This window comes from Providencia manganoxydans, from assembly GCF_016618195.1.
In the GTDB taxonomy this organism is placed as follows: Bacteria; Pseudomonadota; Gammaproteobacteria; order Enterobacterales; family Enterobacteriaceae; genus Providencia; species Providencia manganoxydans.
Genome location: NZ_CP067099.1, coordinates 2,710,558 through 2,825,900, shown reverse-complemented (window position 1 = coordinate 2,825,900; position 115,343 = coordinate 2,710,558). Strand labels below are relative to the sequence as shown.

The following is a 115,343-nucleotide window of genomic DNA, read 5'->3' as shown; positions in this document are numbered from 1 at the left end:
AATGTTTCCCTCTCTATGCTCTTTTTATTTAGTGGCATAAAGTCAGGAGATAAATCTTTCACGACAATTTTTTTGCTTTCATTCAACGGTAATAAAGGCTGATCTTTGCGCTCTTCTTTTTCATTTTTAATAAAAGCAGTTAAGTGTGCAGGTTGGTCTTTATTATCAAGATCGGTGAGTCGTATCGGTGCGCGCAGTTCACTATCTTCTTCAGATTGCACTGTAGCGGCAAATGAGGCATTAAGTTGTACTGATTTTTCAGCAAAAGGAATAAGGGCCATTTGTTTGCCATCAGCAAACTGCGTTGAAGCGGATATGAATGTTTTACTGTCGTCTGTCACTTTTAAATTATTTAGCCAAGTCTGCTCTAGGCTATCTGTTTGATTAAGTAGCTGTGTTTGTAATACGGGGTGTTCACCGTCATGACGTAAAGTTCGACTGTAATTCATCTGATCAATGGCATGCTCAGCTTGCTGCTTAGTTGTTGGTTGTGGCGAGTTTTCCGTTTGTACTGTGTCAGCAGCTGTATGGGATGTTTTGTTAGCAGTAAGATCATTGGTGTTTGTAGGTTTTTGAACCGGTTGCTGGTTATCAAGAACTGCTTGGAAGGGCAATACTGGCACTTGATCGGCATCTAAACGCGGATCATTTTGTTGATTATGACTGTTTTTTAGCCCCGTAGATGAAGAAATTGCGGGGGCGTTAGGCGTATTGACATCCATTTATTGGTTTCTCCGTAACGTTGCACGTTGAGCAAATTCATCCATCTGTTTTTGCTCTAAACGGTTTAATCGCTGGTTTTTACTGTGTTCGGCACGTTGAATTAAGGTATCGAACGCATTCACTCTTTGTTGTTTTTCTTGCCAATGGCGATTAGCTTCACTCACGCGTTGTTCCCATAACGTTAGCTGTTGCTGTTGTTGCTCAATGGTGAGTTCTAATGTGACTAAAAATTGTTGATAGTTCTGCCATTTATCAGCATCGATTCCACTGTGTAATGTTTGATTGAGTTTTTGGCGATACTCAGTTTGATAATTTTCTAGCATGTTGAGTTGTTGAGACATTTGTACTTGCGTTTGTCTAACTTGAGCCAACACTTTTGCCGCTTCGTCGGAAGCTTCTACGGCTAAATTTAGTAATGTTGTTAACGCATTATTGTTACTCATCTCACCCCTCATTATTCATTGGGAATCGCATGAACTAATTGCTCACAAGCCGTTTGATAATCACAACGCTCATCAATGTCTTGCTGTAAAAATGTCGACATACGTGGGTAATATTGGATTGCCATATCTAACATGGGATCACTGCCTGCTGCATAAGCGCCGACATTAATCAAATCGCGGTTGCGTTGATAACTGGAGGTGAGTTGTTTAAACCGTTGGATCAAACGATAGTGTTGCTTATCAATGAGCTCAGTCATGGCACGGCTAATTGAAGCCTCAATATCGATAGCGGGGTAGTGGCCTGATTCGGCAAGCGCTCTCGATAACACAATATGACCATCTAAGATAGCGCGTGCAGAGTCGGCAATCGGATCTTGTTGGTCATCACCTTCTGTGAGTACGGTATAAAAAGCGGTGATCGAGCCTCCGTTTTTGCCATTACCGGCACGTTCAACCAATGCAGGCAATTTTGCAAATACAGAGGGGGGATAGCCTTTTGTTGCAGGTGGTTCGCCAATTGCGAGTGCGATTTCACGCTGTGCCATGCTGTAACGAGTGAGTGAGTCCATTATCAGCAGTACGTTTTTACCAAGATCGCGGAAGTATTCGGCGATACGTGTGGCATAAGAGGCCCCTTGCATACGTAGTAAGGGGGAAACGTCAGCAGGGGCGGCTACTACGACTGCACGTTGTAATCCTTCGGCACCTAAAATATTTTCAATAAAATCTTTAACTTCACGGCCTCGCTCACCAATTAGGCCAACCACAATGATGTCAGCTTGCGTGAAGCGAGCCATCATGCCAAGTAACACACTTTTACCCACCCCTGAGCCGGCAAAGAGCCCCATACGTTGGCCACGGCCTACGGTGAGAAGCGCATTAATAGCGCGAACGCCAACATCCAGTACGCTATTAATCGGTGTTCTTTCAAGTGGATTAATTGGTGGCGTGATTAATGGTGCGCGATGTTTAACATCTAATGGGCCTTTACCATCAAGTGGTGTGCCTTGTGCATCAAGGATCCTGCCCAGTAATTCATCACCGAGTGGTAACAGGCGGCTAGTTTGGCCGTCATCGCCGGTAGTTTGTGCATAAACACGAGCACCCGGTGCAATTCCTTCGAGATCAGCCAGTGGCATTAATAGCATACGTGCGCCATTAAAGCCGACGACTTCACATACTACTTCATCATGACGACCATTAATCGCACGTTCGATAAAACAGGTCGCTCCTAATGGCATTTTAATGCCTTCTGCTTCCATCACTAAACCGGTGATCTTAGTGAGGCGACCATAATGGCGTGTCATTGGGATCCCTTTCATCCGGGATTCCAAATCATCCAGTGTTGCTATCCAGCGACCCATTCTCACGGTCATGACAAAGTCTCCGGCGCATAAAGGCGGCACAATTCTTGCCAACGTGTCGCGACGGTCATATCGGTTTCGCCATCTTCAGCGACGACACGGCAACCACCGAGGTGTAGCTTAGGATCGGCAACTAAACGCCAACCATTAAGGCTTAATAATGAACCTAAATGTTGCTCAATCAGCTCTATGTGAGCAGGGTTGACATGTAGCTCAGGCTGGCCTGAGAAAATGGGTTTTTGTTGTAATAAATGGCTGATTTCTTCTAGTAGCGCTGTGCCATCACAAATAGTTGATTGACCTAATACTTGTTTAGCGGCAGTTAAGGCAATTTGCAGCAACTTAGTGGTGATGACGGTATCGAAACTATCAATTGAATAATTAAACTCGGACAGTAATTTTTGCCAAGTTTCAATGATTGGCTGTTCTTGCGCGAGAGCTTGTTGGCGACCTTGTTCTTCACCTGCACGTAACCCTTGCTCAAAACCTGCTTGATAACCTTCTTTTTGTCCAAGTTCATGGCCTTGTTGGTAACCTGAACGTTGGGCTTCTTCTTTTAAGTTATCCAATAGATTGATTTGCTCAAGTACCTCTTGCGGCTCAAGACAGGGAACTTTCGGTTTATCAGGCTCTGGTAGGTCATCCAATGAAGGAATAGCTGGGGAATTGAGATCCCATTGATTCAATTCACGCAGTTGCCAAGGTTTCCATGATTGTTGATCGATTGGTGATTTAGACATAGACATCGTCTCCACCACCAATGCTGATTTCGCCTTTTTCTGCTAAACGACGCACTATCATCAAGATCGCTTTTTGCTCGGTTTCTACTTGTGACATACGGACAGGTGAACGGGACTCCAAATCATCGCGAACGATTTCAGCAGCACGTACCGCCATATTGTTAAGGAAGTGGTCGCGTAGTGCTTGATTACTGCCTTTAAGGGCAATAACCAACGAATCGTTGGCAACTTCTTGTAGAATACGTTGAATGCTGCGATTGTCGACCTCAATAAGATTTTCGAATAGAAACATTTCGTCGATAATGCGTTGTGCCAATTCGCCATCGTAGTCACGCATTGCATCAATCACGCTTTCTTCTTGTTGATTTTTCATTAGATTGATGATTTCAGCCGCGGTTCTTACGCCACCCATTTTGCTGCGTTTGAGGTTTTGGCCATCCAATAAGTTATTAAGAACTTCGGTAAGCTCGGCCAAGGCTGCGGGTTGTACACCACCAAAGGTCGCGATACGTAGCATGATGTCATTACGTTGGCGCTCGTCAAACAGCTCTAAAACATCGGCAGCAAGGTTGCGTTTTAAGTGAACCAATATCGTGGCGATAATTTGTGGATGTTCATCACGAATAATATCGGCCACGGTTTGCGGTTCCATGTAATTGAGACTTTCAATACCGGATGTACTTTCTTGTTTATCAAAGATATCTTCTAACAAGCTAGCCGCACGCTCTTCACCTAATGCTTTGATCAGCACTGAACGTAGATAATCATTGGTATTAATATTGAGTGCTGCAAATTGAATGGCGGATTCTTCAAACTCAGTGAGTACCTCAGCCAGTTCATTATTTGAGATTTGGCGCATGTTAGAAACCGCCATACTCAGTTGTTGAACTTCTTTGGGATTCAGGTGTTTAAAGACCTCTGCGGCTTGATCTTCGCCGAGTGTCATTAGCATCACGGCACTTTTTTCGGTTCCTGTTAATATCATTGTGCTTTTCCTAACCACTGACGAATGACCATGGCAACCACTTGTGGGTCTTTCTCTGCCATTTCACGAATACGTTGACTTTGAATTTCAGCACTGACACGTTGGCGAGTCAGGCGACGACGTGTTTGTTCGTCCATATCTTCATTAATTTCTTCATCAACCACGAGCGGGGTTTTAGGTTGAGTCGTAACAAAGGTTTCGGCGGTCACTTGCGCTTGCTGTGATTGGCGGTATTTCACCCATTGTGGCTTGATACCGAAACGCCACATAAACCAAGCGATAATGGCGATTAAGAGGATCTTACCGTAATCCAATATTTGGGCGATAAGCTGTGGGTTTTCCAGCATCGAAGGTTGTTCTTCAACAACGGTTTCGTTGGTAAATAATGAGTTAGTGATGTTTAAAGAGTCTCCACGATCAACTGAATACCCCATTGCCTCACGGGTTAGCGCATCAATTTGCTTCATCATTTCTGGTGGTAATGGTTTCATTTGGACGCCATTTTCACCTTCTTGGGGTAAGTAATTGATGATCACTGCGACTGATAATCTATCAACAACACCTATCTGACGCTGAGTGTGACTAATTTTACGGTCGACCTCGTAATTAGTGGTTTCATCACTCTGTGAGTGGCTTGAACCATTACCCGACATATTATTTTTTTGGCTAGTTTGGTTGTTTTTATCCGTCGAAACAGGTGCTGATGGGGCGTTTGGTGGTTGGTTGGATAATGCTCCCGGCACACCACCTGTTCCACCATTGTTGTTTTGCATACTCTGGCTGTTTTGTCGTGAGCGAATTGCCGCACTTTCAGGTGTTTGATTCGGCTTATATTCTTCAGAGGTTTGCTCAACTTTAGAGAAATCCATTTGCGCTGTGACTTGTGCATGCACGTTGGCGCGACCGACTAATGGTGACAGGATATCTTCAATCCGTTGTTTGAGATGGGATTCCATCTCTTTAGTCATTTTTATTTGTGCGCTATTAGCCGATTGTTGACTGTTATCATTGTTAGTCAGTAAACGACCTGTTTGATCGACAATCGTCACATTTGCAGCGGTTAAACCTGAAACGCTACTGGAGACCATATGGACAATTGCTGTGATTTGACTTTCATCTAACATGCGTCCCGGTAGTAATCCTACGGTGACTGAGGCTGTCGGGAGCTTTTGTTCACGAACAAATAAAGTGGGTTTTGGGATGGCCAAATGAACACGTGCGTTTTGGACAGGGCTCAGCGATTCAATGGTGCGTGATAATTCACCTTCCAATGCACGTTGGTAGTTAACTTGTTCGCTAAATTGGCTGATACCAAACTGTTCTTTATCTAACAGTTCGAAACCCGTATTGCCTCCTTTAGGCAATCCAGATTGCGCTAATTTAAGACGTAGTTCATGAACTTTATCCGCGGGTACCAAAATTGCACTACCATTATCAGCGATTTGATAAGGTACGTTCATTTGTGTTAATTGGCTGACTATATCACCACCGTCTTTGGCACTGAGGTTACTAAGAAGTACTCGATAGTCAGGACTGCGTAGCCAAAGAAGTAGGGCGACAACAACCGCAATCGCCGCAGCACCAGCAATCATTAGTGGAATTTTTGGGGATGATTTGAGGCGCGTAGCAATAGATGCAAACCCTTTTGAAACCTCTCCCGTTTCTTTAGATGCGGCACTCATAGATATTCCTTGCCTTGCAAAATCAACAGATGAAAACACTTTTGGCGAAACAATGTTATTCCCTCTTCGTCACGTCACTTTTTTACGTTGCTATTATTGATGACTCTAATAAATCTAATGACGGAATCAGCCTATAAATTTGGTGTTATTTATCGGCTTCAAGTTAAAAAGCCTGTGCTAGGGTAAGTATGCCTAACTAGAATGCGATGACCGTTCGCCTATGAAATTGAAGAGAAATACATGACTATTCAAGCTATTGAAGGGGTGCTATCACAGCTGCAAGCGACTGCTACCCAAGCCGCCAATCACAGCAAACCTATTATTGAGCCTGTAGGATTTGCGGATCATCTTGTGTCAGCTGTGGAGCAAATTAATGACGTCAGAAACCACTCGGCGAAACAGATCGAAGATTTTACCTTGGGGAAAGAGAATGTATCGCTCAATGATGTCATGGTGGATATGCAAAAGGCCAGCTTGAGCTTGCAGATGGGGATCCAAGTACGTAATAAGTTGGTGGCGGCATATCAAGAGGTGATGTCTATACCTGTGTAATTGGTTTACCCATTTGAATATAATGAATTAATTGCCTTATTATTGCTTTCTTGGAGCAGTGATAGGGCATTATTCATTTAAAATATCAGTTTAGCTAACATCGTTTTCGGCTATCCACTTACTATATACATTGTGAACCATTTTTGATGAGATCTTATCCGTTCATCATTAGCAGATTTGAGCGATAGTATTGGGTTTTAATAAAATAAACGTTCACGAAGGTTCGCGGGTTGTTGTTGCTCAATTTCAATATCAATAATCGGTTTACTGGGTCTTTTGGTCGTTCTGCTAGATTGTGCATATTGGCTAAATTTATGAAAGAACAAAATCAGTAATGAGAGATTATTAATATAGAACAAGGTGTTAATTAAAGTTAATTTTTTCTAGACGTTTTTTATTAATCAAAGTAGGGGATTAGACTTTGATTGAGAGGGGCGGTTTTTAGTTAGAGTTCTGCACTTTTAACTGAAATGAAAAATAGAGGAGGAATGCAATTAATAGAATCTGTATATGAAATGAATGATGGTGAGGCTAAAGAGAGAGATGATAATAGCATTTTTTGTTGTATAGCTTAAGACATTAAATTTAACAGTAAAGAGTTAATACTCATTAAATGGAATTTTTATTTACCTACGTTATAGTTAAGATGAATTATCTATTTTTTCTCTAATACTTCTTGTTCAATACGTTACGCATGCCTCTCAATTACTAATTAATTGATTTTTAATTAATAATATTTTTGGTTGCTCATATGTTTAAATTAACAGTGATTATGTTTTTTTAAAAAAGGAAATGTATTTTCAAAGTAAACTATATCAAAAAAATTAAATTTGTAACAAAATGAAAATATCGTTAATTATATTAACATACACCAAATATGAATAACCCATAATAAGAGTATTTCAAATACCCATATTATGGGTTATTTTCTCAATGTTTTGATATTATTGGCTTAAATTAAACGATATATTGCATATAACGATCAATAATTTATTTTTGATAGTTATTTTCTATTAAAATTTTAAGATCGATCGTTATAAACGTATTTACTCTCTAGGTGGTTAATCCTATATTCAACTCCAGTTAGGTGTTTTTTCGGTTTTAAAGTAACAGTTTTTTTAATTTTTATCTTATTACAGAGTCATTTTTTAAGAGTAATAAGATACTAAGATAAATTGAGTAAATTATTTATTGTTGGTTTATATTATGACAAAAAATAAAGAGTTATTACGAAAGGAGATTGGAAGCTTTTTAAAAAAAGCAAGAAAGAATCAATCTCTCACAGGACATCAATTGGGCAGATTAATGCAGGTTAGTCAGCAACAAATTTCGCGCTATGAACGAGGCGAATCCGGCATTAATATTGAAACTCTCGATGTTATGCTCGATATTTTAGGGAAAAGCTGGTCAGAATTTTTTTTCTCCGTCATGATTAATTATTCAGATGATATGATGGAAATGAGAATACAGGAAAGAAAGCACTTTCTATAGAAGTTTACTTTTCTATTTAATAATGAGTATGAAAAAATATTCTATAGGCTATTTATAGCCTATAGGATCGACTATCTCGCTTAGCGATAAATAAGGGACTTAAATAGCAACAGGATGATGCTGTTATTAATGATGTAACTTTTACGTTTCAAAAAAAATGAAATTAACACCTTTATTTAAAAGGTGAATGGTTTCTATTGTCTTTTTACTAGAAAGGAAAAATAAATGAAATTAACTAAATTAGCGATTGCAACTGTATTTGCGGCATCTGTTGTTCCATTCAGCTCAATGGCCGATAACACAGGGACAATTAACTTTGTGGGCTCTGTTGTTAACACACCTTGTAATATTGAGCAGTCTTCTCTGAAACAAACTGTTGATTTTGGGCAGCTGTCACGTAAGGCTCTGGAAAGTGGTAAAGCGGCGGAAGCGGATTTCGATATCAAATTTACAGGCTGTGATTTTGCTAACTTTGGCAAAGATACTGAAGGTAAACCTGTAGCAGTGAAATCAATGGAATTGGTATTTACTGGCCAAACTTATGCAGATAAAGACAATACATTGTTGGCAACTTCAGCAGGAAATGCAAACAACCTTGGTATTTTGATCGACGGTTTCGAGTTCGGTAAAGCGACCGACGTATTACCTCGTATTGCAAACCAAACTGGTGATAACACATTAACTTTCAAGGCACTAGCTAAAGCAGTTGATACAACTAAAGATGTGGCTGAAGGTAAATTCAGTGCTATCTCTAACTTCCGTATCACATATCAATAAGTCGATAAATTGACCGCCAGCGAACACTGGCGGCCAATCTTGCTCACGAAGAGGGGCAAACGGTAATTTCTCCCTCTTCGTATTTCAATTGAAAATCAATAAATTGATTTTCTTCGAATATTTAACAACCTCTAGTGACTGCCGTCAAACAGTTTTTGTTTGTTAACAGTCAGATTACGGGCGGATTTTTGATGCCTGTTAGGGAGAGATGGGTGGCTGTTTATCAACATGTTGGTCTGCAAATAACAGGGATCTTATTTTCGCTTATCTTTGGTGGTACACCAGTTTTTGCCGCGAAAGAGGTGGGTATGCGCCATGAAGGGGTGACTCAACTTGTTGGCAGTGTGATCTCGACGCCATGTTCGATTGTGATGTCAAATCGTTATCAAACGGTCGATTTTTCATCTTTAACGATGACCAAGCTTTCAACGGCGGTAGAACGAGAACAACAAACTCGGCCATTTGATATTGAGCTTCGTGATTGTGGCAGTGTGTATAGCACTATTGATAGCAAAACATGGACGATACGTTTTGATGGGCAAGGAGCTGACAATATCCATGCATTTGTCTTACAAGGGCCTTCCCAAGGTTTGGGAGTCTCTGTGCTTGATAACACGAAAAATATCTTGATACCTGGAGAAAGCTACCCTTTGTTTAAGAGTGTGTTACGGCAAGGTAAATCAGGGCAAACCCTCTTTTTACGTTATTTTTTACGGCTAGAACTGACCGGGAAACCGTTACAAGCAGGAAGTTATCAGGGGTTAGTTCGTTTTTTTATCGATTATCAATAAAGCATAGAAACACTTCTTCAATAATAACATTGAGGACGGCATTTTTGTTGTCTTTGGGATGGTACAGAGCATGATGTTCAAACTTAGCAAAATAAGGCTGGCCGTTTTATTGGCGGTGAGCGTCAGTGCATGCACGGCGTATGCAACAGAATTCAATACGGATGTATTGGATGCAGAAGATATGCAAAACGTGGATATGAGCCAATTTTCTGTTGCCGGTTATGTGCCTCCCGGAAACTATGTATTAACTGTTTTTGTTAACGGGCAGCGCTTAGGCGCACCTCGTGATATTGCGGTTCTTGAACAAAATGACCAGCACCAAGCAATTTGTATACCGGCTAATTTATTGGATCTGATTGGTTTGAAAGATTCGGCAAAAGAAAAAGTCACGACTTACGATGATGGCCAGTGCCTTGATCTTTCCGCATTAAAAGGTATGCAATCGATAATTGAATTGCCTACGCTATCACTGAAAATTACTATTCCACAATTATGGATGGAATACCGTGATCCTAACTGGGTCCCGCCTGCATTATGGGAAGAAGGGATTAATGGGGCTTTTGTTGATTACAACGCGAATGTTTCGGTGACCGAAGAGAACAAAGGCAACAAGCGTACTTATTTATCTGCTAATGGTACGGCGGGTATTAACCTCGGTGCTTGGCGTTTACGTGGCGACTATAACGCAACCTATCAAAAGCAGCACGGCGGCAGCAACCCACAAGAAACGCATAATTTTGATTTTAGCCGATTGTATGCGTTTACGTCCTTGAAGAAACTTGCCTCCATTTTAACCATTGGTGAAAACTACTTCTATTCCGATGTATTTGAGTCATGGCAATACACAGGCCTTTCCTTAGAAAGTGACGACCGTATGTTACCGCCTAAATTGGTAGGTTATGCACCAGAAATTATTGGTGTGGCAAATACCAATGCTACGGTCATTGTGCGTAGCCAAGATCGAATTATTTTAGAAACTACGGTACCACCGGGCCCATTCCGTATTCAGACGTTAGACAGTGGTGTACGTGGTGTACTTGATGTGACGGTGCGTGAAGAAAATGGTGAAGAGAAAAAATTTAGCCTCAGTACGGCCTCGCTGCCTTATTTAACCCGTCCCGGACGCATTATTTATAAGTTAGTTGCTGGTAAAACGCGCTATGACGGCCATAACCTGACTGGTAAACCTGTGGTTGGTGGTGAATTGTCGTATGGTTTATCCAATGCATGGTCACTGTATGGGGGCTCGCAACTTAATGGTGATTACCAAACTGCGGCGATTGGTATTGGTCGAGACTTGTTTGCTTTCGGTGCTTTGTCATTCGATATTACACAGTCTTTTGCCCATTTTACCAACCAAACTCTGCAAGGACGCTCATTTCGCCTCAACTATGCAAAGTCGTTTGATGCATTACGTACGGATATTACCTTCGCAGGCTACCGATTTGCGGATAGAAATTACCGCACACTCACTCAGTTTATGGATCAAGAACGCACAGGGTACGTGGTGCGAGCACCAAAAGAAAATTATCAAATTTATTTGAATAAGTATTTTGATAATTTCAATTTATCGCTGAATTATCAATACAGTACTTATTGGCAAGATAAGCCACAGACACAGTATGGATTATATGCCAGCACGAATATCAGTATTCCTGTGCTATCGCAACAAGATGCCAATATTTCATTATCGGCAACGCGTACTGAGCGTGATAACGGCTATAAAGATGATGCGATCAACCTGTATTTAACGATCCCTTTGTATAGCGGGCACAATATTACCTTTTCCGAGCTGTATTCGCGCGCCGGAGGTAATAACCAATATAACCATAGTGTTGGGTATAGCGGCTATAGCGACCGTGATAATTACAGCCTGAATGTTGGCTATAACCATGGACAAAATATGGAAAGTCAATCGAGTATCAGTGGCTATTATTCACGTGACTTATCGCAAGCTAACTTATCGGCGAACGCCAGTTATGTGCCGCAACAATACCGTAGTTTTGGGGCTTCAATTAACAGTGGGATCACTGCGACGGCTCACGGGGTCGCTTTACACCGTAGCGCGAATGGCGATACGCGTCTAATGATTGAAACACCGGGGGTGGGTGATGTGCCTCTAGATAGCGGTGTGATCAAAACTAACCGTTTTGGGCTTGCGGTTATTCCTAACGTGAATAGTTATCGTAAATCGACAGCATCGATTAACACCAGCCAGCTACCGGAGAATTTAGAAACATTGGAGTCAACGACGGATATCACCTTAACCAAAGGCGCGATTGGTTATCGCAGCTTATCGGTGATGAAAGGTGAAAAGCTATTTGCCATTTTATCGTTGAATAATGGTAAAAATCCGCCGTTTGGTGCCAGTGTACGTAATACCGATAATCGTGAATTAGGCATTGTTGGAGAGGATGGGGTGACGTGGTTGGTTGGTATTTCCCCTCAAGAGACACTCTCTGTTTATTGGGCCGGAGAAAAGCAATGTGAATTACGAATACCTGACAATATCACATCATTATCAAGCATGTTATTGCTGCCATGCTCTCCAGTCAGTCCTGCATTATCAACGGTTAATGCAACGCCAGCAAAATAATTTTTTAGTTCGTTTTATGAGGTCAATTATGTTGAATTTAGGTCATGGGTTATATCGTGTACTCGCAGGGGTTGCAGCATTAGTTTCAATCAGTGCTTACAGCGCCGTTACATTAGATAGAACTCGTATTATTTTTCCGGGCTCTGAAAAGTCAATTAACGTGACTATTTCGAATGATAATCCAGAAGAAGCTTACTTAGCGCAAAGTTGGATTGAGGACTTACAGGGTAATAAACTGACTAAAGGCGCAATTTTGGCAACTCCTCCATTACAGCGTGTTGAGCCTAATAGTACCAGTTTAGTGCGTTTAAGTACGACGCCTGAATTGAGCAAACTGCCACAAGACCGAGAGTCAGTGTTTTACTTCAATTTGCGTGAAGTACCGCCAAAATCTACCGATGGCAATACATTACAAATCGCGTTGCAATCACGAGTAAAACTGTTTTATCGCCCAAGTGCTATTTTAGCTGAGTCGGAAACAAAGTGGGCACATAAGGTCACATTAACCAAAACCGCAAAAGGTTATCGCATCAACAATAACACCCCCTTTAATTTAACCGTAATTGGGTTAGGAAATAGTAAAGCGGCCTCCGAACAAAATTCATTTGATGTCGTCATGGTGCCACCTAAGTCAGTACAAGATGTAGTGTCGCCAGCGTTATCCACACCGTATCTCACGTACATTAATGATTATGGCGGCAAGCCGACGCTGGCGTTTCGTTGCCAAGGTGATACATGCGCTGTTACGGGTGAACAGTAATTTCAAGGGTTTGGCTAACGGGGAAAGATGATGCTCAAACACAATATTTTCATGAGATTAACATGGTACAAAGCGGCATTACTCATTGCGTGCAGTGTATTCGGTCAATTGGCCAACGCTGAGCTCCCTGTGGCGAATACACCAGTAAATCAATCGGACTATGAACCGTTGCATCAAGGCCGAATACAAGTGAGTGCCACACTATTTAATGCTCCATGTAATTTAAGTCTAGATAAAACGTGGCGTTTAACAGGGTGTGGCGCGGGAAATGATTACCGAGAAATGAAATTATTTGATGCCACTGCTAATACGCCAGCAAGTATGCGATTTTATGATGTGCAACGCGATGTGTTTTCAGTGCGTTATCCGCTTTCATTGCTTAATGGGGATAATCCAATTCACCTGCCAATATTGATGAATGATCGGCATACATTGCGTTTAGAGGTGAGCTATGAATAAGGCTACGATGCATTTTTGGCTGCTTCCTGTGGTACTTCTAAGTTGTCCGCCTCAGACATGGGCAGCGAATAGCTTGGATGTTGAGTTTAGTGGCGAATTGGTCAGTACTGCATGCCAAGTAGCAGCGGAATCCATCAATAAAAAGATCACACTGTACAACTTACGTTGGCAATTTATTAATGAAAATACAACCAGTGCAGTGACGCCTTTTTCCATTGCCATTGATAAATGCAGTGAAACGGATTTGCAAAAAAGTATCAAACTGACTTGGAAAAGTCAGGAATTAGTCAACATTGGTGGTGATAGTTTTTTAACTACCAAAGGTGACAGTGGGGTGGTGCTAGGGATCATTGATCAAGATGAAAAACCTATTGTATGGAATCAACCCATGACTATTGGTGATGTCAATGTTGTTGAAGGTTTACAGCAATTCGACTTTGGTGTTTTTGTTCGCAAGCCAGCTACGGGTGAAGCCAAGATTGGCGATTTTTCCAGTATCGTGACCTTTAATGTGGAGTACGAATAGTGAATATACTCAAACAAATAAAAAAAACACTAGGGTTACTGTTATTGTTCGTCACATTAGAGAGTTCAGCTGACGTTTTAGTGGATGTTACCGCCACTATGGTCGATCCAGCTTGTAATATTCGTAGTGAGAACAGCAGTTCCCCCATGAAAATTGGTTTTGGCACACTTAACCCTGAAGCGCTGAGTAAGTCTGCGGTGGTGAAGGAGTTTTCACTTTATATTTCTGGTTGTAATTTCAATAACGCGTTAGCGATCGTGCTAAATCCTAAAGGAGGAAGCACCTTGTTATATAACGGAAAAAATATTCTCGCCACCAGTACCGATGGCTTAGGGATTGATTTTAAAGAAGTGACGGGTGGAACGGTGCGTGCGCTGGAAATGAGTAAAAAGCAACGAATCTATCCCGAACGGGTGGATGCGACATTATACCGTATGGATTTACAGGCGCAGTTAGTCAATGCGGTGCCAATCAATCAGTTGGTGCTGGGGAAATTTACTTCAACTGTCACCCTTGCTGTGACTTATAACTAGTAGGATCATTTTATTATGTTGGATTTAAAAGGTACTATTCCTACACACTGGTTGCAGTCTTTTCATAAAAAGAAAATTTGGTGTAGTTTAATTTCATTGGGTAGTTTATTGCTTCCATCAATTGCATTAGCAAACTACGCCCCGATGATCCAAGACCCAAATGATGGATATTTAATTCAGCTCGCTAGCAATAGTTCCATAGCTTCTACCCCTGTGGTTGGTTCTGATGGTAAAAACTATTATCGTGTGGGTAGCCCGATAGTGATTAATGGTAGCGGTCCTTCTGTTAGCGTAACAGGCACAGCAAGGTGTATTGGTAGAACATGGGGGGGAATGAGCACAAATATTGGTAGTGATAGTGCTTACCATAGGCTATTTATATATGCACCTTCAGCGGGGACGACGGTCGATGGTAAAACAGGTTATCGCGTTAATAGTAATGTCGTGATGACAGTTGATAGTAAAATGCTCAATTGGTTGAATATTACAGGTGCTACTGCTTGTGCTAATGCTTCGAGTGGATCGACACAGTCAGCCTCTGGTTTTGCAGTACAATTTCCAATTACAGTGACATTTTATATTAATGAAAGAATTATTGATGGTCAGGTAGTTATTGCTTCTATGCCACTTGGGGGCTATGTACGTGCATTTATGAGCCCTAAAACGCCTCCAACATACACATCTTGGCCATTAGGTGAAACCACAGTACCAATGCGATTACTTTCTTCAACATTAAATGTAGGTTCTTCTTGTACAACCATGACCAGCACGGGACTAGCGGGCACAGTTAACTTACGTCATGGGCAGTTAAATACGCTAAATTATGACAGTGTAGTCACAGAGAAAGTCACCTATAACTGTAAATTTTCCATGTCAACAAAAGTTAGATTACGTCTCGATTATGCTACCGACGGCGACCCACAGAAACGTTTGCCGATGACCAGTAGTCAAAATAATAAAATTTATAGCGATTTGAGCATGACCGATGAAATAACCGGTCAAACGGGAAAAGATTTTAAAGTTGATATTAAAGATTTAAGAACCATTAAGATAACCAGTCATATTCAAGGCAGTAATGCTGTAGCAGGTGACTATAAAGGCTCCGCTTGGCTGATAGCGACATTTGATTAAGTTGTCTTTTATTTATAAATAGTGCCAGTCAAGGCACTATTTTTACTTACGAATAACTAGAAATAATGGATTACCAGCCAATCGCAACGCCAGCACCAACAACTGCACTGTCTGAATTATTCCAAGAGACAGAACTACGTAAGTTAACGTTTTCTTTGATTTGATATTGCGCCCCGACAGCGACAGCATTGCCATTACGGTAGTTACCTAAACCAGCACCAAGGCTAAAGCGTGTATTCATAGCATAAGGAATATTCGACATCGCAGCGACGGAAGCGATGCCTGAATTCGCTTGTTTAGTCGTTTTGCTGATTTTTTTCTCCATTTGAGAAAAATGAGCCGTATTTTCACTTTGAGCTTTATTAAAGTCTTCACGAAGAACGGTAAGTTTTTTTACATTTTCAGAATGCTTTTTATGATATTTTTTATCAGCTAAATCAATTTTATCATAAATATGAAGGTTGTTATGAGAAATAGCCTGTTGAGTATTTTTATCGATTTCTGACATCTTGGGCTCTAGCTCACGATATATATCTTCCATATCTTGATTGATTATTTTATAGATGTGGTCTTCTAAAGTAGATGGTGGATCGGTAATCAGTTTATTATGGTTGCCAAAAAGAGTTCGCAGACGATGCTCTTCATATTTTTTCATCACTGCTTTTTTATGTTCTATAGACGGTTTTTCAGTTGGTATTTCCGATAATGTTTCTGAGATAGCAACAATTGGCTCGATGAGAATAGAAGAAAGAGGTAACGCGAACGAGGTAGTTGATAACGAAGAGGTTAGTATCAATGTAAGTGAACTAACAATAAATCCTTTTTTCATTATATATCCTATATAAATTAATCAAATCTACTTTGCATTCTTTGCCGTAGATTCATTATGTTATACTGGATTTCACCAAGCAAAAACTCAGTAATAACGCATCATTAAATCGTGAATAGTGATTATTTCTTATTAAGCCAAATAATAAGGGAAATATATTCATCTAATTAATTGCTTCAATGTCTAATTATTGCGTTTTAAAGTTATTAAATAGTTAATCAACGACGACGTGGATCTGCGGTGATAAATTACCTGACGTTGGCTAAAGCACGAATACAATGAAATTCATTGTAGGAAGGGTAATAAACAGAAGTTGTCATATATAAGCTAATTTATTTAGCCCCCATTAATTGTTTTTTAGCGTGTTTTTTTTACGATAACATGTTATTTTTCTGTGAAATTTTATTTCGCTGTGTTTTTGATATTGGCAACAATGCCATTTTTTGCATCTTATCGTAAATTTAAACAGACGATAATGAGTTATAGCTTAAGTCAAGAGTGTGATTGAAGGATCTTTGAATTATGGCAGTAAGAGAGATTATTGAGATACCGGATGAAAGGCTGCGAGTACACTGTCACCCTGTGACTGATGTTGCTGCGGTACAAGGTTTGATCGATGATTTATTGGATACTATGTATAGCACCGATAATGGTATTGGTTTGGCGGCGACTCAGATAGGTGCATCGCAATCGGTGATGGTGATTGATATTTCTGAAAACCGTGACCAACCGATGGTGTTTGTTAATCCTGAAATTATTGAAAGTGAAGGGGAAACTAGCTATCAAGAGGGTTGTCTATCTGTCCCTGAAATTTACGCAGATGTTCCACGTTTTCAACGTGTTAAGGTCAAAGCATTAGATAGAGACGGCAATGAATTTATCGTCGATTCCGATGAGTTTTTAGCTATCGTGATGCAACATGAGATTGATCATCTACACGGTAAAGTGTTTCTTGATCATTTATCAACATTGAAACGTAATATGTTATTGAAAAAGCTAAAAAAACAGCAACGATTAAAGCAATAATTGAGTAGGCTCCATTGTTTCTACCCTAAATAATTCGAGATGTAATCAATAAGTGTATGTGACTAGTGCGGGAGAGCAACGTCACCATGCCTTAATCTAAACGGCTACAGCTTGATGTGAAGTGGTTATGAAGTGTCAGGTAGGGCGCCTGACACACATAACTACTCAAGAGGCTTTATTGTTTTTGGCGTGTCTGGCCAATTAAATTGGCCATAGCTGTTATTCAGTGCCCGAGTTTGATCTAATTGTTTAATTTCTTTACTTAAAAAATCTAGATGCTGCTGTAAATAGGTTTTGGTTACGCGTTCATTTTCAATGATTTGCTGCAACATTATCACTAATTCATTTGTGATGGGGTGTTGCGCTCCGAGCTCATGTGACAATTGCGTCAAATTTTCGACAGCATGGACATACTCTGTTTCGCGGGCGATTAACTGTTCCCACTCTTTTGCTTGTGCCAGTGCGACTAAATTTTCACTTAATACTAAAACATCACGGTAGATTTCATGTAAATCGATAGATTTATGACTATTCACCTGTTTATATTTCATCCACATTTGCTCCGATTTGCTGCCAAGTTGACGCAAGATCGGAGAGTAATTGGTAAACTTCTTGTATATAGGCCACATTATTTTCAAGGTTAGCCTTGAGTAAGCGGATCACCATGTAGTCATAAAGGCTCGCTAAATTATCCGCAATTTCACCACCTGCATCATGATTTAGCGCATGTTTTAAACCAGTATCAATGATATCAATTGCTTTGGAAAGTTCTTTACCTTTCGCGGCAATCTCATTTTGCTGCATAAAAATCTCAGCGCGTTTCAGGGCGCTTAATGCGCCCTTATATAAAATACTGATGAGTTGATAGGGGGTAGCGTTGATAATTTCACTTTCTATATCAACTTGTTGATAAGCTTGTTTTGCTTTTTGTTGGTACATATTAATTAACCTAAGAGTCTACCTAAAGAATTACTGGTACTAGTGAGCGAGTTCATCATTTTATCGAGATTTTGGAACTGACGGCGGTAGCCGTCCATAGTGCTTTCGATTTGTTTATTGGTTTGTTCAATACGTTTATCGAGGCTTTTCTTTTTCTTTTGCAGGCCATCAGTGGCGTTATGTATTGTTCCTTCTTTGTTATCAAGGGTCTTTTTCAAATATTCGAAGTTCTCAGTACCAAAACCCGTTTCTTTGCCATCGCCCATAAAGAAGGTTTTGACGCTAGCAGCGTTTTCTTTTAATGCTTCTTCAAACTTTTTATTATCGATCTCTAATGTACCGTCTAATTTTTGTTTGATCCCCAGTTTATTCAGAGTATCAATTTCACCACTTTGTTGTGCCGCTCGAACATGGGTACGCAGTTGGCTTTGGATCCCACGCAATGTAGAGTCACCAATGAGCGGGCCATTGGTTTTATCAGGTTCAGAGCCTTTATCTGTCGGTGTATATTTGGTTAGCTCAGTCGCTAGAGTTTGAAATTCATTATAGGCATCGACCCACGCTTTGATTTTAGCTTTAGCGGGTTCGATGTCGGAGGAAATAATTAAATGATCAGTTTTTGATGCTTCAGTTTCTTGTTTAAGCGTTAAGGTGAGACCAGGAAACAGGTCTTTCGCTTCATTGGTCTGTGATTCAAGTTCAAAGCCGTCGATGATTAATTGCGCATTTTGCGGTGCAACTTTTTGCTCCATATCAGGTGCGCCATTGATGATGACTTTATTATCTGCACCTAATTCTGATTTAACATTCATTAGGTTAGCTAGGTCATCATCACCGTCCACCTTGATATTGATACGGTGATCGGTACCTTCTTTTTTGGAGGTAAAGACAAGGTGATAATTATTGGTTTTATCTTTAATGATTGCCGCACTCACATTACTGTCTGTTTTATTAATTGCATCAGCAATTTCAATTAATGAAGTGTGTTCATTATCTAACTTAATAATGATGGGTTTTTTTTCAGCGGGTTGAGTAATGGTGATAGTCCGTTCTGCATTACCATTACCGAGTAGTTTTTTATTATCACTCAGACCCTTAGTAGCTATAGTTTGTGCTTTAGCTAAATTTTTAACCACAACATCGTGTACACCTGCAACCGCTTTTCCATCTGTTTTAACATCAAAGCTTTTATAGTCACCATTAACTTTAGTGGTACTGATATCACCATATTTTTTTAGATCTTCAGCGGCTTTTTTTAATTTCTCCAGTGATGATTGCATTTTGCCATAGGCACTGATTTGCGCATCATAGCTGGCTTTCTGTGTGGTTAATGGTTCCAAACGGCGCTTTTCAACCGCTTCAATTTGGCTCATTTGATTATTTAAATCTAAGTTAGCCCCGATACCGAGTGTCGCTATACCAGCCATGAATATCTCCTAAAAATGTTCTCGTTCAGAGGTTATCGGCGAGAAGCGCGGAAATCTTAGACTATATACACAAATAGTGATGGCACGAGTTAGCGACAGAAAGCAGCGTATTTATTTCTATTGGTGATAAATAAGTGGGTTTTAGCACTCATTTTGCCGTGTAAATCATTATATAAATTAAAGATATATGCATTTAGATGAAAATATTGAAATTAATGATTAAAGCAATTTTTAATCCTGCCGATAAATGTTTTGACGAATTAATCATTAAGAATAGGTGGTTAATTCAATATATAATATATATGAATAGAAAGGGTTTATATAATGTCACAAGTTATCAATACCAATATTTTGTCTCTGAATACTCAGAATAATTTGAATAAGTCACAAAGTGTGTTGGGAACCGCGATTGAGCGCCTATCTTCTGGCATGCGTATCAATAGCGCAAAAGATGATGCAGCAGGTCAAGCGATCGTTAACCGTTTTACGGCTAATGTTCGTGGTTTAACTCAAGCTGCACGTAATGCCAATGACGGTATTTCAATGGCGCAAACCGCTGAAGGTGCGGTTAACGAAATTAATAATAACTTACAACGCATTCGTGAGCTGACGGTACAGGCGAAAAACGGTTCAAACTCTGAATCGGATATTAAATCACTGCAAGAAGAGGTGTCTCAACGTTTAGCAGAAATTGATCGTATCTCTGCTCAAACCGATTTTAATGGTAATAAAGTGCTGAGCAAAGAGGGTGAGATGAAAATCCAAATCGGTGCACTGGATAATCAAACCATTTCATTAGATTTTAAAAAGATTGATAGTTCAGTACTAAAAATCGATGAGGTGGATTTATCGAAGAAAGGGCAAATTGGTAATGAAATCAAAAAACTCAATGAAACTGCTACGGCGGATATAGCCGCAGTAAAATATAAAGCAGGCACTGATGAAAAACTTTATAACGTCAAAGGTACGACTAATGAGTTTTATGTTGAAATTGATAAAACGGCAAGTGGTGGCGGTAAAGAATATTATAAAATTGATAAATCTAAAATTGATACAACTTCAGGGAGCGTTGATATATCGGGAGTTACCCAAGAAGCAACGGCTCCGACAACAGCAACAACTTTAGGTACCGAAATCGCTGATGGGGCTGTAGCTATTGCCGCAGTACCAGCCAAAGCCGCCATTAAACTAGATGCTGGACAAGAACTGTTCCAAAAATTAGAAACTGATGGCAGTGTAGCTACTGATAAATTCTTAATTAAAAAAGATGATCAGTATTTTGAAGTTAGCAGAAGCGACTTTGATGCCACTTCAGGTAAGCTGAGTTCAGCTATTGTTGCTACTAAGCTTGACCCAACGAAGGCGATTACGACCGATATCCATGATGAGCCATTAAAAGCATTAGATGAAGCGCTGAAAACCGTGGATAGCATGCGCTCTACATTAGGTGCGGTACAAAACCGTATGGAATCAACCGTCACAAACCTTCAAAATACCGTTGTTAGCTTGAGTGCTGCACGTAGTCGCATTCAAGATGCGGATTTTGCTACTGAAGTGTCCAATATGACCAAAGGGCAAACTTTACAACAAGCCGGTATGGCGGTGTTAGCACAAGCTAACCAAACGACTCAAAGTGTTCTAAGCCTATTACGTTAATTTAAGTCTCTGGTTATCTCAGGTTAGGCACTCTGACTTGAGGTAACTTTTATTTTATTGATTACACCAATGCACTTCTCATACCGACATTTCTTGCTATAAAAAGACCTTATCTTTATCACCTTTGCTAAAACACCCACCAATTAAACTATAAATCTAAAGCATTCGGAAAATAAATATCTTATTGTTATTCATGGTAATTATTATTTGCTTTGTTTTATTTCGGAAATTATTTGTTGAAAACCCTAAAGGCCTTTTTGCTGCCGCCGATAATCATATTCGTGGCAACAATGGAATGGCTTAATAAATCAGCCTTCCTTATTATTATCGAATAACAAGGACTTATATCATGGCACAGGTCATCAACACTAATGTTCTGTCTCTGACAACACAAAATAACTTAAACCGTTCACAAGGTGTACTGGGTACCGCAATTGAGCGTTTGTCTTCCGGTTCACGTATCAACAGCGCAAAAGATGATGCTGCGGGTCAGGCGATTGCTAACCGTTTTACATCTAATGTTAGAGGTCTGACTCAAGCTTCTCGTAACGCTAACGACGGTATTTCAATGGCGCAAACCACGGAAGGCGCATTGAACGAAATCAACTCTAACTTACAACGTATTCGTGAGCTGACTGTTCAAGCAAAAACCGGTTCTAACTCTGAATCAGATATTAAATCGATTCAAGAAGAAGTCGATCAACGTTTAAAAGAAATCGACCGTATTTCTGAACAAACTCAATTTAACGGTGTTAAAGTTCTGAGCGGCGAAAAGCCAACTATGACTGTACAAGTGGGGACTAACGATAAAGAAAAAATCAGCTTTGATCTGAAAAAAGTCGATAGCTCAACGTTAAATGTTAAAGGTTTTAAAGTGGGAGCTGAGTCTTCTGCTATTAGAGAAAGTGATTTAACAGAGAAAAAAGCTGCTGATATTGCAGCAGCAGACTCAGATGGTAAGGTTGCAGCTGACTTAGGAAAAGTCACTGTTAACTATGCAGGTAAAGAACAAAAAGATGTTGCTGTAACTAAAGCTTTTACAGATAAAGACGGTAATTATTATGTAACTGCAACCGTTAAAGACGATAAAGGCGCAGATAAGTCAGTGACCTTTAAAGCAGATGAACCTGTTGTGACTAACCCTGCTGATGCGACTAATGCGAAAACTATTCAATTTAAAGCAGGTGCTGAAGTTGAAATTCTAGCAAAAGGCTCAGCTGAAGAAAAAGCAGCAGAGAAAGCAGAACAACAACTGAAAGATCTCGATGACGCAATCAATTCAGTTGACGGTATGCGTTCTTCACTGGGTGCGATCCAAAACCGTTTCCAATCAACAATCAACAACCTGAACAACTCAGTCAACAACCTGAGTGCTGCACGTAGCCGTATCGAAGATGCTGATTTTGCTACCGAAGTATCTAACATGAGCCGCGGTCAAATTCTGCAACAAGCAGGTACTGCAGTGCTGGCACAAGCAAACCAAGTTCCACAAGGTGTTCTGAGCCTGTTGCGTTAATTTTTACTCCCTTTCTATTCTATTCTACCGAAGGCCAGATATTTCTGGCCTTTTTTATCTTGTTTAGAATGTAATTAAGAAGGTGGATCTTTATACGGTTTTTATTTGGGTTAGGTAAAATAGCGCCAATTTACCCCATTACTCTACGGATTGAATTATTAAGCAACTAGCATAATAAATACCTTTGTATAAGTCTTAAAGGGTGATGCCGGTTGTGAGTGATTTATATACTGCCGAAGGTGTAATTAATAAAAATAGCCTGTGGGAGCGTTATTATCCGCTAATACGACATGAGGCCCTTAAACTGCAAGTAAGACTCCCTGCGAGTGTTGATATTGATGACTTGATCCAAGCGGGCGGCATTGGTTTATTGCATGCATTAGAGCGTTTTGATGTCACGCAAGGTGCGTCATTTGCGACTTATGCAGTACAGCGTATCCGTGGTTCAATGCTCGATGAGTTACGTAGCCGAGACTGGGCGCCGCGCAGTGTACGCCGCCAAGCACGCGAAATGGCAAAAGCGATTGGGGAATTGGAGCAATCCTTAGGCCGTACAGCCACAGAAAGTGAAATTGCAGATGCATTGCAAATCGATATTGTGGAATACCGCCAAGCGTTACTTGATACCAATAATAGCCAACTATTTTCCTATGATGAGTGGCATGAAATTCACGGAGAAAGTTGTGAACCCACCATGGATGAAAACGAGGGGGGAAATCCATTCAATCTATTAATGGAAGCCAATATACGCTCACAAGTAATTGAAGCAATTGAACAATTACCCGAGCGCGAAAAATTGGTACTCACCCTTTATTATCAAGAAGAGCTAAATTTAAAAGAGATTGGGGCTGTACTGGAAGTGGGGGAGTCGCGTGTTAGTCAATTACATAGCCAAGCAATAAAACGACTGCGCGGCCGTTTAAAATCGCTCACGGAATAAACAAGAATGCGGCAATCTGCCGCAGATAATTTAATATCCAGTTAAATCGCTTTTACACCGATATAGTTAACGGATCAAATGACTTTAGAGCTTAATTGGTTTACTCATTCTATAGGGCAATGCTCACTTTTCCTGTTGAGAGAGATCATTTTTGATGGAATGGATTAATGTGTCATTAAAGCGATAGCAAACGAGATGATTGAATAGACTGGGGGCAAATAATGGCTTCCTACGGTTTCATTTGCAGAAAGCCATTATCATCGTTATAAATTAGCAGCCTCAGCAATAAGTTTACCGAGCTCATCCCAGCTTTCACTGTCTATTAAGTGATTAGGCACCATCCATGAACCACCACAAACCAATACAGATGGTAAGGCAGTATAATCTTTAATATTTTTAGGGCCGATCCCACCAGTAGGCATAAAGCTCACTGGATAAACCGCGCTTAATGCTTTTAACATCGCAACACCGCCTGAAGCTTCTGCGGGGAAGAATTTAACGGTAGTTAAATTAAATTCTAATGCTTGTTCAACAAGACTCGGGTTGTTCAGACCAGGAATGATAATGACATTTTTTTGTTGGCAGTAAGCAACGATTTTAGGGTTAAAACCTGGACTCACAATAAAATCAACCCCAGCTTCAATAGCTTGATCGACTTGCTGAGTTGTTAATACGGTTCCTGCACCGATTAAGATTTCAGGGTAAGCTGCACGCATGTTTTTAATCGCTTGAACCGCCGCTGAGGTACGAAACGTCACTTCAGCACAAGGTAAGCCATTTTCGACTAATGTTTTAGCAAGCGCTGCGCCATGCTGTGCATTATTAATAGTAATAACGGGAACAACACTGATTTTTTTTAATTTCTCAATTAATCGATTCATGATTACGCCTTTTGGGATTGATTTAATGTCATTTGGGGCATGGCATCGTTAGGGATAATGGCACCGCGATGTTGGATCACTGTCCCAGCAAGAAGATGACCTGTACTGGCAGCTTCGGCAGGTGTTCCTCCTAAAATGCGACAAGCCAGATAGCCTGCACTGAAAGAGTCACCCGCAGCAGTGGTATCAACAACATTGCTCACTTGATCCGCAGGGATCTCTTGTTGTTGATTATCGATAACGATATAGCAGGGTTTTTCGCCTCGTTTAATGATGATTTCATTGACGCCATATTGTTGAGCACGAGTAATAGACTGATTTTCATGCTGATCGCCATATAGCAGTTGCTCATCATCAAAGGTCAAGAAAGCCATATCTGTCAGCGCAAGCATATGTTGATAAGCCGCTTGGGCAGCTTCAATAGACGGCCATAATGCAGGACGATAATTATTATCAAAGATAATTTCCGCACCAGATTGGCGCGCCGTCTCAAGTAAAGTAAACAATAAATTGCGCGTGGGTTCAGGTAAAATAGCTAAGCTAACACCGCTTAGGTAGATGAATTGTTGTTGGTTGAGTAATTGCTGAGTGTCAGATGCGGTTTGTTCATTCAACCAATATTTAGCTGCTGAATTATCGCGCCAGTAGAAAAAACGACGCTCGCCATCTGCTGAGGTTTGAATCAAATACATGCCGGGCAGGTGTCTATCTGAGATAACAACGTGATCGGTATTGATGCCTTCTTTTTGCCAGCTGGTTAACATTTGCTGGCTAAAAGGATCTTGCCCAAGCCCAGTTAAATAGCGTGTCATCACACCGAAAGAAGCGGTGAGGCGAGCAAGGTAGAGTGCAGTATTGAGCGTATCCCCTCCAAAGGTTTGTTTAAATAATTCCCCTGATTTCTGTAACTCAACCATGCATTCACCGATAATGGCAACTTGTAGAGTTTTAGCCATGTTTGTTTACCACCTGCATTTTATTGTCATTCTAAAAATCATCATTGAATGGTTGTCATTAAAGCCCATTTTTTAGGTAACTTCAATAAAAATGAAACAGTGTTTTAAAAAAATCGAATCGCTGTTCTTGTTTTTTATAAGGGGGTTCTCTATGCTGTGTAGCAGTCAATAAAATGGCATATACTCGTCGTGCTTCAAGTCGCGGAGCTTTTCGTTAAAGGGCGGTGATTGCCACCTATCTGCAACTTGAATTATTTTGAGTCTATAAGGAATGGTTAATAATGACGGATAATGTCACGCAAACAGACGCGGTATCTTCTGTAGTGAAAGTATTCAGTATCCTGAGCGCATTAGGAGAGCAAAAAGAGATCGGGGTATCTGAACTCTCCCAACGCTTATTCATGTCAAAAGCGACAACTTATCGCTTTTTACAAACCATGAAGCAACTGGGATATGTGGTACAAGAAGGGGAAGCGGATAAATATTCTCTGACACTTAAATTATTTGAATTAGGTGCTAAATCGCTAGAGTATGTTGATTTAATTGAAATTGCTGATAAAGAAATGCGCCATATTGGTCAATTAACTCATGAGGCATTACATCTTGGTGCATTTGATGATAATGCGATTATTTATATTCATAAAATTGATTCTAGCTATAATTTACGCATGTATTCGCGAGTTGGACGACGTAATCCTTTGTATTGTACCGCTATTGGTAAAGTGCTGTTAGCTTGGCAAGATGAAGAGATTGTCAAAGGAATATTAGAACAGATTGAATTTGTTAGAAAAACAGAGACGACATTATTGAATGCAAATCAGCTAACGGTTGAATTAGCGATGGTGCGAGAACAAGGTTACGCAGAGGATAGAGAAGAACAAGAGCTAGGGTTACGTTGTGTTGCCGTGCCTATTTATGATCGTTTAGGGCAAGTTATTGCAGGATTATCAATATCTTTCCCAACTATTCGCTTTGATGAACAACAACTAGACGATTATGTGAGTTTATTAAAGGTGGCGGGATGTAATATTTCTGAGATGATGGGGTATCATAATTACCCATTATAGTTGCGGTGTTGTTGAGTATGCTCATTTGCCGGCTCACTGTATTTTGAATGATTTAAAGCCTCGAAGGCTATTATCCATTAAACTTTGTGTGGTTAACAGTTTAGTCATAAAAAAACAAATAAAATCAATCGATTGAAATTTGATGAAAATATCATTCATCTGTTGATAAATCGTCCATTAATGCGAGTTTTTTTAAGATAAAACTCGCCATTTCATTCGTCATATCTATAATTTTTGATAATTTTATTATCAAGATATGATTATGTTTAAAAGCTTATTAATATTCAGCATGTTTATTATTTCCGTTCCAAGTATGGCAACGGATTATACCTTCAAAGAAAAGTCTCCCGCAGATCGCGTATATAGTGAAAACTATCAAGGTATTGATACTGTCAAACAGCAACAACGTTTCGTTTTTGATCCTAAAAAGAAGATCCCTGAAGCGGAGCGTCATTATGAAGATTTACTGGCTGAAAAGCAGCAACAAGGTAATACTTGGGGAAATTGGAATAATGATCTCTGTCATCGCTCTGTTGTCACCAAGGGATGTACTGGTGAACCTACATGGCTGCATGATCCTGAACAGCTCAAACAGATGATTGAACAAGCAAGGAAATAAGGAAAGGCGCGATAGTGCCTTTCCTTAGGTTTTCATAACTCATCATTTAAATTGATTATTTAAGAGCATTGACAAAGCGTTCCGTATATTCAAAATCCTTGGTTTGTGCTGAGTTTCCTGAGTAGGACGCTGATGCTGATTCACCAACGCCAACTCTATCGCGGGTTAAACTCCATATTGAAATTAAGTTCACTCCATTGGTTTTTGCAAAACTACTTAGGGTATTAATATCATCAAAGTTAAATATAGATTTATCATCATTAAGGCCGATCATTGGTGTGACTTGTACTAAATCATATAGCTCCGTATCTGTCAGTGTTGGGTAGTAAATTTTTAATTGGTTTTTTAGACTGCTTGCTACATCAACCGCTGCTTGTCCCATATTTTTATCAGTTCCTTGACCATAATCCATTGCCATACCATTAACTTTCATTTTTAAACCCGCATTAACGGATTTTTGTACTAAGGCTAACCCTTTTGTAACAAGGCCATATGGCATGACCGGTAATGTGAGACTTAAAACGATATCAGGGTTATTTTTCATGATGGTGACTAATGCGCTAAAAGCTTTATCGGCATCGTATAAATCATTTTCGAAATCAAAGTCCAGTTGTGAAGCGCCAAGCGTATCAATCACGTCTTGGTAGGTGGCAATAAGTTGCTCAACGGTTTGTCTAACTGAAATATCATAGTTAGCAGCCCCTCCAAAGGACACTATCACTTTGATATTGGCATCAATCAAGGCATCACAAAATGGTTTAGCCCAAGAGATAGGCATACTTGAGTATGCTCCCCATGCAGCATTATTATTCGCATCCGCAGTTAAAAAAGCTAAGTAAACACCATCAACGCCTTTACTGATCGCAGCTTGGCTATATTTAGGGTTTGGTTTACCGTTGGGGGAAAGTGGATCATTCCAAATCGCATCAACAGTCACATCAAAATAAGGTGAAAACAGTGTTTTTTTCATCATCATTTCTCTTTCAATAGCGGAAATTTTTCCTGCTTACATTGGGTCGTTAACGATAAAATTACGCCATATTCATTGGTTAAATGATGAAGACATTAATGACTTGTCATGAAATTTATTGGAAAAACGTGCAGGCCGTTGCAAGCCTAAAAAGGACTCAAACGAGTCCTTTTTAGGTAGTACGGTTAGTTAGTTTCAGGGAAAGTTAGTGTTGAACCGGGGGCTTCACGGCTTAAGTGAATAAAGTTAAGGTGTTTTTCATATTGATCTAAGATATCACTGATCACTTGTTCTTTAGTAAAGTCCATTAAATCATTACCTTGAGTTCCTTCCCATAAAAAGGTTTCTAATCGGTAATAGTGTGATTTCCCTGAGCGTGCTCGATAGGTGAAACCCGGTACTGAATAGCGTTGAGGCCAAATTTGATAAATAAAGTTTTGCTCTTCAACTAAATCGACAACCAGCTCTAAATGGTTTAATCGCTCATCTGCAACCGGTGGAAGGCTATTAAATTCAACCTTTGCACCCCGCAGTGATAGCTCTTTTGCCACTTCTTGCATGGCCGGTACGCACACAAGATCGAGCATCCTTTGGGTATAAGTGGTTCCAGGGAAATTCATCACTCGACCAAGGCGCTGTTTCCAGTTTAATTTGCCATTGCCATATAAAGGCGCAGGTGCGCTGGTCGTTAATGAACTGACACGTCTAAAATCTTCAACTTTTAATGACTTATATAGACCCGCCATGATAAAGAAAATCACAAAACTAAATGGTAAACCCATGATCACGGTCGTGTTCTGTAAAGCAGAAACACCATCGGTCATCAACATACCAAGGGTTAATAAACCGATGGCGATTGACCAAAAAATACGCAACCAGTTTGGCGCATCATTGTTAATATCGCTTAAATTAGAGGTGAAATTACCAAGTACTAAGGAGCCTGAGTCAGCAGATGTCACGTAAAATAACAAGCCAGTGATGGTGGCGACAGAAGCGGTTAAGCCAAAACCCGGGTAAAGCTCAAGTAGTGAGTAAAAGCCCTTCTCGGGAGCGGCAAGAACGGTTTCGGCGAGCGCTTTATTACCATGAATGATTTCATAGAGTGCGCTATTACCAAAAATGGATAGCCAAAGCAGGGTGAATACAAATGGAATGATCAAGGTGCCAATAACGAATTGGCGTATAGTGCGTCCGCGGGAAATACGTGCAAGAAAGAGCCCTACAAATGGTGACCATGCAACCCACCACGCCCAGAAAAAGAGCGTCCAGCTATTCATCCAATCCGTTGGTCTATCAAAAGCGAAGCTGTTAAGGGTCATACCCATAAAGCGGTTAATATAGTCGCCGACATTCAGTACTAAGGCATTGAGTAAGAATTCAGTATCACCAACAAAGAGAATAAATAAGATCAAACCAAAAGCCAGTAACACATTTAGCTCAGATAAAACGCGGATCCCTTTATTAACCCCTGAAGTTGCTGAAATTACAGCCATAATAACGGAAAGTAGGATCAATCCACCTTGAGCGGCCAGCCCCTGTGGGATATCGAATAGGACTTTCAACCCATAGTTAAGCTGTACAACACCGATGCCTAATGTGGTTGCAATTCCAAAGATGGTACCAATAACGGCGGCAATATCGACGGTGTGGCCAATTGGCCCGTAAATTCGTTTACCAAATATAGGATATAGCGCGGAGCGAATGGTTAAAGGTAAATTATATCGATAACTAAAATACCCCAGAGCGATCCCCATCAATGCGTACATAGACCAGCCCGTCAGGCCATAGTGGAATAGGGTCCACACCATCGACTGACGGGCTGCTTCTAATGTTTGCCCTTCGCCAGTTGGCGGTAGCATATACTGTGTCACAGGCTCTGCTACAGAGAAGAACATCAGGTCAATACCGATCCCTGCTGCAAATAACATTGCAGACCAACTGAGCACACTGAATTCAGGCTTAGATTGCTCGGGCCCTAACTTGATATTACCAAACCGTGAGGTGGCGATAAAAATCACAAACACGATATACAAGGTTGCTGCTAATAAATAATACCAACCAAATGTTTTGGATACCCAGCCTAGCGTGGCAACGATCCATTGATTGGCGGTTTCGGTCATGAGTATGGTGAAAAATGAAAACGCTAGGATTAACCCAGCGGAATAGAAAAAAACCACAGAATTCAGTTTGTCTTTCTGCTGATTTTTTGGACTGTTTTGAGTTGTCATCGGCAGTTCCACAATTTTATTTGTTTAAAAGTTAAAAGTTGCATTCTTTACTAACTGTTTGAATTTTTAGCAAAGATTCAAATTTTCACGGCTATCCTCTCCTTACGTTTGTAAAATCTTTGTGATAAAATATAGTTAATATTGATTGAATGTTCAATTAAAAAAAAGTTTAATAATAGTGTTCACTGTATTTTTTAGGTTTAGAGATCATGCCGAAGATAGGAATGCAATCGATACGTAAGCAGCAGCTAATTCAAGCCACACTTGAAGTGATTAATGAGGTTGGAATGCAGGAAGCTAGCATCGCATTAATTGCTCGCAAAGCGGGAGTATCAACAGGAATTATTAGCCATTACTTCCGCGATAAAAATGGTTTATTAGAGGCCACAATGCGCCATATTCAGTACCAGCTCGGTTTTGCTGTTGCAATGCGTTTAAGGATGTTGAGTCATGCCGAGCCTAAGCAACGCATTCAAGCTATTGTGGAAGGTAACTTTGATCCTTCACAGATCAGTGAAGCGGCAATGAAAACATGGTTAGCGTTTTGGGCAAGCAGTATGCATCAACGCAATTTAAATCGCTTACAACAGGTCAATGATAGACGGTTATATTCAAACTTAAGTTATGAGTTTGCGCGTGTGCTGGATAAGCAATCGGCACGTATGGCTGCAAAAGGCCTAGCAGCGTTGATTGATGGGATTTGGTTACGTAGCGCGTTAAGCAACGAAACATTTCCACTACAGGATGCATTAACCATTACCAACGAATACATCGATATGCAATTTGAACGACATGGTCAGAGCTAAGCCTTAGCTTTAATTGAAGGAGATATTATGCACCAATCCCAATTACATAAACTCTATATCCACGGTGGATATGTGGATAGTTCACAACCTGAGTGTGAGCAGTTTGATGCAATTAACCCAGCAAATGGTGAAGTGATCGCACGTTTACAATCAGCTAGCCATGAAGATATTAATTGGGCGGTGGAAAGTGCTCATCAAGGGCAAAAAATTTGGGCGGCAATGACGGCAATGGAACGTTCACGTATTTTGCGTCGAGCCGTTGATTTATTGCGTGAACGTAACGAAGAACTCGCTCAACTTGAAACATTGGATACAGGTAAACCGATATCAGAAACCCGTTATGTCGACATTGTAACAGGTGCAGATGTGTTGGAGTATTATGCAGGTCTGATCCCCGCTTTAGAAGGGGAGCAGATACCTTTGCGTGATAGCTCATTCGTTTATACACGCCGTGAACCACTGGGGGTTGTTGCTGCGATTGGCGCATGGAATTACCCTATTCAAATTGCTCTGTGGAAATCGGCTCCCGCCTTAGCTGCTGGTAATGCAATGGTATTCAAACCCAGTGAGGTCACCTCATTAACTGCACTTAAATTAGCTGAAATTTATACCGAAGCAGGCCTACCCGCTGGCGTATTTAATGTTGTTACTGGTGGCGCCGAAATTGGGCAATGGCTATCAGAACATTCAGGTATCGCTAAGGTTTCGTTTACAGGTGGTGTTGCGACAGGCAAAAAAGTCATGGCAAATGCATCTGGCTCGACACTTAAAGAAGTGACAATGGAGCTAGGTGGTAAATCACCCTTGATCATTTTTGATGATGCCGATCTCGATATCGCCGCAGATATTGCCATGATGGCTAATTTTTACAGCTCAGGGCAAGTCTGTACTAATGGGACGCGAGTGTTTGTGCCTGAAGCATTAAAACAGAAATTTGAAGCTAAAATCCAACAACGTGTAGGGCGTATTCGAATTGGTTCGCCGGTTGATCCTGATACCAATTTTGGACCACTTGTCAGTTTCTCTCATATGGAAAATGTCTTGCGCTACATTGAGATAGGTAAACAGCAAGGCGCTACATTACTGTGTGGGGGGGAACGTTTCATTGAAGATGAGTTTGCTCAGGGAGCTTACATATTGCCTACTGTCTTTACCAACTGTACAGATGATATGCGGATCGCCCAAGAGGAAATTTTTGGCCCTGTGATGAGCATTCTCAGTTATCAATCGGAAGATGAAGTGATTGAGCGAGCGAATAATACATTATATGGACTAGCAGCAGGGGTGGTTACCCGTGATATATCACGTGCTCACCGAGTCATTCATCAATTGGAAGCGGGTATTTGTTGGGTTAATACATGGGGCGAATCACCGGCTCAAATGCCTGTTGGCGGTTACAAGCACTCAGGGGTTGGGCGTGAAAATGGCTTAGTCACATTACAAAATTACACTCAAATCAAATCCATTCAAGTTGAGCTCGAGGAATTTTCATCCGTATTTTAATCACTTATTTTTAATTTGACTGAAACAGAGGAGATAACAATGGTCTATGATTACATTATTATCGGTGCTGGTTCAGCCGGTAACGTTCTCGCTACTCGCCTGACAGAAGATCCTGATGTTACTGTGCTGCTCCTTGAAGCTGGAGGACCGGACTATAGGTTCGATTTTCGCACTCAAATGCCGGCGGCATTAGCATATCCGTTACAGGGTCGCCGTTATAACTGGGCTTATGAAACGGAGCCTGAACCTCACATGAATAACCGCCGTATGGAATGCGGCCGAGGCAAGGGGTTAGGCGGCTCTTCGTTAATCAACGGTATGTGTTATATCCGTGGTAATGCATTAGATTTCGATGAATGGGCTAAGGCGCCTGGGTTAGAGGATTGGAACTATCTCAATTGCTTACCGTATTTCCGTAAAGCGGAAACGCGAGATATCGGTGAAAATAGCTATCATGGCGGTGATGGCCCCGTCAGTGTGACGACGCCAAAGCAAGGTAACAATGTGTTATTTCATGCGATGGTTGAGGCTGGTGTACAGGCGGGTTATCCGAGAACCGATGATCTTAATGGTTACCAACAAGAGGGTTTCGGCCCGATGGATAGAACGGTTACCCCGAAAGGCCGTCGTTCTAGTACTGCGAGAGGCTATCTTGATCAGGCTAAGGCACGTAAAAACTTAACTATTATCACCCATGCGACCACTGATTTGATTGAGTTTGAGTCGAAAAAAGCGACGGGGGTGCGTTTTTATCAAGGAAACAGTAAAAACGCGGTTCAAGTTAAGGCGCGTAAAGAGGTGTTATTATGCGCTGGTGCGATTGCTTCACCACAGATATTACAGCGTTCTGGTGTGGGGCCTGAAGAGGTTCTAAAACAGTTCAATATCCCTATCGTACATTCGCTTCCTGGTGTTGGCGAAAATTTACAGGATCACTTGGAGATGTATTTGCAATATGAATGTACGCAACCCGTATCGCTATACCCTGCATTAAAATGGTATAACCAACCCGGTATTGGGGCAGAATGGTTATTTAAAGGCACTGGTATAGGGGCGAGTAATCAGTTTGAAGCTGGCGGTTTTATTCGTACGAGCAAAAAGTTTGCTTGGCCAAATATTCAATTCCATTTCTTGCCAGTCGCAATCAACTACAATGGCAGTAATGCCGTTAACGTACATGGTTTTCAAGCTCATGTTGGCTCCATGCGCTCCCCTAGTCGTGGACGTGTAAGGTTAAAATCAACGGATCCTTATCAACATCCAAGTATCTTGTTTAATTACATGTCATGTGAACAGGATTGGGAGGAGTTTCGTGCAGCAATTCGTATCACGCGTGAAATTATGTCTCAGCCTGCATTAGCACCTTATCGAGGTGAAGAAATTAGTCCTGGTAAGTACGTTCAAACGGATGAGGAATTGGATGCTTTTGTGCGTGAGCGCGCAGAAACCGCATTTCACCCTTGTGGGACGTGTAAAATGGGAAATGATGAGATGGCGGTTGTTGATGGTGCAGGTAAAGTGCATGGCCTTGAAAATTTAAGGGTAATTGATGCATCGATTATGCCGTTGATTATTACAGGCAATTTGAATGCGACAACTATTATGATCGCAGAAAAAATAGCGGATAAAATCCGTGGACGGGCGCCTCTTCCCACAAGCCAAGCGGATTATTATGTTGCTGGTGAAGCCGAAACACGCCAAATCTGATGAGTTTACGAAAAAAGCCCTCTATAAAAGAGGGCAAATAAATCGAAAACGAGAACATCTGTATAACATTTATTTTTTACCTACCAGAGCAGACCAGTACACTCGTGCTTAGGTAAGATAAAATATTGGGAGCTTGCTCACTATCTAGGTTCACTTAACCGATTTTATTAACCATTCTAAATAGCTGCCATCTACTTGATCTAAATCCAGACAAATCAGTTCAGGTGTTTCATAAGGGTGAATTTCTTTGATTGTCGCAAATAATTTAGATTGGTTTTTGTAGGTAGATTTGATGAATAACATAATTTCTTTGTCTTGGGCTATCCCATCCTCCCATCGATAAAGTGACGTTAGCTCAGGAAGCAGTGACACGCAGGCTGCTAAGTGTTTATCTAATAACAATTGAGCAATTTTTATCGCATTACTTTGGCTGTTTGTCGTGCATAAAATAATACAAGGTTGTAGTTCATTTTTGTAGCTGACATCATTTTTAGTCATTTAAATTCCCTCAGAATAATTGCTTTATTTAGTGTGCATCCATGGTTAAGGGTAGATTAAATAGCCATACTGTGTATGAAGATTAATCAATTGCTAATTGTAATGCAGGGGAAAATAGTTTGATACCTGACGTTTAGAGAGAATTTTAAGGTGATTGTCGTTAATGATTAAGCGAAGGTGAGTTTATTATTTGTACATTATTATTCGTGAAGTGTGAAGGTCATAATTTAGTCGCTTGTAGTGAGTAATAAGATAGAAAATGAATAATTCGATTCAGCCTTCATTTTTACTAGCTGTAATATAAATTATCTAAGTTTTTTTGTATATTGCATACGCCAAAAAGTGATGGTTCTGGAAAATAAATTAGATTTTTCACTTATTTACCCATTCACCGAGTGAAGTGGTGTTTTTTTGATTATAAATTGATGTGCTTATTATTTTAATAATAACAAGGTAAATGAAATGATACCTGTTAGTTAAATTTTTAAGAATGTTTGTTGAATTGATTAATTACCTTTTGTTACTAAATTAAAGTCGTTTTTTATATGTAAAGATGTATAACTCAATGATAACGATCAAAGTCTTTCAACGATATTTAGCTAACATAACTGTAAAGATAAAAATATATTATTAGTACTCGTTATTCTTCCAGCTACAGCGTTTTACATTAAGGTATGTTGTTCATGATTTATTTCCTGCCTAGCTGAACTGCGAATTATTTAGAGTACAGTTTTTTGTTTCCATCTTAAAACGTGTATGGATGCCTGACATGAATAAACTGACCCCGTTAAAACCGATACCTACATTGATTGCTGTTGCTATTACCCTCATTATTTGGTTCGTGATCCCTGTTCCCGAAGGTGTTAATCCTGATGCTTGGCATTTATTGGCGCTCTTTGTTGGAACTATTGCGGCGATTATTGGTAAGGCACTTCCTATTGGTGGTGTTTCTATCATTGCTATTGCATTAGTCGCCGTGACGGGGGTGACTAACCCTAATTCGACGAAAGCGGCAATTGCAGATGCATTAAGTGGTTTTTCAAATGATCTTATTTGGCTGATTGGTATTTCTATCATGGTCTCAATGAGTTTAAATAAGACCGGATTAGGGGCTCGAATTGGTTATTATGTGATATCTTTATTTGGTAAAAAAACACTCGGGATCGCTTATTCATTAGCCATTGCAGAAACAGTGCTTGCTCCTGTTACCCCGAGCAATACTGCACGTGGTGGGGGGATCATTCACCCCATAATGCGTTCAATTGCCGATAGTTTTGGCTCTAAAGCCGATGATGGCACCGCAGGAAAAATAGGCCGTTATCTTTCTTTGGTTAACTATAATATTAACCCAATTACTTCTGCGATGTTCATTACTGCAACAGCACCAAACCCGCTTATTGTGAGTCTGATCGTCAGTGAAGCGGGGGGCACACATGAATTGACTTGGTCAATGTGGGCGATTGCTGCTTTTGCTCCAGCTCTGGTTTCACTGATACTGATGCCGCTGGTGATTTATTTCATGTATAAGCCCGAAATAACTTCAACGCCAGATGCGCCAAATTTCGCCAGAGAACGTTTACAGCAGTTAGGGCCAATTTCATTACCTGAAGTGATCACGTTAGGCGTCTTCCTGTTATTGCTATTAATGTGGGCAGGAGTACCTGCGATGCTATTTGGCTCTAGTTATACTATTAACGCGACGACTGCGGCATTTATTGGTCTTGGGATCTTATTGGCCACAGGGGTGATTAATTGGGATGATGTGCTAAAAAATAAAGGTGCGTGGGATACGGTTGTATGGTTTGCTGCGTTAGTGATGATGGCAAGTTTTTTAGGCAAACTCGGCTTAATTAAATGGATGTCGCTCTCAGTGGGCACTTCGATTGATAATATGGGGCTTAGCTGGGTTTGGGGAGCACTTATTTTAGTGCTAATTTATGTCTACTCACATTATTTCTTCGCTAGTACCACCGCACATATTACGGCTATGTTTGGGGCATTTTTTGCAGCAGGCTTGGCGTTAGGTGCGCCACCTATGTTGTTAGGTTTAACATTAGCATTCTCATCATCACTGATGATGTCATTAACGCATTACGGAACAGGTACGGCACCGATTATCTTTGGGTCTGGTTATGCGACTTTAGGGGAATGGTGGAAAGCGGGATTTGTGATGAGCGTTGTTAACCTAATTATTTGGATAGGTTTAGGTAGTATTTGGTGGAAATTCCTCGGTTATTGGTGATTAATTAGCCCATAAAACCCAGATAGCAATAGCCATCTGGGTTTTATATTTTAAATCGCCTAGCTTATTAACAGGATCAATAGAAAACTGCCAACACAAGCAATCAGCATTATTTGCAGCCAACTCGCTTTTGATGAATTCTTCCATAATAAATTGATTTCGTCTGGATGAGCATATTTACGCGCACGGATGGCATTTTTGGTATTTTTAATTAATTCAAACTGGCTGAGCGAATCTTTGTGTGTACAGTTCATCATGTCCACCTTGATTTATGTGTTTTACTATATGGCTATTATCTCACTCGGCAGAATGAGAAAAATTGACCAATCTGTTACAAGATTTCCTCATTTAATGAGTCGAAAAATGAAAATGTTTTAGTCAAACAGACAATAGACCGTGTCAGCCGTATTTAAGAGGAAGAATTTGAGCTGTGAACGTCATATTTAGAGAGCGAATTCGCGAGCGACGATAAAATATCCATTGGCATTTAGCCGATAGTTAGTATGATTATCGCTAACACATCGTATTAACTGGTATCAATGCCAATGCATTCCCAAAGAAAAGCTGAATTATTTTTAGTCTTAACCACATTTATTGCCGCGTGGGGATGGGTTTTTTCACGAGAGGCAGTGCAGGGAATGCCCATATTTGCTTTTCTCGGCAGTCGTTTCTTATTGGCTGCAATCATCTTATTGCCATTCTGTGGTGGCAAGCGTAATCAATTTCGCTTACGACAACTGCCTAGCGCTTTAATGACCGGTGGTTGGATGGCGCTAAACCTCGCACTATGGATATACGCTGTTGCGACGACAGATTCTATTGGCGAGGGAGCATTTATCATGAGCTTGGCAATGTTATTTGTCCCTTTAGTTGGATGGATTATTTTAAAAATTCGTCCCTCACGCTATTTTTGGCAAGCTCTGCCTATCGCGGTACTCGGACTCGCTTGTTTGACGTTATTTAAAGGACAAATCCAGTTTAAAAGCAGCCAACTGTGGTTTTTAGCCGCGGCAATCGTTCAGGCTATCTATTTTTGTTATACCAGCCTATATGCACGCAGCTTGCCAGTATTGCCATTAACAGCGATTCAATTGGCTTGCACAGGCGTTATTGGTTTGGTGTTATCCTTATTATTGGAACAATGGCCAACAACGATTTCAGCATCGACATTAGCGTGGTTTGCCGCTAGCGCGATCATTGCTACCAGTTTGCGTTTTATATTGCAATTAGTGGGGCAAAAAAATACAACAGCAGCCAACGCAGCCATTATTATGATTTTAGAGCCAGTGATGACGGTGTTTGTTGCAGCTTTTTGGTATCACGAAAGGATGCCTGCGATCCAAATTATCGGCTGTGTGCTTATTTTAAGCGCATTATTTTATTATCGCTGGCGCTCTTTCCGCGCCTTATCCAATTAAGATTTTTATTAAAACGTTACTTATGATAGAGATTTTTTATATTAAAGCAGCTATGATTATTTACATAAGAACGGTGTGGGGGATTAATCTAAATAAGATTAATATCAATACAATCCAAATAGATAATAGGCTTAGAATGAAAAAGATCGCTTTAGTTTTGGGTATGGCTGGTGTGATGACGTTATTGGCGGCATGTTCAGATGATAAAGCTGAAATTGCTGAGTATAAAGCAAGTTTTGTAAGCGACTGTGTTAAGGCATCAGGTAGCCCAGCGGGTGAAACTGCGGATGCAATTAGTGCAATTTGTGGTTGCGCATACGATAAAACAATAGAAAAATACGGTTTAAAAGAATTTAAACGTATTGAAGGTGAATTAGCCAAATCTGCAACAGCGGAGCCTGATTTTCAGAAATCAATGATTGAATTCGTCAATCAATGTACTAAGAACGACCGTTAATTTAACCGCAATGAAAACCACAACATCAGTCCAAATAATGTGTTGTGGTTTTTTATTTATTTAAATATATTTGCCATCTTTTCAGTTACAATATTTTTCATTGAATACTGATAATTTCGCCCATATTTTATTCAATTGTTGCTTAGAATATCTCTAATTATGAATTATTTTGAGTATAACGATTTAAATTGATGTGGTGCACTGCGTAAATACTGTGGTGCGACGCGAATGTTTTCAGATAATTGTGCCGCAGCATGCCATGGCCAGCGTGGGTCATACAGCATCCCTCTACCTATCGCGATAAAATCTGCTTGCCCCGTTGCAATAATCGCCTCTGCTTGAGCTGGCTCAGTGATCAAACCCACGGCAATAACGGGCATCATGGTATGTTCATTGATTGCTTGTGCAAAGGGAACTTGATAGTTTGGACCAACTGGGATCTGCTGTTTATCTGATAACCCACCTGATGACACATGCATGTAATCGCAACCGAGCTCTTCAAGCTGTTCAGTTAATTCAATTGCTTCAGGTAAATCCCAACCGCCATCAACCCAGTCTGTTGCTGAAATACGAATACCCACCGCGATTTCAGAGGTAACTGCTTGGCGAACTGCACGGAACACTTCGATCAGCAATCGGCTGCGATTTTCAAAACTACCGCCATATTCATCTTGTCGTTGATTGGATAAAGGTGAGAGAAATTGATGCAATAAATAACCGTGTGCAGCGTGAATTTCAATGACATCAAATCCTGCATATTCCGCGCGCTTAGCGGCATCAACAAATTGTTGTACCGTTTCCGCGATTTGCGCTTGGCTTAATTCGCAAGGTGGATAAGATTGCCCAAATGCTATATTTGAGGCTGATACAGTTTGCCAGCCATGTGGCTCTGTACTGGATAAACTTTTACCACCGACCCAAGGTAAATCAGTGGATGCCTTTCTACCTGCATGAGCAATTTGAATACCAAGACGTGCATCGGCAAATTGCCTAATGTCGTTTAGCATTTTTTTCAGCGCATTAGCTTGTTCATCATTCCAGATACCTAAATCTTGGTAGGTGATCCGTCCGACAGGTGTTATCGCACTCGCTTCAACAATAACTAGAGCCGCACCTGAAAGCGCTAAATTCATATAATGTGCGTTATGCCACGCAGTTGGCATGCCATCAATAGCTGAGTATTGGCACATTGGTGGAACAATAATCCTATTGTTTAAAGAGATTTGCCCCAAAGAGGAAGGTGAAAATAGGAAGCTCATTATTGTATTCCTTAATTAATAACCTTAATCAAACAGATCTTAAAAGAATACAAATAAATACATCATGATGCTGTGCGATAGATGTGATTTTGCTATTAAATTTTTTACCGTGGAGCCACAACAGAATGCAAGCAGGGAAGTAAAAATTTGAGTGCTAAGCAAAAAAGTATAAATTTCTGCCGCTACCAATTAATTTAAGGGATGAAATATCAAAAAAAAGTAGAAAAGATAAAATCGCTTAATAATTGCAAATAAATATTCCCATATAATCGCTAAGTTAGTGATTAAACAAATAAAACACAAATTGCTTTGGTCTTAATTTGCGCTAATGGTTTTAATGGTGTTAAAAGAGTTTTAACCTGTGTTTTTATTTTAAATAGCGATTTTAGTTACTGATTTGCGGATGTTTTCCTCGCAAAAAAATATATTCGTACTTGCTAAATTTAGGTCGCTTTATATAAGGTCTAAAAACGAATCCTATTTAATCAAAGATAAATAATATTCAGATAAATATTTTAGCGTTTCATTATTCACCTGAAAAAATAATTCTAATAAGGAACTCAATGTGCTTACGATTATTGGTATCTTGATCATTCTTTCTATTGTGACCTTACTGATGATGGGAAAAGTTAGCCCAATCATTGCAATGTCGTGTATTCCTTTTATTGGTGCCCTAATCGCAGGTTACTCAATACCTGAAATTTCTACTTTTTTCGAAAGTGGTATCAATAAAGTCTCCAAAGTGGCAGCGATGTTTTTGTTTGCCATTCTATTTTTTAGCTTAATGAAAGACTTACATATTTTTGACCCGATTATTCGTTTGATGGTCAAAATGACTCGTGGCAATGTGATCATCGTCTGTGTGATGACTACGTTAATTGCGGGTGTTGTACACTTAGATGGTTCTGGTGCTGCTACCTTTTTAATTATTATTCCTGCATTACTGCCACTTTATCGTCAATTAGGCATGAGCCCTTATTTGATGTTGCTACTCATGTGTACCAGTATGGGGATCATGAACATGGTTCCATGGGGAGGACCACTCGGTCGTGCATCAGCAGTGACAGGCATTGACGCATCAACTTTATGGCAAGGTCTGATCCCTGTACAGATTATTGGTATGGTTGGAGCTGCTATTTTCGCCGCATTAATGGGGGTACGTGAAAAACGTCGTATTGCAGCCGCGGCACAAAAGGGCACAACACCTTATTTAGCGGACTCATTGTTACCTGCAAATGAGCAATTCTCAGATGTGGAGCAACAAATTAATAAACCGCAAAAACCATGGATTAATGGTGGATTGATTATTGCCTCAATTATTTGTTTGGCCTTTGGTTTATTATCAGCGCCTTATGTATTTATGATTGCGTTGTCGATAGCCTTATTGGTGAACTTCCCGAATCCAAAAGACCAAATGAAAGTCTTGTCTCAACATGCGCCACAAGCGCTGGGTATGGTCGCGATTATATTGGCCGCAGGGGCTTTCCTTGGAATTTTATCTGATGGTGGCATGTTAAAATCAATCGCTGAAGATTTAACCGCTATCTTACCAACCGAGTGGGTGTCGAAAATTCATATTTTCGTGGGGATCCTCGGTGTACCAATGGATATTTTCACCAGTACAGATGCATACTATTTCGCTTTACTCCCTATTATTCAACAAATAGCTGAAACAGCTGGCGTCGACCCATCCGCAGTGGTTTATGCGATGGCGATTGGTAACAATGCAGGAACCTTTGTTAGCCCATTCTCTCCTGCTGCATGGTTAGCGATGGGGCTGGCTGGGATCGATATGGGACGCCATTTACGTTATTCGTTTGGATGGATTTGGTTATTTAGCTTCTTTACATTAGGTATTGGTGCATTACTTGGCCTATATTAATTTAATCTCCTTTATTTAATTCGTTGAGACCGCAGTGATAACGCTGCGGTTTTTCATTTATATGCTCTAAATAATGTGAGATCCAGCGAGATGACAAGTTGATGAGAGGCTAGGAGCCTACTTCAGCATGTGGCTGCGTGCGTGAACATAACCACTATATCTCAATATAATGCGTGGCCACTTAAAGTGTAACGCGTATAGATTCAGATTAAATTGATAGCTTCAGGCTTGACAATTAAGTTAAGATCTCCTCGTTTTAATCCATTTTCCCTAACATGAGGCCGTTTCGCGGAAAAAATATGTAATACCTACTCTTGATTTCTCAAACAACACAGAGGCAAATCTGGCTAAAAGATTTGTTATTTTTTCTATTTCTGTAGAGAAAGCATGATGAATATGCAATCAAGAAAGTATGGTAGAACGTATCACTATCCGTTCTCCCCCGGCACCACCAGTGATGATCGTATTAATCGCGATTGGTGGTCGCACATCCAGAACATTGAACAACTGGTACATACTGAAAAACTCGATGGTGAAAATAATTGCTTGAATCGGCACGGTGTATTTGCACGCTCTCATGCAGCACCGACTCAATCAGCATGGAGTCAGCAGATCCGTCAACGTTGGCAGCTCATTAAAAATGATTTAGGCGATATTGAGCTGTTTGGTGAAAATCTTTATGCCGTACATTCTATTGAATACCAACATATTGAAGAGTATTTCTATGTATTTGCGGTCAGGCAGGGTAATTACTGGTTAAGTTGGGAGGAGGTCAAATTTTATGCCTCACTGTTTGATTTCCCAACAGTACCTGAATTATCGCTGAATATTGATAAGCAGCTCGACTCACAAGTCTATACTCAGCAGCTGATCACGGCGGCAGAGCAAGATAGTCAATTTATTGCCTATGATACTCATAGCCAACAACCTTGTAGTATGGAAGGGATTGTTACGCGTGATAGCCAACGTTTTAGTCTTGATGACTTTAAGTGCCATGTTTTTAAATATGTCCGTAAAAATCATGTTAAAACGGATATTCACTGGAAACGCCATTGGCAGCGAGCAAAATTAGCCTTTGAGTACCAAGGAGGGCAGTCATGAATTGGCAACTCAGCGATACACGTGAATGGTCACAGTTAGAAGAACGGTTTGATTTTGTGCGTGATATGCGAGGTGTTCCACAGGATCAACAGCACCATGCCGAAGGTGATGTGGCGACACATACCCAAATGGTGTTAAATGCCTTAGAAAGTTTACCTGAATATCAGCAGCTACCGGCATTGCAGCAAAATATTGTTTGGGCGGCAGCGTTATTACATGATGTGGAAAAGCGTTCGACAACGCGTGAACAAGATGGGCGAATTCGTTCACCGGGTCATGCGAAAAAAGGTGAACTATCGGTTCGCCATATCCTATTTCGCGAGGTGGAGACTCCTTTTGTTATCCGTGAACAGATAGCCGGATTGGTCAGATACCACGGTTTGCCATTATGGGTTATGGAAAAGGCAGATCCTGAACGTGCTTTATTTGCTGCTTCATTACGTGTGGCAATGCCGTTGCTTTGCCTATTAGCAAAAGCGGATGTATTAGGACGTATTTGCGCTGATCAGGCTGAACTGCTATCACGTATTGAACTGTTTGAGCTGTTTTGTCGTGAGCAAGGTTGTTGGGAACAGCCAAAGGCGTTTGCATCAATGGCAGGTCGCTTTCATTATTTTCATCAACAGCGTGGTTCACCTGACTATCAACCATTTGAAGAGTTTGGCAGCGAAGTGATTATGCTATGTGGCCTACCGGGGATGGGGAAAGATCATTTTATTGCTCAGTACTATCCACATAGAGAGGTGATTTGCCTTGATGAGATCCGCAGAGAGCATAAAATCAGCCCAGCAGATAGAAATGCTCAAGGTTGGGTCGCTCAGTATGCAAAAGAGCAAGCTAAAGTACGATTACGCGCAAAAACGGATTTTATTTGGAATGCCACATCGCTCAGCGCTTCTTTAAGAGAAAGTATGATCAGCTTGTTTGCTCGCTATCAAGCCAAAATACATTTAATTTATTTGGAAGTCCCGTATAAACAGTGGCAACAACAGAATCGCCAACGTAAATACGCGGTACCTGAAAATGTGATGGAACGGATGGCAAACAAATTAGAGTTGCCAACCCCAGATGAGGCACACCAAGTTTCTTATTTCATTAATGGTGAATTTCAATTCTAATAACACGAAGCGGGAAAAAACGCGTTTATCCCGCTTCGTCAACAACGTCATGACGTCTAATTAGTCGGCGTCATGGATTTGTGCAAGCCAATATGCGGTATCAAGGAACATACACATCTCCAGAAAATAGTTTTCTAGCAGTGCGTATAATCGAGGCTTGTAACCCTAAAGGAAACTCACCTTGCTGGCTCAATGAGACATCAAAATTACCACTGAGGTGCTCAATCGAAATATGCTGCATATCAACATGTTTAGTGAGATAACGTTTGACTACTGAGTTATTGATGAGTGTGCCAGTTGCAATAGCAATGGCCCCCGTCACCGCCAATGCACCGTGGCATTTATGTGGCATAAAATAGCGCACATTCACAGTCCCACCATGAATGGCTGGGGAAACCAATACCGGTTTGGGGATCACTTTTTGGCTGACATCGCCCAATCCCATTGCGAGCCCTGCTTGGCAACGAATACTTTCCAAGCGCTGCATAAATTCTTTATCTGATTCAAGCTGAGCTGCGGTTTCATAACCGGTTTTATTTAATTGCGGAGCATCAATCAAGACAACTGGCATTGCCATATCAATACAGCTCACTTCTACCCCATCAAATATATCAATGGCACGCCCTGTTGGCAGTAATTTGCCGGTTTTTGTACCACATGCATTTAGAAAGGTAAGCGAAATAGGTGCTGCATGGCCAGGAACACTCGCAATTGTAGTATCCCCCTCATAGCGTACTTGCCCATTTGGTGTTTGTATTGTGGAGTTAACAAAAGTATCAGTATTGATGTTGCGAATACGTACTACAGTTGTTTCACCAGTAATGGGCATTAAACCTTTTTCAATCGCATAAGAACCGACAGCACATAAAATATTACCGCAATTGGGTGCGGTATCGACAATACGATCAGTGATAGAAACTTGAGCAAAAAGGTAATCAATATCGGCATCAGGGTGAGGGGAGCGGCTAATAATGGCAACTTTGCTGGTTTGTGGGCTACCACCACCGATACCATCGATTTGTAAAGCGTGTCCTGAACCCATAATAGCTAAGATTAATTCATCACGCTCTTGAATATTTTGGGGTAAGTCATCTGCTAATAAAAATACGCCTTTCGATGTGCCACCGCGCATCAACATACAAGGTATTTTTTTCATATGCTTTCCTATTAAAGTATTGCTCATTAATTAATTTGCAATGAAAGGAATCCAATCATTAATTGGATCCCTTATTTCGTTTTAATTATTTTTTAAATTAAGCCTGAACTGATTAATATTTCCCACCAGCCTAAACCAATCGTCATATGAACCAATAAACTTAAGAATGCGACAATACCACCTATGATCCACCATGAACGTATATCGTTGTAGCCAGCACCAAAAACGATAGGAGCTGCCGCGCCTCCGTAATGGGTTAAGCTGCCGCCGTATGCGTTGGAAAATAGTAAGCCCAGTGCTAATAACATTGGTGGTGCACCAGCGACCATACCAACAGTTGCAAAAACAGGTACCATTGCGGCGACATAAGCGCCACCGGAAGCAAATAAGTAACGTATTGCCACACTAATAAACATAATGACGAAGAAAGCTAACATGGTTTGATCACCAAAGGAGAGGTGTTGCCCCATGACATCAGCTAACCATTTAAAGAAACCTGCTTTTGTGAGTACGCCAGACATACCGATGATACCGCCGTACCAAATCAAGGTATTCCATCCACCTTTATTTTTTAGCACATCATCCCAAGTTACTACGCCTAGAATTAATGTTAAAGCCATAACACATATTGCAACGGTAGAGGCAGTGACACCAATTTGCCCGGCAAAAATCCATCCTGCTAAAGCTAATACAAAGATAATAGCCAGTAACTTCTCTCTTACTGTCATTGGGCCTAAATCTTCTAATCCTTTAGCCGCAATCTCTTTATTATTCACTTTCTTTAATTCAGGTGGATAAAGTTTGTAGATAATCAGTGGTGTTAAAACCAACATAATTAAGCCAGGAACGGCGGCGGCTAGTGCCCATCCGCCCCAACTTAAATGGATCCCCATAATGTCGGTCATCATGGCTAAGGCTAATGCATTGGGTGCCATCGCGGTTAAGAACATATAGCTGGTGGTTTTTGTCACCATGTACACGTTTACTAACAGATAATGCCCTGCTTTGCGTGGGCTTTTTTCAGGATCGGAGCCAAGCGCCACAGCAACACTGTTAATAATCGGAAAGACAATTCCCCCTGCGCGAGCTGTGTTTGAAGGGGTTGCAGGCGCGATGATCAGGTCAAGAATTGCGGTGACATAACCGAGTCCTAATGTTGTGCCGCCGAGTTTTCCAATCAAAATATAAGAGAGTCGTTTACCTAGTCCTGTTATGACAAAAGCAGCACTGAGTGTAAACGCAGCGAAAACCAACCACGTGGTACCTGAAGCATAACCATTTAACACTTCACCCACTTTGACATCTTTTGTCTCCGTGATACCAATAACGGCAGCACTGGCGGCAATAGTGGCAAGTAATATTACTGGCTCAGAATAGGGTTTTAAAACTAACCCGATAATGGCTGATAAATACAAACCAAATAGCAACCAAGCAATATGGGGTAATCCCTCTGGTGTGGGTATAAGCGAGATGATTATGGGGATGGCTATTAGAAGTAATAGCTTCCATATTTTATCTTTTTGCATAGGCCATTTCCTTAATTAATACTAAATTTAATTAATATTAAATTGAATGAACTTTAATATTGTGAATTTGTTAATTAACGTATTTTTTATATAACTGTTTCTTGAATATGTTTAATTAGTTAATATTTTTATTCTTAATAGGTTATAAATTCGTTAACGTAATAAAGATGTTTGGATAATTAAATTTTCCTGTGTGAGTTAATACTTAATTATTATTAATAGATGATATTAAGTTTCCGGTTGAATAAGGTAAGCGTGCTAAAAACCACGTCAGAATTAATAAGTCTGCGCTGCCTCCAGGGCTCAGATTATTAATAATACATGCCTTATCAAATTGCTGAATTTTGCTTAAATCGGCTAATTTAGTTAATCCTCCATGATTAAGTAAATCTTGAGCTTGTTTTTTTAGCCATGATAAACCTTGCAAACCACCGCGATTGGCAACATTGGTATCATCATTGTTTGCCATTAATAACAGTAATGTTTGTAATAATGCGAGTTCTTGAGGTTTACCTTCAATGAGTTGTTTTAAATAGTAAGGAAGAGAAAGGTTGATCACTAATTGATAACCACTTTCTGCTTCACCTCGGGCTCCCGTTAAGCCAAACATTTGATATAACTTCTGCCCCGCGGTTGGGTGAACACTAACCTGCTTTAACTCAGCGGTAATACCTTGGCACATGTGTGAAACAATCACACTAATGGCAGGGGCAGAAACCGGTTTATTGAGCGCCAGTAAACGCCCGATAGCCGTGAGTATCAACCCTAATGAAAAAATTGAGCCTTTATGTGTATTCACGCCTTTGGTTGCTTGGAACATCGATTGTTCACAGGCGATCCCAATTGGGCGTATCATTTTTAGCAACTGATGAAGTGGTAATTCTTTGTATTGTGCGCCTGCATGTAAGAAAGCAGGGAAGTGCTGTGCGATGGCATTTGCGCTCAAATGGAAATCGGTTAATGCCATATCTTTATGAGCGCCGGTATTGTATTTATCAACTAAGCCTGGTTTTGGGGTTAAGTTGACCTCAGCCATCATAGCTTGCCAAGCCAGTTGACTGTAATACTGCACGTTATTCAGTGTCAGTTGTGATGTATGTTCAATTATCGACAGACGCATTGGCTAGCACCTCGATTTTATTGATAATTTCATTCAGTGGGTGAATGCGTTCACGAGCACAAACTTTGGCTTCTTTATCACAAATCAAACAGCGCCGTGGTGAAAGAGTGAGCGTGTTGCGCGAGTATTGCTGCCCGTTAGCATCAAAGACATCAAAATCCCATAGACGACCAACTGGCGATAACTCTTCCGCTTCGATTAAGGCGGTTTTAACGGCGATTGCATCGGCATCAACAGCAACGAAGCATTCGGGGCCTGTTGGAAATGCAAAAGATTGTTGTGCTAAAAGTACCCACTGCCTGCATTGAGCAACCTGTTTAAGCGCATTTAACCCCTGATTAAAGACTTGCCTAACAAGATGATTGTCTTTGACAGGTCCAGGAAAAACGACAGTAAACGAAATCAGGGTTACTTGATGGAGACCAATCCATTGCTGTTGTCGAGTCTGACGATTGTCACGGCTATTCAGCAGCTCAAGTAAAGAAATTTCAGGTTGCTCTATCGTATCAGGCAGTGGGTAAAACATCGTGTTACTCCTTAACCTGATGGACGATATCAATGACAGAGCCATCGCGATAGCGAACAACTGCAACGACTTTATCTGTAAATTCAATCGGATTAGGTTTACCTGTTAACAGTTCCGCACGTTCACGTAACCAATCAATAGAGACCGTTTTGATCCCCTGAGTTTCCAATTGTTGTTTTAATTCTGGACGTGCAGGGTTGACGGCAATGCCATGATCGGTCACTAAAATATCAACGCTAGAACCGGGGGTAACACAAGTGATCACTTCATCCACTAAGGTAGGAATGCGACCACGAACTAACGGTGCAACAATGATGGATAGTTTTGACGCGACGGCAGTATCACTGTGGCCACCCGATGCACCACGGATCACGCCATCTGAACCCGTCAATACGTTAACGTTAAAGCGCGTATCTATTTCCAGCGCACTTAATACCACCACATCAAGCATATCGACAGACGCACCTTTTGAGTCGAAACAAGCGTATTGATTGGCACTAATTTCAATGTGGTTTGGATTGCGAGCTAATGACATCGCGGCGGCACGGTCAAAACTCTGTACATCAATCAGTTTGCGAATAAAGCCTTTTTCATGTAAATCAACAATCGTCGAGGTGATGCCACCGAGGGCAAACCCTGCACAAATATTGTGACGACGCATTTTGTCTTCTAAGAAGCGGGTTACTGCCAATGAAGCGCCACCTGTACCTGTTTGCAATGAAAAACCTTCTTTGAAGTAACCTGATTTTTCAATCACATCTGCGGCAGTTCGGGCAATTAATAGTTCTCTAGGGTTAGAGGTCATCCGTGTAGCATCAGCCCCAATTTTATCGGCATCGCCTACACGTTGAACTTTAACAATATAATCCACTTCATCTTGTTTGATACTGGCTGGATTATGTGGATAAGGCAGTAACTCTTCGGTCAACATCACCACTTTTTGCGCTGTTTCGGCATCAATTTTTGCATAACCTAACGAGCCACAGCAGGCTTCGCCGGTATAGCCATTCGCGTTGCCATATTCATCACAAGATGGCACGCCAATGAAAGCGACATCGATCTTCAGTTCACCGCTATGAATCAGATTAGCTCGTCCGCCATGTGAGTGAATTTGTACTGGTTCGGCTAATTCACCACGAGATATTGCTTCAGCCAAGGGCCCACGAAGACCGGAAGTATAAATTTTACAAACTACCCCATGACGAATATGTTCAACGAGTGGTGAATGGCAAGCACTGAGCGAACTAGAGGCTAAGGTAAGGTTCCTAAAACCCATTTCTGCAATCACTTGCATGACTAAATTAATGGTTAAATCACCGCCACGAAACGCGTGATGGAAAGAAATTGTCATGCCATCTTTTAGACCTGAACGGCGGATGGCAACTTGCAGATCTTCACACAGTTTGCGATTACGTGGTTTCTGCACTTGCTGCTGAACTTTCCCAATATCTTTAAATTGACGCAGTGGTTGCTCAGTCATTGGATCTAGGTAGGCTGATACGCGCGCCTGACGCTGTGTTGTATTTGTCATTTTCAATGCCTCACTCTTCCCGAATACCTGATAATGCAGCGCGTGACAGCACGAGACGTGCCCTATCAATCACTGGACCATCCACCATTTTCCCATTGAGTGAGACGACACCACGGCCTTCTTGCGCAGCAGCATCTGCCGCATCAACGACGCGTTGTGCGTGATCCACTTCTTTTTGGGTCGGGGCGTAGAGGTTATGAAGCAGTTCGATTTGGCGAGGATTAATTAAAGATTTGCCATCAAAACCAAGCTGTTTAATATGGGCGGCTTCTTTTAAGAATCCTTCCTCATTATTTGCATCTGAATAGACAGTATCAAAGGCTTGAATACCAGCAGAACGTGCAGCTTGTAAAATGGCGCACCGAGCATAGAGGAGTTCTACGCCGTCTGGGGACCGCTCGGTGCGCAAATTGCGGACATAGTCCTCGGCACCTAAAGCGATGCCAATAAGTCGTTGTGATGAGTGAGCGATATTTACCGCTTGTGTAATACCCATTGGTGATTCTATGGCTGCCAGTAAACCCGTGCTACCTTGTTCGCGGCCACAGCTTTTTTCAATACGTAAAATTTCATTTTCGATATCGATAACATCTTGTGCTGTATCGGTTTTAGGTAAACGAACAATATCAGCACCACCGCGCACGACAGCTTCGAGGTCAGCAACACCGAACGCTGAGTCAAGCGCATTCACGCGTACGACGGTTTCAATATCACGGTATAAAGGGTGCTGTAGCGCATGATAAACTAAGCGACGAGCAGTATCTTTTTCGCGTAAAGTAACCGAATCTTCGAGGTCAAACATTAGTGCATCGGCTTTATAAATAAACGAGTTACTGAGCATTGCCGCATTAGAGCCGGGAACAAACAGCATACTTCTGCGCGTGCGTGTTTTTCTTTCTGGCGTCATTATTTGTCCTCCCAAGGCAATGCTGTGATATCACAGGCTCTGGCTAGCAATGCTTCAAGTCGAGCTCTAAGTACGCACTCTAAAGCGCCCTTATCATCAACAATAATTTGAGCGCCTTGAATATCGTGTTGTTCGATTAACTCAAGCACGACGTGCTCAATGGCATCTCCAAATTGTTTTTCAACACTACTGCTAATTTGGATCGACACCTCTTCGGTATCTTCTAAAGGTTCTATTCGTACCATGACATCACTTGATTCAAGTGTGCCGGCAACGGCTGCGTGGAGTATTTTCATAGTTCACCTGTAACTAATTCAGAATTTTCGACGCGGTGAGAAGCCGATGAAGGGCGGGAAGCTAACATATTTTCTAAATAGAGATAGGTTGCTTCGGGGACAATCGGCTTGATCGCCGCCAGATCTTTTTTAGCGAGTAATCTGCGAACTTGTGAGGCTGAAACAGCCGTACCGTCATAGACCATTCGCGGAAATTCAACGAGCTCAATCGGTGGATAGCTAACTGAGCGAGTTTCCAGCCAAAAACGCATATCTTCGTTATATTGATTGGTGACTTTGCAAAATGGCTCTGTACCGACAAAGCGGTGGGTGATACCAAGAGCAGGAGCGATATATTGGCGGAAAATTTTAATGTCGATCTCGGTATAACAATTATCGACAACGGCTTTATCTTTGATGAAATAGCACGGGAAGGTAGCCCGAGAGATAATATATTCGGAGCCTTTGTGTATGGTTAAATTCTCAATCCCTTGAGTTCCAGCCTCAATTAATTCCAATCGAACGCTATAAGGGAAACGTGAGGTGTCTTCCTTAACCACAAACAAATGTAACCAGTCACATTCTTTCGCTGCTTTTTCAATTAAATAACGGTGACCAAGGGTAAATGGGTTGGCGTTCATAACGATTGCCCCAATTTTTTTACCTTCTTGACGTTGTTTTTTCAGGCTATTAATATAACGTTTTAAATAACAACAGCTATTTTCCATCAGTACCATGATATTGGGTACAGTGGCGAGTGTGTGAAAACCACATTGCTGAAATAAACTTTCATTTTGTGTTTTAGTATAAATAAATAAGTGAGTTGTATTATTTTCGTAAGCAAGATTGACCAACTCAGTAGCGAGTTTTAAGGCTAAACCTTCACCTCGAACATTATCACTAATAGCAACACACTTAATGACATTTTTAGCCAGACCACCACAAGCAATTAATTTATCATTGCGAGTAATAGTAATAAAAACGTCAATACTAGAATCAATATCTAAATCATTTTCTTTTAAAAACTGAGCTATTTCAGCTAGTTTCCTGTTCTCATGACGTTTCACATGGTTAAACGTGATGTTTTCGAACATATTAGTATCCTGCACCTCATATAGAGATGTTTTTAAGTTGTTACTAATGTTAAAGTTAATTAAATAAAAATTTCAGTATTAATTTAATAAATGAATCATTAGTTTTTTATTTAATTATCTTTTTCAATATTAATATTAAAGATTATCTAATTAATATTTTTGACCTATTTCATGTTTCTAATAGGAGTTTGTAGTTGTTTAATGGTTTTAATGTTTTTAATTATTAAATAAGTTGTTTATTGCTTGGTTTTAATGTATTTAATCATTAATAAATACTTTATTAGTGATGCAATTGGCTGTATGGTCAGTGTATTCTGTGTTTTATCATGTAACAAAATTTTTACTTTTCAGTAGGTAATAGGGTATCTGATGAAAAAAGAATATTTGCATTTTCCGCTTCGAAAACACAAATCAATATCCTTTTCTGCTCGAGTCTTTCTTCTTTTATTGTTGGTTTCTATCGTTTTGACTTTGGGCCTAGGTAAGTATTTCACCGATACAGCTGAAAACCGTTTAATGGCGAATATTCGTTCACTGGCCATGAGCCAAGCAAAGCTTATTGCATCAATAGAGAGTATCGTCCAGTCAGTTAAAACTCGTGATATTCAAAAGCTAAAAGTGATTGCAGATAAACTTAATCAAGATTCGGATTACGACTATGTGGTGATTGGTGATGAAAACTCAATGCGTTTGTACCATCCCAATCAAGATAAAGTTGGGTTTAAGATGCAATGGAATAAGCCGGGGGCATTAGAGCGTGGCGAAAGCTATTTTATTGGTGGAGAAGGCTCTATCGGTAATGCCGTTCGCGCAAAAACCCCTATCTTTGATGAACAAGGTACTGTCATTGGTGTGGTTTCTATTGGCTATTTAACCAAGAACATTGAAACCTCACGTAGCGAGCTATTTGTCCAAACAGGGGCAACGTTTTTTGGTGTGCTGGTTATTTTACTTTTTTTGTCATGGGCATTTTCCCGTTTGATCCAACGGCAAATGTTAGGTTTAGAGCCAGAGCAAATTACGCAAATGGTCGTCGTACAAAAGGGGATCTTTGAAGCGGTTTTTGAAGGGGTGATTGCGGTTGACTGTACTGGGCGCATCATTAATATCAACCATAACGCCCGCCAAATGTTAGCATTGAGTGAACCCCCTAATCATTTAATTGGTCGTTCCGTCAGTGAATTAATTACCCCAGCAACCTTTTTTGTTCATGATATTGCGGTGACACAGCATGATGTGATTTGTGTATTTAATGGGTTAAATGTAATTGCTAACCGTATTGCCTTACAGGATGATAACCATTTAATGGGGGCGGTTATCAGCTTCCGTAGCCAAAATGATATCGAGTCTTTAAATGCACAATTGACACAAGTACGCCAATATGTTGAAAATTTGCGCTCACTACGCCATGAGCACCTTAATTGGATGTCAACGCTAAGTGGTCTTTTACAAATGAAAGAGTATGACCAAGCATTGGCGATGATCAAAGGTGAATCAGAATCACAACAGCAATTAATTGATGCACTGCGTAAGCAATTTTTTGATAAACAAGTGGCAGGATTGCTGTTTGGTAAATATCATCGGGCGAGGGAGTTAGGTTTACAATTGGAGTTTACACCAGGCTGCCAATTGAATTCATTACCACAGCAGCTGACGAGTACGGAATTTTGTGCCATTTTGGGAAATCTTCTCGATAATGCGTTTGAAGCTACTCTGAAAAATAATCGCGGTAATAAGCAAATAGAGCTGTATCTTTCAGATGAGAGTGCCGAGTTTGTGATTGAAATCGCGGATCAGGGGTGTGGTTTCCCTTCTGACATGAAAGAAAAATGGCTTGAAAGGGGGATGACGACGAAAACAGAATCTGTCGATGGACACGGGATCGGCCTATATCTTGTTGCCTCGTATGTAAAACGGTGCAATGGTGTGATTATTATTGAAGATAATCAACCACATGGTACTCTATTCTCAATTTTTATTCCGAAAGTGAAGATACAAAATGATTAAGATAAAAATCCTCATTGTGGAAGATGAACTCCTACTGGCAGAAATGCACGGTGAGTATATTAAATCCTATCCTGCTTGCGATAAGGTTTGGGTGGCGGGTGATCTCGCTCAAGCAAGAAAAATGATTGAATATATGAAGCCTGATCTGATCTTACTTGATAACTATTTACCTGATGGTAAAGGAATTGATTTGGTACATGAGTTGATTCAAGAAAGAAACAATGCTGATATTGTATTTACAACAGCCGCCAGCGATATGGATACGGTATCTGAAGCCATTCGCTTAGGTGTATTTGATTATTTGGTTAAGCCAATCGCCTATGAACGTTTGGGGCAAACATTAGATCGCTATATTCAACGTAAATCCGTGCTGCAAACAAATAACAAAACCAGTCAGAGCCAAATTGATGATATGTTCAATACCTATGCGCGAGGCGAAACCAAAGAAGAGTTGCCAACCGGTATTGATGCTTTGACTTTGGAAAAAGTACTCTCGCTATTCGCACAACCTAACGCGGAATATACCGCGGAGACGATTGCAGATACAATTAAACTAAGTCGCACAACGGCTCGTCGCTACTTAGAATATTGCTTAGCACAACATAAAATTGAAGCGGAAATAGAATACGGTAAAGTAGGGCGGCCGCAGCGTATTTACCGTGTCGCTAACAATAAATAAATGGTTAGAAACCGTTGCCTACTGATATCCAACCAGTAGGCAATAAACGCTATTTTTTAAGATTGTTTTCTAAGATTAATACTTTTTTCTCTGCCCGTTCATTGCCTTGAGCAGCAGCAATCTTGTACCAATACAAGGCTTTGCGATCATCTTGCGTCACCCCCATGCCATATTGATAACATGCACCACTGGCATACTGAGCGTCAGTGCTACCATGTTGTGCCGCACGTATAAACCAATGGCAAGCCTTCGCCTGATCGGCCTTGACCCCATCGCCGCGTGCATAAATCAAAGCAAGATTAAATTGAGCCGAAATTTCACCTTGTTCTGAAGCTAAAGTGAGCCATTTGATCGCTGATGGCACATCTTTAGTAATGCCTTGGCCATGTAGGTAAAGCATGCCTAAACTATTTTGTGCGGGTGAAAAACCTAACTGAGCAGAACGTGAAAAATATTGATAAGCCTGAGCATAATTAACTTTATCATACATACCTGTAGCCGCTTGATAGCCTAGTAGATAAAGCGCTTGAGGCTGATTTTGTTTAGCGAGTGCGAGATATATTTGCTGGGCTTTTTGCGCGTCTTCGGTGGCGGCAATACCTTTTTCATACCAATAAGCTAACATCAATTCTGCGGGTTGAAAGCGTTGAGCGGCGGCTTTTACTAACCACTCTTCTGCCTGTTGTTTATTCTTCGGCAATAGTTTATCGATTCCAGCCAATGTGTATTCAGCCATATTAAGTTGGCCTAATGGATCACCTGCATCAGCAGCTTTTTTCATCCAATACAGCATTTGCTGATTATTTTTACTGACACCTTTACCTTGTTGATACATTAAAGCGAGGTTAATTTGTGCTTTAGTGAATCCTTGCTCAGCGGATAGTTGGTACCATTTAGCCGCTTCACTTAGTTTATTTTCTGATTGATAAAGCATTGCAAGGTTAAATTGTGCTTCCATTTGCCCATCTTGCGCCTGTTTAAGCAAAATTTGCTTATCTTGAATCGGGGATGATGGCTCAGCATAACCGTTATGAGTAATGGCACTAAAAATCAGTAATAATGAAAGCAGTATTTTTTTCACTGAAGTTCCTTATATCAGCGTATCTGAAGGTAGGTTAACTTGCTGCATGACTCAGTGCAATGTTGAAAGCGTCAATACAGTTTGTAAAAAGTGCCATTTCGTCACATGCGAATAAAATTTCATGAAAAAATGAACTTTTTTTGCAAGAAAAGACTCTTAGATATAAGTATATTCTTTTGCTTGCGTGAGCATTCATATATTTACCCTCAATATTCATTTCGTTACGTAAAGTAATACGATAATGCAGCTATGAAATAGTCATTTCCAATCGAAATCACTAAGCTCTTTGAGTAGCATGCATGATGCCCAGTTAACCACTGGGCTTTTTTTATCTAAAATTAAATCATTCGCTCGCAATTCATCTCCCATCTACGCTCTTATCACTGCGCTGATAACCTCTAAGATCTTCCAAACAATGATTGTTCGCGTTATATCAAGAATAGTTATTCATGAATTATCTCCATTATCATATCGGTAGTTGATATTTAATATGGTGAATAATGACTTAACTTAACGTAGTGATTTAAGAAAAGAGATTGTCGGATTCGGACAATAACTTAAATGGCAAGCTGTATTATAAATAGACAAAAAGGATGAATGGATTTTGTTGTCATATCTTGAAATAAGCATAATATGCTTAACAATGAAGTTACAATTGGTTGGTTAATGCGCAAGGATTGCCTGTTAAATTAACTGCAAAAGTGACATTAATCACGATATTAAGCTATTCATGGGGTAATTGGTACTAACTAAATCTTTATCTTTGGTGCATAAATAGCGTATATTGCTCAATTGATTTTTGCATTTCTATCGGTGTTTATCCCTATAAATGTTGAATAAATAATCAAATATGCTTTAACTCATTGAATTTTATGTTTGTTGTTCATTAACATCGATTACACACACAGATGTTAATTTTGAAGGCTGGATTGATGGCGTACTCAGTCAGGAAAGTAGCTATTACTAGCCCTAAAAATCGAATTTCGAAACGTTAATTTTGAGAATATAACAATGCTGAGGGTATAGACAGTACCCCATTTTGCTTTTATTTATGTACAGGTTGTCATAGAGGTAACTAGTGTCCACAACTAACAACAAAGAGGAAGTCAGTCTTAACGCGTTTAAGCAACCTCGCTCGTTCTATCTAATCTTTTCTATTGAGCTCTGGGAACGTTTTGGTTATTACGGTCTTCAGGGGATCCTCCCAATTTACCTTAGCCAAGTGCTTGGCATGTCAGAGACAGAATCTATCACCTTATTTTCTGCCTTTGCTGCGCTAGTGTATGGTTTTGTTGCTATTGGAGGCTGGTTAGGCGATAAAATCCTAGGTACAAAACGTGTTATTGTTCTCGGTACATTAGTACTGATTGCTGGTTATGCTTTTGTCGCTTATTCAGATCATGATGTTTCTATGGTATATGTGGGGCTGGCAACAATAGCGGTTGGTAATGGTCTATTTAAAGCTAATCCATCATCGTTGTTATCGACGTGTTATGCCAAAGACGATCCTCGTTTAGACGGCGCATTTACCATGTACTATATGGCCGTTAACATTGGTTCCTTCTTCTCTATGTTGGCCACTCCTTGGCTGGCAAAACACTATGGCTGGGATATTGCGTTTTCACTGAGTGTTGTAGGTCTCGTGATCACACTGATTAACTTTTTTATGTGTAAAAAGTGGGTATCACAGCATGGCTCTAAGCCAGACTTTGCACCAATGGTGATTTCTAAGTTATTAGCCACTATTGTCGGTGTTGTTGCCTTGATTGCGATTTCAACATGGTTATTACATAACATGGGTATCGCTCGTGCAGCGTTAGGGATCATATCGCTAGGTATCATTATTATCTTCATCAAAGAAACTTTAGCGCTAGATGGTATTGCACGTCGCCGTATGATTGTGGCTTTGATTTTGATGCTAGAAGCGATAGTGTTCTTTGTTTTGTATAGCCAGATGCCAACATCACTGAACTTCTTTGCGTTGCATAACGTTGAACATGAAGTATTCGGTTTTAGCGTTGAGCCAGCGCAATACCAAGCTCTAAATCCATTGTGGATTATGATTGGTAGCCCAATCCTTGCTGCTATCTATAATAAAATGGGTGACCATTTACCAATGCCACATAAGTTTGCTATCGGTATGCTACTTTGCTCTGCGGCGTTCTTAGTACTACCTTTAGGAGCAAAATTTGCCAACGAAGCGGGTATTGTATCGGTTAATTGGTTGATTATCTGTTATGGTTTCCAAAGTATTGGTGAGCTTATGATTTCTGGTTTAGGCTTAGCGATGGTGGCACAACTCGTTCCTCAGCGCTTGATGGGCTTTATTATGGGATCATGGTTCCTAACCAACTCCGCTGCTGCATTTATCGCTGGATATGTTGCTTCTATGGCAGCAGTGCCAAAAGGAGAACTAACTAGCACTGTCGATTCATTAGCAGTATACAGTGATGTCTTCCTGAAAATTGGTATCGTGACGGGGATTATCGCTATTTTGATGGTAATAACAGCACCAATGCTGAATCGTATGACATTAGAGCGTGATTAGTCGCTACTGATTCTGTAGTCATTGACTAGTCCTGATATAGGTTGACAACTTTTCAGGTATAAAATGCTCGATGAACCTCATCGGGCGTTTTATAGTTTAATGATAAATGAGGTCGCCTTTCATTATAAATCTGTATTGATTCTTCAACCAACCTCCTAGCCTGTTCTAAATTTCTCGGCTTTATTAACAAATATTCCATTTTTAATATCCCATTGACTCGCTCTGCTAATGCATTTTGATAACAGTCATAGCCATCCGTCATAGAACATTGAATATTATGTTTTTTATGGATTTCCTGATATTCCGACGAACAGTATTGTAAGCCTCGATCTGAATGATGGATCAAGGTCGTGGTTGAACTTCGTTTTTTTAATGCTTGTACAAATGATTTCTTGACGGCTTTTGTTTTCATATTGTCATCAAGATGATAACCCACTATTTTTCGCGAATAAGCATCGGTGATCAGACTTAAATAAGTATCTCCTTCGTGTGTGGATAAATACGTAATATCAGCAACCCACAGTTGCTCCGGTTGTGAAGGGATAAACCCTGATTTAATTAAATTTGGATGTCGATGAAATCGATGATGACTCAATGTTGTTCGATGATATGACCGCTTATTAGGCACTAATAAGCGATGTTCTCTCAACAAAGAAAATAATCGGTCACGACCAATAATTAATTGTTTTTGTTTCAAAAGAAAGTGTAATTTTCTCACCCCAAGCCTAGGGTGAACTGTTCGCTCAGATTTCACAGCACAAACAATAATTGCATCTAATTTTTTCCGCTTATCAGACGTATCTTGACGTTTGTAATAGGCTTGCCGAGTGATTTTCATAAAACGACAAGCTTTGGTTACGGTGAGTTTTTCAACCGTTTTTTCCTTAATAACTCGGCTTTGCGCTTTTTTGAGAGGCGAACTCCAAAATCCCTATCCATCACTTTGACAACCGCCTCAAAAAAATCAGCTTTGAGCTGCATCTCCTCAAGCTCTTTTTCAAGGGCTTTAATGCGTTGTTCAGGTGTTTGTTGCTCCGAGGTTTGGTTCATAGCAGCACCTTTATAAAGAGTATTGGGCGTACCTTCCGACCAATCTAATCTACCATGCTTACGTAACCAAACCAAAACAGTTGAACGCCCCTGTATGCCATATCGATATTGAGCTTGTTTATAGGTGAGCTCGCCTTTTTCTACTTGGTCAACAACCGCCAGTTTAAAGGCAAGAGAATAATCACGTTGAGTTCGTTTACCTATTGGTTTCATTACACTCTCCAATTTTAGATTGGAAAAGTGTCAACTTTATTTAGGACCGGTCACATGAATAAGAAAAGGCCACGATATTGAAGTGGCCTTTTTGTGATTTAATCGTATTACTTTTTCACTTTATGGACGATATCAACATATTTTGATTTATCGTCTTGTGTTGGATAAATACGGTAAGTGTATTCATCAGGTGAAACAGTGACGTTTTCGACGACACGTGTAAATAGAACTTCACCTTTATCATCTTTGGCTGTCAATGAACGGCTTTTACCATCATCACTAAATGACCATTCACCTTGCATTTTGGGTTTTCCATCAAGGGTCGTCATTTTAAAAGAACCATTTGGATAATATTCTGCCAGTCCAAAGAAGTTAGCCACTTGCTCATTGGCTGGGTCGACTTTTTTGTTGTCCTGATCCAGAGCTTCTGTCGTCACCCAAACTTTATCAATCATCATATTTTCATAAGCATTAAGTGGTTTTTCTGCATTAGCATTAGCCACTACAGCCGATCCCGTAACCGTCGCTGAATTAGCTTGGGTTGTCGCTGCAAATGCAGTCACGCTAGATAAAGTAATGATTGCGGCAATCAGAGGTTTTAATTTCATAAATACTCCATTATTAGATGAGAATATGAACGGTTAAAAAGTATACCTGCTATTAACTTAGAAGAAGAAGAGCAAAATAGAAAGGTGAAAAGTATTGCGAATGGTGTCAATAATAGAGGTAGCTTTACAAAATAATCATCAAAATTAGTACAGAATAGAGTATATCCGTGGTGATTTGACAGTATTTGATTGAGTGGAAATATTGATGTTAATTGACAAAACTGGCAATCAATTAATGAATACCAGTTTCGATAATATGAAGATATTAGTTAAAATGTCGGTTATTAATTATTTTCAATGAGCGGTTATGGCCATTAATCAATAAAGTATTTGAAGTACGGCTTTGGCTATTTAATGATATCCCATCCATTAAGATGGTTGGGGTGATGGCAGTCGCCGCAAACATCACATCATCCGTACTCACCATGGTGTCTAACGTTAGGATCTCACCAATATTTACGCCCATTTGCTGACAGCGAATAGCTTCTTGCTCAGCTAATAGCCTATTTTGTGGCGTATCGCCTTTTGCCTGTGTTCGTGAGACCAAACGTGCTTGCATATCACCACCTAATGCACGAGCGATGGTTGCACTAATAATCCCCTCAGGTGCTCCACCAGTACCATACATCATATCGATAGCGTGTTCTGGTAAAATAGCTAACAGTGATGCTAAAACATCGCCATCAGGGATTGGGATAACCTTCGCGCCAAAATTACGTAGTGTTTGCATAATATGCTGATGACGGGGCTTATCTAAGACGGCAATCGATAAGCTTGAAATAGGTTTATTGAGAGCGGCAGAAAGATTTTCGAGATTTTTTTCTAGTGGATTAGCGAGATGAACAGCCTCTTTAGCGGCTGAACCTACGACTAATTTTTCCATGTACATATCTGGGGCTTGTAATAGTGTTCCCGTTGGCGCTGCTGCGAGAACGGTAATAGCATTATGTTCATTACACGCAACCATGCGTGTTCCATCGATAGGGTCGACTGCAATATCGAGTTTATGTTTCGCTGATAGATTACCAACTTGCTCGCCAATATATAGCATCGGTGCTTCATCGATTTCACCTTCACCAATCACTATTTTGCCATGAAAATCAATCTGATTAAGGCGATTACGCATAGCTTCTACTGCCGCCTTATCAGCGGCGTTTTTATCCTGTTTACCAACCCATTCATGTGCTGCTAGTGCAGCAACTTCTGTAACTGAAGCGATTGCATAAGCTAACTCATCGCTAATTTTCATTATTTATTTCCTGAATGCAAAAAACAGTAGATATGATACTTTTTTTGCCATCTATCTGGCAAATACATGGGAAATAAAACAACAGAGAGAAAAAATAGAAGAATAATAGAAGAATAAAAGTTAGCCGGTGGGGACCACCCGCTAACAGGAGAACTACAACATTTCAACTATCGCTATTCCACCTATAATCGAAATTAGTGCAGCAAGCGTACTTAATAGCACGGTGCCAGCGGAAGTTTCAGTATAGGCTTTATTGCTGATAGCTAAAGCAGGTACAGCTGTTGCTGTAGGCAGTACACCGATGATAAATGCTGCCTTTAACATATCGTCTTGTAGTCCTAGTGCGATACCTGCACCTAGGATCAAGGCAGCCTGTACAAAGTTTTTGATGAAAACGTTGAAAATGATTTCGGCATTAACGGTAAGTTTGATACCTGAAAGTAACAACCCTAGGAAAAAGAGTGCAACGCCTCCGGCTGTTTTACCTAACTCATTGACTGAATTTTGTAAAATCTCAGGTAATTTGACGCCAAAAATAGCTAATAGGGCACCTAATATTGGTAAGAAAACTAATGGCTGGGCGATAGCTTTGCCAATTGATTTCAATACACCGTTATTTTGTTGCCTACCACTGATCATCAGTAAGGTGAATGGAATAATAATTATCGTATAGATTAAGTTACCAAGAACCATGGCAATTAAGCCAGAAGAACCAACAGTGGCTAATAATACAGGTGGCCCACAGTAAGCCATATCAGGGAAAGAAACCGACAATGCTTGCATCGCAGCATCTTTTTTATTATGACGGAAAAAGACTTTACCGCCAACAAAGCCAATAATATAAGAAACAATTAAACCAACAGCCAGTGCCAATAAATAATCAATATTTAACAATACAGAAGGTGGCGCTTGTGCCGCAGCCAAAAATAAAGCAAAAGGTAAGGCAATTTTAACGACAAAGTCAGCAAAGGCTTGCGAATATTCGCGTTTGATAAAACCATACTTCCCTGAGAGCCACCCAACAGCTAAACCAAGAATAATGGGTCCTAGGGCGGCCATTATAATATGTAGTAACATAATACTCCTCATTTTTTGATTATTTTGTTATGACTCAAATTTCACTGAGTAATCCAAAATAGCGACCATGTAATTTATACTGTGCACAAAGTCTCGATGCTTTCAGTTACACCTAAAATTATTTCGAGAAAACATCGTTTATCGATATGATTTCTCGAACTATTAATTAATCATCAAATTAATAAAATACACGTAGATATACATATCATAAATAAATAGAAATATACGTCAAAAGGAAAATTTTTTATTAGATAAAAATAAAATCATCCAACTAGGCGATTTATAACAATAAACAAAGTTAAAAAATCGATTAGATATAAATAATTCCTTCTATATCAATTGGGTAATTTATAGTATTTATACGCCAAATTGGTGTAATTATGGTATAAACCTATGTTAAGGCTCTTTTGGAGGGGGCTGTTTCAGTGTATGATTAATGGTCAGCTTTAATTTGTAATAATTTATTACAGCCCATTGGCAATGGGTAGAATGCTATCTACACTAGACTACGACTTGATTACTCTTTTTTTGTTAATTTTCTACGCTCTAAGTCATTCTGAAGTACAGCTAAGCGGCAAGGAGTGTGATCATTCTTTTTTAACGTATTGTACTGCTACTTGAAGCATAACGAGTATATATTGTGAGTTTGATTATGAGGGAAACCTATTTGTGGATATCCTGATACTGGTAGGGTTCATAGTTGTTGTTTTGGTGGTTGTTTCGCCAATTCTTTCCATTATTGCGCTAAGTCGTGCAAGTCGTTTGGAACAACAATTTTCACAACAAAATCAACGTATAGCATTTCTAGAAAAAGAACTGAAACTTCACACAAGTCATTTGTCGAATCATTCAACGGGATCCCCTCCTAGTCACACGCCATCATCAGTAGAACAAATGGTAGGTTCTGCATCACCGACAGATATCTCTATTGAATCACCAAAGCATGCTGATACTTCAACAGCGAAAACAGCGAGTATGTCGATGGAAGGGGAGCCACAAAAAATACAATCCGCAAGTTCGGCCTCTGCGCCTACGGTCGATGTCAATCGGTTTGATAGTAAAAATGCGCCAATTTACGCTGTTGATGTTAATCGTTTTGATGCTTCATCACAAAAAGAAAATAAAAATATTCGTGAGCAAAGTGATGGCTCTTGGCCTATTTTTAGTCATTTCTTCCATTGGATCTGGCAAGGCAACCCGTTAGCTAAAATAGGGATTTTACTGTTATTTTTTGGGATAGGTTATTTGCTTAAGTTTAGTGTCCAAAATAACGTTCTTTCCCCTCAAATACGTTTATTGATGAGTGCAGTAGGTTGTTTAGTTTTACTTGGCATAGGTTGGTATCTTAGACATAAGAAATCATTATTTGCCCTGATTTTGCAGGGGGGCGCGATAGGTTGCTTTTATATTACGATATTTGCCGCCTTCAAACTTTATACCATGTTGCCTTATAGCATGGCACTCATTGCGATGATTTTGGTATGTGCAGCAAGTATTGTGCTTGCGCTATTACAACGGGCGATTAGCTTAGCCATCTTAGCTTCTCTAGGTGGGTATTTAGCGCCAGTATTGTTATCGACCGGTGGCGGTAATCATATTCTGCTGTTCTCATACTACTTGATATTATCAATTGCTATTTTGGTTATCAGTGTTTGGCAGGCATGGCGCCCATTAAATTTAGTTGGCATGTTTATGACCTATGTGGTCGCTATATTATGGGGCTGGAATGAGTATCACCTAGAATATTATGTATCGAGCCAAATTTTTCTCATTGCTAATTTAATCGTTTTTAATGTACTCACTCAATTATTTGCATTACGTTATCCACACGAAAAACAAATGGTTGTTGATTATACTTTGCTATTCCTCCCACCATTTATCACGATGGTATTACAGTACGCAATTTCTTGGCAGATAGGCTTTGTGCCAGCCTTTGTGGCACTTTTATTAGGCGTTTTGTATTTGCTTGCCGGTTTTCAAATTCACAAACGATACGGTAGTTCAGGGAAACGCCTCGCATTAGGTAACATTGTCATTGGCGCAGGTTTTGTCACCTTAGCAATACCATTAGCGCTAACTTTCGAATGGACCTCAATTATTTGGTCAGTTGAGGGGCTATTATTGCTGTGGTATGGCTTCTCAGTGCGTAATAACAGATTAGTTACGGTAGGCATGGTGCTGATCATTATCAGCGCAGTCACGCTACTGGGTGGCTTCTCGCTATATTCATGGAGCAGAGCTAGCACCTATATGGTACCGATTTTATTGGTAGCTTGTTTTTGTGCAGGGGCACTGCTCCATTTATATCGTGAGTTATCGGCTTACTTTAAATTATTCAGTTATGGTTTTCTGCTACTAGGTTTAGTCGTTTGGTATTTTTGGTTACCGAATATTACCGATATTTTATCGTGGAGTGGGGAATCTGAAAGTTTCATTATTATGGCATTAGTGATTATTTCTGCTTGGTTATGGCGTTTGTTAGCCATTAAAACAGACTGGATCGCTTTATTACTGTGCCAATCATTTATCTGGTTAATTGGTTACTATTATCTTGCCTTAGATTTTATCAATGATGAAAATCCTATGGGGAGAGGTGAAGGCTCGTTGATTTGGCCTGTTATGTTGGGTAGCTCTATATTGTTTGTGATGAATGCGCATAAAGCACGTAATGTATGGTTACAGCGCATATTACACGGCGCAACGTTTTGGTTGATATTGGCCTTTATTGCGACACAAGTAAATTGGTTTGTAGCAATTTTACCTTGGGGTATGAATGAGTTTGGCTATTTTATTTACGTCATGGCTATCACATTAACAACCTTGGTATTGTATTGGTTACAAAATCAAAAAATGGCACCAATGAAACGTAATGGGATGATTTATTGGTATGCATTTTTACCTGTGACTGTGATTTTAATTTGGTTGTCTTTTATGGCTAATTTAGAAGACGGTAAATTGACATTTTGGAATTATATCCCACTCATTAACCCTCTGGATGAAGCGGGGCTATTTAGTATTGCTTCGCTATTATTGATGCGTCGTGGCCTTGTATTAAAGTTAAAACGAATTAGTGAATTTGATTTATTCGTTATTCGTGGGCTCGGTTTTTCTGCGGTGATCCTTAGTGGTTTATGGTTTAACGGTATTATACTCCGTGCAGTTGCTGATTTCTCTGAGATCAATTGGGCCTTCGATGCATTATTTGATTCTCGATTAGTACAAACCGTTCTTTCAATTAGTTGGTCACTTGTTGCACTTGGTTTTATGACTTTTGCTGCTTTAAAGCAAAATAGAGTTAGTTGGCTAATTGGTGCAGGTATTTTTGCGTGTGTTATCGCTAAATTATTTCTTGTTGATATCTATGGTCAAGATGGTTTATCCAGAGCAATTAGCTTTATTGCCGTTGCTGTGCTTATTTTGGTTGTGGGTTATTTTTCACCACTTCCACCAAAAGTCAGGCAAGAAAAAGGGGCCAATGGAGTAGATGATGATGCTAACTAAATATAAAGGGATGTTGCCGAGGATTTGTGTCCTCGCGGCTTCGTTATTATTTTCGAGTACTATATATGGGCAAAATAGCCAATCTTTAACGCCTTACGATTTTTATCAAGGTTCTGAATTAAGTGAGAACAATGAGAAAACTCCTTTCGCGTGGGTGGAATTACCCTCTGAAGCCTATATGAATTCAGCGCATTCGAAAACACTACAAGATGTTAGGGTATTCAATGGAACGGGGCAGGAAGTTCCTTCCGCACTCTTTTTTGATTCAGAAGAAAGCAGTGAAACCTCTCAAATTCCGTTTTCTTTACAACCTTTAATTATCAAAGCAGACCAAGTCAGCTCGAAAGAAGAAACGTTAAATGAACGGCAATATTTATTGGTTGAAGTTGTACCTAGTAAAGTAAGCCGTATTGAGATCCCATCGCTACAGAATAGACAAGATGTTAAGTATCAAGCCTTTTTATTAACACGTAAAAGTGAGCAGCAACGTAATTTGCCAATCCAAACCTTGTCTTTGGATTGGGATAGTAGTCAACAAGATTGGCAGGCAAAGTCTTTTATCTACGCTAGCCAAGACAAGCAGCGTTGGATAAACATTTCTACTAATCAACCAATAATGAGCTTAAATTCACATGCAGGGGAAATTCGTAGCAATACGATAGAATTATTATCTGGAAATGACCCAGCACTAATGGCGCCTTACTTAATGGTGATTACAGTCGCAGACAAAGAGGCACATATACCCGATTTAAAATCAGCCGAAGGAACTGCAAAAGTATTTCATTCAACAAGGCGACAAGAAACTTGTAACTTTACGACTAACAATGAAGGTATGTCGTTAAATCAACTTATTTATCGTTTACCTTCAGCACAGCCACTGAGCTCAATAGCGATACATTTGCAACAAACTAATCGGGTATTGCCATTACAGATAGAGTACACCGCGAATTCAGGCGAAAATTGGTTGCCACTGTCTAATATAGTTGCTTATAACCAAATCAATGATGGTAAGCAGGTTCGCAATCCAGATGTATCCGTAAATGGCCTCATGGTTAAAAAATTGCGGATCACGGCATTGAAAGGAAGTTGGGATGATAAGCCGCCTTATGTTGAAGGGAAACGTGATGCTGTTAATTTAGTTTTTAATATGCAAGGTGCATCACCCTATTTATTAGCTTGGGGAAGCCAACTAGCAACCCTAGATAATCTAAGCTACCAAGAGCTATTAGGGCAGTCATTAACAGTTGAACAATTGATGCATCGTTATCCTGAATTATCAGCCTCAAATGAGATTATCGAGTTAGGAGGCGAGGAACAGCTTACTTCAAATATTTCAGCTGAAGGTTATTTTGATTGGGTGACTGGGATACTTTGGGGATTACTAGGGTTCGGAATACTGATATTAATTTATTTTTGTTGGTATTTGATAAAAGAGATCAATAGCAAAAGTTCTAAATGATCATTGAAGAAATAATAAAAAGGAGGTCATTGTACCTCCTTTGCTATTGATGGAGTTCTCAATAATTTATCAAATAAAATTAGATGATTACCTTTCATTAAAAAATTGACAAATCCCCCCAAATGATTACTCCTGAGAGCTACTTTTTGACAAGGAATTGAGTTAAAACAAAACTCTAGATTAAGGAGAACACGATGAAGACACAACTATTCTCAAAATTATTTATTGCGATAGCGTTGCTAACAAGTGCATCCGTATTTGCTCAAACAACTGAAACAATGCCTTCACACGAAAATGTGAAAATTGAGCATTCACTCAAACAAAATAAATTGGGAGATCTTGGCGATATTGAATCTATACGTGAACAAGTAGAAGTAAACCGCATTGAGCTATCAGAAACAACGACTGATCGTCGTTTTAATGGACGTCAATTCAGAATTGATGATAAAAAAGACTAACTATCACCTTTATTGTGTTACGCTTTTTTGATAACAATTAGCGTAAAATTACAGCCAGAGGAAACGATTATGTCTCAAGGCCAATGTTTGTGTGGTGCAGTAAAAATAGCAACTCAACAGCCAGTCGATAAAATTAGTGTTTGTCATTGTGAGATGTGCCAACGTTGGAACGGTGGGCCGAGTTTTACTATTGATTGCCATAGTGATGTTAGTATTGATGGGGAAGAGTTTATTACCCGTTTTGCATCATCGGAATGGGCAGAGCGTGCTTTTTGTAAGCAATGTGGCACTCATCTATTTTACCATCTTCATACTCCCTCTTCTTATTATGTTTCTTCAACATTGTTTGGAGAAACTAAAAGTGCAACTCTAGCAATGCAGATTTTCGTTGATAGTAAACCTGCTTACTACAATTTTGTTGAAAAAACGCCGATGCTGACAGAGCAAGATATCATCAGTTTGATGAGTAAATAAAGATCATGAGCTGGTTTTTACTGGCTCGTCTTTATCCTTTGTAATGCGAATGTCTCGAATATGGATTATAATAACTTAAAAGCCTAGTTGCTTATTATAGAGAATTATTTAATTCTAATAATTTAATAAGATAAGGCAAATTAAACTTTACCGCAGATTGTATAAATAACCATTAATGTTTAGGGATGTTCGCTGATGAACAGTATGAGAAATATGCGGCATGCTAGTAATATCGCATGGGTATTGCAGTGGGTATTGAATATTGGGTTGATTGCACTCGCTATTGTGCTTGTGTTCTTTTTAGCCAAAGAAACCTATACCATGGCATCGTTGATGTTTAGTGGCCAAAAAGAAGCAACAGCTTATGAGCTATTAGAAGGAATAGTCATCTATTTTCTTTATTTTGAGTTTATTGCTTTGATTACTAAATATTTTTTGTCTGGTTATCACTTCCCATTACGATATTTTATTTATATCGGAATTACTGCAATAATACGCTTAATTATTGTCGACCACAGTGATCCAATGACAACATTACTTCATGCCGGTGCTATTTTAGTCTTAGTTATTGCATTATTTATCGCCAATACAGAAAGACTGAAACGAGAATAGAATAATTCAAATTTTTTTTAATATAGGAAAAGGGATGAAACTCATTCCTTTTCCTTATGCATTTTTCAATTAACATAGAATATTAAGTAATAAAACATAGCTATTTTTATGTGAATCAGCGCATGTTTCTTTTTGGCAATGCTAATTCCTCTCATTCTAATGTTAAATTATACTAATACAATAAAATACCACTGGTTTATCCTGTTAAATATTTGAAAGAAAGTATTTTACTTTTTAGAAAGGGTTATCTACTGTGTAAAAGTTTATTATTCTATACTCGTCATCCTTTAAGTTGTAGGGGTGTTGACTACACTCAGCTAGCCGAGTACATAGTTTATCTATGCCCCCGTCTATCTTCGTTTGTCACCTACCTGAAACTCGAATGATTTAGAGTATAATAACCTAAGTAACTTGCAAATATGACAACAAATACACTCCCTAAAAAGAAAGGGTTTTTAAACCGTGTTGAGCGTATCGGAAACGTTATGCCCGATGTTACAATGCTGTTTATTTATGCCCTAGTGATCTGCTGGTTTTTATCTTATCTACTTTCATTTGTAGATTTTAATTATTATCATCCAGTGTCGAAAGAAAAAATATCTGTCGTAAATATGTTTAACTATGAAGAAATCATATTATTCATTACATCGGCAGTGAAAAACTTCATTAATTTCCCTCCATTAGGAATAACTATCGTCGCAACGTTAGGGATCGGCATTGCTGAAAGTAGTGGCTTTATTAATACTGCTTTGAAAAAAATGCTTTCCTTTATTACCCCTAAAATGTTGACGCCAACCGTGGTTTTTGTCGGTATCGTCTCTCATATTGCGTCAGACTCCGCGTATGTGATTTTGATGCCTGTTGCAGCCATGATGTTTTACGCCAGTGGTCGCCATCCATTAGCAGGTATTGCAGCGGCTTTTGCTGGGTTAGCAGGCGGTTTTACTGCGAGCTATACGCCATCAATTATTGACCCTATCATGCAAAGTTTTACCCAAGACGCAGCTCAAATGATGGCACCAGGTTACAGTGTTAACGTTTTGTGTAACTATTTCTTTAGCCTTGGTGGTACGTTTGGCGTGATTTTTACCTGCTGGTTTATTACTGAAAAAATTGTCGAACCTTGGCTAAATAAAAACTGCCCAATTACGACCAATGAAGTGGATGTCGATTCAGAACAAGATCTCAGTAAAATTACACCAATTGAGCACAAAGCATTTCGTGTCGCCGGCGGTATCGTGATTTTGCTTGGCGTAGGTTTATTTGCATTATTGTGGCCTGAAAACTCACCATTACGTGGTCCTGATGGTAGTTTAACCAGCCCTAAAGCCCCTATTATGCAAATCGTGGTACCGCTGTTATTTATTTTCTTTGCGGTGCCGGGTATTGTTTATGGTTATATGACTAAATCCTTTACCTCAACCAAAGATGTGGTTAAGGCAATGGAAAATATCACCAAGTCATTAATTCCATTTATTGTTTTTGCATTTTTTGCTGCTCAATTTCTCTATTCATTCCAGCATTCTAATTTGGGCACACTATTAGCGCTATCTGGTGCTGAATTATTGCGTACACTGGATATGCCTTCAGAAATGACGGTACTTGGCGTCATTATTTTGACGGCTCTGATTAATATCATGATCACATCTGCAACTTCTAAATGGGCAATTATGGCGCCAGTATTGGTTCCTATGCTAATGGCGGTGGGGATCTCTCCTGAACTGACACAAGCTGCATTCCGCGTGAGTGATTCCGCAATGAACGTCAGTACGCCAATGTTCCCATTCTATCCGTTGATATTGATGTATTGTCAGAAGTACTACAAAAATGCAGGTATTGGGACACTTTGCTCAATGATGATCCCGTTCACAATCGGTTTATTGATCACATTGACTGCAACGCTTTATCTGTTCTGGGCATTTGATATCCCAATCGGATTCGACAGTGGTTACACATGGCAGCCAGCGCCATAGTTTGCTGGACTGAGTAAAAAGGAATAGAAAATGAATCAATTAGGTAAACAGCTAGAACAACGTTTTTTCCGCTATCTTGCTATCGAAAGCCAAAGCGATGCTTCAGCAACGTTTGTGCCGAGCACCGAAGGACAACGTGAACTAGCAAAACTCCTCGCTAAAGAGCTAGAAAGCTACGGCCTTAAAGATATTTATATTGATGATCATGCGATCCTATATGCACTCCGTCCGGGCAACAAACCATCTGCACCTAAAATTGGTTTTGTTACCCATTTGGATACGGTTGATGTGGGATTATCCCCAGTTATCAAACCTCAGACTTTAAAATATGAAGGAAAAGACCTGTGTTTGAATGCACAAGAAGAGGTCTGGTTTAAAACTGAAGAGCATCCAGAAGCCGCTCCTTATGTAGGAGAAGAGATCATTTTTAGTGATGGAACCAGTGTACTTGGCGCTGATAATAAAGCCGCAGTTACGGTTGTCATGGAGCTAATGGATAAACTACAGAATGCTGATTTCGACTGTGGTGATATCTATGTCGCTTTTGTTCCTGATGAGGAAATTGGCCTACGGGGCTCCAAAATTATGGACTTATCCCGCTTTAAGGTCGACTTCGCTTATACGATAGACTGCTGCGCGCTAGGTGAAGTCGTTTATGAAACCTTCAATGCTGCTTCTATTGATATAACGATTAAAGGGATCACTGCACATCCAATGTCAGCAAAAAATGTGTTAGTTAACCCGATCCGCGTTGCGCATGACTTTATTGGCTGCTTTGATCGTTTTGATACCCCTGAACACACGGAGCATCGCGAAGGTTACTTTTATGTGACTGATCTCATTGCAAATCCAGATAATGCCAAAATTAAAATGGCAATTCGTGATTTTGATCGTAATAGCTATGAGGCACGTAAGCGTTATATCGGCGAAGTCGTAGAATTGATTAAAGCACGCCATCCAAAAGCAAAAATTGAATTCAATATTGTTGATGTATATAGCAATATTAGCGATTCATTGGGGGATGACCGCACTGCCATCGATTTAATTTTTGACGCATTAAAGATCCAAAATGTTGAACCAAACGTTATTCCAATGCGTGGTGGCACAGATGGCTCGGCACTGTCAGCGAGAGGTGTTTTGACACCTAACTACTTTACAGGCGCATTAAATTTTCATTCTAAATTTGAGTTTTTACCACTCAGCTCGTTTGAAAAAAGCTATTTAGTTTCTGAAACCATTTGTCGTTTAGTAGGGCAAAAATAATTTTATTATTTTTAATTTTATAATTATCAAATGACCATGTGTATGCATGGTCATTTAATTTATGGGTTAAATGATATATAACAACTAATTTTATTTGTTTATCTATCTGTTTATTATTAAATCTATCAGGTCATCGTTAATTTAAAATACTTTATTTTATATTCGGAACTTGTTATTTATGAAGAGTTTTGGAGATAAAATTGTCATAAAGTATAGGATGGAAAATGATTAATATAGCAATCATTGATGATAATAATATTTTAATTCGTGGACTTGAGGCAATATTTAACCGCCATAAACGATGTAGTATTGTTGCTTCATTCCCTTTTATCGAACAAGCCATTACATGGAATCGGCAGCAGAAGGCTAGTGTTATATTAATTAATAGTGATAATTGCCATTTCGAGTCACTAAAAACATTACAAACACTAAGACGCACTCAACCTGATGTAGGGATCATTATCTATAATATTCACCGCTATTATGCCTTTTTATTGAAGGCGCTTGATATCGGCATTCGTGGCATTCTAAGTGCGAAAATTGATGCAGATGAGCTTGTTGAAGCAATACAAGTCGTTAATGCTCGCAGCAAAATCATTTCACCGGATATTGCACAAACGATAGCTCTAAAACGTATTGATCAGAACGAGCAAGCTGATCTATATGATTTATTATCAACGCGAGAGCTCGAAATTATGCTATTTATTACTCAAGGCATTTCAATAAAGCAGATCGCTCAGATGTTGGCATTGAGTCCTAAAACAGTAAATACCTATCGATATAGAATGTTTGGTAAACTTAATATCCGTAGTGATGTAGAATTAACTCATATCGCTATCAGTAATGGGTTGATTGTAACCAAACAGGGTGTATCAGGGTGTCAGAACAGTTTGAACCAAAAGCTTTTTTAAAAACAGTCACTAACCAACCTGGTGTCTATCGTATGTATGACGCTGGGGGAACGGTGATTTATGTAGGTAAAGCAAAAGATCTTAAAAAACGCCTTTCCAGTTATTTTCGAGTCACTGTCAGTAGTCGTAAAACCGAGCAGTTAGTAAAAAATATTGCTTCTATTGACGTGACCGTTACTCATACAGAAACAGAAGCCTTGCTGCTTGAGCACAACTACATCAAGCTGTATCAGCCTCGTTATAATGTTTTACTACGAGATGATAAGTCATACCCTTATATCTTTTTAAGCAAAGAGACTCACCCTAGATTATCCATGCATCGTGGTGCTAAGCATGCAAAGGGGGAATACTTTGGGCCATTCCCTAACTCCTATGCTGTGAGGGAAACACTCGCGCTGATGCAAAAACTGTTTCCAATCAGGCAATGTGAAGACAGTGTTTATAAAAATCGTTCAAGGCCTTGCCTACAATATCAAATAGGGCGTTGTTTAGGCCCTTGTGTTAAAGGTTTAGTTAGTGATGAAGAGTACGAACAACAAGTTAATTATGTGCGCTTATTCTTAACCGGTAAAGATCAGCAAGTTTTAACTGGATTGATTGAACGAATGGAAAAAGCTAGTCAAGAACTACGCTTTGAAGAAGCGGCTCGTTTTCGTGATCAAATACAGGCGGTAAGAGCGGTTACTGAGCAACAATATGTTTCTGGTGATAGTGATGACCTTGATGTTATCGGTGTCGCTTTTGAGTCAGGACTGGCCTGTATACACGTCTTATTTATTCGCCAAGGAAAAGTACTCGGAAGTCGCAGCTATTATCCCAGAATTCCAGCCGGGACTTTATTAGAAGAAGTTGTACAAACATTTCTTGGACAATTTTATTTGCAGGGCAGTGAAAACCGGACATTACCGGGTGAGATTTTATTGGATTTTGCATTACCTGAAAAAGAACTATTAGCCGATTCATTATCACAGGTTGCAGGGCGAAAAATCCAAATCCAAACGCAGCCTCGAGGAGCGAGAGCTCGTTATCTAAAATTAGCACGAACCAATGCATCCACGGCATTGCTGACTAAATTGGCTCAGCAATCAACCATTCATCAACGTATGGCATCATTAGCCAAAATAGTTGAACTGGATTCAATATCTCGTATGGAGTGCTTTGATATTTCACATACCATGGGGGAGCAAACGGTCGCATCTTGTGTCGTTTTTGATAAAAACGGGCCAGTAAAAGCGGAATATCGGCGTTATAACATCACTGGCATCACTCCAGGTGATGATTATGCGGCAATGCATCAGGTATTAACACGCCGTTATGGTAAACATCTAGATGAAAGCAAAGTGCCTGATATTATTTTTATTGATGGTGGTAAAGGCCAATTGGGGCAGGCAAAAGACGTTTTTGATTCACTTGAAGTGGATTGGGATAAAAACCGACCTTTATTGATTGGCGTTGCTAAAGGAAGCGATCGTAAAGCAGGCCTAGAGACACTCTTTTTTAAACCTGAGGGGGAAGGTATCGCCTTACCAGCAGACTCACCAGCATTACATGTGATCCAACATATTCGAGACGAATCGCATAATCATGCGATCACTGGCCACCGTCAGCGACGGGCTAAAGTTAAAAATACCAGTGCATTAGAATCAATAGAGGGAGTAGGGCCAAAGCGTCGCCAAATGTTGCTAAAATATATGGGCGGCTTACAGCCTTTAAAAAATGCAAGTATAGAAGAGATTGCAAAAGTGCCCTCGATCTCATACGCGCTAGCAGAAAAGATTTATAATGCATTGAAACACTAGGTGTCTTAGGGCACCATACTTATAAAATCCATTTTGGTCAAAAAGTTACTAAGTATGATGAAATTAAATATTCCTACGTGGTTGACCTTGTTTCGCGTCATCTTGATACCATTCTTTGTGCTGGCTTTCTATTTACCAGTAAGCTGGGGGCCTTTCGTGTGCGCATTGATTTTTGTTGTCGCTGCGGTCACAGACTGGTTTGACGGCTATCTGGCAAGGCTCTGGAAGCAAACGACGAAGTTTGGGGCATTTCTTGATCCTGTCGCCGATAAAGTTATGGTGGCGACCGCATTAGTGTTGGTGACCGAAAGCTTTGATGTTTGGTATGTGACTTTACCTGCTGCAACAATGATAGCCCGCGAAATTATCATTTCATCACTGAGAGAGTGGATGGCCGAAATAGGCAAAAGAAGCAGTGTAGCTGTTTCTTGGATTGGCAAATTTAAAACGACGGCTCAAATGATGTCATTGGTTGGTTTGTTATGGCGCCCAAATTTACTGATTGAGAATCTTGCGATCGCATTATTGTACATTGCCGCCATCTTAACATTCTGGTCAATGTATCAATATTTGAGGGCTGCATGGGCAGATTTGAGCGAAGCTTGATCGAAATGATTGAAAAAACAGCGAACGAACAGATTTAAGTGATTTTTTTAAATAATTGTGTTGACTCAAAATGTGAAATCAGTAGAATGCAACGCATCGAACGGCAACGAGGTTTACGAAAAAAAATAAGTAAATCAGCCAGTTTGGAAAAGATAGTTTAAGGCGGGAATAGCTCAGTTGGTAGAGCACGACCTTGCCAAGGTCGGGGTCGCGAGTTCGAGTCTCGTTTCCCGCTCCAATCTCAGCAGTGAGATTGAACAAGAAGGCGCGTTAGCAAAGCGGTTATGCACCGGATTGCAAATCCGTGTAGCTCGGTTCGACTCCGGGACGCGCCTCCAAAAATTTAGCCCAGGTGGTGAAATCGGTAGACACAAGGGATTTAAAATCCCTCGGCCTTTAGGCTGTGCGGGTTCAAGTCCCGCCCTGGGCACCAAATAAAAACCGCGTTGAATAACAACGGGTTAGGGAAAGAAAAAGCCACCTAATAGGTGGATTTTTTGCATCTGGAATTTGTCGCTGAAAATCAAAAGTGACGGCACTGTTCATCATTACAGTATTCAAGCTTCATCATTCTTTCATATATCAAATCTGAATGTGAATTTTACATTCAAAGTTTTTATTTATTATTTTTTATTCAGTGACAACTGACGCACTCTTTACTTGCTATCAAATTAAAATATTACTCTTCATGTACCTATGATCTTATGTATTTTTACCTTCTATTTTTCAAGATGAAAAATAGTTATTTAAAATAATAAGTTAAATAAAGAGTGGGAAAATAAGATATTTTTGACTATTTTGAGATAACTTATTGTTATCAAGATTATTTTTTATGGTAGTCTATAGTTCACTGCCGTATAGGCAGCTTAGAAAAATACAGATTACTGGTATCGCAAATTAAAAGCGTTCACTGCCGTATAAGCAGCTTAGAAAGCTATAAGAAAAATGACATCTCTGCACTTACCGTTCACTGCCGTATAGGCAGCTTAGAAAAGTATAGGGAAGCTGAGAGATAGAGCCCCAAGTTCACTGCCATATAAGCAGCTTAAAATTTTTTAATACTACAACTCAAAATAGTCGTAAGTTGTAATTTCATATTTATTATCGTAGGGATCGGTGAAGTAGACTGATAAAGACACCTCGTGGTCGATAACTGAAATTGGAACATTATAACTTGTTAGATGCTCTTTGAACTGCAAGAAGCTGGTTCTATCAACACTAAATGCTACTGTGTTTCCTCTATTTTGCGTTGTTCTTTTAAATAGAGATAAATAAGCATCACCATTGTTGATTACTAAAGGGCCGCCTTGCTCAAACCAAAATTTAAAACGTGGGGTTATTTCAAAAGAGAGTATATTTTTATACCACTGAATGGCTTCATCAAGGTCATCAACATAAATATGAACATGGTCGATCGCTATAAATCTCATGGTTTTCTCCTCTTATAAAAGACCTAACGTACTACTTTTTATCTGTAATTTATAAGCTACAATGGCTTTATCCGTATAATTGCATTCTCATATTGCTGCAAAACAATACAGGTTATTATGGCTATAGACTGGCAAGGTAGGATAACAACGTTAGCTCCAGTTGAGTATCAAGCACAATTTAAGCAAGTGATTGACGATGTCATCGCTCATCTTAAACTTAGTTTGAATAATCGATTACATAGCATATATGTCTATGGTAGTGTCGCAAAAGGGCAAGCAGTTCAGTATCGCTCAGATCTCGATCTATGCCTGATTCTTACTCAAAAACTTAATGAAACTGAACAGAGACAATTAAATGAGGCGCACTCATATTTAGAAAAAATGCATGATATTGTCAGTAAAATTGATTTTGATATTGGCATACTGGCGGATGTTATTGATGAATGTAATCAGTTTAGTTGGGGGTATTGGCTAAAGCACCATTGTCGCTGTGTGTTTGGTGACGATTTAAGTCTACGTTTTGCCCCTTTTTTACCTTCCAAAGACATTGCTATTGCGGTTAATGGCGATTTTGTTGACGTGCTAACACAGTATATTGATGAATTAAAAAATACGGCAGATGCGAACAAACGAAGATTAATACAGCGTGCAGCTGCCAGAAAATTACTGCGTTCAACGAATATCTTACATGATAATAATGATACTAGTTGGCCGGAAAGTTTAAATGAGTATGCTGAACGCGTTATGGCTCTTTTTCCTGAATGTAAGGAGCAAATTCACTATTTTTTGCAAGAAAGCTATCAACCTCAAGATAACACGAATATATTTATATCTAAATTAGAACATTTCATCTTGTGGTTGAATAAGTATTATCTCCAGCAACAATAATATCCTTATCTATATTCATTATATTTCAAGTTCTAGCGCTTGCGTTACAGTATCGTATCTGTGTTTACTTGTTTTCATTATGGAATTGACCTTCGAAGTATTTATAGTATCAATTGGTAAGTGAGGTGTTTGATGAACATAGAAACTTTAGGCATTGTTTTATTCGATGGCTTTGAAACCTTAGATGTGATGGGGCCAGTTGAGGTTTTTGGCCGATTACCAGACTGTAAGGTGAAATTTATTTCGCCTGAAGGTAACAAAAAAACCAGTTCGCAGGGAGTGGCTATCGAAACTGAGAAAGTCACCAATCCTCAATATAAATATTTGTTGATTCCAGGAGGGCAAGGGACTCGGCCTTTGGCAATAGATAAAGAGTATATTTATTGGTTGAAACAACAAGTTGAATACACCTCATACTGTATGACAGTTTGTACTGGTTCAGCGCTATTAGCGGCAACAAATTTATTGAATGACCTTAGTGCTACAAGCAATAAATTAGCTTTTGAATGGGTAACTTCGATTAACAATAATGTTAATTGGCAGCCGAAAGCGCGTTGGGTGAAAGATGACAAGTTTTATACATCTTCTGGAGTAAGCGCAGGTATTGATATGTCATTACAGGTGGTCAGTGATTTCTATGGCTTACAGCAAGCTTCAACCATTATCAAGAGCATGGAATATGTGTGGAATGATGATGCGAGTCATGACCCATTTGCGGTGAATTTAGCCTGAGCATCTAGTCTTCATACTTCAAGTTGCAGGTTTTTTCGTTAAGGTATAAATGACTAGGCGACGCTCATTGAGTCATAACGTTTATCTATGCTTCCTTGCCTACCTGCAACTCGAATTATTTAGATTATAAAGAGGTTAGCCTCTAATTTTAGAGACTCACGCATGGAATTATTTTTTATTCTTTTCTAACCATTTTTGCATTTGTTCTATTTCAGGGCCTTGAGCATTAATAATCTCTTCTGCTAGTTTTCTCATTTCAGGATCTGTGCCATATTTAAGTTCAATCTTAGCCATATCAATTGCGCCTAAATGATGGGCGATCATCCCTTGTGCGAACGCGATATCTGCATTTTGCTCATTCATACTGTTAGCCATATCTGAATGCATTTTATCCATTGATTGATTCAGCTCTTTTTGCATTTCATTAGTTGCTGGTGGAGACATATGCATGGAATGGGTTGTATCAGCAAAAGTTGCAAATGAAAGCGTGCTTGCAATGAGAGCAGCAAGAGGGAGCAATTTTTTCATGAGAATTTCCTTGTTCATGACTGGTTGAATTGCAATAACCATAAAGCTTCCCCTAGGGGGAAGGTCAATGTGAGGTGAATGAATTTAACTTAATTTACACTCGTGATACTGCTAGGGCAGCGCCTTGTATTGAGGTATAGCACCTCTATGCTTTCGAATTAATCTTATTATTTTTTAATTCTATAGCGATGAGTTAGTTTGCTATCTATCGGTAGCTCGAATTATTTAGAGTGTCGATATTAATGCATAAAGTAAGCTATTAGTTTCTTTATTCAAAAAGAGTGATCTAGGTTGCAAATAAACAATAAAAATTAATATTTTTAATGATGTTATTACATGAAAGATTACAAGGAAAAAGTTAAACATTATTTATGGGGCTGTCCTAGATAACTAAGATCATCTAGGATAGTTTCATGAGAAAAAGCAGACTCAGTCAGTACAAACAGGAACGGTTACTTGAGCTGTTTATTGCAGGCTCTACAGCCCGTATTGCCGCAGAGCTGGTTGGTGTCCACAGGAACACTGCCGCTTACTATTTTCATCGGCTCAGAGTACTGATAGCAGAGCACGTTGATAAGCACTCTTGGTTTGATGGCGAGATTGAATTGGACGAAAGTTATTTTGGGGGGCGTCGTAAAGGTCAGCGCGGTAGAGGGGCAGCTGGAAAAGTGCCTGTTTTCGGGCTTCTCAAGCGTGGTGGCAAGGTTTATACCAAGGTCATACCCGATGCTAAATCGAGGACATTACTGCCAATAATTGAGTCAAAAATTTACCCTGACAGCATCGTCTACACAGATAATTTTGCCAGTTATGACGTACTGGATGTGAGCGATTTTAAGCATTACAGGATCAATCACAGCACCCAGTTTGTCGACAAAAAAGACCGGCAAAATCACATCAATGGCATAGAGAATTTTTGGAACCAAGCGAAGCGTCACATGCGTAAATTTAACGGTATTCCGAAGGCTCATTTTGAGCTGTATTTAAAAGAGTGTGAATGGCGATTTAACACACCTAGTGCAAAACAACAATTAAATATGCTAAAACAGATAGTTAAAGGTAAAATTTAAACCTTATCTAGGACAGCCCCTTATTTATTTTGTAAATAACGTTAATTAAACAATACTTGCTACTTATTTTGTGTGTTCGATATATATTTATAATGGGTTGTTTTTTATTAATTTAAATTTAATCCGATTTATTTTGATAGCGTTAAATTAAAGTTTCTTTTGAATTGATTATCAATGCTAATAATAATCATTACCATTTGAGCGCTAAGGCGAATTCTATATACTGCGTACCAAGCATTGCGACTAATGCTTTTAAGCTGTTTTGGATAGTTATATTTACCATTAAGTTAACAGTCATTTGACAAGGAGCCTTATGAAAAACCTATCATTAGCAGTACTCACGATTGCTTTATCGACTTCTGTTTTTAGTGCTAGTGCTACAACTATTTCCGCTCAAAGCCAAAAATATGGTGTGGATGGTGTTGAAGTGATCGTTGGTGACACCCAATACGCTAGCGGGTCACATGCAGGCGCAATCGGTGATCCGGGGATCGGTTTACAACCAATATTTTTTGGTACCAGAATTAGTTTTGCAAGTTTTAAAGCGCGAGCGACTGAAAATGAACATGGCGTATATGAATTAGCTGCATCAACGAGCGCGCACTCTGCTAATACCGGAAAATTTAATTTTACTCAGGTTGCGAATGCCGAAGTATATTTTGGTGATTGGTCTAAAACCGGTATTGATGGTGATGCAACGCATACCGCATTCTATTCGGGTAAAGATGTTAGCGAATCTCTGCCTAATTCAGGGCAAGTTGAGTATACCATCGCTGGTATTAACCAGTTTGATAGCTCAGGTAAATTAAGTGGTACATTTAATGCGGATTTTGATACTAAAGAATATACTGGCTCACTGAGTGGTCATGAATTGAATATCACTATGAGCGGGGACATTTTAGAGCAAGAACAATATCAATTTAATGGGACTGCGATCGCTAATGAATCAATTGAAGGGCATAGTTATGGTAACTTTTTTGGCGCTGATGCAACAGAGGTAGCTGGGATAGTATCTTTTGGAAGTGAACATATTAAAGATGTTGCATTTGGTGGTTCTAAAGCACAATAGTTAACTTGGATAGGTGGAATTAATATTCCACCTATTACTACTTTGTTAGTCAATTGGTTGTATGTTATGACGATATCTCGTTTAATTATATTATTATCGATTTTTTACAGTGGCTTTGTTATTTCTCATAGTGATGACACTAATGATTATCAAAGATTATTAGTAGATAAAGTCAATGTGAATGAAAAATTATCTAAAGATAAAGAAATAAAGATAACCCTTGATGATGAGTTGATAGTTAACTTTGATGGGGAGAACTATAAAATAAATAATAACGTCCATGATATAGGGGAGGCTATTTATATTGCCTTAGCTAGGGGGCAATATAATGATGTGAATCAGCTATTGTCTTCTTATCAAAAATTAACTGGTCATGATGATTTATTGGTGAAATATGCGAATGCTAAAATTTCCCATCAAAATAAAAATTATCAAAAAGCAATCAATTATTATCAGCAAATTTTACAAAAAAATTCTGATTTCCTACGTGTCGAGCTCGAATTAGCTCGTGTATATTATGAAAGCCAACAGAATAAAGAGGCTATAGTACAATTTAATCGTGTGTTAGATAAGTATGCTCAACAATTACCGAAGCATGTATTAGACAATATTGCTCAATTCACCAAAGCCTTGAAAAAAAGAACAGCGTGGCGGGGGAGTATCTCGTTAGGTTATGGTTATAACTCAAATATTAACCAAGTGCCGGGTGATCATCGAAGAGATTGTTATCGTAGTGAGGTAAAAGAGGTCTGTTATGGCGTAGGAGAAGCCACTAAAGGACAAAAATTTATCTACGAGGCGAATATTGAGAAACAAGTTCCTTTGTATCGCCATCATAATGCGCTATTTAAGGCTTATACATATGGATACAAGTATGAAAAAGCGTCTCAATACAATGAGAATATAATAAATACAAAATCCTATTATCAATATCAAGATGGTATAAAAACCTTTGCCTTTGGACCTACAATTGAATTTAAGTTTATTGGTGATCAGCAGCGATATTATGGATTTGGGGCGAGTATAGACGTGGCGTATCACTTCACACCAAAATTTTCGGTCAGTGCTATCGTTGATTATAAAAAATTAAACTACCGCTCTATGTATCAAAGTAGTAATGGTAATAAGAGCACGTTTTATTTAACTAATATTTATGCATTTTCACCCGATATAATATTTTTTGGTGGGGTTGATGGTGTAATGCGAAATAAACGGTATCAAAGTGATAGTTATAAACAATATGGTATTAGAGTCGGTATATTTAAAAGTTTCTCACAAGGTTTTAATTTTTTAGGTATGGCGAGCTATAAAAAAACGCATTTTGAGCAACCTCAGTATGCATTAAGTCGTCAAATTAGAGATGATAATGAACAGCTCTATTTTATAAAGTTAAGTGCTCCAAAGTATAGTTTATTTACTTTAACACCATCATTATCTTATAAATTCAGGATAAACCATAGCAATATTGATGCACTGTATTCTTATTCACAGAATGAAGTTGAGTTTAAATTAGAAAAACGCTTTTAATATTTTAGGTATTATATAATGAAGATAAAAAAGTTAGTTGCAATTAATATTGCGACAGGTATCTCGTTTGCTTTAATTTCCAATCTGATATTTGCTAAAGAGCAGGAGGATATCGGAACCATTATTATTAATGATAAAACAACAACCATTAAACAGCGCGATCAAAAAGGTTATGATGCTCAGTATGATAAAAATGAATCTAATGTTTACCTCGGTAAAGAATTGGTTGAGCGTTACAAAGGAACGAATCCCGCAGACGTATTAAACAGTGCTGTTGGGGTATTTAGCGGTGATGCTCGAAATAGTGGGGCGATAGACCCTAATGTTCGAGGGATCCAAGGTCAAGGTCGAGTTCCTGTTACTGTGGATGGTACAGAGCAAGCTCATACTGTATGGAGAGGATATAACGGTGCCAATAACCGTAACTATGTTGATCCCAATATGATCAGCAGCATTACGGTACATAAAAGTGCATCATTAGATCCAGATGTAAAAACGTCGGTAGGAGGTGGAATCGCCATTAGAACGATCAATATTGATGACGTGGTTTCCCCTGAAGATAAATTTGGTTTTGATTTAAAGTTAGAAACTAGCAGTAATTCGACCAAGCCAAGAATTGCTCAGTTACAGGCAGGGACAGATTATCGTGATGATCCTGCTATTTTGAAAAGCATGTCTGATGAATTAATAAAAAGAACATCATCACTATTTAATGACCCTGCTTTGTTAATGACAGCAAAGTCCCGTGGTGACGCGAACTTTTTTAATTTGAGAGATAATGCAGTCAGAATGGCAATCGGCACAAGGCAGGAGCGGTTCGATGTAATGGCGGCATACAGTTATCGTGATCAAGGAAATTATTTTGCAGGAACGCGAGGCGCTGAAAACTATACTGAGGAAATTTTGACTTCTCAGTCGAAATCATTTGATCCCTATATGCCATTTGCTGCCAATGTCTATTTCCCAGGCAGGGAGGTCATGAATACTTCCAGCAAAATGGATACCTATTTAATTAAAACCAATCTATTTTTATCTGAACAGCAGAAACTTTCGCTAGGTTATACTCAAACCATGAATCATTACGGTGAAATCATGCCATCAAGAGTCGCGATGATGGACTTAAACGGGAAGGTGCCCCAATGGCCATTAGCAAAATTTAAAGTAGATGCTTTTTATGCTACTTATTCTTTTTTGCCTGAAAACAATCCCTATATTGATATGAAATTAGGTTATTGGTTAACTAAAACTATAAGCAATAGCAATACTTCGGGGGCTTATCCAAGGGAGCCGCGAAATCGTGATCTTGAATTTGAAAGGGGTTTTCTCCCAAGAGATTCAAAAATCGATGGCACATTAGTTTTAGGAGAACAATTTAGTTCACTTAATCATCGGCAAGGAATTGATTTGTCGAATAAGATGCAATTAACCAACAGTTTAGAGTTAACGATTATCGGCAGTTTAACCCATGAAACAATAAACAGTAAAAATAATGTTTTTGATGCATCTGCTGGGGCGACAGTAAAGTCATTCGGCGCGTTACCGCGAGAAGGGAAACGACAAGAAAATACCTTTGCCTTTAATTTTAATTGGCGTCCTACGAATTGGTTGAATATGACTGCGGGGGCTCAACGTACCAGTTATTGGTCACAGGACGATTTACTTAATAAGCGTCGTGCGTTAAAAGATATTAATTTTGCTCGTCCTCATCAGTTATTAGCTAAGAGTTATGATATTTCTCGAGTTGTTACAGTTGATGAATATAATAAAATTATTAATCATATTTATATTGACTCCAAAGGTAAACATAAACGTTTTGACGATGTACGACGTTCTCCTTATTATCGAGATCTTTTTGTTAAGGATGCATTAAATTTAAGCAGGAATGCATTTGGTGGATCAGAATTAAAAAAAATAAATGGACAAGAAGTATTTCGTATAGATGAAATCTCTAAGGCTAAATGGTATCCGGATAGTGATAATAAGCTAACCAAAGAAACCAATCCTTTTTATAACGGTACTTTCGATCTGAATGCTGAGGCTATTGATCCATTTAGTGGACAATTGGCACCACAATATATCCCCAGTTATTCACTTTCTAGTAATAATAATGAAACTATCCGCCGATTAACAGACGAAGAAAAGTTTAAACCACAAGAAAAACGTAAAGCACACGCATGGGCACCCGCTTTTTCAGCATCCGCTTATCTCACCGATAACGATCGTATCTATGCCAGTTATACCGAAACGGTTCGTATGCCAAGTATTTTTGAAGACACAATTGGCTTTTCATCCATAATTGGCAATACGGCGGTATGGCGAAATTTTCAACCTGAGCGCGGTAAAACAGCGGAGCTTGGTTATGTGCGTAATCTGCAACAGCTACTTGGTGCGGAGCATTTTGCGGATGTACGTATAAATTATTATTACACGACGATTGAGAATTCGTTTGAACGCGATGGCCATCTTAAATTTACTCAAGTAGATAAACACATCACATCGGGCATTGAATTACAGGCGCGTTATGATAATGGCAATTATTTTGGTGACATTGGTATTGATTATCGCCTAAAAAATGAGGTTTGTGATAGTGCCTCTGCTGCCATGTTAGATCCGATGAATAAATTCAATATATCGTCATGTACTGAAGCAGGGTTCCCCGGCGGTTTTATGCGTACCCAATTGCAACCTAAATACAGTATTAATGCGAATTTAGGTATGCGTTTCTTCGATCAACGCTTAGAAGTTGGTAGCCGCATGCGTTATCACAGCGGTACAGAAAACAGTGATGAAAAAGAGATGATGGGGAAATATCCTGCCCATTACGCACCGCTTAATAATAGCCCGATGCGTTGGAATCCAGTATTCGTTGCAGATGCTTATATGAGTTATCAAATTGCTAAAGACATTAGCATGGAATTATTAGCGACTAATGTTTTTGATGAATATTATTTGGATCCACTGACACGTACTATGATGCCAGCTCCAGGTCGGACATTCAGACTTAATTTCACTAGCCACTTTTAAATCCAGTAGCCCTCTTAATTAATGTTTAAGAGGGCTGATTCGAATATGATGAAAAAAATACCATTTTTGACCGTATCTGTTTCGTTATTACTGCATTCAGTGATTATTGCTAATTTGATTAATCGTTCTTACGCAGAACACAGTTTACAACATCGGGCGGATATTGGATCGCCGGTGGTGTCTATTGCATTGTCACAGGCGATAGAACAAGCAAAGTTACCTGAAACAAAGATTGAGCCCCCGATTGTTCAACATGATTTACCGGTATCTCCAGCCATTGTCGAAACAGCAAAAATCATTGTGCCTAAAAAGGAAAAAAAAACGGAACGTAAGCCAGCGACTAAAGAAAGTAATAAAATGGTGGTATCAAAAGAAAACACAGAACAGCAGGAAAAAACAGACTATGAAACAGAAAAGGCGGCTGCTCAGCCACAGCCATTGATGTCACAAAATGGTGAAAATGCATCCTCTCAAGCGATGGGGGCAATGGGTAAGCCAGTTCAAGGTTTTTCAATTATGGAAGATAGCGGGGAATTAAGCGCTTACCGTGAAAAATTGCGTCGAGAAATCGAGCGCAATAAACAATATCCTCGAAGAGCCAGCAGTATGAAAATTCGTGGTACCACTGAAGTTGTTTTTAACCTCACAATAACAGGTGAGTTTACCTCTGCCCGTGTTATTACTAGTTCGGGTCATGAATTATTAGATAATGCGGCATTGGCAGCCGTTGCAAAAAGTCGCTCTGTTGGTGTGCCACCTGAAGGATTTAAGTCACAAGTGTCATTTGAAATTAAATTTCAGTAGAATAGGGGGGGGGAGACGATAATGTAGTCTTTATTATATTAAACTATGGCATTGTACTGTGTTTTTGGGGGATATCAAGTCAATCATACTTGTGATGGCTCAGGTTTTTCATTCATATTGTGATTAATTCTAGGGGCATATTTAAAATAAAGTTTGCTATCATAATCATTGTATGCGTTAATAGCGCGGCTGGTTTGGTAGTACCCATTTATTTATGAAAGACAAGTTAAAGCAGTTCCCTATTAAGTGTTATCCATGATACCTTCATTGTGAATTCCTTCTAATTTAATTCCCATAAGTACGTACAAAGAACAAACCTTACCCCGCCTTATGGCAATTTAATAAATTTAAAGGAAATAACATGTCTAATACAATGACTGGTACAGTAAAATGGTTCAACAATGATAAAGGTTTTGGCTTTATCTCTCCAAAAGATGGTAGCAAAGATGTATTCGTACACTTCTCTGCAATCCAAAGCAACAGTTTCAAAAGCCTGAACGAAGGTCAAGAAGTGTCTTTCTCTATCGAGAATGGCGCAAAAGGCCCAGCAGCAGCTAACGTGATCCCACTGTAAGCTAAAGTTGCAACAGCGTCTAAGCGCTGTACAAATTTGAATAAAAGCCTCGTGTAAACGGGGCTTTTATTTTTGGAAGCAAAAATAGCAATAGTGAATTATCAATTTGTAATTAATTTATTGTTGATAGTTTTTCGCCAATATAATTAATGGAGGATATACCTTTATCACAAGCCGTCTCTTTGAGTGCTGAAGGGGATTTTTCAACGGTGATTTTGAGTTTATTCAATTGCTTAACATAGGCATTTGAACCGGGGATAGTAGGGTTTTCTTCTAGGTAATTTATCAATATAGCAAATTTTTGGTCAAAATAGTCACATTTATTGTCTGAAACTTCAATTTTATTAAAATTTTTTAATCCTTCAGGGACTAAACTTCCCGTATTATCCTTAATCAACTGCGAATATTGCCCACTTTTTACCTGCTCAATCGTCGTATCGATTTTATTCTTTATATTAAACAGCTTAACACCTAAAAAAATAATCGAAGCAAGAAGTATCACATTGACCGCAAGACTAATAGGTAATAGATATTTTTTCATTATTGTTCCTTAAGTAGTAGGTACTGATATTAATAAGTACTCTTTCCTAAAATATGGCGAGCGGCAAGTATAGCAATTTGTTTGAACAAATGAATATAAGTTAAGTAAGCAAGTGTAATAAGGCAATATTGAGGATAGAAAATAGGGAATGAAGGCGGTCAATCATTAGAGTGAGTTGTTCTCACTCTAATGCGGATATCATTAAGTTTTAGAATAATTTTTTCTGCGGTGGACCGGAGAAATTCATCGTACCAATGTTTTTCATTAGAACTTCGACGACCACTGGCTGCTTTAGCTCAATTGCTTGTTGAAGCGTTGGTTGGAACTCTTCTGCTCTATCAATAGTTAACGCATGAATTCCCATTGATGCTGCAAGTTTGCTAAACGATGGCGTGAGCAATTCATTATAGTATTGTCGACCTGAAAAATATTTATCCTGAATACCTCGCATAACACCATATCCATGGTCATTCATAATGATCAGCACAATAGGTAACTGCTCTTGAGCCATGGTGGCTAATTCACCAATGCCAAGCATTAGCCCGCCGTCACCGACTAAGCCAATAACAGGAACGTTGGGATTTGCTTTGGCAGTGCCAATTGACATTGCTAAACCTAAACCGATAGCTCCAGCTAATGAATGTATATTATGCATTGGTTGAGTGGCTTTTAATAATCGGCTTCCCCACAGACTACCTGAAACAGTAATATCACGAACAAAAATGCCTTCGCTAGGGAGAACGTGTTCAATAGCATCACTTAATTGGCTATAAGAACCACATTGTTCTCGCAATTGCGTTTCTGCCTGCTGCACCGCTGTTTGTACGCGTTGTTGCCACTGTGAAGGTGCAGAAAAATGTGTTTGTTCTAATTTATCGGCTAATCCACTTAATATCTGAGCACAATCCGCAGTGATAACTAAATCAGCGCTGTAGTTACGATTTGCTGCCAGTGGGTCGATATCAATTTGAATCAAAGGTTGTGGTAGAGGGAGCGACCATGTTTTTGTTTCGTTACTCCGTAGTCGAGAGCCTGCAACCAGTGTGATATCACAATCACGCAGTAATTTATCAATGGAATCTGCATTATGAAAAGCACGTAAACTAAATGGATGGTCGTCAGATAGAATGCCTCTCCCATGTGTACTGCTAATGACAGCAATACCTAAATCAGCGAGTCGCTTAACCGCTTGGCTTGATTGTAATGCTCCGCCACCAATCCACAGTAAAGGCCGTTGTGCATGTTGTAGTTTTTGCCAAATAGCTTCAACTTGCTTTAGGGTGGCACTAGGAAGCGTCGATGGTGCGAGTGGGGCGCTTAAAATAGATAATGGCACTTGCGTGTTTTGAATATCGATTGGAATTTCGATAGATACTGGGCCACAAGGTACGGTTTGTGCGACTTGAATGGCTTTATGTAAAACGGCGATGGCCTGCTCCGCAGTATGCACGCGAAAGGCTTGTTTTGAACTTGCTCTCAAGAAGCCGAGTTGATCACGAGTTTCATGGATAAAACCCGCATCCATATCAAGGTAAGCTTTTTCAACCTGCCCAGTAATATGTATCATTGGAGAACATGCATTCATTGCTTCTATCATTGAACCAATAGCATTGCCTGCACCTGCGCCAGTACTGGTCAGAGCAACACCTAAACCGGTAAATCGACTGTGAGCATCAGCCATCGTCACTGCGCCAGCCTCACCACGACTTGGGGTAAAATCAATGATGCCGCGACGACCGATAGCATCGGCAATCGGGAGGTTGTGAATTGAAATAACGCCATACACGGTACTGACTTGATATTGTTCTAACGTTCTGGCGATAGCCTCGCCAACCGTGATTGTCTCATACATAGTGTTCTCCTTTAGAATTCGATAACTCACCGAAAGCGTATCGGTGGTCATTTATTCACACCAACGGTTTGGTTGTGGGTTTAATGCCAGAAAAATACTTTTTTGCTGCATATAGGCTTTAAGGCTCTCAATGCCTTTTTCTCTACCGAGTCCGCTCTCTTTAAAACCGCCAAAAGGTGTTGAAATGGAGAAAACTTTGTAGGTATTGATCCAAACAGTGCCAACGTCTAATGCGTCAGCGAGTTTAAATGCACGTGTATAGTCTTTTGTCCAAATACCCGCCGCGAGTCCATAAATAGAATCATTCGCTTCATCAATAAGTTCAGCTTCATCATCAAATGGAATAACGACGAGAACAGGGCCAAAAATTTCTTCTTGGCAAACAGAGGCTTGGTTAGTCAAACCTTCAATGATGGTTGGCTGGTAATAGTTACCTTCTTGTAAACTCGGGTCACTGGGTATTTCACCACCAAGGCGAATTGTGCCGCCTTCGTTAATAGCTTGAGTGACATAGCGGATCACGCTTTCTCGGTGGGCAGGGGTAATTAATGGGCCGATATGTACACGCTCTTGACGTGGATCGCCAATAATCAGCTGTTGGGTAAGGGCGGTTAATCGTTCCATAAACGGTTTATAGATGGCTTTTGCCACAAATAGCCGTGAGCCCGCAATACAAGCTTGCCCCATAGAGCTGAAAATACCATAACAAACGCCGTGTGCCGCCAGTTCAATATCGGCATCTTCTAGGACGATAGTCGGCGATTTGCCTCCGAGTTCAAGTGACGTTGTGATCAATTTGTCAGCTGCAATATGCGCAAGTTGACGACCGGTGTTTGTGCCACCCGTAAATGAAATTTTTCTGACTAATGGATGACGAACCAGCGCATCGCCTACGATAGATCCTTTGCCCGGTAATACACTCAGCAATCCAGCAGGAAGACCTGCTTGCTCGAACAATTCTGCAAGTTTTAGTGAGATCAGTGGGGTCGCTTCTGCTGGTTTTAAAATCACGGCATTACCTGCGGCAATGGCAGGGGCAATTTTTTGCATATCGCTAGCAATCGGAGAGTTCCATGGCGTAATCGCCGCTATTACACCAACAGGCTGATAAGTGCTCAAGGTCATCATATCGGATTGGCGACGTGGTGGGAGTTCACCACCACTGACTTCACAAACGGCTGCAAAGTAGCGTGCGGTAGCAGCAGCACTCATGACTAAACCTCGTGCTTCTGCCCAAGGTTTGCCATTATCAAGGGTTTGTAAATGTGTGAGTTCGTCAATGCGTTCTTCAATTAATGCACTGACTTTAAGCAAAATAGTGGCTCGCTGGTGGGAAGGTTGTGAACGCCAACTCGGCGCACGCCACGCCTTGTCAGCAGCGAGAACGGCATCTTCAACATCTTCAAGGTTAGCACTATTGAGTGTGGCAACAATATGTTGATCACCAGGGAAACGGGAGTGCATTTCGTTACCACGGCCTTGCTGCCATTTCCCTCCGACAAATATATCAAGCTTTTTCATGGTTTTTCTCCTGTCAGATAATGGCATCGTGCTGTGCAATGCGTTGGCAAATTTCAACAGCACTTAAAGCAGATAACAGCGAAGTTTTCGGGTTTGATGGCAAAGGATTACCATTAAGTTCAATGGAGAAATGCCCAAAATCCCCTGTAACATCAATGTGGTGGCTGTTTTTACTGGTGGTTGGGTCAACCATCAACTCCACTTTGGTTTGATCCATACCAACGCCATACAGAGCAACGGTCGCTGCGACGTTGGCATTGGCTGGAAATTTAAGTGCGGCATCACGTGCTGAACCACGGAAAAACACCGTAGGTTCCGTAACGCTATTGAGGTCAATGTATTGTTCCGCAGGGCCATTTCGCCAACTTGCAGGACTTTTACGGGAAAGATAAGTGACTTGGTTAATATTGGCTTGTTTCGCACAGCGTAAGCCATCTAACCCTGCTACAGCGCCCGATAATGGAATGAAAGTGCCTTGATGGGAGTGCTGATTTAGGCTATCTGCAAATTGTGCATCAGCGAGCGCGCCTGTCGAGATCACTGCAAATGTCCAGCCTTTTTCTAAGATCATGGCGGCATATTGTTTGACGGCCTGTTGGCTAGCACATTCTAAAACCAAATCGGGTTTTTGATCTGCCTGTGATGGGCAGATTAGTGGTGTCACTCGGTTATTAAAACGTTGTTTGATTTCGTTATGATGAGGCTCGCGAGCGACCACCCAACGTAATTCAATCCCTGCTGGTAGTCGATTAATGACCTCATTGGCCATAGCGCCATATCCTATAAGCATCAATGTTTTCATCATCATCGTCCCTTTAAATGTGATGGCTAAAGCCGCCAGAGACATCAATTGCCGCCCCTGAAGTAAATGACGCCATTGGTGAAGCTAAAAAGACCAAGGCGCGTGCGGGTTCTTCGGGTTTACCAAGGCGTTGCATCGGTATGCCTCTTTTTTGAGCAATCGCGCCAATCCAGCTATCCCAATCCAGATTTTTGTCGTTGCGATTTTCAAAGCGGCGGCGCCATTGTTCAGATTCCACCATACCCAATAAAATTGAATTAACACGGATCCCTTTTGGTAATAAGGTTTTTGATAGATTTAAGGTTAAATTCAATAATGCAGCTCGTGCCGCGGAAGTGGCGACCATATGCGGCTCGGGTTGTAAAGCTAATAACGAATTGACACAGGTAATAGAGGCAATATCAGATTGCTCTAGCTGTGACATAAATGCATTTACAGGATTGATAACACCGAATAATTTCAGTTGTGCCTCGTGTAACCAAGCCGTTTCGGGAGTATCAGCGTAACTAGCGACATAGCCTTGCCCTGCATTATTAATTAATACATCGACTTGCCCAAAGTGGGATTGAACTTGTTTAGCAAAATCTTCAGTTTGTTGTTTGTCCAAAACATCACAACTCACCGCCAAAAGTTCGCCTTGAGGATAGAGCGTCTGTAATGACTGGCATGTCTGCGCTAATTTGTGTTTATCTCTACCGCAGAAAGCAACTTTGCATCCTTCTTCCAACAGCAATTTAACGGTCGCGAGGCCAATTCCTGAACTGCCTCCTGTGACAACGGCAACACGATTTTCTAACTGTAAATTCATAGCGCTATTCCTTAATCAAACTTCTACTGCGGCATGGGATGCCAAAAATTGTGTCAGGTAACGATTAAATTGTTGAGATGCGTCGAGATAGCTAGCATGGCCTGCTTGTTCGAGATAATTCAACGGGCAGCCTTTTTGTTGTGCTAACTGTTGTACTTTTTCAGGTGGTGTGATGGTATCGTCGAGACCGACAGCCATTTGCACCGCCCCTGAAAAGGTATCGAGATAACGCCCTATGTCATCGTGCGCTAACATCCATGCCGCCGCTAGAAAGCCATCAGGGTTGAGTTGACTCATGGTTTGCCTTACCCAATCAATTTGTTGTTTGGTTGCTGTTGGGCTGAGTAATGCAGCAGCGCGTTGTTGTGCATATTTTTCAATACCTGAATTAAACACAATGTCTTTGCGTTGCTGGTAAATTTGCTGTTGCTCTGTGGGACTTTTTGTTGCGTAGCCTTGCGCAGGGTTAGCTAAAAATAAGCTTGTTACCTTATGTGGGTATTTTGCGGCGAATGCACTTGCCATTAATGCGCCTAGTGAATGGCCTACAAGAACCACTGAATTTAGCGCCAAGCCATCGATAAAAGCGACTAATGCATCTGCGTAGTCTATTGCCGTTGGATGCTCAGTAGCGAGAGCTTGGCTTTTAAGGTAACCCGGAGCATCCCATGCGATGAGTCGATAATGTTGTGTCAGTGATGAGTCTGCCAATTGATAAACCCATGAAGCTGACCCTGAGCTGATACCATGAAGTAGAATGATGGCATCACCATTGCCTGCTTCACGCCAATTTAAAAAATACTGACCGAAATGTGCAGATTGGATCACAGGTAATTGTTCACTTGGCAGTTTCATCACTGATTTCTCCTCTTAACCACGTTTGACTTTTGATAAAGGATGATCTTCTGGGTAAGTCGGAATAGCCGGTTTTGGTGTACCGATCATCACACACATGAGCGCTTCTTCTTCACCATGGTTGAACAGGCCACGATAAATACCGGCGGGTACAGAAATCAGATCGCGCTCTTTTAGCACGGTTTCATATTCTTCGTCGCCATCTTTAATAAATAAGGTGATGGTACCTTTGAGCATGAAAAATACTTCTTCAACATCTGGGTGTAAATGCAGAGGACCTTCACATTTTGCGGGTAGTACCATAGTAGAAAAGGTAAAGTTTTCAGCAGGTACGGTGTTTGCATCATTAGCAACACCTGTAGCTCCAGTACCGATATAGCGCATTTGTGCTCGACGGTATTTAGGGTCAAAATCGGCCTGAAATTTCAGCGCGTTCCAATCATATTTACGACCTTCAAAACGTGCGATGCGTGATTCCACCCAATCAGCGATTTCAACGCCTTGTGGTTTTATTTGATTCTGTTGTTGTGACATAGTGCGATCTCCTAACATTGAGTCTCTAATCAATATTTCTTAATAAGAGGCAGCAGTAGTAAGCTGCCGATTAAACCGATAATAACGATAAATAATAGTCCGCTATCCATATCATGAGTGATGGTGATCAACACGCCCATAAGCAGTGGAGCTGCTGCACCAGCAAGATTGCCTAGTCCATTGAAGATACCGCCAGCTAGTGCACTGACTTGTTTTTGTGTTGCTTTAGCAAGCAAGGCAAAAATATTCGGTGCGCCTGCGCCCCACATAAACATGCTGAATGCCATCATCAAAATAATGCTGTAGGTATTATCAAGGAGTAATACACCTGCTAGCCCAGCCACTGCACCCAGCAATGAGATAAAGCAAACGAGTGCACGACGATCGTAGCGATCTGAAAGCCAAGCCCCGATGGCTTCACCGAATAACATGGCAATAAAGGGCAGTGATGAGAGGATCCCTGCATGCTCTAAATTGATGGATTTGCCTTTAATTAAGTAACTTGGCAACCAACCATTCATCCCCCACAGGTAAATTAAGAAGGCGATGTTAAATAAGCAAATGATCCAAAAATGGCTATTACGTAGCAAAATGTTGCGCTGTAATTTCGTTTCAGCAATTTCATGAGGGGAAACTTGGCCATTCGCATTTTTGTTTTGTTTATGACTTAAATTAGGATGGCGAATACCGATAATAATCAGCCACCAAACAGGCACAGTAAAAGCCGCCATGACAAAAAAGGTACTTTGCCAACCGAAGTTATGAAGTAAATACAGTGAAATAGGGAAGCCAAGCGCAGCCCCAAGCGGGGTGCCGAGTAACCAAAGCATCGTTGCTCTGGCTTGCATTTTTTGTGGAAATGTTCGGCGAACGATAGCGTAAGAGATAGCTAATAATGGGCCTTCAGCGATCCCAAGTAGGATGCGTAGAAAAACCATAGTGCCATAATGATGGGTGAATCCCATAAAAATCATTAAAAAGCACCAACTACTTACCATGAAAAGTAGCATTTTGGTTGGGTGAAATTTATCACCGATACCACTGAGCACCATGGACGAAATACCATAAGCAAAAAGAAAGGCGCTCATTAATAAACCAAGGCGAGTTGGATCAAAATCAATGCCTAGTGCTTTTTGAAATTGTTCATCAGAGAACAGTGCTGCGATACTAATTTTGTCAAAAAAGGCGAGCAGTACACAAGAAAATAATCCAATTGGAATAAACCAATTCACTTTTTCTTCTTGTTGTGTTTCTAACTCGTTAGTCACTGAGGAAACAGAAACTTGTTGGTTTGCCATGGTGTTTCTCCTACTCGCTTGTTTATTTCAGCGACATCAGTGAAAAATTAGGATCTGCAAGCTCTGTCGGTGATAGCTTACGGTTGTTTTGCATCCATCTCTTACCCAATTTAATGGCTCTGGCATCATTGAATGACACCATCTGGATCAACTCATTGTTTTGATTTAGTGAGAAATAAATTTCAGAATTGGGGGTGATACGTTGAATATGTTGAGTCGCTTCAGCCGTAGGTATGCCAAGTATTTGGATATTGTCTTGATATTGATCCGACCACAGCCAAGCGAGATCACTAAACGGCTCACTGTGTGCATTAAGCATCGCTTTTGCTGTTGAGATGGCTTGGTTTTGTGCATACGCCCAAGATTGTAAACACAGTGATAATGTAGGATGACAAGCCACATCACCAGCTGCATAGATATCGGGGTGTGAGGTTTGCCCTTGACCGTTAATCACAATGCCATGGGCTAATTCAAGACCTGCTTCAGAAGCTAATTCTAGATTGAGTTCTACCCCAATCCCCATAACAGCAATATCAAAACATTGGCTGGCTTGTTTATCACAGCTTATTGATAACGAGTCAGTGGTTTCATCAAGGCAGATATCGCCACAATCTGTAATGATATTAACGCCAGCTTGCTGGTGACGCTGCATTAAAGCATCAGAAACTGAAGCAGGAACGCTACGTTGGCATAGACGTGTTTGGCGTTCAAATACAGTGACGTCAAGCCCCATTTGACGTGCAGAAGCTGCTACTTCTAAGCCGATCCAACCACCACCAATAATGGCAATATTGTCTGCCTTAAGCATGGCTTCACGTAAACGTTGCGCATCATCCCATGAACGTAATGTGAAAACACGAGGGTGTGATTGCCAATCTGAAGAGAGGTAACGAGCCCGTCCACCGGTAGCAATTAAGAGTTTATCAAATGAAATAGCACGCCCATCACTGAGTAGAACTTGTTTGTGCTGAGAATCAATCGCGGTTGCTCTAAGTGGTCGATACCATGTGATGTTCAATGCCGCAGTGTCTTCTTCACTAAATAAACGTGATAGCGAGAAATCGGCTTGTTTAAGAGCGGCCTTGGATAACGGTGGTCGTTCATAGAAATCATGCGCTTCATCGCTGATCACAGATAAAGTGCCTTGGTAACCTTCATCTCTTAAGGTTTTGGCTGCCCAGCCGCCAGCTTGGCCTCCGCCAATAATGACAATTCCACCATTGATTATCTGTGTCATGACATCACTCCTTCTCTTTTTTGACTTGGCGGCGAGTTTCGTGGTCGATACCTCCCTCGATAGCCCATTCAGTAAAAGAAACTAGAGAGTGTTCGAGTTCACGTGGTTGCCACTTTTCAGTTAAATAGTCGTCATTGGTGTAATATTCAAAGGCGCCACCTGTTGGGCTGTTGACATACCAAAAGTAAGCAGATGATATTGGGTGGCGGCCTGGGCCGATAAATGTACTCCAGTTCTGGCGGTTCATTGCCAGACCACCACCAATGACTTCATGGATATCACGAACGGTAAAGGCGACATGATTGAGGCCGCGTCCTCGGTGTGGCAGCTTGAGTAAAAAGAGATTGTGATGGCAGCCATTGATTTGAGTGCGCAAGAAAACAGCGCGATCGATATAACGATCGGAAACTTGAAAACCGAGTTTTTGACAGTAAAAAGCTTCTGTTGTTGGTAAATCATCAACGAAAAACACCACGTGACCGATATTAATTGGGGTCGCTTTATCGTAAACAGGACTCGGTGCATCAATACGGCGAATATCTCCCCACTGATTAATAGGGGAAATTTCAACATCAACGGGCTGTTGCTGTGTAATAGTAAACGCGACTGTCATACCGTTTGGATCCAGACATTCAGCACCATTCTCTGTGCGTTTGAATTGGGGACAATCGGCGATTTGTTTGATGATCTGTTCTAGCTCTGAGGCATCTTTGACGCCCCAAGTGATACGCCGCAAGGTTGAGCCTGATTCAAATGCAGCGGGTAGGTGAGGGTCGTCAATAGCGGAAACTGTGATGCTAGCCCCCGATAATGTGGTGAAATGAGATGGGTTACTGGAGGATTTGTGTAAACCAAAATCCTGTAAAAATTGCTGGCAAGCCGCAATGTCGTCGACCCCAAACTCTAATTTTTCAATACCAATGACTGACATAATTTGACCCTCTATATGATATTGGTTTATTGCCGAGCTAGATTTTGGGCAAGCAAAGGCCGCTGGTTTATGGCAATAAACCTAATGTTTGGTGTTATTTCGTTAAACTCATGCAACGTTAAGTTGCAGCGCTGTTTGTTTAGATTCGGCGGTTACGCTAATTTCGTCGCTAGCGACACCTCGAACTCTTCAGCGCATTATTCGTGCTATATCGCTTTCATGGATGTCATGCCACCAATAAACTCGGTAAGTTTTTGCGCTGCACTTCTAACTTCATTTTGTAATCGCTGTCGTTCTTGGGCTGGGATACTATCCATTGGCATCATAATGCTAATGACGGCTTCGACACCGCTGTCTCGGTTGTACACAGGATAAACAATAGAAGAAATTCCTCGTCGATAGAATGATTCCCCGATGACATAGCCGCGTAAGCGGTCTGCTTGGATCATATTCCAAAAAACCTGTTTACTGCCGGCGTCATCAGGAAGTTCATCATCTGGATACAATTCATCAAATTCGGCGCGACTTAATCCACTCAGTAACATACGTCCAAGGGATGTCCGATGTGCCAGTAAACGTGTTCCAACGGTAACATGGTTAATTTTTGATTCGGCTCCACTGACTCTGGCAATATAAATAATGTCTCTGCCGTCGCGTATTACAAGGTGGCTATTGCACTGACTGCGATCGCGTAATTGCTCGATGATAGGTTGCCCTAATTGAGTAAGATCGAGCGAGGCGATATAGCCTAAGCCTAGGCTAAGCACTTTGCGACCTAGGGAGAAGGCGCCGGTTCTTGGGTGCTGCTCGATAAAATCCAAATGAACCAATGTTTGTATAGCGCGATAGGCTGTAGCTTTTGGCATATCAACTAAACGTAAAATTTCTGCGAAAGTCAGTTCGCGGTGTTGCTGTGCAAGGAGTAATAAAAGTTGTAACCCTTTTTCTAAACCGGGGATCAAATATTTGCATGTTGAACTCAAAATCTTAACCTCCCCGCATCAGCGGTGTGATTAGTTAAATACAAACCCGCCATTAACTGGGATCAATTGTCCCGTCACGAAATTAGCCATTGGTGAAAGCAAATATAAAACAGTGCCTGTGACATCTTCAGGCTGTTGCTCTCCTTGCAGTGCTCGTCCATTCTCATAGAGTTGATGGCGTTCTGCGGGAACGTATTCTGTCGCTTCAACTTTGGTTAGACCCGGAGCGATAGCATTGACGCAGATCTTTTGTGCGCCCAGCTCACGCGCCATAGAACGGGTCATACTAATAATTGCTCCTTTGCTAGCGACATAAGCCATCAGTTTTGGTGCGCCCCAAAGAGCGGTATCCGAGGCAATATTGACAATTTTGCCTTGCTGACTTTGACGTAAATAGGGCAGCGCCGCCTTAGTAACCAGCCAAGTACCTTTTACATTAACGGTCATCACGCGATCCCAAAGGTCGAGGTCATATTCGTCTAATGTCTTACCACCAACCCCTGTCGCAAGTGCGGCATTATTCACTAAGCCATCAATAGCCCCTTGCTGTCCGATCAATTGAAAAACACGTTCTATCGCCTCAGGATCGGCGATATCTAAGTGATGACCTTCGGCGGTTAAACCTGCTTGTTGTAGTTGCATGACGCTCTGCTGTAAACGCTCCTTTAGGATGTCACACAACACAACATGGGCGCCTTGTTCGGCAATCGTTTGGGCGAAACTAAACCCTAAGCCTCTTGCCGCACCAGTAATAACAATACGTTTCCCCGCCAGTAAATCATGCATTTGAGACTTCCTTGTTGTAGATTTGGTCAAATTGCTTTTTGGCCTCGCGCTGCATAATACGGCGTAGACGTGATAAACCAACATCATGTTGATAAAGGAATTCTTGTTGACGAGCATTTGGTGCCATGTTTTCTAAAATGAGGCGATCTTGCTCAAGTACATCCCAGTGCAAGCCTTCTAAGCGATTGCGGTACATAAAGCGCCACAGGTCGCGTTGCCAATCTTTGACCTTACGGATACGCCAAAAGAAGACTCGGGTATTAAATCTATCTTCAGGAACCACCATACCGATGATCCAGAAGTGTCCACCTGGTCCAAAACGCTTTTGATAAGGAATCGATAAACGAAGCCAATTAGCGCCTGTGCTAGCAAATTCTACCCAGTCAAAGTTGACGCCGACTTGGTCATTTTTGCGGAAAATAAATCCATTTTCAGTTGGCTGTAAGATCATTTCTGATTGTTTATCCCCATCCGCCATGGAGTGAGAAGATGAATGCAAATAGGTGCCATGCATTGGATCCATGACATTTTCAAGTGCATATTGATAGTTGCAATGCCATGTCGCAGTACATAAGAAATTGCTATGATTTTCGCTATCAGCTAACTCTTCTGGAAACTCAAGTGATGGCGGTACTTCATCTTCAATGGCAAAGTAGAGAAAAATGGCGCCATGCAATTCTTGAACCGGGTAGGTTTTTAAGCATTTTTGTCCTTCAAGCGGGCATTGACTAACCGCAGGAACATCTTTGACAATACCATCACCACCAACTTCAACACCGTGATACCAACAAGCAATGCGTTCACCTAGATTCCAGCCCATAGATAACCGCGCTCCACGGTGTGGGCAGCGATCTTCTAAGGCATGAATTTGCCCTTTATCATCACGCCATAAAACAATTTGTTCTTCGAGGCGGGTGATGCCTATCGGGTTGCTAGTGACTTCCCAGCTCGATAAAACGGGATACCACTGGCCTCGTAATCCAACATCTAAGTAATCTTGATAGTTTTGAAGTTGTGTTTTGGTTGTCATAATTTGCTTCCTGTTATTGGCGGTATTATTCGTTATTATTATTTCTGTTAACTACTCGTGATATTTCAAGTTGCAGTGTTTATGTGTTCTAGTCACATCTTGAGTCTGTTCCTAGTCTCACTGCGAATAGGCAGAGTAGATAGCAGTGAATTAATACCCATTTACTTGGAGAAATTCGCGAAAACTGGCTTCATTCCATTGTTGACCTTGTCGGTCAAATAGCTGTTTTTGATTTAATTCATCAATGATTTGTTCAAGGGTTTCAACACCCGATGCAAATAACGTTTCTAACATCGCTATTAGTGAGACTTCGTACTCATCGGGAATACGTGAGCGAGTTTGCCAAACGACATTAGGTGCAGTACCGGGTGATTGAATATGACCTTTACCGCCTTCTCTTGCTGGGATAATTTGATGATTAGCCGGTAAGAAGGGGTTAAAATTTTGTATTGGATCCATATCTACTCCTCAATCAAACTGATTTCGATTCGGTTTTCAACAACACGTGTTTGGTATGTTTTCAAATCACGGCCGCCTGGCTCACGTAGACACTTACCTGTTCGTATATCAAACACGGCTTCGTGGAGTGGGCACTCGACTTTGCCATCTTCAACAAAGCCTTGGCTGAGTAAGGCATAAGCGTGTGGGCAAACATCCTCCATGGCATAATATTTTTCTTCCACGAGAAAAATGCCGATTTCGGTATCCTTGACACGTGCTGAATAAGGAAATTCCTCTTGTACTTGCGAGACATCACATACCGCTATCCAACTCATCTTGTTTCCTCTCTCTACAGCCAAATAATTTTGTTTCATATATAAAACATTGTTTATTATTTAAAACCAGACTAATTGGTTGGATGATAAACAGTCAATCAATTGTTACTATCATGTAAAATGATTGTTTTAAAATGTGCAGTGTGTCTAGATTATGATTAGTTTTAGTTTCATATAAGAAACAAGAAATGAATTGTTGCGTTAGAGGGGAAGGGGAAAATAGGCCATTTACGCTATTTCACTCGATATTTCTAATGAAGTACTCAAAAATGGCTTAGTTGATATTTTTTATACTTTTTCTTTTAAGATTGGCGATGCAGTTTAGATTGAAAACCTTTTTCAACATTTTTTTATGCAAGGAAATGGGTAATCATTATATATGACAAATTGTTACAGTAAGTTTCTAAAAAACCCACCGAAGTGGGTTGCTATTTTAACGTACAGTTAAAACAGAAATTTTAGAGTTTTGGATGATCATTGAAGCGGTTGAGCCAAGAAAATACGTCGATACTCCAGGTCGTCTTGAACCAATAACAATTAGGTCTGCTTGAATATCATCAGCGATACGTAAAATTTCATCTCTCGGTGTTCCCATGATCACTTGGGCAGTAAACTTCTCTTTGGGTAAATTAAATTCTTTAATTATATCAACTAGTTGTTTTGTCACTTTGTCGTTTTCACTGTCTGCTTTTTCTGCAAAACCGAAGCCCATTGAGGTATAAAAAGGTACAGTTGGGATGATTGCTAAAAAATGAATATGAGCGCTTTCTTCCTCTGAAAGGTATCTAATGTGAGGAAGTACCATATTAGCCAAACTTTTTTCAGTAATATCAATAGGAACTAAAATTTTCTTATACATATTGTTCTCCGAGCAATCGTCAATCGTGTTTTAAAAACTAACCAGACCATGAAGATAAAAATGTTCAAACGATAAGGAATTCTAGAGTAACTCACGATCAGGAGCATACATCATAATAATCAATAATACTTTGACGTCAGATTTAAGTTAGGAATTAATGTTAAAAAATATAGGGCAAATAAGTCTGTGAATATCTCGTTTGTGCTGATTATCTATCATTATCTCTTTGTATGGGATATGGTTTAGTGCGCGGTGTATTATTTTAGCGTGTATATAGCATTGCGCTGTTATTAAGTCACACGTCAGAAGAAGAGTCTATTAACGATAAAGGGAAGTACCATGAGTAATATCACAATCAAAACAGCTGAAGAAATTGAATTGATGCGTGAGTCGGGGCGCTTATTAGCCAAAGTATTTGCTATGTTAGATACTTTTATTGTGCCGGGTATTACCACCATGGAAATAAATGACAAGGTTGAAGATTATATTGTCAATGAGTTACAGGCAAGGCCAGCGAGTAAAGGGCAATATGATTATCAGTATGTTTTAAACACCTCATTAAATGAAGTCGTTTGTCATGGTGTTCCAAAGGTTGATGAACATTTGAAGGCAAAAGATATTATCAACGTTGATATTACGTTGGAGAAAAATGGCTTTATTGCTGATTCGAGTAAAATGTATGTGATGCCTGAAGCATCGCCACTAGCGCGCAAATTAGTGAAAGATACCTATGATGCCATGTGGGAAGGGATTAAACAGGTAAAACCAGGGGCAACGTTAGGCGATATTGGCGCCGCTATTCAACATCATGCTCAAACCAATGGTTATAGTGTTGTTCGTGAATATTGTGGCCATGGTATAGGCCGAGAGATGCATGAAGATCCTCAAGTTTTACATTACGGTGTTCGTGGGCAAGGCATTGAATTAAAAGAAGGAATGACCTTTACTATTGAGCCAATGATCAATCAAGGCGGAATGAAGATCAAAACCAAGAAAGATGGTTGGACGGTGGTTACCCGTGATAAAAAGCTTTCTGCCCAGTCAGAACATACTATTTTGGTAACAGCTACGGGCTATGAAGTATTAACTTTACGCGATGAAGAGAAAAATATGATGTCCTCATGAGCGTTTAACTCGTAGCGGACTATATTCACGTTATTGACATTCATCATTTGAAGGCCGCAGATGCGGCCTTTGTGTTAATTAACCCGTGTAGTCGTTAATTTCATATTGCTGCGCACAGTGACGATTTGGATTAATACTAATTATTTAAGATCTTTTCTGTGCATATTTGAAAACAGGAAATTAAACAGCCATGTTGGTGTGAAGAGGAAAATAATCACACCAACCATAGATATTATTGGCGCATACCAATAGCAACACGATTCAACGCACTCATTAGCCCAATGGCAAGGGTTAAATCTGATATTTGTTCATCGGAAAAATAATGTTTCAGGTTTTGAAATAACGTATCAGGTGCGACAGTTTGAGCAATATTCACCAAAGATTCAGCCCAAGCCAGTGCCACACGTTCTTTGTCATTAAAATGAGAACTCACTTGCCAACCCGCTAAGCTATCAATTTTTTTATTACTCACACCACGCTCTCTTAATGAAGCAGCATGCATTTCTAAACAAAAAGCACATCCATTCATTTGTGAAACTCGTAGATTGACGAGTTCAATTAACTCGATGCCTAATCCACCTTTTTCTAATGCTTTTTTACAATCAATTAAGCCTCTATAGGCATCAGGTGATAATTTGCTATAGGGTAGGCGTAGTGTGTTCATATTAATTCCTTTATCTATACTCGTCATACTTCAAGTTGCAGCGTTGTTGACTACGCTCATTCGCGCCAGTCACATACTTATGTATGCTCCTAGCGTCTCATTCACTTGTCGCCTAGCTGCACCTCGAATTATTTAGAGTATGATTCGTCATACTTCAAGTTGCAGCGCTTTTCGTTAAGGTATGGTGACTACGTTCATGCGCGCTAGTCATATACTCATGTATGCGCCTAGGGTCTCATCATTAAGGCATCGTTACGGCAAACATTCGTACCAGTCTCTGTATTTTCAATGTCTCAGCGAACAATTAATAAAGATAGTAATGATAAGTTGTCCTATAATAAAGTGACAAAAATGATTGAAATGACTGGGTCAAGATGGTGAGTAATATATTTAAAGTTGATAGTACGCTAAATGAACCACTGTATATGCAGTTATACCATCGTTTTCGTGATGCAATCGATTCAGGGCAATTGCTTGCTGAACAACGAGTACCTTCGATCCGTGCTCTAGCAAGTGAATTAAACCTTGCGAGAGGGACAGTCGAGTTAACTTATCAGCTATTGATTAGTGAAGGAATATTGATTGGGCGAGGGGCTAAAGGTACATTTATTGCGCCAATGGCGAATTGTTTGCGCAATAAAAAATCAATTATAACGCCTAATTTCAATCAGGATACACACAACTCTAAGGTTACCAGTTTCTATCATGAAAATGAGGTATTGCCTTTTCAACTTGGTATTCCTGCTTTGGATGCATTTCCTTTGACATTATGGAATCGGTTAATGCATCGAGTTTTACGTAATACGGAGTCTGTGCAACTGGGCTATCCTGATCCACAAGGTTTTATTGGTTTAAGAGAAGCATTAGCGAGTTATTTAGCTGTATCAAGAGGCGTAGTTTGCTCCCCTGAGCAAATTTTTATTTCTTCAGGCTATAGAGCAAGTTTACTTTTAATTTTACGCAGTTTATTCCAAGAAGGGGATGTAGGTTGGTTCGAGGAGCCTGGATACCATATCGCTCGAGAGTTTTTGCAAAAAATGGGGATGGTTTTAGTGCCTATTGATGTTGATGCGGAGGGAATAAATGTTCATTTAGGTAATAAAACAGCCGCAAAAGCGAGGTTTGCGTTAGTGACACCGACTCATCAAAGCCCGACTAATGTCACTTTATCGTTAGAAAGACGTATGGATTTGCTTGAATGGGCAAATAAACATAAAAGCTGGGTAATTGAAGATGACTATGACAGTGAATTTCGTTATTTAGGTCGTCCAATTCCTGCGTTGAAAAACCTTGATAATGACAATAGGGTTATCTACTGTGGAACCTTAAGTAAGGCATTATTTCCTTCTTTACGTCTCTCATATATGGTTGTGCCTACTCACCAAGTCGCTCGATTTAAAAGTACAGCACAACAATTAGGTGGGAATAGCCCAATATGGACACAACAAGTCAGCCAATTATTCATCCAAGAAGGTCATTTTTCGCGTCATTTACGAAAAATGCGCAATCTATATCGACAGAGGCGGCAATACTTAATTGATGCAATAAACCAAGTCTTTGCTGACATTTTATTTGTTCATCAGCAGTCAGGGGGGATGCATATTGTTGCCGAGCTGATCAACGGGCAATCATCGGAACGTTTTGTTAAACAAGCGAATAGGCAGGGTATAGGAATTCAATCACTGACAAGTTGGATGCAGTCTAATCATTCTACGCAAATTATTTTGTTAGGATTCACTAATATTAAAAGTGCTCAAGATGCATTTGAGTTGTGTTTGAAATTAAAAAATTGTTATTTTTTAACTCAATAAATCTTTAATATTAGTTATTCTCGTTTTTTGTAATATAGTTTAATATGTAAATATTATTAATGACTAAAGAAATAACGTATTTATGCTGATCTTTATTCATGCGAGTATTCATACTGTATGCTATTTTGTGTTAAATAATATGAAGTGGAATTTTCAACTAATGGTTGTAACTTTATCTTATTGTGTGTAAGGCTTACTTTATCATTGTTTTTATATGAAATTATATTTTAAGTTAATGATGATAATTATTTAAATGAATATTAATTTGACTCGATAAGATTATGAGAATCTATATAACCTAATGATCTTATAAAATTATAAGGAGGCTTCATTTATTGACAATAAACTAGCACTCCATTTAGGAGATATCATTATGCATGAAAAAAATATTGACTTTTGGGAGCAGATTTTTCGCTGGGTTCAACTCAATTTTCCATTATTAAGTGGTGTTATGTTGGCAACGCTGATTGCATTTATTCGAGAATGGCGAGATGGTAATAGTACATGGCAATCATTAGCGGAAGCAGTGATTTGTGGGGCAATTACTGTGAGTGCGATCCGAGCACTACAATGGTTATTAGTTTACATGAATTACTCTGAAGCGTGGTCATCTCTCGCTGAATTTTGTGGAGCAATGATAGGCTTTCTTGGTACTAAAAAGATTAGCTGGATTGTAGATTCGCTTTTAATTTCAATGAAAAAACGTTATGGAGAAAAAGAATAGCATTAAATATGAAGTATATTAAGAGATTGATAAAATTAAGTTGTACGATAAGCCATCAATAAGGCTTATCGGATATAATGATGACGACTGGCATTAATATTAATGTTAAGATTGTAATTTATTTTCCTCCTCTCAATGTAAACTTTAAATTTGATGATGATTTAGTCTGTTACCTATTAAGTTAGCGATAACTAATAATTTGAGGTCTTACGTTTATGATTAATTTAATTGAATATATTATCATATATTTTATTTTGACTTCTATGACTTATCTTGAATTGATTATAAGTTATTACTTATGGATTAACAGAATGTAACAATGCTCAAAATAACGTAGTGAATATTGCAACATTATTTAATTTTAGGCAGAAGGATCATCTTATTTGTCTTGTGTTAACAACTGCGTTACATGTCACAATTACAATCAATTATGTTAACAATGTTTTGACATTTATTGTTATATGCAAGTAGATTGAAGGCAGCAGATTTTAGATAAGAGACTATCTGTGATATGAATATGGTCTCTTATTGTCTTTTTTCAGCAGATAGCGGCCATCTTACCAATATTACGAAGGGGGCTGCTATGACTGTTCGCAATCTATCAAAATCCGTAACTATTAGAGGTATCGATGACATTATTCAGTTCATCGATTCTCAGGCTCGTCTTACTGGCCGTGCTGGGCTGATTTGGTGGTTAATGCTCGGAGGATTATTCCTTGATGCATTTTCTAACTCAGCGTTAAGCGCAGGGCTTAATCCAATGACTCGTGATTTAAATTTATCGGCAACGCAGATTGCGTTATTGACGTCTTTTTCGTCATGGGTCGCTATTATTTTTAACCCTGTAGGTGGTTGGATTGCTGACCGATGGGGAAGAGTAAAACCATTAATCATTGCTAAGATTGTCGCTATTATCGGCGCATTATTAGTGATGTTCTCAACTGATTTTCACACCATTATTGCAGGGCGCTTCTTTGTTGGGGTGTCTTATGGAATGGACTTTGCTGTTGCAATGGCAATGTTAGCGGAGTTTACGCCTGCGAAACTAAAAAGTCGCCTTAATACATGGCAAGGGGTTTGGTATGTTGCTGTGTGCCTGAATTTGATATTTGCCTTGTTATTCTTCTCAATGGATGTGGGTGATGCAATCTGGCGTTATTCTATTGGGGTGACTGCGGTTTGTGGTATTACAATTTTTATTCTGCAATTTGTTTACCTCGTTGAAAGTCCCATTTGGCTGGCGAGAAAATCGCGCTTTGCTGAAGCAACAAAGGCGATGTCAAAAGTCTATGGCGATTATTTTACATTAGCCCCTAAAGAAGAATTGAAACCCATTGTTGGTCAAGCAAAAGGGGGAGTACGGAATCTATTACTTATTTTTAAAGGCGTTTATTTACCAAGAACGATTTTGGCTGCAACGGTGCAAATTTGTCAATCTATACAATATTTTGGGATTGGTTGGTATTTGCCAGTGATCAGTGCAGCGATGTTTGGTAAGAATTTTGTTTATGCAACCTTAGGTTCACTATTTTTCAATCTGTTTGGGATCCTTGGTGGGTTTATGTCCCCGCTGATTGGCCGTTGGCTTGGCTTGAGAATGGCATCAGCAACCGGTTTTGCAGTTGCATTTTTAGTATTACTTTCTTTAGGGCTATACAGTGATGTGATGCCAATTTGGTTGTCATTGACGGTTCCTGCCTTGTTCATTCTTTGTCATTCAGGTGGACCCGGTGCGAATGGTAAAAGCCTATCATCACTTTCATTCAGAAGTGAATTGCGCGCTGGTGCAAACGGCATCATTGGTGCTCTTGGTGCGATGGGGGCTGCGCTTGGTTTATTCATCTTCCCTGTTTTTCGTGAGTCTTATGGTTTACAAACCACCTTTCTGATTATGTCAGTGGTACCGTTGGTCGCCAGTATCATTTGCTTCCTAATTAAATGGGATCCTACTCGCACTCACATCGTGCCTGACAACGAGCCAAATGCTCCTCAATTTAAAGCTGAAAAAGAAACGATAATTGACAATCCGTTAAGGAGAACAGAATGAAACACGGTCAAAATGTCATTCTAGCGATTGATGAAGGTACATCAGGTACTCGTTCAGCAGTTGTCAGTGCAGATGGATTAGTGCGTTTTTTAGAATATCATCCTTTACGTGTTGAAAGTTTACAGCATGGTGTTACAGAGCAAAATGCAGATGACATATTAAAGGCAACATTAGAGGTTTGCCGTAAAACAATTGCTCAGGCACAACAAGATAATTTGCATATTGTTGCCTTAAGTATTGCAACTCAGCGTTCGACCTCAGTGCTATGGGACAGTAAAACAGGCAAATCATTAGTCCCCGCTATGGTTTGGCAAGATGCACGCTATGCCGATATTTTACATACTCTAGCTGATGAGTGGGACAGCCGCCTACTACAACATACAGGCCGTCCTGTAGGGATCCGCTCACCTTATTTATGGGCTGCAAAACATATTCAAGAAACCCCAGTCGTTGCAGAGGCTTTTAAGGCCAATCGACTCAAATTTGGCACCATAGATAGCTGGTTGCTTTGGAATTTATCACAAGAAGGCCACTGTGTTACAACGCCCACAAACGCAACGTCAGCGGGCGCTTATAGCTTGCGTGAGCATCGTTACTACACTCCTTGGTTAGAGGCATTATCATTTCCTCTATCATTACTGCCCGAACTTAAAGATGATTTAGATGACCTAGGAACCACAAAGCAAGACCTACTTGGTATTTCGGTACCGATTTTGGCTTGCATGGGGGATCAATTTGCGGGTGCTGTTGGATTAGGTTGCATTCAACATGGGCAATCTATTTGTATGCATGGTACTGGCAGTTTTATCGACCAAATTGTTAGTGAGAGTGTTCCTTCATTCGATCATCAATTGGAAAGCACGCTTGCGATGGTGGCTCGTCGTCAGCAATCACAATCTCATTATTCAGTAGAAACCTTTGTTCCGACAACAGGTTCTGCGCTGAATTGGGTGTGTGAGAAATTACATTGGTTTGATTCACCTGAGCAAATAAGTGAACTGGCAATGCAAGCGCAAGATGCAGGTGGTGTTAGCTTTATACCTGCTTTAACTGGGCTACGAGTGCCGAGTTTACAACCTCAAGCACGTGCCTCTTTAAACGGCATATCAATTTCAACTACACGTCCACAGATCGCCTACGCCATTTTAGAAGGCATTGCGAATTCAGTCGCAGGTTGCTTACGTGCGAATCAATCTGCAACAGGGTTAACCGCACAACAATTGGTAGTCGGGGGTGGGATGTCAAACAGTGATGCTTTATTGCAAATTCAGGCAGATATCAGCGGTATACCTGTATTACGCATGTCTGAAACAGCGAGAGCGAGTCTAAGAGGAGCCGCATTTTTAGCGGGTTCTAATGGATTGCTTTGGGACTCTCTCGAAAGTGCCTGTGAAACATTAACGGTAGCGAAACGGTTTATTCCATCAATAAGCGAAGCCGAGCGTAATCAACGTCTTCTATTGTGGAATTCACGCCTTCAACTTGAAATTGATTATACCGCAATAAAAGCCATTGCTTGTTAGGAGTCTATTTACTCATGAATTTTTTTCCATCTCGTAAACCAAGTAAATCACACAGTGATTTGTTTACAACAGCGCCATTAAGACTCAATCGAGAAGAACAACTTGATCGGTTACAACATGAAAAATATGACATCTTGATTATCGGCGGTGGAGTGACTGGTGCTTATTCCGCATTAGATGCCAGTTTGAGGGGATATAAAGTTGCTTTAGTCGAAAAAGATGATTTTGCGTCGGGGACATCATCTAAATCCTCCAAAATGGTACATGGAGGGCTGCGTTATATCGAACAAGGGAATTTAAAACTGGTGTTTCATTCTTTACTAGAGCGACAACGTTTACGCCGTAATGCAAGGCACCTAGTACAACGTTTACCGTTTATGTTCCCAATCTTAGATAAAAACGGGGTATTTGATAAAAGATTAGCCAAAGCCTTCGAAAGCTTATTATGGACATACGATCTGGCAGGGGGATGGCGTGAAGGTATTTTACATCAAAAATTGACACCTGCTGAGGTGCTATCACATTGCCCAACACTGAATGAAGAACAGCTTTCCGGTGGATTTATGTATTTTGATGCACGTGTCGATGACGCCAGATTGACACTTGCATTAGCGAGAACCGCTGCACATCACGGAGTCACTGTTATCAATCATACCAAAGCGCAACAAATACTAAGAGACGCGAACGGGAAGGTTAATGGTGCGATAGTTCAGGTAAATAACCGTGAAATTCATGTTTCAGCGAAAGTGGTGATCATGGCGACAGGTGTATGGTTGCGTGATTGGAAAGGCGAGAAAAAAGGCACGGAAAGTGCTTTGCATGTGCGCCCAGCAAAAGGGGTTCATATTGCAATCCCATGGTTGAAAATACGCAATGATTGTACTGTGACTATCCCTGTTCCGGGGCGCAATCGTCGTGCAACGATTACACGCTGGGGAAATGTTTCTTACTTAGGCACGACAGATGAAGACTATGAAGGAAATCTAGATGATGTGCATTGTACACGTAAGGAATTAGATTTCTTAATTGAAGGTGCCAATACCGCGTTGAAAACCAATTTAACTGTTGATGATGTGGTTGGCAGTATCGCAGGTTGCCGCCCGTTAGTGGGGGGAAAAGGCGGAAAAACTATTGAGATGAAACGTAACCACCAAATTACAGTTGCAGAAGATGGCTTGATTACCGTTGTTGGTGGCAAGTTGACGACTTCACGCCATATGGCAGAACAAACCATTGATGCTGCTAGCAAACTATTGGGTAAGAAAAAACGCTGTACGACCAAATCCGCTTATCTACTAGGTGCGGCTGGTTATGATCCACAAGCGGTGATGGCATCTGGTGGAATGGCTGCACATCTAGGCGAACGCTATGGCACCGAAGCACATTTTGTTAGTGATATTTTGCAGCAGGATCCAACACTTGCAAAACCCATTGTTGAAGGACTGCCTTATAGCGAGGCAGAGGTACTTTATGCCATTCGTCATGAGCTAGCCAGTACGGTTGATGATGTTTTGGCAAGACGGATCCGTGCACGTTTGATGGCACGAGATGCCTCTGCGCAAGCAGCTCAACGAGTTGGTGAATTACTTCAACAAGAACTGAGTTTTACTGCCGAAGAGATTAAGACACAAGTAGACGACTATCAGGCAGCGATTAAACGTGAAAAATCGATACTTATAGGAGAAGCAATATGATCAGTAAAGATGCGATTAAGCGCGGCTATAACCGAGGTAACTATGTTGTTGGCGCTCACACGCCACCAAGTTGGGCAACGTCAGTGTCTTCAAGTAACGGTAATCAAGGATTACAAACAGCGCCAGTGCATGTGAATAAAGAAACCATTAAGCAACTCAAGCAGATCGCCGATCGAGTGATGACGTCAGAGCAAGACGTCATTAATTTCACTCGTGACTGGTGGGCGCGAACGATGATCAGCGAGACAGAAGGCCAGCCTGCAACTCCGATGGCGGTGATCGTCTGTGTCTCCACCGTTGAACAAGTTCAAGCGGTGATGCGTATTGCTCACGAAAAAAGCTTACCCGTCACAGTTTCCGCTGGGCGTAGTAATGTGACTGGCGCAGCGTTGCCTCTACGTGGTGGGATTGTGCTAGATGTCTGTGAACTGAATAAACTCGTGAGTTTTGATAAAACGAGCCAAATTGTTGATGTTGAAGCGGGCATGTTTGGTGATGTTTTTGAAGAGATCATTCAAAAAGAATACGGAATGACGATGGGGCATTGGCCTTCATCATTTGGTATTAGCACGGTAGGTGGTTGGGTGGCATGCCGAGGTGCAGGGCAACTTTCTACACGTTACGGCAAAATTGAAGATATGGTTTACGGTATGGATATCGTGCTCGCTGATGGTCAATTAATTACGGTAGGGGGCTATTCGCGTGCGGCGACAGGACCTGATTTACAGCAATTATTTATTGGTTCAGAAGGAACATTAGGCATCATTGTACGTATTCGTTTTAAGCTACACCGTTTGCCTGATTATGGTCGTGCGATTGCATGGGGGTTTGACAGTTTTGCCGAGGGGCTAGAAGCATGTCGACAAATCATGCAACAGGGCACAACGCCAGCGGTTCTGCGTCTTTATGATAATCTCGAAAGCGGTGTGCAATTTGATCTACCTAATACCAACGTGTTGTTAATTGCCGATGAAGGTGCAAAAGAAGTGGTTGATGCCTTTTTGACCATCGCTGAGCGGGTATGCCAGCAAATAGGGCAGCCTCTCGATCATGCATTTATTTTTGAGCGTTGGTTAGATACGCGTTATTTAACAGGAAAAAGCGCAGAGGGTTTTAAACGAACACCGGGACTGGTTGCTGATACACTAGAAATGATTGGTTGTTGGCGTGATCTCAGTACTATTTATGATGAGGTTGTGGCGGCGATTAATGCAGTCCCAGGAACACTAGCAGGCTCTGCGCACCAATCTCATGCTTATGTTGATGGCGCTTGTTTATATTTCTCTTTGCGCGGCGATGTTGAGGTAACACAACGAGCTGCATGGTACCGCGCAGCATGGGATGCGGCAAACCAAGTGATCATTAAACACAAAGCAACACTCAGCCATCACCATGGGGTCGGGCTACTAAGATCGCCTTATATGGAGAGATCACTGTCATCGGCTTTTCCTATTATGCAAAGTTTGAAAGCGGCGCTTGACCCTAAACAAATACTCAACCCAGGTAAGCTCGGATTTAGTACTGAGCTTCCTAATGATTAGGTAGGTGAATTATGGTTCATAACTTTGGCGCGCTGTTAGCGCGCCATCCTGTCATTATGGCTATCTATGGTGTGGAGCAATTAAAAGTCGCCATCGAAAGCGAAGCAAAAGTGTGCATTATCGCCAATATCGATCTGTTAAAAATTCAACCTGTGATTAATTTACTCACGCAAGCAGATAAATTTGTCATTGTGAATATTGATAGTTGTAATGGCATTCAGCAAGATAAAAGTGGTATCGAATATATTGCTGAAAGCGGCGCTACTGGCATATTGTCAACTCGCTTACAAACGATCCAACGCGCGAATCGTCTTGAGTTACTGACGATGCAAAAAATCTTTGTGACTGACCGCTCCACGTGGTTACGTAGTTTAAATGCGATCGAACAAAGTGCTCCTGACTATGTCCAACTGATGCCAGCCCCTATGCTGCCTCTATTATCTCAAGCCGATAAAATGAAATTACCTCCTATTGTGGCTTCTGGATTTGTGAGCCATGCAAATGATGTCACATATGCATTAGCCAATGGCGCTATTGCAGTTTCAAGTAGTGATTGTCAACTGTGGGGAATGGCCCTATCACCAGAAGGAAAAATAAAATGAATAATGGTTATCTTCAAGTTATCGCTTATTACTATGCCAAACAAGGAATGGGGGAGCATGTTAATCAAGCCTTGATAGAGCTGGCCGCAGCAACACGGACAGAGCCTGATAATTTATCGTATCAGTTCTTTCGTTCCACAGAAAATAGCGATCACTTTGTTATTCTAGAACAATATCAAACGGCGAATGGTTTGGAAGCACACCGTCAAACGGAACATTTCCAGCGTATTGGGGGGAGCATCATCACGCCACTTCTGGACAGCAAACAGGTGGAAAGTATTTTTGTGACACAAGGAAATAATTCGCTCAATCAAGGAGTACGTCAATGATAAACTTAGACAAATTTGAATTTGCCTGTGTACCAAAGCTTATTTTTGAATGGGGGGCCGCACAGCGATTAGCGCAAATTATAGAAACCTTCGGCTCTCCAAGACAAGTGATGATTATTTCAGATCAGGGGCTTGTGCAAGCGGGTATTGTCTCTGATGTCATGCTTAATTTAGAGCGTGCGGGATATAGCGTTTCGCTATATTCGGCTGTTCAGCCTGATCCGTTAGAGCAGCAAGTGATTGATGCCGCTGAAATGGCCACGAATGTTGGCGCAGAAATAATCATTGGATTAGGCGGGGGATCAAGTCTTGATGTTGCAAAGCTGGTAGCAATTATGGCGCAATCACAACAACCGCTTTCACAAATGTATGGCATCAATAAGGTTAAGGGACAACGATTACCATTGATCCAAATCCCCACGACTGCGGGGACAGGATCAGAAGTCACTAATATAGCAATCCTCACTACCTCTGATGATAATAAAATGGGCATAGTCGATGCAAAATTATTCTGTGATGTGGT

The 115,343-nt window shown here is 40.2% G+C and carries 105 protein-coding genes and 3 tRNA genes (2 of these 108 only partly in view); 59 read left to right on the top strand and 49 right to left on the bottom strand.

The window, feature by feature from the left end; genetic code table 11:
• The 6 genes in view from JI723_RS12710 to fliF are tightly spaced (at most 11 nt apart) and all read right to left on the bottom strand, a layout consistent with a single transcriptional unit that may run on beyond the window.
• A protein-coding gene (locus JI723_RS12710) for a flagellar hook-length control protein FliK (RefSeq protein WP_337979419.1) crosses the window boundary here: on the bottom strand, positions 1–722 show its 5' portion. It extends 631 nt beyond the left edge of the window; the window shows 722 of its 1,353 coding nt (coding positions 1–722); the start codon lies at positions 720–722; its stop codon lies off the left edge, out of view.
• Positions 723–1,166 carry a flagellar export protein FliJ gene (gene fliJ / locus JI723_RS12705; RefSeq protein ID WP_070926093.1) on the bottom strand — a complete coding sequence of 148 codons (444 nt, stop codon included), beginning with the start codon at positions 1,164–1,166 and terminating at the stop codon, positions 723–725. It lies immediately after the preceding gene.
• An 11-nt stretch (positions 1,167–1,177) separates the two neighbouring features.
• Entirely contained in the window at positions 1,178–2,542 is a 1,365-nt protein-coding gene (gene fliI / locus JI723_RS12700; RefSeq protein WP_070926095.1) for a flagellar protein export ATPase FliI, read from the bottom strand.
• On the bottom strand, positions 2,539–3,270 hold the full coding sequence (gene fliH, locus JI723_RS12695; protein ID WP_272579597.1) for a flagellar assembly protein FliH: 732 nt from the start codon (positions 3,268–3,270) through the stop codon (positions 2,539–2,541). The genes fliI and fliH overlap by 4 nt, the downstream gene beginning before the upstream one ends.
• Positions 3,263–4,255, bottom strand: a complete 993-nt coding sequence (gene fliG, locus JI723_RS12690) for a flagellar motor switch protein FliG (RefSeq protein WP_070926099.1) — start codon at positions 4,253–4,255, stop codon at positions 3,263–3,265. Before fliG ends, fliH begins: the two co-directional genes overlap by 8 nt.
• Positions 4,252–5,937: a flagellar basal-body MS-ring/collar protein FliF gene (gene fliF / locus JI723_RS12685; RefSeq protein WP_319068555.1), complete on the bottom strand. Its 1,686-nt coding sequence runs from the start codon at positions 5,935–5,937 to the stop codon at positions 4,252–4,254. Before fliF ends, fliG begins: the two co-directional genes overlap by 4 nt.
• 240 nt (positions 5,938–6,177) lie before the next feature.
• On the opposite strand from fliF, the gene fliE reads away from it, so the two are divergent.
• The 10 genes from fliE (at position 6,178) to JI723_RS12635 (ending at position 15,553) form a co-directional block, all read left to right on the top strand.
• The gene (fliE, locus tag JI723_RS12680) at positions 6,178–6,489 is read left to right on the top strand and encodes a flagellar hook-basal body complex protein FliE (RefSeq protein ID WP_070926102.1); all 312 of its coding nucleotides are present in this window, start codon (positions 6,178–6,180) and stop codon (positions 6,487–6,489) included.
• A gap of 1,206 nt (positions 6,490–7,695) precedes the next feature.
• Positions 7,696–7,980 carry a helix-turn-helix domain-containing protein gene (locus JI723_RS12675; RefSeq protein ID WP_070926103.1) on the top strand — a complete coding sequence of 95 codons (285 nt, stop codon included), beginning with the start codon at positions 7,696–7,698 and terminating at the stop codon, positions 7,978–7,980.
• 225 nt (positions 7,981–8,205) lie between these two features.
• A complete protein-coding gene (locus JI723_RS12670; RefSeq protein ID WP_070926105.1) occupies positions 8,206–8,757 on the top strand; it encodes a fimbrial protein in 552 nt (183 codons plus the stop codon).
• Between the two features lie 212 nt (positions 8,758–8,969).
• Positions 8,970–9,548 carry a fimbrial protein gene (locus tag JI723_RS12665; RefSeq protein WP_140183160.1) on the top strand — a complete coding sequence of 193 codons (579 nt, stop codon included), beginning with the start codon at positions 8,970–8,972 and terminating at the stop codon, positions 9,546–9,548.
• A 58-nt stretch (positions 9,549–9,606) separates the two neighbouring features.
• Positions 9,607–12,144, top strand: a complete 2,538-nt coding sequence (locus JI723_RS12660) for a fimbria/pilus outer membrane usher protein (RefSeq protein WP_272579600.1) — start codon at positions 9,607–9,609, stop codon at positions 12,142–12,144.
• Between the two features lie 28 nt (positions 12,145–12,172).
• Positions 12,173–12,904 (top strand): fimbrial biogenesis chaperone, encoded by a 732-nt coding sequence (locus JI723_RS12655; protein WP_070926109.1) that lies wholly within the window; start codon positions 12,173–12,175, stop codon positions 12,902–12,904.
• A 30-nt stretch (positions 12,905–12,934) separates the two neighbouring features.
• Positions 12,935–13,363 (top strand): fimbrial protein, encoded by a 429-nt coding sequence (locus tag JI723_RS12650; RefSeq protein WP_337979418.1) that lies wholly within the window; start codon positions 12,935–12,937, stop codon positions 13,361–13,363.
• A complete protein-coding gene (locus JI723_RS12645) occupies positions 13,356–13,889 on the top strand; it encodes a fimbrial protein (RefSeq protein ID WP_140183162.1) in 534 nt (177 codons plus the stop codon). The genes JI723_RS12650 and JI723_RS12645 overlap by 8 nt, the downstream gene beginning before the upstream one ends.
• Positions 13,889–14,422: a fimbrial protein gene (locus JI723_RS12640; protein ID WP_272579601.1), complete on the top strand. Its 534-nt coding sequence runs from the start codon at positions 13,889–13,891 to the stop codon at positions 14,420–14,422. Before JI723_RS12645 ends, JI723_RS12640 begins: the two co-directional genes overlap by 1 nt.
• 15 nt (positions 14,423–14,437) lie before the next feature.
• The gene (locus JI723_RS12635; RefSeq protein ID WP_272579602.1) at positions 14,438–15,553 is read left to right on the top strand and encodes an adhesin; all 1,116 of its coding nucleotides are present in this window, start codon (positions 14,438–14,440) and stop codon (positions 15,551–15,553) included.
• Positions 15,554–15,623: 70 nt separating this feature from the next.
• On the opposite strand, the gene JI723_RS12630 is transcribed toward JI723_RS12635, so the two are convergent.
• A complete protein-coding gene (locus JI723_RS12630) occupies positions 15,624–16,382 on the bottom strand; it encodes a YadA C-terminal domain-containing protein (protein WP_272579603.1) in 759 nt (252 codons plus the stop codon).
• A gap of 522 nt (positions 16,383–16,904) precedes the next feature.
• Here JI723_RS12630 and def point away from each other — a divergent pair.
• On the top strand, positions 16,905–17,408 hold the full coding sequence (gene def, locus JI723_RS12625; protein ID WP_070926119.1) for a peptide deformylase: 504 nt from the start codon (positions 16,905–16,907) through the stop codon (positions 17,406–17,408).
• Between the two features lie 161 nt (positions 17,409–17,569).
• Here the strand turns inward: def and fliT are convergent, their stop codons facing one another.
• From fliT to fliD, 3 genes are read right to left on the bottom strand one after another with little or no spacing between them, the layout of a single operon-like run.
• The gene (gene fliT / locus JI723_RS12620; RefSeq protein WP_319068551.1) at positions 17,570–17,959 is read right to left on the bottom strand and encodes a flagellar protein FliT; all 390 of its coding nucleotides are present in this window, start codon (positions 17,957–17,959) and stop codon (positions 17,570–17,572) included.
• Positions 17,949–18,347, bottom strand: coding sequence for a flagellar export chaperone FliS (gene fliS / locus JI723_RS12615; RefSeq protein WP_070926123.1), 399 nt, complete (start codon positions 18,345–18,347; stop codon positions 17,949–17,951). Before fliS ends, fliT begins: the two co-directional genes overlap by 11 nt.
• A 5-nt stretch (positions 18,348–18,352) precedes the next feature.
• On the bottom strand, positions 18,353–19,774 hold the full coding sequence (gene fliD / locus JI723_RS12610) for a flagellar filament capping protein FliD (RefSeq protein ID WP_337979417.1): 1,422 nt from the start codon (positions 19,772–19,774) through the stop codon (positions 18,353–18,355).
• Positions 19,775–20,098: 324 nt separating this feature from the next.
• Between fliD and JI723_RS12605 the strand changes: the two genes are divergently transcribed.
• From JI723_RS12605 to JI723_RS12595, 3 genes are all read left to right on the top strand, one after another.
• The gene (locus tag JI723_RS12605) at positions 20,099–21,430 is read left to right on the top strand and encodes a FliC/FljB family flagellin (RefSeq protein ID WP_337979416.1); all 1,332 of its coding nucleotides are present in this window, start codon (positions 20,099–20,101) and stop codon (positions 21,428–21,430) included.
• Positions 21,431–21,779: 349 nt separating this feature from the next.
• Positions 21,780–22,946, top strand: a complete 1,167-nt coding sequence (locus JI723_RS12600; RefSeq protein WP_337979415.1) for a FliC/FljB family flagellin — start codon at positions 21,780–21,782, stop codon at positions 22,944–22,946.
• Positions 22,947–23,160: 214 nt separating this feature from the next.
• Positions 23,161–23,886: an RNA polymerase sigma factor FliA gene (locus JI723_RS12595; protein ID WP_081335884.1), complete on the top strand. Its 726-nt coding sequence runs from the start codon at positions 23,161–23,163 to the stop codon at positions 23,884–23,886.
• Between the two features lie 263 nt (positions 23,887–24,149).
• On the opposite strand, the gene JI723_RS12590 is transcribed toward JI723_RS12595, so the two are convergent.
• Positions 24,150–24,767 carry a bifunctional 4-hydroxy-2-oxoglutarate aldolase/2-dehydro-3-deoxy-phosphogluconate aldolase gene (locus JI723_RS12590; protein WP_140182393.1) on the bottom strand — a complete coding sequence of 206 codons (618 nt, stop codon included), beginning with the start codon at positions 24,765–24,767 and terminating at the stop codon, positions 24,150–24,152.
• Between the two features lie 2 nt (positions 24,768–24,769).
• On the bottom strand, positions 24,770–25,723 hold the full coding sequence (gene kdgK, locus JI723_RS12585; protein WP_337979414.1) for a 2-dehydro-3-deoxygluconokinase: 954 nt from the start codon (positions 25,721–25,723) through the stop codon (positions 24,770–24,772).
• A 281-nt stretch (positions 25,724–26,004) separates the two neighbouring features.
• Here kdgK and kdgR point away from each other — a divergent pair, with 281 nt between their 5' ends.
• Positions 26,005–26,790, top strand: coding sequence for a DNA-binding transcriptional regulator KdgR (gene kdgR / locus JI723_RS12580; protein WP_337979413.1), 786 nt, complete (start codon positions 26,005–26,007; stop codon positions 26,788–26,790).
• Between the two features lie 262 nt (positions 26,791–27,052).
• On the top strand, positions 27,053–27,409 hold the full coding sequence (locus JI723_RS12575) for a hypothetical protein (RefSeq protein ID WP_337979412.1): 357 nt from the start codon (positions 27,053–27,055) through the stop codon (positions 27,407–27,409).
• Between the two features lie 55 nt (positions 27,410–27,464).
• Here JI723_RS12575 and JI723_RS12570 read toward each other — a convergent pair whose 3' ends face one another.
• Positions 27,465–28,382, bottom strand: a complete 918-nt coding sequence (locus tag JI723_RS12570; RefSeq protein ID WP_337979411.1) for a chitinase — start codon at positions 28,380–28,382, stop codon at positions 27,465–27,467.
• A gap of 182 nt (positions 28,383–28,564) precedes the next feature.
• Positions 28,565–30,607 carry a choline transporter gene (locus JI723_RS12565; protein WP_070926157.1) on the bottom strand — a complete coding sequence of 681 codons (2,043 nt, stop codon included), beginning with the start codon at positions 30,605–30,607 and terminating at the stop codon, positions 28,565–28,567.
• A 209-nt stretch (positions 30,608–30,816) separates the two neighbouring features.
• On the opposite strand from JI723_RS12565, the gene betI reads away from it, so the two are divergent.
• The 3 genes from betI to betA are packed head-to-tail and all read left to right on the top strand — an operon-like array spanning position 30,817 to position 34,623.
• Positions 30,817–31,413 (top strand): transcriptional regulator BetI, encoded by a 597-nt coding sequence (gene betI / locus JI723_RS12560; protein ID WP_272579614.1) that lies wholly within the window; start codon positions 30,817–30,819, stop codon positions 31,411–31,413.
• 27 nt (positions 31,414–31,440) lie between these two features.
• Positions 31,441–32,916, top strand: coding sequence for a betaine-aldehyde dehydrogenase (gene betB / locus JI723_RS12555; RefSeq protein WP_272579615.1), 1,476 nt, complete (start codon positions 31,441–31,443; stop codon positions 32,914–32,916).
• Between the two features lie 39 nt (positions 32,917–32,955).
• A complete protein-coding gene (betA, locus tag JI723_RS12550; protein ID WP_337979410.1) occupies positions 32,956–34,623 on the top strand; it encodes a choline dehydrogenase in 1,668 nt (555 codons plus the stop codon).
• A gap of 150 nt (positions 34,624–34,773) precedes the next feature.
• On the opposite strand, the gene cutA is transcribed toward betA, so the two are convergent.
• Positions 34,774–35,121, bottom strand: coding sequence for a divalent-cation tolerance protein CutA (cutA, locus tag JI723_RS12545; protein WP_070926163.1), 348 nt, complete (start codon positions 35,119–35,121; stop codon positions 34,774–34,776).
• Positions 35,122–35,890: 769 nt separating this feature from the next.
• Here cutA and JI723_RS12540 point away from each other — a divergent pair.
• Entirely contained in the window at positions 35,891–37,363 is a 1,473-nt protein-coding gene (locus JI723_RS12540) for a DASS family sodium-coupled anion symporter (RefSeq protein ID WP_318705825.1), read from the top strand.
• 59 nt (positions 37,364–37,422) lie between these two features.
• On the opposite strand, the gene JI723_RS12535 is transcribed toward JI723_RS12540, so the two are convergent.
• Complete coding sequence (locus JI723_RS12535) at positions 37,423–37,617, bottom strand: 3-oxoacyl-ACP synthase (protein WP_337979409.1); 195 nt, start codon at positions 37,615–37,617, stop codon at positions 37,423–37,425.
• A 291-nt stretch (positions 37,618–37,908) separates the two neighbouring features.
• Here JI723_RS12535 and JI723_RS12530 point away from each other — a divergent pair, with 291 nt between their 5' ends.
• Positions 37,909–38,781 carry a DMT family transporter gene (locus JI723_RS12530; protein WP_070926167.1) on the top strand — a complete coding sequence of 291 codons (873 nt, stop codon included), beginning with the start codon at positions 37,909–37,911 and terminating at the stop codon, positions 38,779–38,781.
• Between the two features lie 136 nt (positions 38,782–38,917).
• A complete protein-coding gene (locus JI723_RS12525; protein WP_070926170.1) occupies positions 38,918–39,238 on the top strand; it encodes a hypothetical protein in 321 nt (106 codons plus the stop codon).
• A gap of 164 nt (positions 39,239–39,402) precedes the next feature.
• On the opposite strand, the gene JI723_RS12520 is transcribed toward JI723_RS12525, so the two are convergent.
• A complete protein-coding gene (locus tag JI723_RS12520) occupies positions 39,403–40,497 on the bottom strand; it encodes an NADH:flavin oxidoreductase/NADH oxidase (RefSeq protein ID WP_319068544.1) in 1,095 nt (364 codons plus the stop codon).
• 565 nt (positions 40,498–41,062) lie between these two features.
• Here JI723_RS12520 and JI723_RS12515 point away from each other — a divergent pair.
• From JI723_RS12515 to JI723_RS12505, 3 genes are all read left to right on the top strand, one after another.
• Complete coding sequence (locus tag JI723_RS12515; RefSeq protein WP_140182371.1) at positions 41,063–42,379, top strand: CitMHS family transporter; 1,317 nt, start codon at positions 41,063–41,065, stop codon at positions 42,377–42,379.
• Positions 42,380–42,769: 390 nt separating this feature from the next.
• Positions 42,770–43,480 carry an RNA ligase family protein gene (locus tag JI723_RS12510; RefSeq protein ID WP_319068615.1) on the top strand — a complete coding sequence of 237 codons (711 nt, stop codon included), beginning with the start codon at positions 42,770–42,772 and terminating at the stop codon, positions 43,478–43,480.
• A complete protein-coding gene (locus tag JI723_RS12505; RefSeq protein WP_272579620.1) occupies positions 43,477–44,598 on the top strand; it encodes an AAA family ATPase in 1,122 nt (373 codons plus the stop codon). The genes JI723_RS12510 and JI723_RS12505 overlap by 4 nt, the downstream gene beginning before the upstream one ends.
• 100 nt (positions 44,599–44,698) lie before the next feature.
• Here JI723_RS12505 and JI723_RS12500 read toward each other — a convergent pair whose 3' ends face one another.
• The 8 genes from JI723_RS12500 to citC form a co-directional block, all read right to left on the bottom strand.
• Positions 44,699–45,754: a 4-oxalomesaconate tautomerase gene (locus JI723_RS12500; RefSeq protein WP_272579622.1), complete on the bottom strand. Its 1,056-nt coding sequence runs from the start codon at positions 45,752–45,754 to the stop codon at positions 44,699–44,701.
• A gap of 92 nt (positions 45,755–45,846) precedes the next feature.
• Complete coding sequence (locus JI723_RS12495) at positions 45,847–47,280, bottom strand: anion permease (protein WP_337979408.1); 1,434 nt, start codon at positions 47,278–47,280, stop codon at positions 45,847–45,849.
• A gap of 205 nt (positions 47,281–47,485) precedes the next feature.
• Complete coding sequence (gene citG / locus JI723_RS12490; protein ID WP_272579623.1) at positions 47,486–48,400, bottom strand: triphosphoribosyl-dephospho-CoA synthase CitG; 915 nt, start codon at positions 48,398–48,400, stop codon at positions 47,486–47,488.
• Positions 48,381–48,926 (bottom strand): citrate lyase holo-[acyl-carrier protein] synthase, encoded by a 546-nt coding sequence (gene citX, locus JI723_RS12485; RefSeq protein ID WP_070926186.1) that lies wholly within the window; start codon positions 48,924–48,926, stop codon positions 48,381–48,383. The genes citG and citX overlap by 20 nt, the downstream gene beginning before the upstream one ends.
• Before the next feature lie 4 nt (positions 48,927–48,930).
• Entirely contained in the window at positions 48,931–50,406 is a 1,476-nt protein-coding gene (citF, locus tag JI723_RS12480; protein ID WP_404826956.1) for a citrate lyase subunit alpha, read from the bottom strand.
• A gap of 61 nt (positions 50,407–50,467) precedes the next feature.
• On the bottom strand, positions 50,468–51,364 hold the full coding sequence (gene citE, locus JI723_RS12475; protein ID WP_070926190.1) for a citrate (pro-3S)-lyase subunit beta: 897 nt from the start codon (positions 51,362–51,364) through the stop codon (positions 50,468–50,470).
• Positions 51,364–51,660, bottom strand: coding sequence for a citrate lyase acyl carrier protein (gene citD / locus JI723_RS12470; protein ID WP_272579624.1), 297 nt, complete (start codon positions 51,658–51,660; stop codon positions 51,364–51,366). Before citD ends, citE begins: the two co-directional genes overlap by 1 nt.
• Positions 51,657–52,733, bottom strand: coding sequence for a [citrate (pro-3S)-lyase] ligase (gene citC, locus JI723_RS12465; RefSeq protein ID WP_070926194.1), 1,077 nt, complete (start codon positions 52,731–52,733; stop codon positions 51,657–51,659). Before citC ends, citD begins: the two co-directional genes overlap by 4 nt.
• Positions 52,734–53,102: 369 nt before the next feature.
• On the opposite strand from citC, the gene dpiB reads away from it, so the two are divergent.
• Positions 53,103–54,740, top strand: a complete 1,638-nt coding sequence (gene dpiB, locus JI723_RS12460; RefSeq protein WP_140182364.1) for a sensor histidine kinase DpiB — start codon at positions 53,103–53,105, stop codon at positions 54,738–54,740.
• The gene (dpiA, locus tag JI723_RS12455; RefSeq protein ID WP_070926196.1) at positions 54,733–55,419 is read left to right on the top strand and encodes a two-component response regulator DpiA; all 687 of its coding nucleotides are present in this window, start codon (positions 54,733–54,735) and stop codon (positions 55,417–55,419) included. Before dpiB ends, dpiA begins: the two co-directional genes overlap by 8 nt.
• Positions 55,420–55,468: 49 nt before the next feature.
• Here the strand turns inward: dpiA and JI723_RS12450 are convergent, their stop codons facing one another.
• Positions 55,469–56,500 (bottom strand): tetratricopeptide repeat protein, encoded by a 1,032-nt coding sequence (locus JI723_RS12450; RefSeq protein ID WP_337979407.1) that lies wholly within the window; start codon positions 56,498–56,500, stop codon positions 55,469–55,471.
• Between the two features lie 1,078 nt (positions 56,501–57,578).
• Between JI723_RS12450 and dtpA the strand changes: the two genes are divergently transcribed.
• Positions 57,579–59,048: a dipeptide/tripeptide permease DtpA gene (dtpA, locus tag JI723_RS12445; protein ID WP_337979406.1), complete on the top strand. Its 1,470-nt coding sequence runs from the start codon at positions 57,579–57,581 to the stop codon at positions 59,046–59,048.
• 52 nt (positions 59,049–59,100) lie between these two features.
• Here the strand turns inward: dtpA and JI723_RS12440 are convergent.
• The 4 genes from JI723_RS12440 to JI723_RS12425 form a co-directional block, all read right to left on the bottom strand.
• Positions 59,101–60,311, bottom strand: a protein-coding gene (locus JI723_RS12440; protein ID WP_319069321.1) for an IS3 family transposase whose coding sequence is annotated in 2 segments (ribosomal slippage) — positions 59,101–59,963 and positions 59,963–60,311 — 1,212 coding nt in all. Because the reading frame shifts where the segments join, the coding sequence is not laid out codon by codon here.
• Positions 60,312–60,418: 107 nt separating this feature from the next.
• Positions 60,419–60,919, bottom strand: coding sequence for a DUF4822 domain-containing protein (locus JI723_RS12435; protein WP_070926201.1), 501 nt, complete (start codon positions 60,917–60,919; stop codon positions 60,419–60,421).
• 265 nt (positions 60,920–61,184) lie between these two features.
• Complete coding sequence (gene glpX / locus JI723_RS12430) at positions 61,185–62,168, bottom strand: class II fructose-bisphosphatase (RefSeq protein ID WP_272579628.1); 984 nt, start codon at positions 62,166–62,168, stop codon at positions 61,185–61,187.
• A 153-nt stretch (positions 62,169–62,321) separates the two neighbouring features.
• Positions 62,322–63,245, bottom strand: a complete 924-nt coding sequence (locus tag JI723_RS12425; protein ID WP_272579629.1) for an AEC family transporter — start codon at positions 63,243–63,245, stop codon at positions 62,322–62,324.
• A gap of 669 nt (positions 63,246–63,914) precedes the next feature.
• Between JI723_RS12425 and JI723_RS12420 the strand changes: the two genes are divergently transcribed.
• From JI723_RS12420 to JI723_RS12360, 13 genes are all read left to right on the top strand, one after another.
• A complete protein-coding gene (locus JI723_RS12420) occupies positions 63,915–66,746 on the top strand; it encodes a DUF2339 domain-containing protein (RefSeq protein WP_319068531.1) in 2,832 nt (943 codons plus the stop codon).
• Positions 66,733–68,205 carry a DUF3999 family protein gene (locus JI723_RS12415; RefSeq protein ID WP_337979405.1) on the top strand — a complete coding sequence of 491 codons (1,473 nt, stop codon included), beginning with the start codon at positions 66,733–66,735 and terminating at the stop codon, positions 68,203–68,205. Before JI723_RS12420 ends, JI723_RS12415 begins: the two co-directional genes overlap by 14 nt.
• Positions 68,206–68,399: 194 nt before the next feature.
• On the top strand, positions 68,400–68,663 hold the full coding sequence (locus JI723_RS12410; RefSeq protein WP_272579632.1) for a hypothetical protein: 264 nt from the start codon (positions 68,400–68,402) through the stop codon (positions 68,661–68,663).
• A gap of 69 nt (positions 68,664–68,732) precedes the next feature.
• The gene (locus tag JI723_RS12405; protein WP_272579633.1) at positions 68,733–69,137 is read left to right on the top strand and encodes a GFA family protein; all 405 of its coding nucleotides are present in this window, start codon (positions 68,733–68,735) and stop codon (positions 69,135–69,137) included.
• 195 nt (positions 69,138–69,332) lie between these two features.
• Positions 69,333–69,749, top strand: a complete 417-nt coding sequence (gene psiE, locus JI723_RS12400; RefSeq protein ID WP_140182356.1) for a phosphate-starvation-inducible protein PsiE — start codon at positions 69,333–69,335, stop codon at positions 69,747–69,749.
• Positions 69,750–70,168: 419 nt separating this feature from the next.
• Positions 70,169–71,722 (top strand): AbgT family transporter, encoded by a 1,554-nt coding sequence (locus tag JI723_RS12395; RefSeq protein ID WP_140182354.1) that lies wholly within the window; start codon positions 70,169–70,171, stop codon positions 71,720–71,722.
• Between the two features lie 30 nt (positions 71,723–71,752).
• Positions 71,753–72,985 (top strand): peptidase T, encoded by a 1,233-nt coding sequence (pepT, locus tag JI723_RS12390; protein WP_070926216.1) that lies wholly within the window; start codon positions 71,753–71,755, stop codon positions 72,983–72,985.
• Positions 72,986–73,209: 224 nt separating this feature from the next.
• Positions 73,210–73,896 carry a LuxR C-terminal-related transcriptional regulator gene (locus JI723_RS12385; protein ID WP_070926218.1) on the top strand — a complete coding sequence of 229 codons (687 nt, stop codon included), beginning with the start codon at positions 73,210–73,212 and terminating at the stop codon, positions 73,894–73,896.
• A complete protein-coding gene (gene uvrC, locus JI723_RS12380; RefSeq protein WP_319068527.1) occupies positions 73,863–75,695 on the top strand; it encodes an excinuclease ABC subunit UvrC in 1,833 nt (610 codons plus the stop codon). The genes JI723_RS12385 and uvrC overlap by 34 nt, the downstream gene beginning before the upstream one ends.
• A gap of 57 nt (positions 75,696–75,752) precedes the next feature.
• Positions 75,753–76,301 carry a CDP-diacylglycerol--glycerol-3-phosphate 3-phosphatidyltransferase gene (gene pgsA / locus JI723_RS12375; RefSeq protein WP_140182403.1) on the top strand — a complete coding sequence of 183 codons (549 nt, stop codon included), beginning with the start codon at positions 75,753–75,755 and terminating at the stop codon, positions 76,299–76,301.
• Between the two features lie 162 nt (positions 76,302–76,463).
• Positions 76,464–76,539: transfer RNA gene (locus JI723_RS12370), tRNA-Gly, on the top strand.
• A 26-nt stretch (positions 76,540–76,565) separates the two neighbouring features.
• Positions 76,566–76,639: transfer RNA gene (locus tag JI723_RS12365), tRNA-Cys, on the top strand.
• An 8-nt stretch (positions 76,640–76,647) separates the two neighbouring features.
• Positions 76,648–76,734 (top strand) — tRNA-Leu (locus tag JI723_RS12360).
• A 628-nt stretch (positions 76,735–77,362) separates the two neighbouring features.
• On the opposite strand, the gene JI723_RS12355 is transcribed toward JI723_RS12360, so the two are convergent.
• Positions 77,363–77,731, bottom strand: a complete 369-nt coding sequence (locus JI723_RS12355) for a VOC family protein (protein ID WP_337979404.1) — start codon at positions 77,729–77,731, stop codon at positions 77,363–77,365.
• Positions 77,732–77,848: 117 nt separating this feature from the next.
• Here JI723_RS12355 and JI723_RS12350 point away from each other — a divergent pair, with 117 nt between their 5' ends.
• Both JI723_RS12350 and JI723_RS12345 read left to right on the top strand, forming a co-directional pair.
• Positions 77,849–78,619, top strand: a complete 771-nt coding sequence (locus JI723_RS12350; protein WP_337979403.1) for a nucleotidyltransferase domain-containing protein — start codon at positions 77,849–77,851, stop codon at positions 78,617–78,619.
• A 132-nt stretch (positions 78,620–78,751) separates the two neighbouring features.
• Entirely contained in the window at positions 78,752–79,351 is a 600-nt protein-coding gene (locus JI723_RS12345; RefSeq protein ID WP_272579662.1) for a DJ-1/PfpI family protein, read from the top strand.
• A 168-nt stretch (positions 79,352–79,519) separates the two neighbouring features.
• Here JI723_RS12345 and copM read toward each other — a convergent pair whose 3' ends face one another.
• Complete coding sequence (gene copM, locus JI723_RS12340) at positions 79,520–79,879, bottom strand: CopM family metallochaperone (RefSeq protein WP_337979968.1); 360 nt, start codon at positions 79,877–79,879, stop codon at positions 79,520–79,522.
• A gap of 413 nt (positions 79,880–80,292) precedes the next feature.
• Between copM and JI723_RS12335 the strand changes: the two genes are divergently transcribed.
• The 6 genes from JI723_RS12335 to cspE all read left to right on the top strand — a co-directional run bounded on the left by JI723_RS12335 (position 80,293) and on the right by cspE (position 87,947).
• On the top strand, positions 80,293–80,949 hold the full coding sequence (locus JI723_RS12335; RefSeq protein ID WP_337979402.1) for an IS1595-like element ISEc75 family transposase: 657 nt from the start codon (positions 80,293–80,295) through the stop codon (positions 80,947–80,949).
• A 313-nt stretch (positions 80,950–81,262) separates the two neighbouring features.
• On the top strand, positions 81,263–82,018 hold the full coding sequence (locus JI723_RS12330) for a Slam-dependent surface lipoprotein (RefSeq protein ID WP_272579663.1): 756 nt from the start codon (positions 81,263–81,265) through the stop codon (positions 82,016–82,018).
• Positions 82,019–82,084: 66 nt separating this feature from the next.
• Complete coding sequence (locus JI723_RS12325; protein ID WP_272579664.1) at positions 82,085–83,545, top strand: surface lipoprotein assembly modifier; 1,461 nt, start codon at positions 82,085–82,087, stop codon at positions 83,543–83,545.
• An 18-nt stretch (positions 83,546–83,563) separates the two neighbouring features.
• The gene (locus tag JI723_RS12320; protein ID WP_337979401.1) at positions 83,564–86,569 is read left to right on the top strand and encodes a TonB-dependent receptor domain-containing protein; all 3,006 of its coding nucleotides are present in this window, start codon (positions 83,564–83,566) and stop codon (positions 86,567–86,569) included.
• 45 nt (positions 86,570–86,614) lie between these two features.
• On the top strand, positions 86,615–87,373 hold the full coding sequence (locus JI723_RS12315; protein ID WP_337979400.1) for a TonB family protein: 759 nt from the start codon (positions 86,615–86,617) through the stop codon (positions 87,371–87,373).
• 361 nt (positions 87,374–87,734) lie between these two features.
• Positions 87,735–87,947, top strand: a complete 213-nt coding sequence (gene cspE / locus JI723_RS12310) for a transcription antiterminator/RNA stability regulator CspE (RefSeq protein WP_070925520.1) — start codon at positions 87,735–87,737, stop codon at positions 87,945–87,947.
• Between the two features lie 112 nt (positions 87,948–88,059).
• Here the strand turns inward: cspE and JI723_RS12305 are convergent, their stop codons facing one another.
• The 16 genes from JI723_RS12305 to JI723_RS12230 all read right to left on the bottom strand — a co-directional run bounded on the left by JI723_RS12305 (position 88,060) and on the right by JI723_RS12230 (position 102,760).
• Positions 88,060–88,488, bottom strand: coding sequence for a hypothetical protein (locus JI723_RS12305; RefSeq protein ID WP_070925519.1), 429 nt, complete (start codon positions 88,486–88,488; stop codon positions 88,060–88,062).
• 208 nt (positions 88,489–88,696) lie between these two features.
• Positions 88,697–90,340 carry a thiamine pyrophosphate-binding protein gene (locus JI723_RS12300; RefSeq protein WP_319069091.1) on the bottom strand — a complete coding sequence of 548 codons (1,644 nt, stop codon included), beginning with the start codon at positions 90,338–90,340 and terminating at the stop codon, positions 88,697–88,699.
• A gap of 51 nt (positions 90,341–90,391) precedes the next feature.
• A complete protein-coding gene (locus JI723_RS12295; protein WP_272579669.1) occupies positions 90,392–91,861 on the bottom strand; it encodes an aldehyde dehydrogenase in 1,470 nt (489 codons plus the stop codon).
• Positions 91,862–91,874: 13 nt separating this feature from the next.
• Positions 91,875–92,663, bottom strand: coding sequence for an aspartate dehydrogenase (locus JI723_RS12290; protein WP_070925537.1), 789 nt, complete (start codon positions 92,661–92,663; stop codon positions 91,875–91,877).
• Positions 92,664–92,676: 13 nt separating this feature from the next.
• Positions 92,677–93,471 carry an SDR family oxidoreductase gene (locus JI723_RS12285; RefSeq protein WP_140181385.1) on the bottom strand — a complete coding sequence of 265 codons (795 nt, stop codon included), beginning with the start codon at positions 93,469–93,471 and terminating at the stop codon, positions 92,677–92,679.
• 15 nt (positions 93,472–93,486) lie between these two features.
• Positions 93,487–94,326 (bottom strand): alpha/beta fold hydrolase, encoded by an 840-nt coding sequence (locus JI723_RS12280; RefSeq protein WP_272579883.1) that lies wholly within the window; start codon positions 94,324–94,326, stop codon positions 93,487–93,489.
• Between the two features lie 15 nt (positions 94,327–94,341).
• Positions 94,342–94,860 carry a cupin domain-containing protein gene (locus JI723_RS12275; protein ID WP_070925515.1) on the bottom strand — a complete coding sequence of 173 codons (519 nt, stop codon included), beginning with the start codon at positions 94,858–94,860 and terminating at the stop codon, positions 94,342–94,344.
• Positions 94,861–94,889: 29 nt separating this feature from the next.
• A complete protein-coding gene (locus JI723_RS12270; protein WP_140181383.1) occupies positions 94,890–96,158 on the bottom strand; it encodes an MFS transporter in 1,269 nt (422 codons plus the stop codon).
• A 22-nt stretch (positions 96,159–96,180) separates the two neighbouring features.
• Positions 96,181–97,395: an NAD(P)/FAD-dependent oxidoreductase gene (locus JI723_RS12265; RefSeq protein ID WP_272579670.1), complete on the bottom strand. Its 1,215-nt coding sequence runs from the start codon at positions 97,393–97,395 to the stop codon at positions 96,181–96,183.
• A gap of 4 nt (positions 97,396–97,399) precedes the next feature.
• Entirely contained in the window at positions 97,400–98,326 is a 927-nt protein-coding gene (locus tag JI723_RS12260) for a VOC family protein (RefSeq protein ID WP_337979399.1), read from the bottom strand.
• Between the two features lie 206 nt (positions 98,327–98,532).
• Complete coding sequence (locus JI723_RS12255; RefSeq protein WP_272579672.1) at positions 98,533–99,309, bottom strand: IclR family transcriptional regulator; 777 nt, start codon at positions 99,307–99,309, stop codon at positions 98,533–98,535.
• A 30-nt stretch (positions 99,310–99,339) separates the two neighbouring features.
• A complete protein-coding gene (locus JI723_RS12250; protein WP_272579673.1) occupies positions 99,340–100,095 on the bottom strand; it encodes an SDR family oxidoreductase in 756 nt (251 codons plus the stop codon).
• Complete coding sequence (locus tag JI723_RS12245) at positions 100,088–101,125, bottom strand: aromatic ring-hydroxylating oxygenase subunit alpha (RefSeq protein ID WP_070925510.1); 1,038 nt, start codon at positions 101,123–101,125, stop codon at positions 100,088–100,090. Before JI723_RS12245 ends, JI723_RS12250 begins: the two co-directional genes overlap by 8 nt.
• A gap of 150 nt (positions 101,126–101,275) precedes the next feature.
• Complete coding sequence (locus JI723_RS12240; protein WP_140186660.1) at positions 101,276–101,584, bottom strand: recombinase-like helix-turn-helix domain-containing protein; 309 nt, start codon at positions 101,582–101,584, stop codon at positions 101,276–101,278.
• Between the two features lie 2 nt (positions 101,585–101,586).
• Positions 101,587–101,901, bottom strand: coding sequence for a Rieske (2Fe-2S) protein (locus tag JI723_RS12235; RefSeq protein WP_070925508.1), 315 nt, complete (start codon positions 101,899–101,901; stop codon positions 101,587–101,589).
• Between the two features lie 433 nt (positions 101,902–102,334).
• Positions 102,335–102,760: a universal stress protein gene (locus JI723_RS12230; protein ID WP_070925507.1), complete on the bottom strand. Its 426-nt coding sequence runs from the start codon at positions 102,758–102,760 to the stop codon at positions 102,335–102,337.
• A gap of 339 nt (positions 102,761–103,099) precedes the next feature.
• Here JI723_RS12230 and map point away from each other — a divergent pair, with 339 nt between their 5' ends.
• On the top strand, positions 103,100–103,885 hold the full coding sequence (map, locus tag JI723_RS12225; RefSeq protein ID WP_070925506.1) for a type I methionyl aminopeptidase: 786 nt from the start codon (positions 103,100–103,102) through the stop codon (positions 103,883–103,885).
• A 232-nt stretch (positions 103,886–104,117) separates the two neighbouring features.
• Here the strand turns inward: map and JI723_RS12220 are convergent, their stop codons facing one another.
• Positions 104,118–104,549, bottom strand: coding sequence for a carboxymuconolactone decarboxylase family protein (locus JI723_RS12220; protein WP_272579674.1), 432 nt, complete (start codon positions 104,547–104,549; stop codon positions 104,118–104,120).
• A 377-nt stretch (positions 104,550–104,926) separates the two neighbouring features.
• Here JI723_RS12220 and pdxR point away from each other — a divergent pair, with 377 nt between their 5' ends.
• The 9 genes from pdxR to JI723_RS12175 all read left to right on the top strand — a co-directional run.
• A complete protein-coding gene (gene pdxR, locus JI723_RS12215) occupies positions 104,927–106,360 on the top strand; it encodes a MocR-like pyridoxine biosynthesis transcription factor PdxR (RefSeq protein WP_308807891.1) in 1,434 nt (477 codons plus the stop codon).
• Positions 106,361–106,733: 373 nt separating this feature from the next.
• On the top strand, positions 106,734–107,084 hold the full coding sequence (locus tag JI723_RS12210) for a phage holin family protein (RefSeq protein WP_070925504.1): 351 nt from the start codon (positions 106,734–106,736) through the stop codon (positions 107,082–107,084).
• 583 nt (positions 107,085–107,667) lie between these two features.
• Entirely contained in the window at positions 107,668–109,131 is a 1,464-nt protein-coding gene (locus tag JI723_RS12205) for an MFS transporter (protein WP_272579677.1), read from the top strand.
• A complete protein-coding gene (locus JI723_RS12200) occupies positions 109,128–110,654 on the top strand; it encodes an FGGY family carbohydrate kinase (protein WP_272579678.1) in 1,527 nt (508 codons plus the stop codon). The genes JI723_RS12205 and JI723_RS12200 overlap by 4 nt, the downstream gene beginning before the upstream one ends.
• A gap of 14 nt (positions 110,655–110,668) precedes the next feature.
• On the top strand, positions 110,669–112,348 hold the full coding sequence (locus JI723_RS12195) for a glycerol-3-phosphate dehydrogenase/oxidase (RefSeq protein WP_272579679.1): 1,680 nt from the start codon (positions 110,669–110,671) through the stop codon (positions 112,346–112,348).
• Complete coding sequence (locus tag JI723_RS12190; RefSeq protein ID WP_272579680.1) at positions 112,345–113,889, top strand: FAD-binding oxidoreductase; 1,545 nt, start codon at positions 112,345–112,347, stop codon at positions 113,887–113,889. Before JI723_RS12195 ends, JI723_RS12190 begins: the two co-directional genes overlap by 4 nt.
• 11 nt (positions 113,890–113,900) lie before the next feature.
• Positions 113,901–114,491 (top strand): glycerol-3-phosphate responsive antiterminator, encoded by a 591-nt coding sequence (locus JI723_RS12185; RefSeq protein WP_070925500.1) that lies wholly within the window; start codon positions 113,901–113,903, stop codon positions 114,489–114,491.
• On the top strand, positions 114,488–114,820 hold the full coding sequence (locus tag JI723_RS12180) for a putative quinol monooxygenase (RefSeq protein ID WP_272579681.1): 333 nt from the start codon (positions 114,488–114,490) through the stop codon (positions 114,818–114,820). Before JI723_RS12185 ends, JI723_RS12180 begins: the two co-directional genes overlap by 4 nt.
• On the top strand, positions 114,817–115,343 hold the beginning of the coding sequence (locus tag JI723_RS12175) for an iron-containing alcohol dehydrogenase (protein ID WP_272579682.1). 637 nt of this gene lie beyond the right edge of the window; 527 of the gene's 1,164 nt are visible here — the first part of the coding sequence; the start codon lies at positions 114,817–114,819; its stop codon lies off the right edge, out of view. The genes JI723_RS12180 and JI723_RS12175 overlap by 4 nt, the downstream gene beginning before the upstream one ends.

Bases quoted from the DNA above. Each gene is read 5' to 3' on its own strand.
- fliJ (WP_070926093.1), bottom strand. From the start codon at position 1,166: ATGAGTAACAATAATGCGTTAACAACATTACTAAATTTAGCCGTAGAA.
- fliI (WP_070926095.1), bottom strand. From the start codon at position 2,542: ATGACCGTGAGAATGGGTCGCTGGATAGCAACACTGGATGATTTGGAA.
- fliH (WP_272579597.1), bottom strand. From the start codon at position 3,270: ATGTCTAAATCACCAATCGATCAACAATCATGGAAACCTTGGCAACTG.
- fliG (WP_070926099.1), bottom strand. From the start codon at position 4,255: ATGATATTAACAGGAACCGAAAAAAGTGCCGTGATGCTAATGACACTC.
- fliF (WP_319068555.1), bottom strand. From the start codon at position 5,937: ATGAGTGCCGCATCTAAAGAAACGGGAGAGGTTTCAAAAGGGTTTGCA.
- fliE (WP_070926102.1), top strand. From the start codon at position 6,178: ATGACTATTCAAGCTATTGAAGGGGTGCTATCACAGCTGCAAGCGACT.
- JI723_RS12675 (WP_070926103.1), top strand. From the start codon at position 7,696: ATGACAAAAAATAAAGAGTTATTACGAAAGGAGATTGGAAGCTTTTTA.
- JI723_RS12670 (WP_070926105.1), top strand. From the start codon at position 8,206: ATGAAATTAACTAAATTAGCGATTGCAACTGTATTTGCGGCATCTGTT.
- JI723_RS12660 (WP_272579600.1), top strand. From the start codon at position 9,607: ATGGTACAGAGCATGATGTTCAAACTTAGCAAAATAAGGCTGGCCGTT.
- JI723_RS12655 (WP_070926109.1), top strand. From the start codon at position 12,173: ATGTTGAATTTAGGTCATGGGTTATATCGTGTACTCGCAGGGGTTGCA.
- JI723_RS12650 (WP_337979418.1), top strand. From the start codon at position 12,935: ATGCTCAAACACAATATTTTCATGAGATTAACATGGTACAAAGCGGCA.
- JI723_RS12645 (WP_140183162.1), top strand. From the start codon at position 13,356: ATGAATAAGGCTACGATGCATTTTTGGCTGCTTCCTGTGGTACTTCTA.
- JI723_RS12635 (WP_272579602.1), top strand. From the start codon at position 14,438: ATGTTGGATTTAAAAGGTACTATTCCTACACACTGGTTGCAGTCTTTT.
- JI723_RS12630 (WP_272579603.1), bottom strand. From the start codon at position 16,382: ATGAAAAAAGGATTTATTGTTAGTTCACTTACATTGATACTAACCTCT.
- def (WP_070926119.1), top strand. From the start codon at position 16,905: ATGGCAGTAAGAGAGATTATTGAGATACCGGATGAAAGGCTGCGAGTA.
- fliT (WP_319068551.1), bottom strand. From the start codon at position 17,959: ATGAAATATAAACAGGTGAATAGTCATAAATCTATCGATTTACATGAA.
- fliS (WP_070926123.1), bottom strand. From the start codon at position 18,347: ATGTACCAACAAAAAGCAAAACAAGCTTATCAACAAGTTGATATAGAA.
- fliD (WP_337979417.1), bottom strand. From the start codon at position 19,774: ATGGCTGGTATAGCGACACTCGGTATCGGGGCTAACTTAGATTTAAAT.
- JI723_RS12605 (WP_337979416.1), top strand. From the start codon at position 20,099: ATGTCACAAGTTATCAATACCAATATTTTGTCTCTGAATACTCAGAAT.
- JI723_RS12600 (WP_337979415.1), top strand. From the start codon at position 21,780: ATGGCACAGGTCATCAACACTAATGTTCTGTCTCTGACAACACAAAAT.
- JI723_RS12590 (WP_140182393.1), bottom strand. From the start codon at position 24,767: ATGAATCGATTAATTGAGAAATTAAAAAAAATCAGTGTTGTTCCCGTT.
- kdgK (WP_337979414.1), bottom strand. From the start codon at position 25,723: ATGGCTAAAACTCTACAAGTTGCCATTATCGGTGAATGCATGGTTGAG.
- kdgR (WP_337979413.1), top strand. From the start codon at position 26,005: ATGACGGATAATGTCACGCAAACAGACGCGGTATCTTCTGTAGTGAAA.
- JI723_RS12575 (WP_337979412.1), top strand. From the start codon at position 27,053: ATGTTTAAAAGCTTATTAATATTCAGCATGTTTATTATTTCCGTTCCA.
- JI723_RS12570 (WP_337979411.1), bottom strand. From the start codon at position 28,382: ATGATGAAAAAAACACTGTTTTCACCTTATTTTGATGTGACTGTTGAT.
- JI723_RS12565 (WP_070926157.1), bottom strand. From the start codon at position 30,607: ATGACAACTCAAAACAGTCCAAAAAATCAGCAGAAAGACAAACTGAAT.
- betI (WP_272579614.1), top strand. From the start codon at position 30,817: ATGCCGAAGATAGGAATGCAATCGATACGTAAGCAGCAGCTAATTCAA.
- betB (WP_272579615.1), top strand. From the start codon at position 31,441: ATGCACCAATCCCAATTACATAAACTCTATATCCACGGTGGATATGTG.
- betA (WP_337979410.1), top strand. From the start codon at position 32,956: ATGGTCTATGATTACATTATTATCGGTGCTGGTTCAGCCGGTAACGTT.
- cutA (WP_070926163.1), bottom strand. From the start codon at position 35,121: ATGACTAAAAATGATGTCAGCTACAAAAATGAACTACAACCTTGTATT.
- JI723_RS12540 (WP_318705825.1), top strand. From the start codon at position 35,891: ATGAATAAACTGACCCCGTTAAAACCGATACCTACATTGATTGCTGTT.
- JI723_RS12535 (WP_337979409.1), bottom strand. From the start codon at position 37,617: ATGAACTGTACACACAAAGATTCGCTCAGCCAGTTTGAATTAATTAAA.
- JI723_RS12530 (WP_070926167.1), top strand. From the start codon at position 37,909: ATGCATTCCCAAAGAAAAGCTGAATTATTTTTAGTCTTAACCACATTT.
- JI723_RS12525 (WP_070926170.1), top strand. From the start codon at position 38,918: ATGAAAAAGATCGCTTTAGTTTTGGGTATGGCTGGTGTGATGACGTTA.
- JI723_RS12520 (WP_319068544.1), bottom strand. From the start codon at position 40,497: ATGAGCTTCCTATTTTCACCTTCCTCTTTGGGGCAAATCTCTTTAAAC.
- JI723_RS12510 (WP_319068615.1), top strand. From the start codon at position 42,770: ATGAATATGCAATCAAGAAAGTATGGTAGAACGTATCACTATCCGTTC.
- JI723_RS12505 (WP_272579620.1), top strand. From the start codon at position 43,477: ATGAATTGGCAACTCAGCGATACACGTGAATGGTCACAGTTAGAAGAA.
- JI723_RS12500 (WP_272579622.1), bottom strand. From the start codon at position 45,754: ATGAAAAAAATACCTTGTATGTTGATGCGCGGTGGCACATCGAAAGGC.
- JI723_RS12495 (WP_337979408.1), bottom strand. From the start codon at position 47,280: ATGCAAAAAGATAAAATATGGAAGCTATTACTTCTAATAGCCATCCCC.
- citG (WP_272579623.1), bottom strand. From the start codon at position 48,400: ATGCGTCTGTCGATAATTGAACATACATCACAACTGACACTGAATAAC.
- citX (WP_070926186.1), bottom strand. From the start codon at position 48,926: ATGTTTTACCCACTGCCTGATACGATAGAGCAACCTGAAATTTCTTTA.
- citF (WP_404826956.1), bottom strand. From the start codon at position 50,406: ATGACTGAGCAACCACTGCGTCAATTTAAAGATATTGGGAAAGTTCAG.
- citE (WP_070926190.1), bottom strand. From the start codon at position 51,364: ATGACGCCAGAAAGAAAAACACGCACGCGCAGAAGTATGCTGTTTGTT.
- citD (WP_272579624.1), bottom strand. From the start codon at position 51,660: ATGAAAATACTCCACGCAGCCGTTGCCGGCACACTTGAATCAAGTGAT.
- citC (WP_070926194.1), bottom strand. From the start codon at position 52,733: ATGTTCGAAAACATCACGTTTAACCATGTGAAACGTCATGAGAACAGG.
- dpiB (WP_140182364.1), top strand. From the start codon at position 53,103: ATGAAAAAAGAATATTTGCATTTTCCGCTTCGAAAACACAAATCAATA.
- dpiA (WP_070926196.1), top strand. From the start codon at position 54,733: ATGATTAAGATAAAAATCCTCATTGTGGAAGATGAACTCCTACTGGCA.
- JI723_RS12435 (WP_070926201.1), bottom strand. From the start codon at position 60,919: ATGAAATTAAAACCTCTGATTGCCGCAATCATTACTTTATCTAGCGTG.
- glpX (WP_272579628.1), bottom strand. From the start codon at position 62,168: ATGAAAATTAGCGATGAGTTAGCTTATGCAATCGCTTCAGTTACAGAA.
- JI723_RS12425 (WP_272579629.1), bottom strand. From the start codon at position 63,245: ATGTTACTACATATTATAATGGCCGCCCTAGGACCCATTATTCTTGGT.
- JI723_RS12415 (WP_337979405.1), top strand. From the start codon at position 66,733: ATGATGCTAACTAAATATAAAGGGATGTTGCCGAGGATTTGTGTCCTC.
- JI723_RS12410 (WP_272579632.1), top strand. From the start codon at position 68,400: ATGAAGACACAACTATTCTCAAAATTATTTATTGCGATAGCGTTGCTA.
- JI723_RS12405 (WP_272579633.1), top strand. From the start codon at position 68,733: ATGTCTCAAGGCCAATGTTTGTGTGGTGCAGTAAAAATAGCAACTCAA.
- psiE (WP_140182356.1), top strand. From the start codon at position 69,333: ATGAACAGTATGAGAAATATGCGGCATGCTAGTAATATCGCATGGGTA.
- JI723_RS12395 (WP_140182354.1), top strand. From the start codon at position 70,169: ATGACAACAAATACACTCCCTAAAAAGAAAGGGTTTTTAAACCGTGTT.
- pepT (WP_070926216.1), top strand. From the start codon at position 71,753: ATGAATCAATTAGGTAAACAGCTAGAACAACGTTTTTTCCGCTATCTT.
- JI723_RS12385 (WP_070926218.1), top strand. From the start codon at position 73,210: ATGATTAATATAGCAATCATTGATGATAATAATATTTTAATTCGTGGA.
- pgsA (WP_140182403.1), top strand. From the start codon at position 75,753: ATGAAATTAAATATTCCTACGTGGTTGACCTTGTTTCGCGTCATCTTG.
- JI723_RS12355 (WP_337979404.1), bottom strand. From the start codon at position 77,731: ATGAGATTTATAGCGATCGACCATGTTCATATTTATGTTGATGACCTT.
- JI723_RS12350 (WP_337979403.1), top strand. From the start codon at position 77,849: ATGGCTATAGACTGGCAAGGTAGGATAACAACGTTAGCTCCAGTTGAG.
- JI723_RS12345 (WP_272579662.1), top strand. From the start codon at position 78,752: ATGAACATAGAAACTTTAGGCATTGTTTTATTCGATGGCTTTGAAACC.
- copM (WP_337979968.1), bottom strand. From the start codon at position 79,879: ATGAAAAAATTGCTCCCTCTTGCTGCTCTCATTGCAAGCACGCTTTCA.
- JI723_RS12335 (WP_337979402.1), top strand. From the start codon at position 80,293: ATGAGAAAAAGCAGACTCAGTCAGTACAAACAGGAACGGTTACTTGAG.
- JI723_RS12330 (WP_272579663.1), top strand. From the start codon at position 81,263: ATGAAAAACCTATCATTAGCAGTACTCACGATTGCTTTATCGACTTCT.
- JI723_RS12325 (WP_272579664.1), top strand. From the start codon at position 82,085: ATGACGATATCTCGTTTAATTATATTATTATCGATTTTTTACAGTGGC.
- JI723_RS12320 (WP_337979401.1), top strand. From the start codon at position 83,564: ATGAAGATAAAAAAGTTAGTTGCAATTAATATTGCGACAGGTATCTCG.
- JI723_RS12315 (WP_337979400.1), top strand. From the start codon at position 86,615: ATGATGAAAAAAATACCATTTTTGACCGTATCTGTTTCGTTATTACTG.
- cspE (WP_070925520.1), top strand. From the start codon at position 87,735: ATGTCTAATACAATGACTGGTACAGTAAAATGGTTCAACAATGATAAA.
- JI723_RS12305 (WP_070925519.1), bottom strand. From the start codon at position 88,488: ATGAAAAAATATCTATTACCTATTAGTCTTGCGGTCAATGTGATACTT.
- JI723_RS12300 (WP_319069091.1), bottom strand. From the start codon at position 90,340: ATGTATGAGACAATCACGGTTGGCGAGGCTATCGCCAGAACGTTAGAA.
- JI723_RS12295 (WP_272579669.1), bottom strand. From the start codon at position 91,861: ATGAAAAAGCTTGATATATTTGTCGGAGGGAAATGGCAGCAAGGCCGT.
- JI723_RS12290 (WP_070925537.1), bottom strand. From the start codon at position 92,663: ATGAAAACATTGATGCTTATAGGATATGGCGCTATGGCCAATGAGGTC.
- JI723_RS12285 (WP_140181385.1), bottom strand. From the start codon at position 93,471: ATGAATTTACAGTTAGAAAATCGTGTTGCCGTTGTCACAGGAGGCAGT.
- JI723_RS12280 (WP_272579883.1), bottom strand. From the start codon at position 94,326: ATGAAACTGCCAAGTGAACAATTACCTGTGATCCAATCTGCACATTTC.
- JI723_RS12275 (WP_070925515.1), bottom strand. From the start codon at position 94,860: ATGTCACAACAACAGAATCAAATAAAACCACAAGGCGTTGAAATCGCT.
- JI723_RS12270 (WP_140181383.1), bottom strand. From the start codon at position 96,158: ATGGCAAACCAACAAGTTTCTGTTTCCTCAGTGACTAACGAGTTAGAA.
- JI723_RS12265 (WP_272579670.1), bottom strand. From the start codon at position 97,395: ATGACACAGATAATCAATGGTGGAATTGTCATTATTGGCGGAGGCCAA.
- JI723_RS12260 (WP_337979399.1), bottom strand. From the start codon at position 98,326: ATGTCAGTCATTGGTATTGAAAAATTAGAGTTTGGGGTCGACGACATT.
- JI723_RS12250 (WP_272579673.1), bottom strand. From the start codon at position 100,095: ATGCATGATTTACTGGCGGGGAAACGTATTGTTATTACTGGTGCGGCA.
- JI723_RS12245 (WP_070925510.1), bottom strand. From the start codon at position 101,125: ATGACAACCAAAACACAACTTCAAAACTATCAAGATTACTTAGATGTT.
- JI723_RS12240 (WP_140186660.1), bottom strand. From the start codon at position 101,584: ATGGATCCAATACAAAATTTTAACCCCTTCTTACCGGCTAATCATCAA.
- JI723_RS12235 (WP_070925508.1), bottom strand. From the start codon at position 101,901: ATGAGTTGGATAGCGGTATGTGATGTCTCGCAAGTACAAGAGGAATTT.
- JI723_RS12230 (WP_070925507.1), bottom strand. From the start codon at position 102,760: ATGTATAAGAAAATTTTAGTTCCTATTGATATTACTGAAAAAAGTTTG.
- map (WP_070925506.1), top strand. From the start codon at position 103,100: ATGAGTAATATCACAATCAAAACAGCTGAAGAAATTGAATTGATGCGT.
- JI723_RS12220 (WP_272579674.1), bottom strand. From the start codon at position 104,549: ATGAACACACTACGCCTACCCTATAGCAAATTATCACCTGATGCCTAT.
- JI723_RS12210 (WP_070925504.1), top strand. From the start codon at position 106,734: ATGCATGAAAAAAATATTGACTTTTGGGAGCAGATTTTTCGCTGGGTT.
- JI723_RS12205 (WP_272579677.1), top strand. From the start codon at position 107,668: ATGACTGTTCGCAATCTATCAAAATCCGTAACTATTAGAGGTATCGAT.
- JI723_RS12200 (WP_272579678.1), top strand. From the start codon at position 109,128: ATGAAACACGGTCAAAATGTCATTCTAGCGATTGATGAAGGTACATCA.
- JI723_RS12195 (WP_272579679.1), top strand. From the start codon at position 110,669: ATGAATTTTTTTCCATCTCGTAAACCAAGTAAATCACACAGTGATTTG.
- JI723_RS12190 (WP_272579680.1), top strand. From the start codon at position 112,345: ATGATCAGTAAAGATGCGATTAAGCGCGGCTATAACCGAGGTAACTAT.
- JI723_RS12185 (WP_070925500.1), top strand. From the start codon at position 113,901: ATGGTTCATAACTTTGGCGCGCTGTTAGCGCGCCATCCTGTCATTATG.
- JI723_RS12180 (WP_272579681.1), top strand. From the start codon at position 114,488: ATGAATAATGGTTATCTTCAAGTTATCGCTTATTACTATGCCAAACAA.